101 protein-coding genes and 1 tRNA gene (2 of these 102 cut by a window edge) are annotated in these 115,343 nt (G+C 62.1%); 51 read left to right on the top strand and 51 right to left on the bottom strand.

Features of this window, described 5'->3' with window-relative positions:
- The 3 genes in view from ACWHXP_RS02535 to ACWHXP_RS02525 are tightly spaced (at most 29 nt apart) and all read left to right on the top strand, a layout consistent with a single transcriptional unit that may run on beyond the window.
- Positions 1-186 carry the 3' end of a CsgG/HfaB family protein gene (locus ACWHXP_RS02535; RefSeq protein ID WP_134223027.1) on the top strand. Its footprint begins 483 nt before the window's first position, so the window shows 186 of its 669 coding nt (coding positions 484-669); its start codon lies off the left edge, out of view; its stop codon occupies positions 184-186.
- 29 nt (positions 187-215) lie between these two features.
- Positions 216-587: a DUF4810 domain-containing protein gene (locus tag ACWHXP_RS02530; RefSeq protein WP_489634573.1), complete on the top strand. Its 372-nt coding sequence runs from the start codon at positions 216-218 to the stop codon at positions 585-587.
- Positions 584-1,246 (top strand): DUF799 domain-containing protein, encoded by a 663-nt coding sequence (locus ACWHXP_RS02525; RefSeq protein ID WP_034338319.1) that lies wholly within the window; start codon positions 584-586, stop codon positions 1,244-1,246. Before ACWHXP_RS02530 ends, ACWHXP_RS02525 begins: the two co-directional genes overlap by 4 nt.
- Before the next feature lie 104 nt (positions 1,247-1,350).
- Here the strand turns inward: ACWHXP_RS02525 and ACWHXP_RS02520 are convergent, their stop codons facing one another.
- The 4 genes from ACWHXP_RS02520 to ACWHXP_RS02505 form a co-directional block, all read right to left on the bottom strand.
- Positions 1,351-2,682, bottom strand: coding sequence for a sigma-54-dependent transcriptional regulator (locus ACWHXP_RS02520; RefSeq protein ID WP_134223029.1), 1,332 nt, complete (start codon positions 2,680-2,682; stop codon positions 1,351-1,353).
- Positions 2,675-4,495, bottom strand: coding sequence for a sensor histidine kinase (locus ACWHXP_RS02515; protein ID WP_489634574.1), 1,821 nt, complete (start codon positions 4,493-4,495; stop codon positions 2,675-2,677). Before ACWHXP_RS02515 ends, ACWHXP_RS02520 begins: the two co-directional genes overlap by 8 nt.
- Before the next feature lie 108 nt (positions 4,496-4,603).
- On the bottom strand, positions 4,604-5,995 hold the full coding sequence (locus tag ACWHXP_RS02510) for an MFS family transporter (RefSeq protein ID WP_489634575.1): 1,392 nt from the start codon (positions 5,993-5,995) through the stop codon (positions 4,604-4,606).
- Between the two features lie 423 nt (positions 5,996-6,418).
- The gene (locus ACWHXP_RS02505) at positions 6,419-8,731 is read right to left on the bottom strand and encodes an NADP-dependent malic enzyme (RefSeq protein WP_134137456.1); all 2,313 of its coding nucleotides are present in this window, start codon (positions 8,729-8,731) and stop codon (positions 6,419-6,421) included.
- Between the two features lie 402 nt (positions 8,732-9,133).
- Between ACWHXP_RS02505 and thiL the strand changes: the two genes are divergently transcribed.
- The 3 genes from thiL to ACWHXP_RS02490 all read left to right on the top strand — a co-directional run bounded on the left by thiL (position 9,134) and on the right by ACWHXP_RS02490 (position 11,263).
- The gene (gene thiL / locus ACWHXP_RS02500; protein WP_489634576.1) at positions 9,134-10,099 is read left to right on the top strand and encodes a thiamine-phosphate kinase; all 966 of its coding nucleotides are present in this window, start codon (positions 9,134-9,136) and stop codon (positions 10,097-10,099) included.
- Complete coding sequence (locus ACWHXP_RS02495; RefSeq protein WP_489634577.1) at positions 10,096-10,641, top strand: phosphatidylglycerophosphatase A family protein; 546 nt, start codon at positions 10,096-10,098, stop codon at positions 10,639-10,641. Before thiL ends, ACWHXP_RS02495 begins: the two co-directional genes overlap by 4 nt.
- A 139-nt stretch (positions 10,642-10,780) precedes the next feature.
- Positions 10,781-11,263 (top strand): CinA family protein, encoded by a 483-nt coding sequence (locus ACWHXP_RS02490; protein ID WP_088754874.1) that lies wholly within the window; start codon positions 10,781-10,783, stop codon positions 11,261-11,263.
- Between the two features lie 73 nt (positions 11,264-11,336).
- Here ACWHXP_RS02490 and pyrF read toward each other — a convergent pair whose 3' ends face one another.
- The gene (gene pyrF, locus ACWHXP_RS02485) at positions 11,337-12,155 is read right to left on the bottom strand and encodes an orotidine-5'-phosphate decarboxylase (RefSeq protein ID WP_134223034.1); all 819 of its coding nucleotides are present in this window, start codon (positions 12,153-12,155) and stop codon (positions 11,337-11,339) included.
- Between the two features lie 165 nt (positions 12,156-12,320).
- On the opposite strand from pyrF, the gene ACWHXP_RS02480 reads away from it, so the two are divergent.
- Genes ACWHXP_RS02480 through ACWHXP_RS02470 form a run of 3 tightly spaced genes read left to right on the top strand, consistent with a single transcriptional unit; the run spans position 12,321 to position 14,331 of the window.
- Positions 12,321-12,914: a LemA family protein gene (locus ACWHXP_RS02480; RefSeq protein WP_039784541.1), complete on the top strand. Its 594-nt coding sequence runs from the start codon at positions 12,321-12,323 to the stop codon at positions 12,912-12,914.
- 21 nt (positions 12,915-12,935) lie between these two features.
- The gene (locus ACWHXP_RS02475; protein ID WP_489634578.1) at positions 12,936-13,796 is read left to right on the top strand and encodes a TPM domain-containing protein; all 861 of its coding nucleotides are present in this window, start codon (positions 12,936-12,938) and stop codon (positions 13,794-13,796) included.
- Position 13,797: 1 nt separating this feature from the next.
- Positions 13,798-14,331 (top strand): TPM domain-containing protein, encoded by a 534-nt coding sequence (locus tag ACWHXP_RS02470; RefSeq protein ID WP_489623483.1) that lies wholly within the window; start codon positions 13,798-13,800, stop codon positions 14,329-14,331.
- Between the two features lie 307 nt (positions 14,332-14,638).
- Here ACWHXP_RS02470 and dacB read toward each other — a convergent pair whose 3' ends face one another.
- The gene (dacB, locus tag ACWHXP_RS02465; protein ID WP_489634579.1) at positions 14,639-16,087 is read right to left on the bottom strand and encodes a D-alanyl-D-alanine carboxypeptidase/D-alanyl-D-alanine endopeptidase; all 1,449 of its coding nucleotides are present in this window, start codon (positions 16,085-16,087) and stop codon (positions 14,639-14,641) included.
- A gap of 362 nt (positions 16,088-16,449) precedes the next feature.
- On the opposite strand from dacB, the gene ACWHXP_RS02460 reads away from it, so the two are divergent.
- Entirely contained in the window at positions 16,450-17,688 is a 1,239-nt protein-coding gene (locus tag ACWHXP_RS02460) for a diguanylate cyclase (RefSeq protein WP_489634580.1), read from the top strand.
- A gap of 212 nt (positions 17,689-17,900) precedes the next feature.
- On the opposite strand, the gene ACWHXP_RS02455 is transcribed toward ACWHXP_RS02460, so the two are convergent.
- Positions 17,901-18,083 (bottom strand): hypothetical protein, encoded by a 183-nt coding sequence (locus tag ACWHXP_RS02455; RefSeq protein ID WP_006462830.1) that lies wholly within the window; start codon positions 18,081-18,083, stop codon positions 17,901-17,903.
- Between the two features lie 885 nt (positions 18,084-18,968).
- Between ACWHXP_RS02455 and mgtA the strand changes: the two genes are divergently transcribed.
- Entirely contained in the window at positions 18,969-21,731 is a 2,763-nt protein-coding gene (mgtA, locus tag ACWHXP_RS02450) for a magnesium-translocating P-type ATPase (RefSeq protein WP_489634581.1), read from the top strand.
- A 178-nt stretch (positions 21,732-21,909) separates the two neighbouring features.
- Here the strand turns inward: mgtA and ACWHXP_RS02445 are convergent, their stop codons facing one another.
- From ACWHXP_RS02445 to ACWHXP_RS02425, 5 genes are all read right to left on the bottom strand, one after another.
- Positions 21,910-22,629, bottom strand: a complete 720-nt coding sequence (locus ACWHXP_RS02445) for an XAC2610-related protein (RefSeq protein ID WP_489634582.1) — start codon at positions 22,627-22,629, stop codon at positions 21,910-21,912.
- Between the two features lie 88 nt (positions 22,630-22,717).
- A complete protein-coding gene (locus ACWHXP_RS02440; protein ID WP_489634583.1) occupies positions 22,718-23,116 on the bottom strand; it encodes a type 2 periplasmic-binding domain-containing protein in 399 nt (132 codons plus the stop codon).
- Positions 23,117-23,130: 14 nt separating this feature from the next.
- Positions 23,131-24,072, bottom strand: a complete 942-nt coding sequence (locus ACWHXP_RS02435; protein WP_489634584.1) for a hypothetical protein — start codon at positions 24,070-24,072, stop codon at positions 23,131-23,133.
- A 70-nt stretch (positions 24,073-24,142) separates the two neighbouring features.
- Positions 24,143-24,823: a hypothetical protein gene (locus tag ACWHXP_RS02430; RefSeq protein ID WP_489634585.1), complete on the bottom strand. Its 681-nt coding sequence runs from the start codon at positions 24,821-24,823 to the stop codon at positions 24,143-24,145.
- 103 nt (positions 24,824-24,926) lie between these two features.
- Entirely contained in the window at positions 24,927-25,214 is a 288-nt protein-coding gene (locus tag ACWHXP_RS02425; protein ID WP_489634586.1) for a barstar family protein, read from the bottom strand.
- Between the two features lie 345 nt (positions 25,215-25,559).
- On the opposite strand from ACWHXP_RS02425, the gene ACWHXP_RS02420 reads away from it, so the two are divergent.
- The 9 genes from ACWHXP_RS02420 to ACWHXP_RS02380 all read left to right on the top strand — a co-directional run bounded on the left by ACWHXP_RS02420 (position 25,560) and on the right by ACWHXP_RS02380 (position 34,467).
- The gene (locus tag ACWHXP_RS02420) at positions 25,560-26,453 is read left to right on the top strand and encodes a nitrilase family protein (protein WP_034336282.1); all 894 of its coding nucleotides are present in this window, start codon (positions 25,560-25,562) and stop codon (positions 26,451-26,453) included.
- Positions 26,454-26,531: 78 nt separating this feature from the next.
- Positions 26,532-27,704: a substrate-binding protein gene (locus tag ACWHXP_RS02415; protein ID WP_121045222.1), complete on the top strand. Its 1,173-nt coding sequence runs from the start codon at positions 26,532-26,534 to the stop codon at positions 27,702-27,704.
- Between the two features lie 82 nt (positions 27,705-27,786).
- On the top strand, positions 27,787-28,620 hold the full coding sequence (locus tag ACWHXP_RS02410; RefSeq protein WP_489623488.1) for a branched-chain amino acid ABC transporter permease: 834 nt from the start codon (positions 27,787-27,789) through the stop codon (positions 28,618-28,620).
- On the top strand, positions 28,613-30,424 hold the full coding sequence (locus ACWHXP_RS02405; RefSeq protein WP_489634587.1) for an ABC transporter permease subunit: 1,812 nt from the start codon (positions 28,613-28,615) through the stop codon (positions 30,422-30,424). The genes ACWHXP_RS02410 and ACWHXP_RS02405 overlap by 8 nt, the downstream gene beginning before the upstream one ends.
- Positions 30,421-31,128: a branched-chain amino acid ABC transporter ATP-binding protein gene (locus ACWHXP_RS02400; RefSeq protein ID WP_489634588.1), complete on the top strand. Its 708-nt coding sequence runs from the start codon at positions 30,421-30,423 to the stop codon at positions 31,126-31,128. The genes ACWHXP_RS02405 and ACWHXP_RS02400 overlap by 4 nt, the downstream gene beginning before the upstream one ends.
- Before the next feature lie 123 nt (positions 31,129-31,251).
- Positions 31,252-32,253 carry an asparaginase gene (locus ACWHXP_RS02395; RefSeq protein WP_489634589.1) on the top strand — a complete coding sequence of 334 codons (1,002 nt, stop codon included), beginning with the start codon at positions 31,252-31,254 and terminating at the stop codon, positions 32,251-32,253.
- 9 nt (positions 32,254-32,262) lie between these two features.
- Positions 32,263-33,423 (top strand): transporter substrate-binding domain-containing protein, encoded by a 1,161-nt coding sequence (locus ACWHXP_RS02390; protein ID WP_489623491.1) that lies wholly within the window; start codon positions 32,263-32,265, stop codon positions 33,421-33,423.
- Positions 33,424-33,427: 4 nt separating this feature from the next.
- A complete protein-coding gene (locus tag ACWHXP_RS02385) occupies positions 33,428-34,069 on the top strand; it encodes an ANTAR domain-containing response regulator (protein ID WP_199725133.1) in 642 nt (213 codons plus the stop codon).
- Positions 34,070-34,314: 245 nt separating this feature from the next.
- Positions 34,315-34,467 (top strand): hypothetical protein, encoded by a 153-nt coding sequence (locus ACWHXP_RS02380; RefSeq protein ID WP_158601286.1) that lies wholly within the window; start codon positions 34,315-34,317, stop codon positions 34,465-34,467.
- 187 nt (positions 34,468-34,654) lie between these two features.
- On the opposite strand, the gene ACWHXP_RS02375 is transcribed toward ACWHXP_RS02380, so the two are convergent.
- The 13 genes from ACWHXP_RS02375 to ACWHXP_RS02315 form a co-directional block, all read right to left on the bottom strand.
- On the bottom strand, positions 34,655-35,656 hold the full coding sequence (locus ACWHXP_RS02375) for a formylglycine-generating enzyme family protein (protein WP_489635882.1): 1,002 nt from the start codon (positions 35,654-35,656) through the stop codon (positions 34,655-34,657).
- A gap of 150 nt (positions 35,657-35,806) precedes the next feature.
- Positions 35,807-36,364: a TetR/AcrR family transcriptional regulator gene (locus ACWHXP_RS02370; protein WP_039784530.1), complete on the bottom strand. Its 558-nt coding sequence runs from the start codon at positions 36,362-36,364 to the stop codon at positions 35,807-35,809.
- A 9-nt stretch (positions 36,365-36,373) separates the two neighbouring features.
- The gene (locus ACWHXP_RS02365; protein WP_121045233.1) at positions 36,374-36,844 is read right to left on the bottom strand and encodes a nuclear transport factor 2 family protein; all 471 of its coding nucleotides are present in this window, start codon (positions 36,842-36,844) and stop codon (positions 36,374-36,376) included.
- Between the two features lie 235 nt (positions 36,845-37,079).
- Positions 37,080-37,694, bottom strand: coding sequence for a hypothetical protein (locus tag ACWHXP_RS02360; protein ID WP_489623492.1), 615 nt, complete (start codon positions 37,692-37,694; stop codon positions 37,080-37,082).
- Positions 37,695-37,711: 17 nt separating this feature from the next.
- Positions 37,712-38,830 (bottom strand): hybrid sensor histidine kinase/response regulator, encoded by a 1,119-nt coding sequence (locus ACWHXP_RS02355; protein WP_121045235.1) that lies wholly within the window; start codon positions 38,828-38,830, stop codon positions 37,712-37,714.
- On the bottom strand, positions 38,827-39,462 hold the full coding sequence (locus tag ACWHXP_RS02350; protein ID WP_489623493.1) for a chemotaxis protein CheB: 636 nt from the start codon (positions 39,460-39,462) through the stop codon (positions 38,827-38,829). The genes ACWHXP_RS02355 and ACWHXP_RS02350 overlap by 4 nt, the downstream gene beginning before the upstream one ends.
- Positions 39,459-40,310 (bottom strand): CheR family methyltransferase, encoded by an 852-nt coding sequence (locus ACWHXP_RS02345; RefSeq protein ID WP_039784526.1) that lies wholly within the window; start codon positions 40,308-40,310, stop codon positions 39,459-39,461. Before ACWHXP_RS02345 ends, ACWHXP_RS02350 begins: the two co-directional genes overlap by 4 nt.
- Positions 40,295-43,783 (bottom strand): response regulator, encoded by a 3,489-nt coding sequence (locus ACWHXP_RS02340; protein ID WP_489635883.1) that lies wholly within the window; start codon positions 43,781-43,783, stop codon positions 40,295-40,297. Before ACWHXP_RS02340 ends, ACWHXP_RS02345 begins: the two co-directional genes overlap by 16 nt.
- 274 nt (positions 43,784-44,057) lie before the next feature.
- On the bottom strand, positions 44,058-44,717 hold the full coding sequence (locus ACWHXP_RS02335) for a DUF1345 domain-containing protein (protein WP_039784524.1): 660 nt from the start codon (positions 44,715-44,717) through the stop codon (positions 44,058-44,060).
- Positions 44,718-44,846: 129 nt separating this feature from the next.
- Positions 44,847-45,371: a SecDF P1 head subdomain-containing protein gene (locus ACWHXP_RS02330; RefSeq protein ID WP_121045239.1), complete on the bottom strand. Its 525-nt coding sequence runs from the start codon at positions 45,369-45,371 to the stop codon at positions 44,847-44,849.
- Positions 45,368-45,586, bottom strand: a complete 219-nt coding sequence (locus tag ACWHXP_RS02325) for a hypothetical protein (RefSeq protein ID WP_034330326.1) — start codon at positions 45,584-45,586, stop codon at positions 45,368-45,370. The genes ACWHXP_RS02330 and ACWHXP_RS02325 overlap by 4 nt, the downstream gene beginning before the upstream one ends.
- A 106-nt stretch (positions 45,587-45,692) precedes the next feature.
- On the bottom strand, positions 45,693-47,156 hold the full coding sequence (locus ACWHXP_RS02320; protein WP_121045241.1) for a sensor histidine kinase: 1,464 nt from the start codon (positions 47,154-47,156) through the stop codon (positions 45,693-45,695).
- A gap of 16 nt (positions 47,157-47,172) precedes the next feature.
- The gene (locus ACWHXP_RS02315; RefSeq protein WP_008331064.1) at positions 47,173-47,835 is read right to left on the bottom strand and encodes a response regulator transcription factor; all 663 of its coding nucleotides are present in this window, start codon (positions 47,833-47,835) and stop codon (positions 47,173-47,175) included.
- Between the two features lie 370 nt (positions 47,836-48,205).
- Between ACWHXP_RS02315 and ACWHXP_RS02310 the strand changes: the two genes are divergently transcribed.
- Positions 48,206-50,437 carry a TonB-dependent receptor gene (locus ACWHXP_RS02310; RefSeq protein WP_489623495.1) on the top strand — a complete coding sequence of 744 codons (2,232 nt, stop codon included), beginning with the start codon at positions 48,206-48,208 and terminating at the stop codon, positions 50,435-50,437.
- A gap of 17 nt (positions 50,438-50,454) precedes the next feature.
- Positions 50,455-51,141, top strand: coding sequence for a Fe2+-dependent dioxygenase (locus tag ACWHXP_RS02305; RefSeq protein WP_034330332.1), 687 nt, complete (start codon positions 50,455-50,457; stop codon positions 51,139-51,141).
- A 7-nt stretch (positions 51,142-51,148) separates the two neighbouring features.
- Here ACWHXP_RS02305 and mdtD read toward each other — a convergent pair whose 3' ends face one another.
- The 5 genes from mdtD to ACWHXP_RS02280 form a co-directional block, all read right to left on the bottom strand.
- Positions 51,149-52,501 (bottom strand): multidrug transporter subunit MdtD, encoded by a 1,353-nt coding sequence (gene mdtD, locus ACWHXP_RS02300; RefSeq protein ID WP_489634590.1) that lies wholly within the window; start codon positions 52,499-52,501, stop codon positions 51,149-51,151.
- Positions 52,502-52,677: 176 nt separating this feature from the next.
- Positions 52,678-53,532 (bottom strand): ABC transporter permease, encoded by an 855-nt coding sequence (locus tag ACWHXP_RS02295; RefSeq protein WP_121045247.1) that lies wholly within the window; start codon positions 53,530-53,532, stop codon positions 52,678-52,680.
- A 165-nt stretch (positions 53,533-53,697) separates the two neighbouring features.
- Complete coding sequence (locus ACWHXP_RS02290; protein WP_088754851.1) at positions 53,698-54,525, bottom strand: ABC transporter ATP-binding protein; 828 nt, start codon at positions 54,523-54,525, stop codon at positions 53,698-53,700.
- A gap of 125 nt (positions 54,526-54,650) precedes the next feature.
- Positions 54,651-55,664: an ABC transporter substrate-binding protein gene (locus ACWHXP_RS02285; RefSeq protein WP_489634591.1), complete on the bottom strand. Its 1,014-nt coding sequence runs from the start codon at positions 55,662-55,664 to the stop codon at positions 54,651-54,653.
- Between the two features lie 66 nt (positions 55,665-55,730).
- Entirely contained in the window at positions 55,731-56,786 is a 1,056-nt protein-coding gene (locus ACWHXP_RS02280; protein WP_489634592.1) for an ABC transporter substrate-binding protein, read from the bottom strand.
- Positions 56,787-56,944: 158 nt separating this feature from the next.
- On the opposite strand from ACWHXP_RS02280, the gene ACWHXP_RS02275 reads away from it, so the two are divergent.
- The 17 genes from ACWHXP_RS02275 (at position 56,945) to ACWHXP_RS02195 (ending at position 77,563) form a co-directional block, all read left to right on the top strand.
- Positions 56,945-57,616 (top strand): response regulator, encoded by a 672-nt coding sequence (locus tag ACWHXP_RS02275; RefSeq protein ID WP_034338420.1) that lies wholly within the window; start codon positions 56,945-56,947, stop codon positions 57,614-57,616.
- Positions 57,609-58,988: a sensor histidine kinase N-terminal domain-containing protein gene (locus tag ACWHXP_RS02270; protein ID WP_489634593.1), complete on the top strand. Its 1,380-nt coding sequence runs from the start codon at positions 57,609-57,611 to the stop codon at positions 58,986-58,988. The genes ACWHXP_RS02275 and ACWHXP_RS02270 overlap by 8 nt, the downstream gene beginning before the upstream one ends.
- A 208-nt stretch (positions 58,989-59,196) precedes the next feature.
- Positions 59,197-60,468, top strand: a complete 1,272-nt coding sequence (locus tag ACWHXP_RS02265) for an ABC transporter substrate-binding protein (protein WP_204725825.1) — start codon at positions 59,197-59,199, stop codon at positions 60,466-60,468.
- Positions 60,469-60,545: 77 nt separating this feature from the next.
- Entirely contained in the window at positions 60,546-61,424 is an 879-nt protein-coding gene (locus tag ACWHXP_RS02260; protein ID WP_489634594.1) for a carbohydrate ABC transporter permease, read from the top strand.
- Positions 61,412-62,224, top strand: a complete 813-nt coding sequence (locus ACWHXP_RS02255) for a carbohydrate ABC transporter permease (protein WP_134223054.1) — start codon at positions 61,412-61,414, stop codon at positions 62,222-62,224. Before ACWHXP_RS02260 ends, ACWHXP_RS02255 begins: the two co-directional genes overlap by 13 nt.
- Positions 62,225-62,233: 9 nt before the next feature.
- Positions 62,234-63,271 carry an NAD(P)-dependent alcohol dehydrogenase gene (locus ACWHXP_RS02250; RefSeq protein ID WP_310838247.1) on the top strand — a complete coding sequence of 346 codons (1,038 nt, stop codon included), beginning with the start codon at positions 62,234-62,236 and terminating at the stop codon, positions 63,269-63,271.
- A gap of 2 nt (positions 63,272-63,273) precedes the next feature.
- On the top strand, positions 63,274-64,494 hold the full coding sequence (locus ACWHXP_RS02245) for an ABC transporter ATP-binding protein (protein ID WP_489623501.1): 1,221 nt from the start codon (positions 63,274-63,276) through the stop codon (positions 64,492-64,494).
- Positions 64,430-65,311, top strand: a complete 882-nt coding sequence (locus ACWHXP_RS02240; RefSeq protein WP_134223057.1) for an AraC family transcriptional regulator — start codon at positions 64,430-64,432, stop codon at positions 65,309-65,311. The genes ACWHXP_RS02245 and ACWHXP_RS02240 overlap by 65 nt, the downstream gene beginning before the upstream one ends.
- Positions 65,312-65,343: 32 nt before the next feature.
- Positions 65,344-66,825, top strand: a complete 1,482-nt coding sequence (xylB, locus tag ACWHXP_RS02235; protein ID WP_489634595.1) for a xylulokinase — start codon at positions 65,344-65,346, stop codon at positions 66,823-66,825.
- A gap of 178 nt (positions 66,826-67,003) precedes the next feature.
- Positions 67,004-69,484: a type VI secretion system Vgr family protein gene (locus tag ACWHXP_RS02230; protein ID WP_489634596.1), complete on the top strand. Its 2,481-nt coding sequence runs from the start codon at positions 67,004-67,006 to the stop codon at positions 69,482-69,484.
- A gap of 17 nt (positions 69,485-69,501) precedes the next feature.
- The gene (locus tag ACWHXP_RS02225) at positions 69,502-70,395 is read left to right on the top strand and encodes a DUF4123 domain-containing protein (protein ID WP_489634597.1); all 894 of its coding nucleotides are present in this window, start codon (positions 69,502-69,504) and stop codon (positions 70,393-70,395) included.
- Positions 70,392-72,893 (top strand): T6SS effector BTH_I2691 family protein, encoded by a 2,502-nt coding sequence (locus tag ACWHXP_RS02220; protein ID WP_489634598.1) that lies wholly within the window; start codon positions 70,392-70,394, stop codon positions 72,891-72,893. The genes ACWHXP_RS02225 and ACWHXP_RS02220 overlap by 4 nt, the downstream gene beginning before the upstream one ends.
- Before the next feature lie 3 nt (positions 72,894-72,896).
- Positions 72,897-73,973 carry a DUF6708 domain-containing protein gene (locus ACWHXP_RS02215; RefSeq protein ID WP_489634599.1) on the top strand — a complete coding sequence of 359 codons (1,077 nt, stop codon included), beginning with the start codon at positions 72,897-72,899 and terminating at the stop codon, positions 73,971-73,973.
- Between the two features lie 9 nt (positions 73,974-73,982).
- Positions 73,983-75,059, top strand: coding sequence for a DUF6708 domain-containing protein (locus ACWHXP_RS02210; protein ID WP_489623507.1), 1,077 nt, complete (start codon positions 73,983-73,985; stop codon positions 75,057-75,059).
- Between the two features lie 68 nt (positions 75,060-75,127).
- A complete protein-coding gene (locus ACWHXP_RS02205) occupies positions 75,128-76,201 on the top strand; it encodes a DUF6708 domain-containing protein (RefSeq protein WP_489623508.1) in 1,074 nt (357 codons plus the stop codon).
- A gap of 9 nt (positions 76,202-76,210) precedes the next feature.
- Entirely contained in the window at positions 76,211-77,290 is a 1,080-nt protein-coding gene (locus tag ACWHXP_RS02200) for a DUF6708 domain-containing protein (RefSeq protein WP_489634600.1), read from the top strand.
- A gap of 9 nt (positions 77,291-77,299) precedes the next feature.
- A complete protein-coding gene (locus ACWHXP_RS02195; RefSeq protein ID WP_034340905.1) occupies positions 77,300-77,563 on the top strand; it encodes a PAAR domain-containing protein in 264 nt (87 codons plus the stop codon).
- Positions 77,564-77,594: 31 nt separating this feature from the next.
- Here the strand turns inward: ACWHXP_RS02195 and ACWHXP_RS02190 are convergent, their stop codons facing one another.
- From ACWHXP_RS02190 to ACWHXP_RS02170, 5 genes are all read right to left on the bottom strand, one after another.
- Positions 77,595-79,004, bottom strand: a complete 1,410-nt coding sequence (locus ACWHXP_RS02190; protein WP_489634601.1) for a DUF2130 domain-containing protein — start codon at positions 79,002-79,004, stop codon at positions 77,595-77,597.
- A gap of 140 nt (positions 79,005-79,144) precedes the next feature.
- A tRNA-Val gene (locus ACWHXP_RS02185) sits at positions 79,145-79,219 on the bottom strand.
- Positions 79,220-79,367: 148 nt separating this feature from the next.
- Complete coding sequence (gene dnaQ, locus ACWHXP_RS02180; protein ID WP_039784504.1) at positions 79,368-80,102, bottom strand: DNA polymerase III subunit epsilon; 735 nt, start codon at positions 80,100-80,102, stop codon at positions 79,368-79,370.
- Between the two features lie 62 nt (positions 80,103-80,164).
- Entirely contained in the window at positions 80,165-80,599 is a 435-nt protein-coding gene (gene rnhA, locus ACWHXP_RS02175) for a ribonuclease HI (protein WP_034340887.1), read from the bottom strand.
- Positions 80,600-80,687: 88 nt separating this feature from the next.
- Entirely contained in the window at positions 80,688-81,482 is a 795-nt protein-coding gene (locus ACWHXP_RS02170; protein ID WP_034340883.1) for a class I SAM-dependent methyltransferase, read from the bottom strand.
- A 62-nt stretch (positions 81,483-81,544) separates the two neighbouring features.
- Here ACWHXP_RS02170 and gloB point away from each other — a divergent pair, with 62 nt between their 5' ends.
- A complete protein-coding gene (gloB, locus tag ACWHXP_RS02165; RefSeq protein WP_489634602.1) occupies positions 81,545-82,339 on the top strand; it encodes a hydroxyacylglutathione hydrolase in 795 nt (264 codons plus the stop codon).
- Positions 82,340-82,357: 18 nt separating this feature from the next.
- Here the strand turns inward: gloB and ACWHXP_RS02160 are convergent, their stop codons facing one another.
- A complete protein-coding gene (locus ACWHXP_RS02160) occupies positions 82,358-82,618 on the bottom strand; it encodes a hypothetical protein (RefSeq protein WP_134040367.1) in 261 nt (86 codons plus the stop codon).
- Between the two features lie 61 nt (positions 82,619-82,679).
- On the opposite strand from ACWHXP_RS02160, the gene ACWHXP_RS02155 reads away from it, so the two are divergent.
- On the top strand, positions 82,680-84,212 hold the full coding sequence (locus ACWHXP_RS02155; protein WP_121045276.1) for a transglycosylase SLT domain-containing protein: 1,533 nt from the start codon (positions 82,680-82,682) through the stop codon (positions 84,210-84,212).
- Positions 84,213-84,363: 151 nt separating this feature from the next.
- On the opposite strand, the gene ACWHXP_RS02150 is transcribed toward ACWHXP_RS02155, so the two are convergent.
- From ACWHXP_RS02150 to ACWHXP_RS02135, 4 genes are all read right to left on the bottom strand, one after another.
- On the bottom strand, positions 84,364-85,953 hold the full coding sequence (locus ACWHXP_RS02150; protein WP_489634603.1) for an ABC transporter ATP-binding protein: 1,590 nt from the start codon (positions 85,951-85,953) through the stop codon (positions 84,364-84,366).
- The gene (locus tag ACWHXP_RS02145) at positions 85,950-87,005 is read right to left on the bottom strand and encodes an ABC transporter permease (protein ID WP_489623511.1); all 1,056 of its coding nucleotides are present in this window, start codon (positions 87,003-87,005) and stop codon (positions 85,950-85,952) included. Before ACWHXP_RS02145 ends, ACWHXP_RS02150 begins: the two co-directional genes overlap by 4 nt.
- The gene (locus tag ACWHXP_RS02140) at positions 87,002-88,072 is read right to left on the bottom strand and encodes a microcin C ABC transporter permease YejB (RefSeq protein ID WP_209584295.1); all 1,071 of its coding nucleotides are present in this window, start codon (positions 88,070-88,072) and stop codon (positions 87,002-87,004) included. The genes ACWHXP_RS02145 and ACWHXP_RS02140 overlap by 4 nt, the downstream gene beginning before the upstream one ends.
- Before the next feature lie 70 nt (positions 88,073-88,142).
- Positions 88,143-89,969 (bottom strand): extracellular solute-binding protein, encoded by a 1,827-nt coding sequence (locus tag ACWHXP_RS02135; RefSeq protein WP_310159827.1) that lies wholly within the window; start codon positions 89,967-89,969, stop codon positions 88,143-88,145.
- A gap of 371 nt (positions 89,970-90,340) precedes the next feature.
- Here ACWHXP_RS02135 and fabI point away from each other — a divergent pair, with 371 nt between their 5' ends.
- The gene (gene fabI, locus ACWHXP_RS02130) at positions 90,341-91,123 is read left to right on the top strand and encodes an enoyl-ACP reductase FabI (protein WP_039784497.1); all 783 of its coding nucleotides are present in this window, start codon (positions 90,341-90,343) and stop codon (positions 91,121-91,123) included.
- Positions 91,124-91,524: 401 nt separating this feature from the next.
- Positions 91,525-93,090: a DEAD/DEAH box helicase gene (locus tag ACWHXP_RS02125; protein WP_134137495.1), complete on the top strand. Its 1,566-nt coding sequence runs from the start codon at positions 91,525-91,527 to the stop codon at positions 93,088-93,090.
- A gap of 78 nt (positions 93,091-93,168) precedes the next feature.
- Here the strand turns inward: ACWHXP_RS02125 and ACWHXP_RS02120 are convergent, their stop codons facing one another.
- The 6 genes from ACWHXP_RS02120 to ACWHXP_RS02095 form a co-directional block, all read right to left on the bottom strand.
- Positions 93,169-93,423, bottom strand: a complete 255-nt coding sequence (locus tag ACWHXP_RS02120; RefSeq protein WP_489623513.1) for a DUF2442 domain-containing protein — start codon at positions 93,421-93,423, stop codon at positions 93,169-93,171.
- Positions 93,424-93,427: 4 nt separating this feature from the next.
- Positions 93,428-93,688, bottom strand: a complete 261-nt coding sequence (locus ACWHXP_RS02115) for a DUF4160 domain-containing protein (protein WP_413457434.1) — start codon at positions 93,686-93,688, stop codon at positions 93,428-93,430.
- A gap of 110 nt (positions 93,689-93,798) precedes the next feature.
- On the bottom strand, positions 93,799-94,434 hold the full coding sequence (locus ACWHXP_RS02110) for a PqiC family protein (RefSeq protein WP_489634604.1): 636 nt from the start codon (positions 94,432-94,434) through the stop codon (positions 93,799-93,801).
- Positions 94,431-96,059 (bottom strand): PqiB family protein, encoded by a 1,629-nt coding sequence (locus tag ACWHXP_RS02105; protein WP_489623515.1) that lies wholly within the window; start codon positions 96,057-96,059, stop codon positions 94,431-94,433. The genes ACWHXP_RS02110 and ACWHXP_RS02105 overlap by 4 nt, the downstream gene beginning before the upstream one ends.
- Positions 96,056-96,817: a paraquat-inducible protein A gene (locus tag ACWHXP_RS02100; RefSeq protein ID WP_286866135.1), complete on the bottom strand. Its 762-nt coding sequence runs from the start codon at positions 96,815-96,817 to the stop codon at positions 96,056-96,058. The genes ACWHXP_RS02105 and ACWHXP_RS02100 overlap by 4 nt, the downstream gene beginning before the upstream one ends.
- Positions 96,814-97,455, bottom strand: a complete 642-nt coding sequence (locus tag ACWHXP_RS02095) for a paraquat-inducible protein A (protein WP_039784491.1) — start codon at positions 97,453-97,455, stop codon at positions 96,814-96,816. The genes ACWHXP_RS02100 and ACWHXP_RS02095 overlap by 4 nt, the downstream gene beginning before the upstream one ends.
- 779 nt (positions 97,456-98,234) lie before the next feature.
- On the opposite strand from ACWHXP_RS02095, the gene leuA reads away from it, so the two are divergent.
- Both leuA and ACWHXP_RS02085 read left to right on the top strand, forming a co-directional pair.
- Entirely contained in the window at positions 98,235-99,938 is a 1,704-nt protein-coding gene (leuA, locus tag ACWHXP_RS02090) for a 2-isopropylmalate synthase (RefSeq protein ID WP_034332326.1), read from the top strand.
- A 337-nt stretch (positions 99,939-100,275) separates the two neighbouring features.
- Positions 100,276-102,015 (top strand): methyl-accepting chemotaxis protein, encoded by a 1,740-nt coding sequence (locus ACWHXP_RS02085; RefSeq protein ID WP_489623516.1) that lies wholly within the window; start codon positions 100,276-100,278, stop codon positions 102,013-102,015.
- Positions 102,016-102,101: 86 nt separating this feature from the next.
- Here the strand turns inward: ACWHXP_RS02085 and egtB are convergent, their stop codons facing one another.
- On the bottom strand, positions 102,102-103,469 hold the full coding sequence (egtB, locus tag ACWHXP_RS02080) for an ergothioneine biosynthesis protein EgtB (RefSeq protein ID WP_276841929.1): 1,368 nt from the start codon (positions 103,467-103,469) through the stop codon (positions 102,102-102,104).
- Positions 103,470-103,523: 54 nt separating this feature from the next.
- A complete protein-coding gene (gene egtD, locus ACWHXP_RS02075; protein ID WP_252695437.1) occupies positions 103,524-104,498 on the bottom strand; it encodes an L-histidine N(alpha)-methyltransferase in 975 nt (324 codons plus the stop codon).
- A 319-nt stretch (positions 104,499-104,817) separates the two neighbouring features.
- Between egtD and ACWHXP_RS02070 the strand changes: the two genes are divergently transcribed.
- Complete coding sequence (locus ACWHXP_RS02070) at positions 104,818-106,653, top strand: ABC transporter transmembrane domain-containing protein (protein ID WP_489634605.1); 1,836 nt, start codon at positions 104,818-104,820, stop codon at positions 106,651-106,653.
- 97 nt (positions 106,654-106,750) lie between these two features.
- The gene (locus ACWHXP_RS02065; RefSeq protein WP_134137507.1) at positions 106,751-107,869 is read left to right on the top strand and encodes an NADH:flavin oxidoreductase/NADH oxidase; all 1,119 of its coding nucleotides are present in this window, start codon (positions 106,751-106,753) and stop codon (positions 107,867-107,869) included.
- A gap of 92 nt (positions 107,870-107,961) precedes the next feature.
- On the opposite strand, the gene ACWHXP_RS02060 is transcribed toward ACWHXP_RS02065, so the two are convergent.
- Entirely contained in the window at positions 107,962-108,603 is a 642-nt protein-coding gene (locus tag ACWHXP_RS02060) for a DedA family protein (RefSeq protein WP_489623519.1), read from the bottom strand.
- Between the two features lie 376 nt (positions 108,604-108,979).
- Here ACWHXP_RS02060 and ACWHXP_RS02055 point away from each other — a divergent pair, with 376 nt between their 5' ends.
- From ACWHXP_RS02055 to ACWHXP_RS02040, 4 genes are all read left to right on the top strand, one after another.
- Positions 108,980-109,765 (top strand): SDR family oxidoreductase, encoded by a 786-nt coding sequence (locus tag ACWHXP_RS02055; RefSeq protein ID WP_134223075.1) that lies wholly within the window; start codon positions 108,980-108,982, stop codon positions 109,763-109,765.
- A gap of 53 nt (positions 109,766-109,818) precedes the next feature.
- Positions 109,819-110,751 carry a 3,5-dioxohexanoate:acetyl-CoA acetone transferase gene (kce, locus tag ACWHXP_RS02050; RefSeq protein WP_489634606.1) on the top strand — a complete coding sequence of 311 codons (933 nt, stop codon included), beginning with the start codon at positions 109,819-109,821 and terminating at the stop codon, positions 110,749-110,751.
- Positions 110,752-110,913: 162 nt separating this feature from the next.
- The gene (locus ACWHXP_RS02045) at positions 110,914-111,885 is read left to right on the top strand and encodes a thymidylate synthase (protein WP_489634607.1); all 972 of its coding nucleotides are present in this window, start codon (positions 110,914-110,916) and stop codon (positions 111,883-111,885) included.
- Positions 111,886-111,939: 54 nt separating this feature from the next.
- Positions 111,940-113,001 (top strand): NAD(P)H-dependent flavin oxidoreductase, encoded by a 1,062-nt coding sequence (locus tag ACWHXP_RS02040; RefSeq protein ID WP_134223077.1) that lies wholly within the window; start codon positions 111,940-111,942, stop codon positions 112,999-113,001.
- Between the two features lie 13 nt (positions 113,002-113,014).
- On the opposite strand, the gene ACWHXP_RS02035 is transcribed toward ACWHXP_RS02040, so the two are convergent.
- Both ACWHXP_RS02035 and ACWHXP_RS02030 read right to left on the bottom strand, forming a co-directional pair.
- Entirely contained in the window at positions 113,015-114,496 is a 1,482-nt protein-coding gene (locus ACWHXP_RS02035; RefSeq protein ID WP_034330232.1) for an efflux transporter outer membrane subunit, read from the bottom strand.
- Positions 114,497-114,585: 89 nt separating this feature from the next.
- Positions 114,586-115,343, bottom strand: partial view of an efflux RND transporter periplasmic adaptor subunit gene (locus ACWHXP_RS02030; RefSeq protein WP_489634608.1) — the 3' portion only. It continues 454 nt past the right edge of the window; only the last 758 of its 1,212 coding nucleotides appear in the window; its start codon lies beyond the right edge, outside the window; it ends in the stop codon at positions 114,586-114,588.

Here is a 115,343-nt window from a genome sequence, read left to right as displayed (position 1 = left end):
ACCTCGCAGGTGGTGTACTCGGCGCAAGGCGCAGGCGAATACAGCCTGGACAACCGCGAGATCGTCGGTTTCGGCGGCACCGCCAGCTACGACTCCACGCTCAATGGCAAGGTGCTTGACCTGGCCATCCGCGAAGCGGTGCAGAACCTGGTGACCGGTATCGATTCCGGCGCATGGAAGCCCTGAGCCCCTCCCACGAACGCAAGAGACCGACCATGATGAACAAGAAACTCGCTGCCGGGTTCGCCCTCGGCCTGGCGCTGGCCCTCTCCGGCTGCGCCAATCACCAGCAGAAATCCCTCTATGGCTGGGGCAATTACCAGGACCAGCTGTACGAACACTTCAAGACCGAAGGCAACGGCAATGCCGCCGAAATCGCCGCGCTTGAAGAGAACCTGCAGAAGATGCGCGCCAACAACGACGCCGTGCCCCCCGGCTACCACGCCCACCTGGGCATGCTGTACGCCTCCATCGGCAAGGAAGACCAGCTGATCCACGAGCTGCAGACCGAGAAGACGCTGTTCCCGGAATCGGCGCCTTACATGGACTTCCTGATGCGCAACTACAAGAAGGGATTGAGCAAATGATGCTGAACAAATTCAAGGCGCTTGGCGCCGTATTGCTGGCATTGCTGGCTTCGGGCTGCGCCACCAAGCAAAAGCCGTATGACTATGCCGAGTTCAAGGCGGCGCGTCCGGCCTCGATCCTGGTATTGCCGCCGATGAACAGTTCTTCCGAAGTCATCGCCCCCTACGGCATGCTGGCGCAGGCCACCCAGCCGCTCGCCGAATCGGGCTACTACGTGATCCCGGTCTCGCTGGCCAGCGAGACCTTCAAGCAGAACGGCCTGGCCAACGCGGCCGACATTCACGAGGTGCCGGTCAAGAAGCTGCGTGAGATCTTCGGCGCCGACGCCGGGCTCTACATCAACATCACCGACTATGGCACCTCCTACAAGGTGGTGCAGAGCGATACGGTGGTGTCGGCTGAGGCCAAACTGGTCGACCTGCGTTCCGGCAAGACCCTGTGGCAGGGGTCGGCCAGCGCTTCCAGTGCGGAAGGTCGTCAGAACCAGAACAATGGTCTGCTGGGTGTACTGCTCTCGGCCGTGGTCAACCAGATCATCAGCACCACCACCGACGCCAGCTACAAGATGGCCAGCGTGACCAGCAACCGCCTGCTGCGTGCCGGTGGCAACAACGGCTTGCTGTATGGCCCGCGTTCGCCGCAATACCAGAAGGACTGAGCAGGACCCTGCTCGCAATGCTTGCGTCGCAAGCTCTGCTGAACAGCACAACGCCGCTGCGGATCCTCACCGCAGCGGCGTTTTTTTACCTGCTCACAGGACGATCAAGACCCGGCCAACTGATATTTGCGGATCTTGTCGTAGAGCGTCTTCTTCGGAATGCCCAGCCGCTCGGCCGCCTGCGCCACGCTGCCCTCGCTGTCCTTGAGCGCGGCGGCGATCAGCCCGGCCTCGAACTGCTCCACCTGCTCCGGCAACGATAGCGTCGGCGATGGCAGTACACCAGCGGTCGCAATCTGCTCTACACCCAACACCCAGCGGTCGGCGAAATTGCGCAGCTCGCGCACATTCCCCGGCCAGTCGCGCTGCTGCCACTGCTGCATCTGCGCCGCCGTCCACGGCGGCACCTCGCGCCGGTAGCGCACCGCTGCGGCCTGGCAGAAATGCGCCAGCAGGACCGGGATGTCACTGCTGCGCTGGTTCAGCGCCGGCAGGTCGATGGAAACCACACCGATACGGTAATACAGGTCTTCGCGAAATTGCCCCTCGGCCGACAGCTTGAGCAGATCGGCCTTGCTGGCCGCTACCACCCGGCAGTCGATGGCCACCGATTCATTGCCTCCCAGCCGCTCCAGACGACGTTCCTGCAGCACGCGCAACAGCTTGACCTGCAGGGCCAGCGGCATGCTTTCGATTTCATCCAGGAACAGCGTGCCGCCGTTGGCATATTCCAGCTTGCCGATGCGGCGCTTCTGGGCACCGGTAAAGGCCCCCGCTTCATGGCCGAAGATTTCGCTCTCGAACACGGTCTCCGGCAAGGCCCCGCAGTTCAATGCCACGAACGGCCCCTTGCGGCCACTGGCGGCGTGCAGCTGGCGCGCTACCACTTCCTTGCCGCTGCCGGTCTGGCCATTGATGAGCACATCCACATCGGCCGGCCCCAGGCTACGAATCAGCGTGCGCACCCGCTCGATGGCCGGTGACTGGCCCACCAACGGCGGCAGCTCGGGATCATGTGCCCAGGCTTCGCGCAGGCGACGGTTCTCCAGCACCAGGCTGCGCTTCTCCTGGGCCCGCAGGGCGATCTCCAACAGGCTGTCCGAGCCGAAGGGTTTCTCCACGAAGTCATAGGCCCCGGCGCGCATGGCCTCGACCGCCATGCTGACATCGCCATGGCCGGTGACCACGATCACCGGCAAATCCGGATCGATGTGCATGACATGGGCCAGCACCTGCAAACCCGACCAGCCCGGCAGCCGCACGTCGGTCACCAGTACGCCGGGGAAATCCCGGGTCAGCAGCGGCAGCGCCTCTTCGGCACTGGCGCAGGCGGTCACCGTAAAACCTTCCAGCTCCAGGGCTTGGGCAGTGGCGCGGCGCACGGCCTGTTCATCTTCGATCAGCAAGGCGCTGGGAGCAGCGGCGGGGTTATCCATCAGATTCATTCTCCGTCTTCAACAGCGGCAGGCGCACCACGAATTCCGCGCCGCCCTGTTCGTGATTATGTGCGCTCAACTGGCCATTCATGGCCTGGACGATGGACGAGGAAATCGCCAGCCCCAGTCCCAACCCCTTGCTCGACGACTTGGTCGTGAAGAAAGGCTCGAACAGGTGCGGCACTACCTCATCGGCGATGCCGGCACCGGAATCGCGGATGCGCAGCACGGCCTGCTGGCGCTCTGCGTCGACCTCCAGGATCACGCAGACGCACTTGCGGGGCGCTTCTTCCACCGCATCGAGCGCATTGCGCAAGAGATTGACGATGACCTGCTCGGTGCGCACGGCGTCGCCGGTCACATGCACAGCCAGCGGCATGGCGATGTGCGTCTCGACCTCTTGCTTCTCGAAGTCGCTGGACAGCAGCCGTAGCGATGCCTCCACCGCGTGGCGCAAGTCGACGGCCGCCACGGCTTGCCCGCTCTTGCGTGCAAACCCCTTCAGTTGGCCGATGATCTTGCCCATGCTGGCACTGGCGTGGCTGATGTGTTCCAGGTTCTCAGCCACCTGCGCGTTCTGGCCGCGTGCCAGAAACTTCACCGAGTTGTCGGCGAAGGCGCGGATGGCGGCCAGCGGCTGGTTCAGTTCATGCGTCATCCCGGCGGCCATCTGGCCCAGCATGGCCAGTTTGCCAGCCTGCACCAGTTCGTCCTGGGTGGTGCGCAACAGGCTCTCGGTCTGCTGCAGCTTGGCGTACTTGGCGGCGATGGCCTGGTTGGCCGCAGTCAGTTCCTGGGTGCGCTGGGCGATCTTCTGGTCCAGTTCCTCGGCGGCGCGGCGCAAGGCGTTGCGCGAGGCCAGCCGCTCCTGCAGTCGACGCCGGTGCTGGTACCAGGCCAGCAGCGAGATGGCCAGCGCCACCATGAAGAGCGCGGCCGCCATCGCCGAGAGCATGGCCGAACGCTGCATGCGCGCCTGCGAAGGAAACAGCATCAGCTGCCACCCCAGCCGTCCTACAGGCCGCGACACGTGGGTACCGAAGCCGCGCTGCAAGGCCGGCGGCAAGGTCGAGACCGGCGTGATGGGCAGGTCCGCATACTGATGGGTGCCCTCCAGCTCGCGCTGCACCGGCGCGCTCAGGGCTTGCAGACTGTGGTACTTCCATTCGGGCCGGTTGCTGAGGAACACCACGCCGCCGGCATCGGTGAGCGTGATCGGATCGCTGCTGCTGCGCCAGGTATGTTCGAACTCGGCCAGGTCCACCTTGACCACCATCACCCCGATAGGCAGGTCACCCTCGGCCTGCTCCTGGCGGCGATAGATGGGCTGGGCGATGAAATAGCCCGGCTCGCTGGAGATGTTGCCGATGCCGTAGAAGCGCCCCGCCCTGCCCAGGATGGCTTCGCGGAAGTAAGGACGAAAACCGAAGTCACGGCCGACGTAACTGAATTCTTCATCCCAGTTGCTGGAAGCCAGCGTCACCCCCTGGCGGTTGAGCATGAAGATATTGACCGCACGCGACTGCTGCTGGATGGTCTTGAACGCGCGATTGAGCCGATCCACCGACAGCGCATCCTCGGGATGCTGCAAGACCTGCCGCACATCGGACTGGAAGCCCAGGGCAAAGGGCAAAGCTTCATATTTCTGCAGGATCGACTCCAGGTCCAGCGCGGCGATCTGCAATTGCGCGGCGGCCTGGTTCTGCTGATCGCTCTCGGCGCGCCCGAGCGCGATGCGATAGGTCAGCCCGCAGACCAGCAAGGTGGCCGCCAGGAACAGGGTCAAGATCAGCAGGTTTCGTCGCGCGCGCATGAAGGATAGGGTCAAAAGCAGCGCGGCGCCCCGCAGGGCGCCGCGTTGGAGGCGTCATGATAACGCGCCGCGCGCCACCGCAGGCAGCCGCGCGCGGGCCAGGACCGGTCAGGCCGGCTTGTGCAGCTTGCCGGCAGCGGGATCGGCCTCGCCGTGCTCGTCATCCGGATTCATGGCGACATCGCCCTTGAGGTGGCCGTCACGTTGCGGATCCGGCATGCGCAGGCTGATGATCAGCGCCACCAGGCACAGTGCGCTCACGTACCAGTAGAAGGCCGATTCCACGCCCGCCGACTTCAGCGACAGCGCCACGAATTCAGCCGAACCACCGAAGATGGCGTTACCGACCGCATACGACAGGCCCACGCCCAGCGCACGCACTTCAGGCGGGAACATCTCGGCCTTGATCAGGCCGCTGATGGAGGTGTAGAAGCTGACGATGGTCAGGGCCAGGATGGCCAGGGCCATGGCCACGCCGGGGCTGGAGACGTCCTTGAGGAAATGCAGGATCGGGAAGGTGCCGACCATGCCGAAGAAGGCGAAGCACAGCATGGAGTTGCGGCGGCCGATCTTGTCGGAGATGGCACCGAAGATCGGTTGCAGGATCATGTAGACGAACAGCGCGCCGGTCATGACGCCGTTGGCGACCTTGGGGTCCATGCCGGCGGTGTTGACCAGGTACTTCTGCATGTAGGTGGTGAAGGTGTAGAACATCAGCGAGCCGCCGGCGGTGAAGCCCACCACGTTCAGGAAGGCGCGCTTGTGCTGCAGCAAGCCCTTGAGGGTACCGGCCTCTTTCTTCTTGCGGGCACCGGCCGAGGAGGTCTCGGCCAGCGAGCTGCGCAGATACATCGCCACCAGCGCACCGACCGCGCCCAGCACGAAGGGAATGCGCCAGCCCCAGGCCATCAGCTCGGCCTTGGTCAGCCACTGCTGCATGGCGAACAGCACCAGCACGGCCAGCAACTGCCCGCCGATCAGGGTCACGTACTGGAAGGAGGCGAAGAAGCCACGGCGGCCATTAGGCGCCACTTCGCTCATGTAGGTGGCCGACGTGCCGTATTCACCGCCCACCGACAGGCCCTGGAACAGCCGCGCCAGCAACAGCAGCGCCGGTGCCCAGGCACCGATGGTGGCGTAGGTCGGCAGCACGGCCACGGCCAGCGAGCCGCCGCACATCATCAGGACCGAGATCAGCATGGAGGTCTTGCGGCCGTGCTTGTCGGCGATGCGGCCGAACAGCCAGCCGCCGATGGGACGCATCAGGAAACCGGCTGCAAACACGCCCGCCGTGTTCAGCAACTGGCTGGTGGCGTCACCCTTGGGGAAGAAGGCCGGCGCGAAGTAGATCGCACAGAAGGAATAGACATAGAAGTCGAACCATTCCACCAGGTTGCCGGAGGAGGCGCCGAGGATGGCGAAGATACGCTTGCGGTATTCGGTGGCGCTCAAGGGCGTGCTGGTGGTGCTGGGCGCGCTGCTTTGCGGGGTGACACTCATGGAGATCTCCTGTTATGGCCACAGGCCCATCCGATGGACGCGGCGTGCGGCGGGTCATCTTGCTTTGATAGAACCGGAACAAGGCATAACGCAGAGGCCAGCGGGACCAGGCGCGTGAAGACGATGCCAGGAGCGCATCAGGTGTCTGTCTCCGTGTTTGCTTTTTTGTTTTGATGTTCATATTGCAGGCTTCGTGCCAGCACGAAAAGCTGGGCAATCAGATCGCAAGCCATTGATTGCAAACGGTTTTATCAAAATCACCCAAAAAGAACCCGCCAAGCCGGTGCGGATTCCCGGAATGCTGCTGCGCGGCATGTCCGGGAATCCAGCCACGCAGACAATGAAAAGCGGCGCATGTCTTTCGACATGCGCCGCTTTCAAGGTCTTGCGGTCTACGGTCTTACGGTCCGACCGAGGCTGCGATCAGCGTTCGGACAAGGCATCCATGACGCACAAGGCTGTCATGTTGATGATGCGGCGCACCGTCGCCGACGGGGTCAGGATATGCACCGGCTTGGCACAACCCAGCAGGATGGGGCCAATGGCCACACCGTTGCCCGATGCGGTCTTGAGCAGGTTGTAGGCGATGTTGGCGGCGTCGATGTTGGGCATGACCAGCAGGTTGGCGTCACCCTTCAACGGCGAATCCGGGATCACCGCATTCAACAGCTTGGAATCGAGCGCGGTATCGCCGTGCATTTCGCCATCGACTTCCAGGTCCGGCGCGATCTCGCGCAGGATCGCCAGGGCTTCGCGCATCTTGCGGGCCGATTCGCTGTTGCTGGAACCGAAGTTCGAATGCGACAGCAGTGCAGCACGCGGATGCAGGCCGAAACGACGCATTTCTTCAGCGGCCAGCATGGTGATCTCGGCCAGCTCGCGGGCGTTGGGGTTTTCGTTGACGTGGGTGTCCACCATCACCAGCTGGCGATTGGGCAGGATCACCGCATTCATCGCGGCATAAACGTTCACGCCTTCACGCTTGCCCAGCACCTGGTCGATGTAGTGCAGGTGCAGCTGGGTGGTGCCGTAGGTGCCGCAGATCATGCCGTCGGCATCGCCCTTGTGGATGGCCATGGAGCCGATCAGGGTATGGCGGCGGCGCATTTCCAGCTTGGCGTACTGCTCGGTGACACCCTTGCGGCGCGACATCTCCAGGAAGCTCTGCCAGTAATCGCGGTAGCGGTTGTCGAAGTTGGGGTTGATGACCTCGAAGTCGGTGCCGGCACGCAGGCGCAGGCCGAACTTCTTGATGCGCTGTTCCAGCACTTCCGGACGGCCCACCAGGATGGGCTTGGCCAGGTTTTCATCGACGATCACCTGGACGGCACGCAGCACGCGCTCTTCTTCACCTTCGGCGTAGACGATGCGCTTCTTGGCCTCGGCAGCCTTCTTGGCGACCTGGAAGATCGGGCGCATGAAGGTACCGCTGTGGTAGACGAACTGTTCCAGCTTTTCGATGTAGGCATCCATGTCCTGGATCGGACGGGCCGCCACGCCGGAGCTTTCGGCAGCACGCGCCACGGCCGGCGCGATCTTGATCATCAGGCGCGGGTCGAAGGGCTTGGGAATGATGTATTCCGGGCCGAAGGACAGGTTGGCGATGCCATAGGTCGAGGCCACGATATCGGACTGCTCGGCCTGGGCCAGTTCGGCGATGGCGTGGACGGTGGCGATCTCCATCTCGCGGGTAATGGTGGTGGCACCCGAATCGAGCGCGCCGCGGAAGATGTAGGGGAAGCACAGCACGTTGTTGACCTGGTTCGGATAATCCGAACGGCCGGTGGCGATGATGGCGTCGTCACGCACGGCCATCACTTCTTCCGGCAGGATTTCCGGGGTCGGGTTGGCCAGGGCCAGCACCAGCGGACGGGCCGCCATCTGCTTGACCATCTCGGGCTTCAACACGCCGGCGGCGGACAGGCCCAGGAAGATGTCGGCATCCGGGATCACTTCGGCCAGGGTGCGGGCGTCGGTTTCGCGGGCGAAACGTTCCTTGTCCGGGTCCATCAGTTCCTTGCGGCCCTTGTAGACCACGCCGGCCAGGTCGGTGACGAAGATGTTTTCGATCGGGAAGCCGAGGTCGACGATCAGGTCCAGGCAGGCCAGCGCCGCTGCGCCCGCGCCAGAGACCACCAGCTTGACGTTCTTGATGTCCTTGTTGACGACCTTCAGGCCGTTCAGGATGGCCGCGCCGACGATGATGGCGGTACCGTGCTGGTCATCGTGGAAGACCGGGATCTTCATCTTCTCGCGCAGCTTGCGCTCGATGTAGAAGCACTCCGGTGCCTTGATGTCTTCCAGGTTGATGCCGCCGAAGGTCGGCTCCAGGGCCGCGATGACGTCGATCAGCTTGTCCGGGTCGGTTTCATTGATTTCGATGTCGAAGACGTCGATGCCGGCGAACTTCTTGAACAGCACGCCCTTGCCTTCCATGACCGGCTTGGAAGCCAGCGCACCGATGTTGCCCAGGCCCAGCACGGCGGTACCGTTGGTGATCACGGCCACCAGGTTGCCACGGGCGGTGTAGCGGAAGGCGTTGAGCGGGTCGGCGACGATTTCTTCGCAGGCCGCCGCCACGCCCGGAGAATACGCGAGGGAGAGATCACGCTGGTTGGTCAGCAGCTTGGTGGGCGTGACCGCGATCTTGCCCGGGGTCGGAAACTCGTGGTAATCCAGCGCTGCCTGACGAAGTTGCTGACGCACTTCTTCTTTCTTACTGATCATCGAATCCATACTCTGTATTCTCTAGTTGACTTGCGAAGGGGGTCGATTCTAGCAGAGGTCGGCCTTCAATCATAGGCCGCCAGGCTCATGCTGCTCCGCGCAAAGCCTTTTCCGGACTGGCTTTGCGGCCTGTCACCCCAAACCCGTGATGACCGCGAACATGGCCTTTCCGGGGCCAGATGACGACCAGTTGTCGCCTGATGTGCGCAGTTGCGGGCAGCTTGATTTCCCGTACGAGAGGCTGACACCGCCCTTGCATATCCGGTATTGGGGAAAACCCCTATCCCTTCACTCGCCTCACTTGCGTCCTGCCGTAACGCCACATCCAGGCAATTTGCGCTGCATCGCAACATGCATCGTCGCCGGGATATTGTGCGCCTGAAGCCGTGACGGATTGGTTACAATCGCGCCATGCTTTCCGAATTCGAACTCATCGCGCGCTATTTCAGCCGCCCGCCCGCTCCTGACAGCCGCACGGCCTTGGGTGTGGGTGACGACTGCGCGCTGATGACACCGGCCCCGGGGATGCAGCTGGCCATTTCCAGCGACATGCTGGTGGCAGGCCGCCACTTCTTCCCGGATGCCGATCCCCTGCTGCTGGGCCACAAGTGCCTGGCCGTCAATCTCTCCGACCTGGCCGCCATGGGCGCGCAGCCGATCGCCTTCACGCTGGCCCTGGCCTTGCCGGAAGCCCGCGCTGACTGGCTGGCACCGTTCTCGCAGGGCATGCTGGCGCTGGCCGATGCCCATGGCTGCGAGCTCATCGGCGGCGACACCACCAAGGGCCCGCTGACCATCAGCATCACGGTCTTCGGTGAAGTGCCACCGTTACAGGCGCTGCGCCGCGATGCTGCCCGTGCGGGCGATGACATCTGGGTCTCCGGCACGCTGGGCGATGCCCGTCTGGCACTGGCCGGCTACCGCCAGGAATTCGACATCAACAGCGAAGCGCTGCAGCTGGCTGCCCCGCGCATGCATGCGCCTACCCCGCGCGTGGCGCTGGGTCTGGCCCTGCGCGGCATAGCCCATGCCGCCATCGACATCTCCGATGGCCTGGCGGGCGACCTCGGCCACATCCTCGATCGTTCACATGTAGGGGCGACGCTGGACGTGGACGCCCTGCCGCCCGGCCCGGCCTTGCAGCAGCGCGACCTGCACCTGCGCCGCCGCTTTACCTTGTCCGGTGGCGACGATTACGAACTTTGCTTCACTGTCCCGGCGCGCCAGCGCGAGGCGGTCCTGAAGGCGGCCCAGTCCGCCGGCACCGCCGTCACCCGCATCGGCCAGATCGATGCGCAGGCCGGTCTGCGGCTGCTGGATGCCGCTGGTGAACCGCTGCAGGACACACCGGATTCCTTCGATCATTTCCGTTCATGAACCCAGCTTCTTCGCCCTTCCCGCCGCCGCCTTCGGCCTCTCCCCGCAAACGCAAGCCGACCCCGCACTTCATGCTGGCGCATCCGGCCCACTGGATCGCCCAAGGCTTCGGCAGCGGCCTCTCGCCCATCATGCCGGGCACGGCCGGAACGCTCTTCGCATGGCTGTCCTACGTGGTGCTGTCGACACGCTGGCCGCACGTCTTCACGGCGGCCAACTGGCTGGTGATCATTGCGGCCGGGTTCATCATCGGCATCTGGGCCTGCCATCGTACCGGGCAGGCGCTCAATTCGCCCGATGACGGCAGCATGGTGTGGGATGAGATCATCGCCTTCTGGCTGGTGCTGGTGCTGGTGATGCCGGCCAGCCTGAAGACGCAGTTCGCGGCCTTCCTGGTGTTCCGCTTCTTCGACATGATCAAGCCGCCCCCGATCGCCTGGTTCGACCGGCGCTTCAAGGGCGGTTTCGGCGTGATGTGGGATGACATCGTGGCGGCCTTCTACACCTTGCTGGTGTTCGCGTTTTGGCGCACTTATTGGTAACGGGAAGTGAACAATCGGAGCTTGTCCGATACAACATTTCCTGACATCGGAGTATGCTAGTTCACGCACGTCGTTGATCAACCGACCGCAGCGCGCCCGCCACCCTGCGCAGACTGCGGCACAGCCGAGGATGACACTCATGGACAGCACCCTGGACCTGGCCACCCGCGTCGGCCACACCCTCAAAGCCAAAGGCCTGCTCCTGGCCACTGCAGAATCCTGTACCGGTGGCGGCATCGCCCACGCCATCACTGAAATCGCCGGATCCTCGGAATGGTTCGATTGCGGTTTCGTGACCTATTCGAATGCTTCCAAGAACGAATTGCTGGATATTTCCGAAGCCCTGATCGCCCAGCATGGCGCAGTCAGCGAGGAAATCGCCGGTGCCATGGCCGAAGGGGCAGTGGCCAACAGCAGCTCGGACGTGGCCGTCTCCACCACCGGCATCGCCGGCCCCGGCGGCGCAGTACCGGGCAAGCCGGTCGGCACCGTCTGCTTCGGCTGGCGCGTGGGCGACAAGACCTATACCGAACGCCTGGTCTTCAAGGGCGACCGCCAGCAGGTGCGGGCCCAGACCGTGGAACATTCGCTCAAGGGCTTGCTGAAGCTTCTGGCAGATTGAAGCGGCGAACATGAAGAAAAAGGCGGCGCTCCCATGGAGTCGCCGCCTTTTTCTTCATCTCTGCTTGCGCGGTTCAGCGGAAGCGGTTGATCTCGTCCCGCGTCTGGATGGCCACCCGGCGCGCCGCAGCGGCGAAATCTTCACCCGCTTCCGGCTTGGCGTAGAGGATGGCACGTGAAGAATTGATCATCATGCCCGTACCCGAGGCCGTCTTGCCGGAGGTGACCGTCGCTTGCACGTCGCCCCCCTGGGCACCCACGCCCGGCACCAGCAGCGGCATGTCGCCGATGATGGCGCGCACCTGCGCCAGTTCGTGCGGGAAAGTGGCACCGACCACCAGGCCGCACTGGCCATTGGTATTCCACTTCTCGGCCACCAGGCGCGCCACGTGCTGGTACAGCGGCTTGCCATCGACTTCCAGGAATTGCAGGTCGGAACCACCGGCGTTGGAGGTGCGGCACAGCACGATCACGCCGCGATCCTTCCATTCCAGATAGGGCGAGACCGAGTCCCAGCCCATGTAGGGGCTGACCGTGACGACGTCGGCGTCATAGCGCTCGAAGGCTTCGCGGGCATACTGCTCGGCGGTGGCGCCAATGTCGCCGCGCTTGGCATCGAGCACCAGCGGGATCTCGGGGTAGTTGCTGCGCAGGTAGGCGCAGATGCGCTCCAGCTGCTCTTCCGCGCCCAGCGCGGCGAAATAGGCGATCTGCGGCTTGAAGGCACAGGCGGCTTCGGCGGTGGCATCGATGATGGCGCGGCAAAATTCAAAGATGGCGTCCGGCTTGCCCTGCAGCTCGGCGGGGAATTTCTTGAGGTCGGGGTCCAGGCCGACGCACAGCAGGGAATTGCGCGAAGTCCACGCAGCGTTGAGTTTCTCGATGAATGTCACGGTGATGCCTTTAACTGAAAGATGCGCTATTGTAGCGCGCCGGCCTGTCCAGACCTCGATTTTTGACTGATGTTCAGGGTTTTTCACGGAACATCGGGCACTTCAGGAGGTTTGCATGGTCTCATGCGCTCCCTTTGCTTCACTTTTTGCTACGAGGAAAACAACATGAAAAAACTCTTCGCCTGGCTGGCCATTGCCATGACGGCCCTCACCCTCTCCGGCTGCGGCTACAACGAATTCCAGGCCAAGGATGAAGCCACCAAGGCGGCTTGGGGCGAAGTGGTCAACCAGTACCAGCGCCGCGCCGACCTGATCCCGAACCTGGTCAACACCGTCAAGGGCTATGCCTCGCACGAGAAGGACACCCTGGAAGCCGTCACCCGCGCCCGCGCTGCGGCCACCAGCTTCCAGATCACCCCGGAAGTGCTCAACGACCCCAAGGCCTTCGCCAAATTCCAGGAAGTGCAGGGGCAATTGTCGTCGGCGCTGTCGCGCCTGATGGCGGTCTCCGAGAACTACCCGCAGTTGAAGGCCGACACCAGCTTCCGCGACCTGCAATCCCAGCTGGAAGGCACCGAAAACCGCATCACCGTAGCCCGCCAGCGCTATATTGCCGCTGTGAAGGATTACAACATCCTGGCGCGCAGCTTCCCCACCAACATCACGGCCAAGCTGTTCAGCTATGAAGTCAAACCCTCGTTCACGGTAGAAAACGAAAAAGCCATTTCGACCGCGCCCGCGGTCAACTTCGGCAAATAAGCACGGGAGCCCCGATTGGCCATGCGCAAGCTGCTCCTGACCTGCTGGCTGCTGGCGTGGATCGCGCTGGCCGCCCCGGCCCGTGCCGATGACGGCCTGGTGCCGGTGCCACCGCTGTCGGCCCACGTGATCGACCAGGTCCACCTGCTGCAGCCGCAGCAGCGCCAGGCCCTCGAAGGCGTTCTGGCCGAGATCGAACAGCGCACCGGCAGCCAGATCGGCGTGCTGCTGATGTCCTCCACCGCCCCCGAAGCCATCGAGCAATACAGCATCCGCGTGGCCGACGCCTGGAAGCTGGGCCGCAAGGGCGTCGATGACGGCGTGATCCTGATCGTCGCCAAGGACAATCCCAAATCCCTGCGCCGCCTGCGCATCGAAGCAGGGCGTGGGGTACAGGGCAGCCTCACGGATGCGCAATCCAAACGCATCCTGGAAGACGTGATCGCCCCGCATTTCCGCCAGAACGATTTCTATGGCGGCCTGGCGGCAGGCGTGACGGCCATCACCACCTTGCTGGAACAGGAAAAGCTGCCACCGGCCAAGCGTTCGTCCAGTGCGGTGCAGACTGATGATGGCGGTGGATGGATCACGTTGATGGTGATCGGGCTGTTCCTGGTGGTGTTCTTCACGGTCTTGCTGAAGTCGCGCCGCAGCAGCCGCAACGCGCTCAACAGCAATGACTGGGGACGCGGCGGCAGCACGACCGCCGGCGTCATCATCGGCAGCCTGGTCGACGAGGCCTTGCGCCAGGCCAGTTCCGGACGGGGCGGTTCGCGTTCGGGTGGCGGCGGCTTCGGTGGTGGATTTGGCGGATCATCCGGTGGTGGCTTCTCCGGCGGTGGCGGCACATTCGATGGCGGCGGTGCCTCGGGAGACTGGTGACATGGCGTACAACAACGCATCCCCTTCCCTGTTTGCGCGCATGTTGCGCCACTTGCGCATGACGCGTGCGGCGGCACGGCGCATCTTCCCCTCTGCCACCCTCAAGGCGATCCAGGCCAGCATCGGCGAAGGTGAGCGGCAGCATCGCGCGCAAGTGCGCGTGATCGTCGAAGCCGCACTCACGCTGGGCGCAGTGCGACGCGGCGAAAGCGCGCGGCAGCGCGCGCACGAGCTGTTTTCGCATTACCGCATCTGGGATACCGAAGAAAACTGCGGCGTGCTGGTCTATCTCAACCTGGCCGACCGCAAGGTCGAGATCGTGGCTGATCGCGGCATCAACGCCCGCGTCACGCGGGAGCAATGGCAGCAGGTGTGCAAGCAGATGACTGCCGGATATGCCGCCGGCCAATACGAGGCCAGCACACTGCAGGCACTCGCCAGCCTGCACGCCATCCTGGCGAAGGTCTTGCCGCGCGACCCTGGGGGCCGCGACGAGCTGCACAACGAACTCTCGGACAAACCCTTGCTACTTTGATGCCATGAAAATACTGTTCTGGCTGGTGGCGCTTGCCGCACTGTTGCTGCTCCTGCGCATGATCATGCGCCGCGTGATGCCCCGGCCGCAGCCGCCAGTGCATTATCGCGCTCCCTCCTATTACAGCAAGACACGCTATAGCTCACCGGGTGTTCCTGCAAGCAACGGCGCTGGCTGGGCCGGCGACGTCAGCAGCTCCGGCAGTGGCTCTGACGGAGGAAGCGGGGGCGACTGCGGCGGCGGGGATGGCGGCGGAGGGGGTGATGGTGGAGGCGGCGGCTGCGATTGAAGCCGCCCGTTCTTCATCTCAACCGTTTTCGTAGACCCACTGCAACAAGGCATCCTGCGCCTGCTGCCCATTGGGCGCAGCAGCGTGATTGATCAGGAACACCACCACATAGGTCTTGCCCGAGGCGGCCTGCACATAGCCCGCAATCGAACGCACGTCATTGAGCGTGCCGGTCTTGATGTGGGCCTGCCCCGCCACGCTCTGCGTCTTCAGGCGACGGCGCATGGTGCCGTCGTAACCGACCAGCGGCAGCGAGGACACGAATTCCGGCATCAGCGGCGAACGGTAGGCCTGCACCAGCACGCTGGCCAGCAGCGCCGGCGTGACGCGCTCCACGCGCGAAAGACCGGCGCCGTTCTCGATGGCCAGGCCATTGGTATCGATGCCCTTGTCATTGAGCCAGCCGCGCACCGCGCGCGCGGCATTGACGGTATCACCGGGCTGCCCGGTCATCTCCGCCCCCAGCGTGAGCAGCACCTGGCGCGCCATCACGTTGTTGCTGTACTTGTTGATGTCGCGGATGACTTCCGGCAACGGCGGCGACTGCACTTCCACCATCAGCCGCGCCGAAGGCGTGACCTGACCGTTGACCACACGCCCGGCAAAACTGCCGCCGAGGTCGGCCCACATTTGTACAAAACTCGCGCCTACATACTGCACATTGTTCATGCGATACGGATGGACATACCATACGCGCGGCCCGCAGTCGGCGCTGTAGCTGCCGGTGAAACTGACGGCGTTGGGGTCGTTGTTCATCTTCAGCTTGCCCTGCCAGTCGCCGCAGGGCTCCTGCGACAAGCGCGGCGGCGTGACGGTGATGCCGGCCATCGGTGGATCCATGCTCACGCTGACCACGCCACTGGCGGCATCCGGCTCAAAACGGAAAGCCTGGGTGCGGTAATTCATCAGCAGGGCATCGGGGCCGGCGTTGTATGGCTTTTGCGGATCGCCATCGAACTGCGAGGGGTCATAGCTGGACTCCGCAAAATACGTACGATCCAGCACCAGGTTGCCGCGAATGTCCTTGATGCCGCGTGCGCGCAGCTGGCGCAGGAACAACCAGAAATTCTCCAGCACCAGCTTGGGATCGCCCCCGCCCTTGAGGATCAGGTCGCCATTGAGCACGCCACCGGCAAGCGTGCCATCGATGTAGGCTTGGGTCTTCCAGGTATAGGTCGGCCCGAGGATTTCGAGCGCGGCATCCGTGGTCACCAGCTTCATCACGGAGGCCGGATTGAACGGCTGCCCGGTATTGTTGGCCGCCAGCATGCGCCTGCCGTTGTCGGCATCGACCACCACGACGCCGGTATTCTGCTGGGGAATATGGGCCACGCGCAGCGCCCCCACCACCGACGGCGGCAGGCCTTGCGCATTGACGACAGGGGCGACACTGCTGGCCAGCAGCGCCAGCCACAACGAAGAAAGGCCAAGCCGGGGAGACTTCACGAGACGGGGGAAGCGGAACATGATGGAGACGGAAATGAGGAGCAGGCATTATAAGGGGATGCATGACCGGCCGTCGGTGCAGCAGGCGGCGATGACGACATCGGCGCGTCACCTTGCCATGCGACACTAGAGTCTGTTCTCATCCTGCTTGAAAGACGCGATGTGAACGGCCCGGCCTGACACTGACCAATGCCCGGCGGAAACGGTTCCCCGTGCCCGCAAGATCCCGGTCAAGGCAAGCGCAGAGCGGGCTTGCGAACAGCCGCCAGATGGCGTTACGCTGCGTGACTGATAATCATCGCTTGCATGTAATCGTGCGTACCAGAAACTCCGGCGACCGCTGGCCCGGCTGACATCACCCGCGGACCAGACGAAAGAAAAACATGAACATGTCCTCCCCCTCCAATCCCGATTGCCCCACCCCGCGACCGCCCGCTGCACGCCTGCTGGCCTTGCTGCTGGACGTACTCAATCCGATCGCCCTGCTGCGCCAGCGTCCCGCGCGTTCTGGCGAGGCGAGCCAGGCGGCGCTGGCCGGCAAGGGCGTGCGCTTCGTGCAGCGCATCTACCGTCTGCGGGTGATTGGCCTTGGCGTGGGATTTTTCTGCGTCGCCGCCGGCTTCCTGCAGCATCCCGTGCCTTGGTCGCTGTGGCTGTTGCTGGGCGTGCATGGCTACCTGTGGCCGCATCTGGCGCGCCAGTGGGCCCTCAGGGCGGCGATCCCGTATCGTGCCGAACGACGCAACCTGGTGATCGACGCCGCCTTTGGCGGCTTCTGGATTGCAGCGCTGCAGGGCAACCTGGTGCCCAGTGCGGTCATCATCTCGATGCTGTCGATGGACAATATTGCCGCCGGCGGACTGCGCCTGTTCATGCGCGGCCTGTATGCCAGCCTGGTGGCTGGCGTGCTGGGATGGTGGCTGCTGGGCGCGCATTTCCAGCCGCAATCGGACCTGACCACCATCCTCGCCTGCCTGCCGATGATGATGCTCTATCCCCTCGCGCTGGGGCAGTCGACCTATCTGATGTCGAAGAAGCTGGCCGATCGTTCACGCCAGTTCGAGATCGTCAGCCAGCTCGATGGGCTCACGCTGCTGTTCAATCGCCGCTACTGGGAGAGCCTGCTGCTGGGCGAATTCGAACGCCTGCACCGCCAGAGCTCCGCGCAGCACCAGACCTTCCTGCTGTTGCTGGACCTGGACCACTTCAAGAGCATCAACGACACCTGGGGCCACCTGATCGGCGACGAGGTGCTGCGCAACTTCGCACGCCTGCTGCGGACCATGCTGCGCGAGCAGGACGCCATCGGACGTTACGGCGGTGAGGAATTCGGCGTGATCCTGCGCGACGTGTCGCCAGCCGATGCGCTGGCGCTGTCACAGCGGGTGATCGAAGCGGCGCGCACCAGAAATGATGAAAACAATTTATACGGTTGTACGGTCAGTGCCGGACTGGTGCCCTTCTCTGCGGACATGGACGCTCATTTCGTCTGGCTGCAACGCGCCGACCACGCCATGTACTGCGCCAAGGAAAGCGGGCGCGATCGCCTGGTGGCCTGGGATCCGGCGCTGGAGCGCGCGCCGCGCATGCCCAATCAGCCGCCGCCACCCTGCTGCGTATAGGCACGCCGGGAAGAAACCACGAAAGCGATGGACGCAAAAAAGGCCGATGTTTTCGGGGCCGCCACGAGACCACTGTGAAAACATCGACCTAGGGAAATCAAGGCGGGGCGATCGGCATGACGGAATGATAGGCGTACTTCCCTAAAAAAATGCCTGCGCCGATGCCCCGGCCACTGCCGCAACGAGCGGCAAAGCGGGCCGCAGAAAGCCCGCTAAATTAGCACTGGCAGTGCTTCCAGTACTAAAAGCGCGAGCAGTGCGCCGAAGACCGCGCCCACTGCTCTCAAACTGGTTCGGACCATCCGTGACGCCACCGGAACCTCGCCGCAGAGCAACAAACCCGCCAGCGCCATGGGGATGAAGAACATCAGATTGTTCATGATGAGGTTGGGCATGATGCGTCTCCTGGTCGAGTTTATTGGTTTTGCGCGGGGTAGCTGCGCGTACTCTGTTCGGGCTTGCCTCGTTTCGAGTATAGGCCGTACACCATGGAAGACAAGGCTCACCCGGCGAGAATCGGTGCTGCACAGCAGCGTCCAGAGCAGCGAAATACCGCTTCACCATCCTCGCTGTGAAGCAGAAAGCTTCCGCTCCATCTTGTTGCAGATGCACAAATTTTCGGCAACGCGGGCGAATTTGCCTTGACCCTGTTTTCCGGGCGGGCGTAGAATTCGCCCGTTCTCATTTTTTGGAGTCCCTCTCATGGGCACTTGTTCGGGTGACAGTTGTTGCCGGTTAATTCCGGGTTAAGCCTCAGCAAGGATTTCAGCAGGACTTCATCCTGTCGTCATCTTGCACCAGGCAGATGACGGCAATTCATGTCGGCAGCGCGCGGTCTTTCCAGGCCGGTTTTCAGCAGCGCCGCTGACAACGACATTCCCTCACAACGACAGATCGACGATCGACCGCCGCAGACACGGCGTCAGAACGCAGCTGCATCGCGACCGCATTGCCCGCTCCATCGAGCCGGCAGCCGGCTCGCCTGATGCCGCGCGCGTCATGACGCACCGCCTTCCGCATGGCCAGCCGCCATGCGGCTGCCCGTCTGTTGCCGCCGTCAGGTGCCGATGACAGGGTCTCCGCTCAACCAGGCGGAGGCTGCAATGCGACAGACACATTCATCATGAACACGCGAAGACCCAGCGCGCCGCGTCCGGCCGCCCGTCTTGGCGGGGGCCGTCCACGGCGCTGACCCCGATGCCGGCCTGCCGTGCTGCAGGCCGACGCGATGCAAACCGCTTCGTCCACGGGACGAGGCCCAACAAGAAAAGAAGCACGCCATGAATCTGAACCTGCTGAAAGAAACCTTTGTCAGCTTCATCCGCGCACGCGGTATGGACCGTCATTTCCGCCGCCTGGGCATGGACATGTTCCGCAGCGCCCCGGTCACCAAGGAAGTCCCGCAAACCCTGGCCGAGCAATTGAGCGAAGCTTCCCGCAGCGAGGTCCAGGCCCTGCTGCAGCGCCTGCAATCGCGCCCCGACGGCCTGACCGAATCGGAAGCCGATGCCATCCGTGAACACAGCGGCCCCAATGAAGTCGAGCACGAAAAGCCGCTGACCTGGTACGTCCACCTGTGGCACTGCTACAAGAACCCGTTCAACCTGCTGCTGACCCTGCTGGCTGCGGTCTCCTTCTACACCGAGGACATGAAGGCCGCCATCGTCATCGGCACCATGGTGGTGGTCTCGACCTTGCTGCGCTTCGTGCAGGAAGCACGTTCCAACACCGCCGCCGACAAGCTCAAGGCCATGGTCAGCAACACCGCGACCGTGATGCGCCACGACCAGGTCGAAGAGATCGCCGCCGAAGCGCAGCGTTACTTCGACGTGATGCTGCACCCCAAGGGCGCGCGCCGCGTCGAGGTACCGATTCACAAGCTGGTGCCGGGCGACATCGTGCTGCTCTCGGCGGGCGACATGATCCCCGCTGACCTGCGTCTGCTGGCCGCCAAGGACCTGTTCGTGAGCCAGGCCGCGATGACCGGCGAATCGCTGCCGGTAGAAAAATTCGTCACCCCCAGCAACCTCAATACCAGCAGCCCGCTGGAGCTGGACAACCTCTGCTTCATGGGCACCAATGTAGTCAGCGGCTCGGCCACGGGCGTGGTGCTGACCACCGGCAAGCGCACGTATTTTGGTGCGCTGGCCGAACGCGTCACCGCCACGGACCGCACGCCGACTGCCTTCCAGGCGGGCGTCAACAAGGTCAGCTGGCTGCTGATCCGCTTCATGCTGGTGATGACGCCGGTGGTGTTCTTCATCAACGGTTTCACCAAGGGCGACTGGGTGGAGGCCTTCCTGTTCGGCCTCTCCGTGGCAGTGGGTCTGACGCCGGAGATGCTGCCCATGATCGTGACCTCGACCCTGGCCAAGGGCGCGGTGGCGCTGTCGCGCAAGAAAGTGATCGTCAAGCGGCTCGACGCGATCCAGAATTTCGGAGCCATGGACGTGCTGTGTACCGACAAGACCGGCACGCTCACGCAGGACAAGATTTTCCTGGAACGTCATACCGACATCCACGGCGAACCCGACGACGAAGTGCTGCAATACGCTTACCTGAACAGTTATTACCAGACCGGCCTGAAGAACCTGCTGGACGTGGCCGTGCTGGAGCACGCCGAGCTGCAACGTGAAATGTCCATCGCCTCGGCCTATCGCAAGGTCGACGAAATTCCTTTCGACTTCCAGCGCCGCCGCATGTCGGTGGTGGTGTCCGAGCGTGAGGATCACCACGAGCTGATCTGCAAGGGTGCGGTCGAGGAAATCGTCTCGGTGTGCTCGCACGCCCGCGTCAATGGCGAAGTGGTACCGCTGACCCCGGCCTTGCTGGAAGAGATCCGCGCCACCACCGGCAGCCTCAACGCCGAGGGCCTGCGCGTGGTCGGCGTGGCCGCCAAGGACCTGCCGCCGACCAAGGAGGTCTACAGCCTGGCTGACGAATCGGATCTGGTGTTGATCGGATACATCGCCTTCCTCGATCCGCCCAAGGAATCGACCGCCCCGGCGCTGGCCGCATTGCGTGCGCATGGCGTGAAGGTCAAGATCCTGACCGGCGACAACGAACTGGTCACCGCCAAGATCTGCCGTGAGGTCGGGCTCGAGGTCAAGGGCATGCTGCTGGGTTCGTATGTCGAGAAGATGAGCGATGCGGAGCTGTCGCAGGCGGTGGAGACGGTGACGGTCTTCGCCAAGCTCTCGCCGGCGCATAAGGAACGCATCGTGCGCGTGCTGCATGATCGCGGACACGTGGTCGGCTTCATGGGTGATGGCATCAACGATGCGCCGGCCCTGCGTGCTGCCGACATCGGTATCTCGGTGGATACGGCGGTGGATATTGCCAAGGAAGCGGCGGATCTGATCCTGCTGGAGAAGAGCCTGATGGTGCTGGAAGAAGGCGTGCTGGAAGGCCGCAAGACCTTCGCCAACATGCTGAAATACATCAAGATGACGGCCAGCTCCAACTTCGGCAATGTCTTCTCGGTCTTGATTGCCAGTGCCTTCCTGCCTTTCCTGCCGATGCTGCCCTTGCATCTGCTGGTGCAGAACCTGCTGTATGACGTCTCGCAGATCTCGATTCCCTTCGACAACGTCGACAAGGAATTCCTGGAAAAGCCGCAGCGCTGGGATGCCGGTGACATCGGCCGCTTCATGGTCTTCTTCGGTCCGATCAGCTCGATCTTTGATATCACGACCTTTGCGCTGATGTGGTATATCTTCGGCGCCAGCACGCCGGAACATCAAACCCTGTTCCAGTCCGGCTGGTTCATTGAAGGGCTGCTGTCGCAGACGCTGATCGTGCACATGATCCGCACGCGCCGCATCCCCTTCTTCCAGAGCCGCGCCTCGTGGCCGCTGATGGGGATGACATTGGTCATCATGGCCATCGGCATTGCGATCCCGATGACGCCGCTGGCGCATTACTTCAAGCTGGCGGCGTTGCCGCTGTCGTACTTCCCGTGGCTGGTGGCGATCCTGGTCGCCTATGCGGTGCTGATCCAGGGGATGAAGGGGTGGTATGCCAGGCGGTATGGGTGGCAGTGAGCTGTCGCCTGTCTGATGAAATGAAAATGCCTGCTCTTTGGAGCAGGCATTTTTTCTTCGCGAGAAATACAAGGTCTGCTTCTGTTCAGATGCAGTCCATGCCTTCCCCTTTTCATTCTGTTCTAAGCACTCTTAGTAAGTGTCGACTTCCACCGGATGCAGAACTGAAGAAACCGCTTTACTGATTCAAGAAGGAGCACCTTCCCGGTTCCGCCATCTTGTTGAAATCATAGAGCTCAGCTGCGAAAGATCGCTTGCGAGTAACCCACATGTTTTTAGCAAATCGTTTGACCGTCACCTCCACGATGCCATTTGACTGATTCCATATTTCAGTTTTCTCGCAGACCTTTTTTAGGCCTCTACCATTGGAGGTAAACTCAAAGCTGTACAAGATCCCATCTGCGGCCTTGTTATACGCAAGCAAGCGCTTTCTTTTTTTATCTATCTGGAACATCCCAAGATACTCTCCACCTGCAAGGCGAGTAAGGGCGGAATTCCGAGAATAGATCTTTCTTTTTTTATCGTAGGTATAGACGTCGTAAGAGGCGTAACCGTAGCTCCCCTTGTAACCATCCTGAACTGCAAAGTCGTCATGTCCATCGAAATCAAAATCTCCAATAACTATATTTCCATCTTCTTCCGTTGAGAGAAAATTTTGATTTGAACTGGAGCCGGTATTGATGGCGATATCAAAATCATCAGACTCAATCTCTGAAATCTTCTCGTGTGTATCGATCCTGAACAGGAAGATTCTAGCTCGTCCCCGGCACGCGTATTTATCACAGTGATCTATCAGAATTCTGGCGGAATACTTGCCAGATATATCGGGTATGACAACTACCTCCCCATACACAACTGGACATGAAAAAAACATGATCACCAATAAAAAGCTTTTCATATTCCGATATATCTTCTTTCCCTACGCAACTCCAAAGGACTGAGCCTGACATCCTCAACCAGGGCTCGTTTGATGTAAGCGATATAGATCAACGGTCTGGACCGTAATCGTCGACTGTCACCACATCAGACAACTCATGACGGCTGATCGAAGAAGAAAGAGTGCTTTTGAAAGTACGTTCGAGGTCCACAAGGTAAGCCTTGACGGCCTCCCCATCTCTACGCGACGTCCCTACCGCCACGCCCAATGAAAGATGCCGAACCATGAAAGGTGGTTCAATGACACGCAGATTCAGATGCCTCAGCTCGGCCGGCTCCCGCTGAAACAGCTCTCCCGCTGCCGCGGTGAGATTCTTATCGAGAAATGCTTGGACTACATTCGTCTGATCTGAAATGCGTACGACAGTGGCACGCACAAGCTTGCTGGAAAGATATTGTTCATAGATGCTACCCTGACTGACTGCAATCCTGACTGAGTCGCTGTCCAATTGCGCGTTGGTGGTCAGTCCCGAATCCGATCGGACAGTGTAGTAACCTGCAATTTGCCCCAGGGATCTCCCAGTCCATATTTTTCGTCATTGATGAAACCAGTCGGGAAGAAGCCAAAATCCGCTTCACCCCTCACGATGTCGGAAACGGAATCATCCAGAGTTTTTGCGGGGACAATCTGTAGTGGCACTCTCAAATCACTGGCCAGCGCGATCGCCAGATCAACGTATATCCCAATTATCTTTCCGCTCTCCTTGTCCCTATAGGCGAACACCGGATTGCTCATATCAATGGATGCTCGCAGCGTCCCGGTAGGGGCCAGATAGGCCGCAATTGGATTACTCTTCTGGAGCGCTGCGTCCTGCAGACAATAGCTCACATTACTGCTTAGTTCTTCCGCTTCCTTTTCGTTAAATTTAGGATCTTGTATCTGCAGATAGGAGGCAAGTAATTTGTAATCTGGAATGCGCGGATCAAGTGAATTATCTTTTTCGATCACCTCAATGATCCGTCCTCGCTCGACGCGGAATATGAGAGTCGTCTGCGCGATCCCAACCTCGCCCCATGTGCCGTAACATAATGTTTTTCCGCGATATGTCGCGACTTCCGAACTGATCCAATCGGCCCACATTGGTCCCGGGACTCCATAAATGGTGCTGATCGATGCGTGACCGGTGCTACACCCTCTGAAGCCATCAAGCCAAAGCTTTCCTTCAGCGATCCGCCACCTTCCGCGGGGAGAACCAAGGGAAGATGAGCAAGTACTACCGGCAATTGCCATGTCCCTTACTTTTTCGTTGTACGGCAGATCAAGTTTCCCGGGAGAGACTGCCCATACTGCAGATTCCACACCGTCGTAGATCAGCATGTCCGCCAGAAGAGCGGTTGCTTCAGCAGGGAAAACTACAAGAAACGCACATGCGACAGCGCAATAAAAATGGAGTAGCTTGCTCATTTCCAGCTGAAATTTTCGTTCAAATCATGATCAGATCTGACGTGGCCTGCGATCCTGATGGAGGGCAACATCAATTGGCAAACTCGATCGGCGGAAGCATCAAGCCGCCTTCGAAAGAATTCACGGAATTCTTGACTGCGTTATGCAGGGTCTCGCCCCAAGCTACAAGTGCCTCTGGCACCTCGTGAAGGTCAGCAGCTTCAGCCCGGCCAGCGGGCAGCCCCAGAAACTTCTTGTTGGTCATCAGGTTGACGCTGAGATACGTTCCGGCCTGAGAGCCATATTGTGTCCGAAGTGAATAACCGCTGGTAAATAGTTGAATATTCTGCTGCTTGAGCGCGAGGGGCACTTCTGCGTCTTCCTTGTAGAACTTGAATGGCGCAAATGCAATATTGACGACCAGACAGTCACGTGTGTCAGGCTGCTTGTTGCTTCCGAAATCGTTCGTAAAGTATTTGGGCCTGGGCTCGGGGCACTGCTGGCTGATCCAGCGAATTCGGCTACCACGTCCAGCCTCGGTGCTAGTAACGCTGAGGAGTGCGTTAACATTCCCGGAACCATCTACGAGTTTGAATACCCGCGTACGAAGCGGCATCTTTGAATGCTGATCAAAGGTGAGATTCCCGTCGAACTCAGTCAAGGTCTGCCAATTTCCCGTCGGCAATTTAATGTTGGTGCGACCGATACTCTCAGCCAGACATGAGTTGAAGACGAGACCCAACAACGCCGAGACGACAGCTGCTTTTTTCACTTTGACCTTCCCCCGAAGAAATGTTTTTTACTCGAAGCGATACTGTGAGCGATGATCCCATACCTAGCGAGGATACCAATTAATCCGCGCCAAATCACTTGACTCATCCCCTGAAAACAATCTGCACTCCTGCATTCACCAACAAGTCCTTAGCGATACGTTGCAACCCTGAACAAAGGAAAGGATGACGCTCTGCGAAATCATCCACATGGATCAGTTCGATCTGGCATTCTCCGGGCCAGCCGAGACCACCCGCAGACAGCGCATCCCATAATGCCTGCACGTTCCGTCCAAAGCGGTGTTGACCTTGTGGCTTGACAACTTCGCAGTAAAGCTGCCAGAAGTCATCCTCTGTTTCCACGGTGGCGCAGTTCAGAATTATCTTCTTCATCGTTGTTGGCTCGATAAAAAATCATTGTTTTACCGATATGAAACCGCTTCAAATACCTTCCCCCTGCCCGTGTACGACCAACGAATAAAAGCACGGCAAGAGAAAAAGTTCAGCTGGATTTCTCATTCCCCGACAACATCGTCTTTACGACGCGTAATGTCTGACACGGCCAGGAATGATGACACGTATTGACGCATTCATTTGAGTGATGCAATAATCGCCTCGCTGCCTAGGAACGCCACCAGGCAGTACTCCCAGCAATATTGCTGACCATACATACCGGCTATGAAAGCCCCTGACATGCGCATCAAGCGCAGTCAGGGGCTTTTTGTTTTGGAGATTCGCATGTCGTCACAGGAAAACACCTCGCCGCCCTCGTTTCCATTGATCAAGGTGGCAAGCGTCCAGATGGAGCCCCACATTGGCCGCAAGGAAGAGAATGTTGCCCGTTCCATTGCCTTCATCGATCGCGCCGCCGCCGAGGGGGCCGAGCTGGTGGTCTTGCCCGAGCTGGTCAACAGCGGCTATGTCTTCGCCAGCCGCGCCGAAGCCTTCGCCTTGGCGGAAGTCCTGCCCGACGGCCCCACCACCCAGGCCTGGATGGCCGCCGCGCGCCGCAACGGTATCCATGTCGTGGCCGGCATCGCCGAACGCGAGGGCGACCGGCTCTACAATTCCGCCGTGGTGATTGGCCCGGACGGCTGGCTGGGCGTCTACCGCAAGCTGCATCTGTGGGGAGACGAACATCTGTTCTTTGAAGCTGGCGACAAGGGATTACCCCTGTTCCACACACGCTGGGGACGACTGGGCGTGGCGATCTGCTACGACGGCTGGTTCCCGGAAGTGTATCGGTTGCTTGCCATGCAGGGTGCTGACGTCGTGGCGATGCCAACCAACTGGGTACCGATGCCAGGGCAGCCAGACAACCGCCAAGCCATGGCAACTTCACTGGCGATGGCCAATGCCCATAGCAACGCGCTCACCATCGTGTGCGCCAACCGTACCGGCACCGAGCGCGGCCAGCCCTTCATCGGACAGAGCGTGATCATTGGCGCGCAAGGCTGGCCGCTGGCCGGGCCGGCACCGGAGGACGGCGAGCAAATACTGTATGCCAGCCTCAATCTCAAGGAGTCGCGCCAGGCACGCCATCTCACTCCCTTCAACCATGTGCTGCGCGACCGTCGCGACGACCTCTACGACCCGATGCTGGGCACGGGTTGGCCGCTGCCGCGGCACTGAACCGCTTGCCGTTTGCCGTACCGCTTTTCTTTCAGGATCCATTCCATCCATCCACTCACACCGACTGAGGAGTTCATGATGAACAGATTCACTTTCGCGCTGCCCCATGGCGTATTTGCTGTCGCATTTTCCCTGCTTGCCGCAGCTGCGCCGGCCCACGCCGCCGAGCCCATCCGCATCGGCGTGGCGGTCGGGCTATCGGGTGCCAACAGCGTGGTGGCACCGGCCGTAGTGCAGTCCTCGCAACTGGCGGTCGATGAAATCAACGCCGCGGGCGGCATCATGGGACGCAAGCTGGAACTGGAAATCGTCGATGACGCCTCCGGCGCAGTGGGCGCGCAGAAAGCTTTCGATACGCTGGTGTTCCAAAAGAGGGTCAACGCCGTCATCGCCATGGAAACCAGCGCCGCACGCAATGCCGCGCTGCCGGTGATCAGCCGCGGCAAGGTACCTTACATCTACACGTCCTTCTACGAGGGTCGCTCGTGCAATAAATGGATGTACGCCAACGGCTGGGTGCCGGAGCAACAGGTGGCGCCGGTAGTGGATTACTTCAGCAAGTCCATGAATGCCAAGACCTTCTTCCTGGTCGGCAGCGACTACGCCTTTGGCCGAGGCATGCTGGAATTCACCAAGAAGTACATCGAGCAGAAAGGCGGCAAGGTCGTCGGCGAAGAATACCTGCCCATCGACGGCAGCGACTGGACCACGGTAGTTTCGAAGATCCGTGCCAGCAAGCCGGACGCCCTGATCAGCGCCACCGCCGGCGGCGCACCCAATGTGTCGCTGGCGAAGCAGCTCAAGGGAGCCGGTCTGACGCTACCCTACGGCAACCTCGCCATTGACGAGGGTACCGCCAGGACCATGGGCGATGCCGCCACCGGGCTCTACATGTCGGCTTCTTACCTGACCAGCATCGATACGGCGGAAAACAGGAAATTCATGGACGCGCTGAAGAAAAAATTCGGCGCAGACCTGAAGACCCCCAATGAATTGTCCGAGCCCCAGTACGAAGCCTTCTATCTGTACAAGGCCGCCGTCGAGAAAGCCGGATCGACTGACAGCGACAAGGTGAGCAAGGCGCTCGGCGAAGTGTCGTTCAACGGTCCGCGTGGCACGGTGGCGATGAACAAGAGCCATCATGCGCCGCTTTCCATGCGCCTGGGCCAGGTGCAGGCCGACGGATCGATCCGTATTCTGGAGACCTTCGCCAGCGTCGACCCCGGCAACCAGTGCCCGAGCATCAAGTGATGGCGGCAGGCAGGACCGCTTTGCGATAACAACGCCGCCGCGGCCATGACCGCGGCGGCCTGAGAAACGAGAGGAGAGCGCCATGGCGCTATTGCTGGATATGCTGACGACGGCCGCGATGCTGTTCGTCGTCACCGCCGGACTGATGATGATCTTCGGTGTCATGAAGATCGTCAATTTCGCCCACGGGGCCTTGCTGACCGTGGGCGGTTACGCCAGTTACGTAACCACGCGTCTGCAACTCGATCCCTGGCTGGGATGGCCGCTGGCGCTGGTAGCCGGTATCGCCGTGGGCATGCTGGTCGAAGGCGTGATCGTTCGCCGCCTTTACAAGCGGCCGCTGGACGCCATCCTGGCGACATGGGGACTGAGCATCGTGATTGGCCAGCTGATCGTGATGGCCTTCGGTCGCGAGGTGCAGTTCGTCAACGCACCGCTGACCGGGACCTGGAACATCCTCGGCGTCGACTACTCCGCCTACCGCCTGTTGCTGGTGCCGCTGGCGCTGGGCATCTGCCTGCTGCTCACGGCGCTGCTCAACGGTACGGATTTCGGCGTGCGTACCCGCGCAGTGATCATGAATGAGGAACTGGCCAGCAGCCTGGGCATCCATTCCGGCCGCGTACGTTTCGTCACCTTCAGCCTGGGTGCCGGACTGGGGACACTGGCCGGCGCGATGATCACGCCGCTCTCCAGCGTCGATCCCAATATGGGCCTGCCCTGGCTGATCAGTGCCTTCATGCTGGTAATGATCTCCGGCCACTCCATCCTGAGCCTGCTGCTGGCCTGCATGGTATTCGGTGCTGCGCAGGTGCTGGTCAGCACCTACGCCAATCCTGTGCTCGGCGGTCTCACCATCGCCGTCCTCGCTGCAGTGACCTTGCGTATCCGACCGAAGGGGCTGGCCCGTGCGTAACTCCTCTCTTTCTTCCGCCGCACCTTCCTCACGGGCGGGTGCCGCACGCGTACGCCATTCTCTGCGCAGCGTCTTGCTGTTCGTCGGTGTGGGCCTGCTGTTGCTGGCTGCCGGGCCGTGGATCTTCGACACCTACCTGCAAAACATCCTCATCAAGGCCTATTTCATGGCCATCGTTGCGATGACCGTCGATATTCTGTGGGGCTATACCGGCTACCTCACGTTCGGCCAGTCGGCTTTCTTCGGAATCGGTGCCTATTCCGCCGGACTGGTGTTCACGCATGGCGGCTTCAGCCCTGTCACGGTCATGCTGGCAATCGGCACCACCATCGCTGCAGCAGCAGCGGTGGCGGCGCTGGCCGGATGGCTGTCGTTCTATCGCGGTGCGTCGCCGTTCTTCGCCACCGTGATTTCGCTGGTGTTGCCCATCGTGCTGACCCAGCTGCTGCTGTCGGGTGGCAGCTGGACCGGCTCCAGTTCCGGGCTGACCGGTTATGACAGCTTCGATTTTTCCCTAGACGCCTGGTATTGGATCTCGGGCGGCATGCTGGCAGTGGCTGCGCTGGCCGGCTGCTTGCTGGTGCGCTCCGATGCCGGCCGCCTGCTCGCCGCCATCCGCGACAATGAGCAGCGCTGCAGCTATCTGGGCATCAACACCTCGCTGGTGAAAATTACGCTGCTGGTGGCCATGGCAGTACTGGCCGGTCTGGCCGGATTCGGCTACGGCGCTTTCAGTGGCGTGGTCGCACCCGAGCTGGCCGGCTTCGCGCTGGGCACGGAATTCATCATCTGGGTCGCGCTGGGCGGGCGCGGCAGCCTGTGGGGACCACTGATCGGTGCCGTATTGATCAACGTTGCCACCGCCTATCTCAGCAGCAGCATGCCCTTTGCCTGGCAATTGATCCTGGGCGCAGCGTTCATCCTGGTGATCGTACTGCTGCCCCAGGGCCTGGTGCCGCTGCTGTTGCGCCCCCTTGGCCTGGGCCGCGCAAGCGCGCATCAGCCGGGCCTGGAAGAGTGTGCCGGCGTGACCGGCGGCGATGCGCAGGCGGAGGCGATCCGCATGCAGGGAGTGGCCCGCCACTTCGGCCCGCTGAAGGTGCTGCGCGGCATCGACTTCGCCGCCCGTGCCGGCGAGCTGGTCGGGCTGATCGGTCCCAATGGAGCCGGCAAGACTACGCTGATGCGCTGCATGAGCGATGGTGCCGAGCGCAGCGCCGGCAGCATCGCGCTGTGCGGCAGCGACATCGGCCAATTGCCGCCGGAGGCCTGCGTCAGCCTCGGGCTGGGACGCAAGTTCCAGAACGCCAATATCTTCGACACACTGACCGTGGCGCAATGCCTGCGCATCGCCCGTGCGCGGCTTGAACGGCCGGCCCTGTTCCGGCGTGCGGACGTGCTGCATCTCCCCCCTTATGCCTTGCACGTGATGCGCGCCACCGGTCTGGATGAGAAACTCGACAGCGTCGCCGGGGATCTCTCCCACGGCCAGCAGCAGGCGCTGGAACTGGCCATGGTGTTGGCGCTGGAGCCCCGTGTGGTGCTGCTGGATGAACCTACCGCCGGGCTCACCAAGGCCGAGCGTACGCAGATCGGCGGGGTACTGTCTTCGCTCGCGCTCAAGTACCGGCTGTGCTGCCTGCTGGTGGAGCATGATCTTGATTTCGTGCAGCAGATCGCCACCCGCATCGTGGTGCTGCATCAAGGTGCGATCGCCATGGAAGGCAGTTTCGATGAGGTGGTCAATTCGGAACTGGTCAACACCATTTATTCAGGCAGTACCCACGCAACGGAGGCGCAATGAGATCATCGGCACTGGTGTTGGACGGCATTACCAGCGGCTATCGTGCGTCGGTCGTGCTGCGCGGCGTGTCGCTGGACATCGCGCAAGGCGAGGCCGTAGCCCTGCTGGGCAAGAATGGCATGGGCAAGAGCACGCTGCTCAAGACCATCATGGGCTACCTCGGCAAGCAGGGCGGTGCGATCCACCTGCACGGGCGCAACATCACGCACCTGGCACCGCACAGCATCGCGCGCCAGGGGGTGGCCTATGCGGCACAGGAGAACGCCCTCTTCGCCGAACTGAGCATCGGCGACAACCTGCGCCTGGGGCTGGCGCAGCCGGCGTTGTTCGAAGAGCGCTTCGCTGCCGTCGAACCCCTGTTCCCGGTGTTTCGCAGCCGGCTGCAGCAATACGCCGGCACCCTCTCCGGCGGTGAGCAGAAGATGCTGTTGCTGGCACGCGCCCTGATGATGCGGCCCTCGGTGATCCTGCTGGACGAGATCACCGAAGGCTTGCAGCCCTCGGTCATCGACCGCCTGGCCAACGCGCTGCAGGAGGAGCGCAGGCAGCACGGCACCACGCTGCTGCTGGTTGAACAGAACGTGCCCTTCGCGCTGCAAGTGGCGGACCGCTACCTCATCATCAAGCAGGGCGAGCTGGTCGAGGAGGGCCCCGCCAAGCGCGACGGCGCGGCAGAACTTGTCTTCGGGCACTTGCGCGTATGACGTGGGCATGGGTTGCGCCGCTTGTCCCGGCACCCGCTCTGTGACCATAATCGGTGCGATCCCCCATCCCGCGTGCCGGGCCGCTGCGGCCGCGGGCATATTTCTTGCCAACCATTCGATGCCATGATGAGTTCAGCCCAATCCAACCTGCCCCTCTGCGTTTACATCTCCACCGGTGGCACCATTGCCATGAAAATCGACCCTGTCCGAAAGGCGCCGGTGCCCGCCCTCTCGGGCGATGATCTGCTGGCCACCGTGCCCGGCATCCGCGCCATCGCGCAGCTGGAGGTCGTCAATCTCTTCAACGTACCGTCCGGCTATATGGATCCGCCACGCTGGATCGCCCTGCAGCAGGCTGCCGCAGCCGCGCTGGAGCGCCCGGAAGTGGACGGCGTGATCGTCTCCCACGGCACGGATACGCTGGAAGAAACCGCGTGGTTCCTTGACCTGACTCTGGCCAGCGACAAGCCGGTAGTGCTGATCGGTGCGCAGCGCAATGCCTCCAGCCCGGATTTCGACGGACCGCGCAATCTGCTCAACGCAGCCCGTGTGTGCGCCAGCGCGCAAGCGCACGGCCTGGGCGCGATGATTGCGATGAACAACCAGATCAACGCCGCCCGCGATGTCAGCAAGACCCATACCGCCGACGTCGAAAGCTTCAAGTCCGGTGATTTCGGCGTGCTGGGGGTAGCCGATGAAGATCGCGTAGTTCTCGCGCGCCGGCCGATGCGCCGCCAGCATCTGCCCTTGCTCGGCGGTACTTTGCCACGGGTCGAGATCATCCCCATGTTCGGCGGAGCCAGCGGTGACTTGCTGCGCGCTGCGGTGACGCTGGGCGCAAGCGGGATCGTGATCCAGGCGCTCGGCTGCGGCAACGTGAATGCCGACATGTATGAGGCAATCCGGCACGCCACCGGACAGGGCATCCCGGTGGTGATCTCCACCCGTGTGCCCCATGGCCGCGTATCGCCGTCCTACGGTTTCGACGGCGGCGGTGCTACCCTCAAGGCTGTCGGCGCAGTCTTCGCCGATGACCTGAGTCCGCAGAAAGCCCGTATCCTGCTGATGCTGGCCCTGCAATCCACGCAAGACACGGACCGCTTGCAGGCGCTGTTCGACCGATAAGGACCGACCATGAATACCACTTCATTCCAGGATACGCGCGTGCGACAGGAAGATGGCTGGCGCATTGGCGTGCTGTTTTCTCGGTCGGGCGCAACCGGGGTCACGGAATCTGAACACTTTTTCGGGACCGCGCTGGCGATCGAAGAGATCAACCAGCTCGGTGGTGTGCTCGGCCGGCCCTTGGTGCCGGTGGCCTACGACCCCAAGGGCGACATCGCGGAATATCGCAAGCTGGTCACGCGCCTGCTGCTGGAGGACGAGATCAACGTGGTATTCGGCTGCTCGCGCTCATCCAGCCGCAAGGCGGTGCTGCCGGTCATCGAACGCAACAACGCACTGCTGTGGTACTGCTCCTTCTATGAGGGTTTCGAGTATTCACCCAACGTGATCTATACCGGTGCCGTCCCGAACCAGAACAGCGTGCAGCTGGCCGCCTACCTCATGCAGAACAAGCGCACCCGCTTCTTCCTGGTAGGTACCGACTACATCTATCCGCGCGAATCCAATCGCGTCATGCGCGACATGGTGGAGCAGCATGGTGGCGAGATCCTCGATGAAATCTACCTGCCGCTGGAAGCCGGCCGGGGCGAACTGGAAGAGGTGCTGACCGACATCAAGGCGGCCCAGCCCGACGTGGTGTTTTCGACGCTGGTGGGACAATCGGCGCGGCTGTTTTACCAGCTTTATCCCGAGTTCGGATTCGATCCGACGACCACACCGATCGCCAGCCTCTCGATGGCGGAGGAAGAGATCCGCCTGATCGGTGCCCGGCACTGCGCGGGCCACATCACAGCCGCGACCTATTTCGGTTCGCTGGACAATGAGAGCAACCGGCATTTCCTCGCCCTCTGGCGCAAGCGTTTCGGCGACCGGCCCACAAGCACCTGGTCGGAGATGGCCTATGCCCAAGTCCACCTGTTTGCGCGCGCCCTGCAGCGCGCAGGCAGCCTGGACCGGCGCAAGCTGGTGGAGGCCACTCATACGGTGTCATTCGATTCGCCTGAAGGGCGCATCAGTGTCGACGCAGACAACAATCATTGCGCCCTTACCCCGCGCATTGGCATCTGCCGTAGCGACGGACAGTTCGACATCGCCTGGGAAGCGTCGGAGCCCGTCAAGCCGGACCCCTATCTTTCCACTTTCGGCTTTTCCGGTTTCTGGTTGAGGTAAGGTCATGGGACAAAGCCTTCGCCGACTTTACGAGGACCTGCGCAGTATCTGCGTAGCCGTCGTCTATCCGCCCGGTGAAGACCGGGACGTAGTGATCCAGCAGTTGCAGCGCATCGGCTGCCGGCTGCGCGTGATCTGGCCCAGTCCAACGGAGCCGCCGACCGGAGCCGACGTCATTTTCTTCCAGATATCGCAGGAGCTCGAAGGACGCAGCGGATGGAATGCCAGCGCCGTGGATGCGGCCCTGGTCGCCCTGTCCGACTATGAAAGCCCGACCACCTTGAAGCTGTTGCTGGACACCAAGGCGCACGGTGTGCTGACACGTCCGTTCCGCTCGCAAGGCATCCTGAGTACGCTGGTGCTGGCGCGCTCTTCACAGGGTTTTCAACAACGGCAGCAGGCCAAGATAGACAAGCTCGAATCGACCATCAAGTCACGCCGGCAGATCGAGAAGGCGATTCGTGTGCTGGTTGAATATCAGAAGCACAGCGAAGAAAGCGCTTACCAATTCATGAGGGAGCGTGCCACTGGCCTGCGAGTGACTGTCGCGGAAGTAGCAACGATGCTGCTGGAAACCCAGGATGCGATGGAGAAACTGGGTTTCCTCGCAGCGGGAAAGGGGAAGAACCCCGGTGACGGGGTATAACGATGACACTCCTGTAGTGCGATGAACAGACGGCGTTCAAGCAGGTGAAACGTTTGTCCGTTCTTCGCCGGAGGGAGAGTTTTTCTTGCTTGAGAATCTCAACCCACCCACTCCCTCCGCGCGTTGCTGAACGCCCCCATTTCAACTGAAACACGTCTCCGCTCCGCTGCAATCCGGTTGAAACCCCCGAGGATCAAGCTTCACCCATACCAGCCGCACCGATCCTCACCCAACCGGAGAACACCATGCGCATCCACGCTACCTGCCTCGTCGCTGCCCTCATGTCCCTGGCTGCTGCCGGCAATGCCGCTGCCACCACCATCTGCCGCTATCGTGCCGACGACGGCCACTGGTTCATGCACATGCTGGAAGCGCTGGCCAACATCACTTACTGCTGAGTCTCGCAGTCACCCTCACCGGAGCAATCACATGGACTACTTCATCCACTCTGCGTTCGACCTGATCTGCTCGGACGTGCCAACCATCGTCGCTGGCTTGTTCGTGAAAGTGATTTGACGTCCTGCGCTACTGAGCCATTCTGGCCGGATGCGGAAGCCGACGCGCTGGCAGCGCCCGACGCCATTTTCAATGCCGGACTTCCACATCCCGCACCAGCCTGATCCCCACCAGCGTATAGCGCGTACTGACGGTATTCCAGTTCCGGAAGGCACACCGCGCATACAGTGACCAGGTATGCCACGAGCCACCGCGCCGCACCTTGGTTTCACCGCTGGCTGGCCCGCGCGGGTCGGCCAACGGCGAACGCGCATAGGTCTCTTCGCCATACCAGTCGGCGGTCCATTCCCAGGCATTGCCTACCATGTCATACAGCCCGAAGGCATTCGCCGGAAAACTGCCCACCGGCGAGGTGAAGGCGAAGCCGTCGTGACTCTTCAGCGCGCGACCGGCCATGCGTGGCCAGTAGGGAGCAGCGTCGGCATCAAAGGTGTTGGCGATCTGACTCAGGCCCTCCGGATCATCGCCATTGGGATAGCGCGTCGTCGTCCCCGCGCGGCAAGCGTATTCCCATTCGGCTTCGGTCGGCAGACGATAGTGCGCGTGCTCTTTCTCACTGAGCCAGGCTGCAAGGGCTGATGCATCATTCCAGGTGACGTTGAGTACCGGATGATCATCGGCCTGGGGGAAGCCGGGGTTTTTCCAGCTGTATTGCGGGCTGCGGCCTTCGAATGCGTCTTTGCGTTCGGTTTTCTCAGGATCGTAATGCGGGTTGTAGCCGTAACCGCCGGTCTGATCGCGAATGGATTCCGGGGTATAGCCCGACTCGGCCAGGAATTTCGCGAACTGGCCCACCGTGACCAGATGCTTCCCGAGATAGAACGGATGGGTGATCAGCACCTTGTGCCGCGGCCGTTCATCGTCCAGATCGCGCAGCCGCCGCTCCTCATAATCCGGATAGGCCTGCTTCAGCGCGGCCAGCGACTCCTCGGCTCCCATCCAGAATTCGCCCGCCGGGATCAGCACCATCTGCATGCCAATGGAGTTTTCCATCGTCAGAGACGGTTGAGTTTTTTCCTCTGCAGAGGCGAACAGGCATGTCGACCAAAGCAACATCGCCGTCCATCTCATGAATCGGTGTTTCAAGGTACCCCCCTTGTATCCGCAGTTGTCATCCTCGTTGAAACTCAAACATCAAGTACACGGCCTGTCAGATGACGGATAGCGCCCAGAACACAACGGCAACCCCATGCCGTTGCACTCACCCTGCTGGACGGGAGATCAGCCCAACAGCCGCTTCTGGAAACGCTTCAACGCATCGGCAAACACATCGGTACTGTCCAGGGCGCGCGCCAGCACCAGCGCGCCCTGTATCCCGCCCACGACTTCCTCGGCCAGCGTTCTGGCTTCCTTGGGCTTGCGCCCGGTCCGCACCAGGGCGGACGCGAGCGCATCGATCCAGGCGATGAAGTAATCACGCACCATCACGGCAAAGCGATCGCGCTCATTGCCCAGCGCAAATACGCCGACCAGGCAGACACGCTGCCCCGAGAGGAAATAGCGGCTGACATCGTCGAACATGGCCTTGATGCCTGCCACGGCATCGTCACGCTCGTTCAACGCCTCGAACACATGCTGCCGGAACCACGCATCGACGTGGCCCAGCACGGCTTGCGCCATCTCCTCCTTGCCGCCCGGGAAAAAGTGATAGATGCTCCCCTTGCCCAGCCTGGTCCCTTCACTGATGCGCGCCAGGCTCGCCCCTTCGAAGCCATAGGTGCGGAAGACTTCCGCCAGCAGGGGGATCACATCGTCTTTTTCCGCAATGACTCTAGCCATTCATTTTCCTCAGATACCGAAATCGCTCAGCCCGGGATGATCCGCCGGGCGCGGGCCACTATTGTCCCACAGGAATTTGCGTTCTTCCGGCTTGATCGGATGCTCGTTGATGCAAGCGTGACGGTGATGCATCAGGCCCTGCGCATCGAATTCCCAGTTCTCGTTGCCGTAGGCGCGATACCACTGGCCGGAATCATCATGGTACTCGTAGGCAAAGCGCACGGCGATGCGCGCACCGTCGAAGGCCCACAGCTCCTTGACCAGACGGTAATCCAGCTCACGCGTCCACTTGCGCTTGAGCAGTGCGGTGATGGCTTCGCGGCCCTGTGCGAATTCGGCGCGATTGCGCCACCAGCTGTCTTCGGTATAGGCCAGTGCAACTTTTTCGGCGTCACGGGTATTCCAGCCGTTTTCGGCAAGACGGACTTTTTCGATGGCGGTTTCACGAGTGAAAGGGGGAAGCGGCGGGCGAATCGACATGATCTTTCTCCAATTAGTGTACCTTTCAGTACCGTATGTACTGTTCGGTACACACAATATAGACCGATCAACTTTGATTGACAAGCGATTTCTTGACGGACGTCGTCTTGCCGGCACAGCTTGAATCCAGCCTGTGCAAGACCAGGAGAATATTGCGAGGAGATTTCGTAGCACCTAAAAAAAAACCTGCTCAGAGGAGCAGGCATTTCGGGTACAAGACAAGTATGAGCAGGCCCTAATGCCTGGCCTTCAAGGACGCAAGATCGTTCTGTTGGAGCCGGGCCAGATTCATTCCCGATGCCACCAATATAACGGAAGCTGCCCAGCACCAGAATGCCGGGTACTGGGTGAACTCTTTCGCAAAGAGGGGAGCGAACAAGGTGTCCACGGCCGCCAGCGTAAAGAACAAAGAGCAGCGTGGATGGCTGATCAGTGGCCCCTTCCAGGCGATGAAAAGGGAAACGATCATGCCGGCGTTGACCAAGGCGTAACTGCCCATCCAGATCAGTTGCGGTTCCAGTCGATCAAAGATGGACATCAGGAAGACGAACGAATAGATCAGGGCCGCGTATCCCAGATCAGTGTTCTGCAAAGGAAGGAACAGCGAGATCATGAACAGCACCCATCCCGCCACCACCAGATAGCGCGCCTTGTTCAGATGTGGCGTGGTGGCAGAATTATCGGGATTGGCGTTGTGCATGGACGTCGATGGCTCCGGATCGAAAAGTTGAAATGCTTCCGTACTTTGTTGGCGGAAGACCGATGGAAAAGCGGAAGGTTTTTCACCTTCAGAAATCTGGTTGACTCCGTAGTTCTGCTTGCCGCCGTGGCCATCGCCCAATTCATTCACTGCGGATGCAATGACGCTCAGCGCCTAGGCAACCTCACCGTCACCATGGTCTGCACCTGGTCATCCGAACTCATGGTGATGCTACCACCATGCGACTTGACGATCTGCTGGGCAATGAACAGGCCCAGTCCGAGACCTTCCTTGCGGCCGACCTCACGCTCGCCACCGCGGAAGGGATCGAAGATCACCGGCAACAAGGCCGCCGGAATGACGCCGCGATTGGCGATGGTCATGACCACTTCCTGCTCGCTGCGGCCATCGATGCCGATGCAGATCGGACTGTCCGCCGCGCCGTGCTGCAAAGCGTTGCCCAGCAGATTGGCCACTACCTGGCCCAGGCGGTCGCCATCCCAATAGCCATTGTCATCGCCCTCGATGCGGCGCTCGACCACACTGCCCGGATACGTGGCCTGGTATTCCTGTACGACCCGTTCGGTGATCTCGCCCAGGCAGGCACTGGCACGCACCAGCGGGATGCCGCCGGCCAGGCGCGCGCGGGCCAGATCGAGCATGTTGTCGATCAGCTTGGCCATGCGCTTGCCACCGTTGAGAATCTGTTGCGAGGCCTTCTGTGCCACCTCTTCCTTGTACGTCCGCTGCAGCAGCGTGGCCGCCATCACCACCGCACTCAGCGGATTGCGCAGGTCGTGGCCGAGGATGGCCACGAACATTTCGTTCATGCGCAGGGTCTCGGTGCGCTGCTTCAACTCCAGCGCCAGCAACTGCTTCTGGCGATACAGCTGGAAGAACACATCGGCCTTGTTGCGCAGGATATGCGGCTCGATGGGCTTGTAGAGGAAGTCCACTGCACCACTCTCATAGCCCTTGAACTGGCGGCGCTCATCACGTACACCCGCCGTGACGAAGATCAGCGGCACGTTGCGGGTACGCTCGCTGCCGCGGATCAGCTCGGCCAGCTCGAAGCCATCCATGTCCGGCATCTGCACGTCGAGGAAGGCCAGTGCCACGTCATGCTGCAGCAGCAGTTCGAGCGCCTCCAGGCCCGAGCGGGCCAGCAGCAGTTCGACATCGTCCCGCTGCAGCAGGGCCGAGAGGGCCAACAAGTTTTCGTCGAGATCATCGACCAGCAGGAATTTCACCCGCGGCAGGTCTCTGTCTTTGTATTTTTCTGTCACCTGCGTTCCTTTTCCTGGTCATTCCCCGATACGCCCAGGGTGCGCAGCAGATCGGCGATCTGCGGGAGCGTGAGCACATAATCAATCTGTCCCAGCGCCAATGCCTGCTCCGGCATGTAAGGTACCTGTGCCTGTTGCGGACTTTGTACCACGGTCACGCCACCGGCGCGCGCAATGGCCTGCAATCCGGCCGCACCGTCATGATTGCCGCCGGTCAGCACGATGCCCAGCAAACGCTCGCGGTAAACATCGGCCGCCGATTCGAACAGCACATCGATGGCCGGGCGCGAATAATTCACCAGTTCATCGTTGGACATGGCCAGCACCGGCCCCTGATCACTGCGATCCACCAGCAGATGATAATCCGGTGGCGCAAAGTAAATCACGCCCGGCTGCGCCGGCTCCTTGTCCTGGGCTTCCACTACCGGCTGGCCGCAGCGATCGGCGAAGATGGTGGCCAGCAGGCTGGGGCGTTCACGCGGAATGTGCAGTACCACCATGGTCGCCACCTGCGCACCACGCCGCAGCGCCGGCAGGATTTCCGACAAGGCTTCCACGCCACCGGCAGAGGCACCGATGACGATTGCATCAATCGCACGGCCACCCAGGGCCGGCAGCGGGACGAGGCTCATAGCTCCCCCTTCTTCTGAAAGATGCGATCTTCCCGCACCACTTCATCGAAGGCAGGACCGTGCGTCGAGAAACGCATCGATTCCTTCGAACCCAGTCCCAGGAAGCCCTTGCGCACCAGCGATTCGCGGAACAGGCCCAGCGCGCGCTCCTGCAAATGGCGATTGAAATAGATCAGCACATTGCGGCAGGACACCAGGTGCATCTCGGCAAAGACACTGTCGGTGGCCAGGCTGTGATCGGAGAAGACCACGTTCTTGCGCAGCGACTTGTCGAAGACGACGGCACCATAAGCGGCCGTATAGTAATCCGAAAGCGAGGTCTTCGCCCCGGATTTCTGGTGGTTGCTGGTAAAACCGGGGATACGGTCGAGCTCGTAGACGCCGGCCTCGGCCTTCTTCAGCGCGGCCTGGTTGATGTCGGTGGCGTAGATGATGCTGCGGTCGAGCAAGCCTTCCTCGCGCAACAGGATCGCCAGCGAATAGACTTCCTCGCCGCTGCTGCAGCCGGCTACCCAGATCTTCAAGGATGGATAGGTACGCAACAGCGGGATCACCTTCTCCCGTAACGACAGGAAATAGCTGGGATCCCGGAACATCTCGCTGACCTGCACCGTGAGGTAATCCATGAGCGCGGGGAATACCGTCGCATCATGCAGCACCTTGTCCTGCAATTGCGACAGTGTTTCGCAGCCGAACCGGATCATGGCGGTAGCAAGGCGGCGCTTGAGTGACGCACCGGCATAACCGCGAAAGTCGCAGTGATACTTGAGGTAGATGGCATCCAGCAACAACTGCATCTCGATATCGAAATGCTGGTTGGCCAGTGCCTGGTTTATTTCGGCATCCATACGCGTACCAGGGACAGCAGTTTTTCCACATCCAAAGGCTTGGCGATGTAATCGTTGGCGCCGGCGGCCAGGCATTTCTCCTGGTCATCCTTCATGGCCTTGGCGGTCAGGGCGATGATGGGCAGGCGCTTCCAGACGGCTTGCTTGCGGATCTCGCGCATGGCGGTCAGGCCATCCATCTCCGGCATCATGATGTCCATCAGCACCAGGTCGATCGGCGCGCCCGGCTGTTCCTGGCTGCGCTGCAGGGCCTCCAGGGCTTCGCGGCCGTTGCGGGCGATGTCGACCTTCATGCCCTTGGGTTCCAGCACGGAGGATAGCGCAAAGATGTTGCGCACGTCGTCTTCCACCACCAGGATGCGGCGGCCTTCGAACACCGTCTCGCGGTCGCGCGCCACCTTGAGCATGCGCTGGCTCTCCGGCGGCAGCGTGGTTTCCACCTGGTGCAGGAACAGCGTGACTTCATCGAGCAGGCGTTCCGGCGAGCGCGCATCCTTGATGATGATGGAGCGCGAGAAACGGCGCAGGTGCTGCTCTTCCTCGGCCGACAGCGAACGGCCGGTATAGACGATCACCGGCGGGAAAGCCACGTGTTCCTGCTCGGCCATCTTTTCCAGCAACTGATAGCCGGACAGATCGGGCAGGTTCAGGTCCATCACCATGCAATCGAAGGTGGTCTCGCGCAGGCGGGCCAGTGCGTCGGCGGCCGTGCGCACGCCGACCAGGTTGATGTTCTCGCCGGCCAGCAACTGGCGGATGCTGTCGAGCTGGCGCGCATCGTCCTCGACCACCAGGACATGGCGCAGGCCCTGCAGGAACTTGGCTTCCAGCTTGCGGATCGCGCCTACCAGCTCTTCTCGCTGCACCGGCTTCAATGCGTAGCCGATGGCACCGCGCTCCAGTGCCTCGTGCGAATAATCGGCCACCGAGACCACGTGTACCGGGATGTGGCGGGTCTTGGGATTGCGCTTGATCTGATCCAGCACGCCCAGGCCGGAGAAGTCAGGCAGGTTCATGTCCATCAGGATGGCGCTGGGACGATACATCTCCGCCGCCGACACGCCCTCATTGGCCGAATGCGTGACCACGCACTGGAAGCCCATCTCGTGCGCCAGGTCGCGCAGGATCATGGCGAAGGCGGTGTCATCCTCGATCACCAGGATCAGGCGCGAGGACGATTCAATGCGGTGACGGTCATCATCGATGGCGATGTCCTGCAGTTTCGCCGGCGCGCCGGGCACCACCTGCGGGCTGGGGATACGGATATCAGGCGCCGTAGCGACTTGCGCCGCCTGCAAGGTCGCAGCCGCCGCCGACGGTGCGGCAACGGCCGCCGGCGTCCGCACTACGGCCTGCTCGCCGCTGTAAACCTGCGGCAGCGAGAGCGTGAAGATGCTGCCCTCGCCTACCCGGCTCTGCACCTGAATATCGCCACCCAGCAGATGCGCCAGGTCGCGCGAGATCGACAGGCCCAGCCCGGTGCCGCCGTACTTGCGATGGGTGCTGCCATCGGCCTGGCGGAAGGCTTCGAAGATGAACTGATGCTGGTCGGCCCCGATGCCGATGCCGGTATCGCGCACGGCGAAAGCGATGCGGCCGCCAGCATCCGCATAGATGCGCAGGCTGACCTCGCCCTTCTCGGTGAACTTGATGGCGTTGGAGAGCAGGTTCTTGAGGATCTGGCCCAGGCGCTGCATGTCCGTTTCCATACGCTGCGGCACGCCCGGATCGACCTCGACCTTGAAGCCCAGGCCCTTCTGCTGGGCCGTCATGGCGAAGCTGGCCTTGAGTTCCTCGGCCATCTTGCTGACCACGAAGGATTCGGAAACGATATCCAGCTTGCCCGCTTCCATCTTCGAGAGATCGAGGATGTCGTTGATCAGGGCCAGCAAATCATTGCCCGCCGAGGAAATGGTTTGCGCGAAACGCACCTGCTCGTCGGAAAGGTTGCCCTGCTTGTTGTCGGCCAGCAGCTTTGCCAGGATCAGGGTGGAGTTCAGCGGCGTGCGCAGCTCGTGACTCATGTTGGCCAGGAACTCGCTCTTGTACTGGTTGGCGCGCTCCAGCTCGGTGGCTTTTTCCACCAGCACCACCTGAGTCTTGGCCAGGTCGTCCTTCTGCATTTCCAGCAGTTGTGCCTGCTCTTCCAGCTGGGCATTGGTTTCTTCCAGTTCGGCCTGCTGGGTTTCCAGGCGCAGTTGCGAGGCCTTCAAGGCCTGGCCCTGCTCTTCCAGCTCTTCGTTGTTGACGCGCAGTTCTTCCTGCTGGGCCTGCAATTCCTCGGACTGGCGCTGGGTTTCTTCCAGCAGTTCTTCCAGACGGGTGCGGTCCTTGGAGGAACGCACGGCAATGGCGATCTGGTCCGACAGGCGCGCCAGCAGCTCTTCTTCCTCGGCCCGCACCTGGCGCAGGAAGCCAAGTTCAAACACGGCCTGCACCACACCATCGGCCGCTGCGGGCACGATCAGCAGCTCACGCGGTGCATGGCGCCCCACGGAAGAGGAGACTGTCAGGTATTGCGCCGGCACTTCCTTGACGTGCATGGCGCGATTGAGTTTGGCGGCCTGGCCCAGCAGGCCCTGGCCATCACGCAGGTGCGGCGGTTGTTCGCTCGCGTTTTCTTCCAGCGCATAGGCGGCGAAGCGCTGGAAGTCGCCGCTATCGGTGCGCAGGTAGATCGCGCCGACCTGAGCATTGAGGTAGGCAGTCAGGAAGGCCAGCGTGTTTTCACCCAGCGCCCCCAGGCGTTGTTCGCCCTGCAGGCGTTCGGCCAAGCCCATCTGGCCGCTGCGGATCCAGGTCTGTTTTTCGCGGGCGCGATAATCGCGCGAAGTGGTCATGGCTGCGGCAATGATGAGTACCAGCAGCAAGCCCGAGCCGCCCCAGGCGACGGCGGTGGAAAACACCACGGCATCGCGCCAGTCGGATTGGCGGCTGGCCAGCAGGTCGCGTTCCTGTTCTTCCATGTCGCGCGACAGCACGCGCACGCGGTCCATGAACATCTTGCCGCGATCGGATTGCACCACGGCCAATGCGCCGGCCGTATCGCCATTGCGACGGCGGCTGATGGTCTCGGCCAGTTCTTCAAGTTTGTCGGCGACCACGCGCTCGATCTGCGACAGGCGCTGCAACTGATCGGGATTGTCGGAGAGCAGCTCGCGCAGCCTGGCGATCTCCCCAGGCAATGCGGCGCGTGCCTGGTTGTAGGGGCTCAGATAGGATTCGGTGCCCGTGAGCAGGAAACCGCGCTGGCTGGTCTCGGCATCCTTGAGCGTGGAGACCAGCACCTGCAGCTGCTCGCGCACCTTCATGGTGTGCGAGACGGCATTGGCGGCCTGGCCCCGGCTGACCGAGGCTTCCCAGGTAAACAGGGCAATGAGCACCACCGCGAGGATGGCGACGGAAAAACCGATCAGCGGCCCCAGCGGCAGCGGCGGTCCGGAAAATGCGCCCTTGCCCTGGCGCTTCAACATGGCAATACGTTCTTCAGCTTGGCTGGAATAAACCCGCACGGTGCGCTCCGTTGTTCGAATCGTTGGTCGAGCTGCGGGGGTTCTGTGTGTCGCTGTGTCCCCCTCCCCTTGGTCTTGCGTCCGGGAAAGCCGCCGATTATACGGGCGGCTTCCGGTTTGCGCAGAGCGCCGGTGCGGCGCTTGATCGCGCACTCACCTGCCTCTGAACCCGGCTAGGACAAAGCGATGCCGGTTCGGTTCCGCAGCGCTGTCATCCTGGCACTGACACTCGCTTTCAGGTGCCGGCCAGGCCGGCCGCGATATTGATGGACAAGCCGATGATGGCGGCATTGAACACGAAGCAGATCAGCGAATGCGCCAGCACCGACTTGCGTAACGCGCGCGAGGCCACGGCCACATCCGAGGTCTGCACGGCCACGCTGATGGTGAAGGCGAAATACAGGAAATCCCAGTAGCCGGGATTGCGTATGCCGTCCGGGAAGCGCAGTGGCAAGGCCTCCGGGTCGTCGTCATCGGCATAGAAGAGGCGCGCGTAATGCAGCGTGAAGATGGTCCCGATCAGAGCCCACGACCCGAACACGGTGGAGGCCGTGAAGGCATAGCGCAACAGCCTGCCGCGCTCGTCGTGATGGCTGCTGCCGCCCAGTTCCAGCAAGATGGCGAGCAAACTCGCAATGGCTGCCACGCAGACCATCACCAGTACCACGTGGGCGCTCTCGTCCTCGGTCTCGGCCAGGCGCTTGACGGCCTTGGCATCGGCCCGCAGCATCATCACCCACAGGCTGAGCAAATAGAACCAGACGCCGGCATTCCAGCCGATGAGGCTGCGGCCGATCCAGGTACTGGCGGGGAGAACGGTGGCGGCGGCGATCCCGATGGCGATGCCGATGAGCAAGCGCGGATGGACCTGGACGATGTGGCGGGCGACGGACATTGTTCTTGTTGATGTTGTGAGTCTTTTGTAAGGGCAGCGTCAATGCAGTGCCGCGAATGGGCAGGACATTAGCATGCCCTGCCCGCCCCTGCCAGCCATGCTTTCCCTCAGCATGCGCGGGCAGGCGGCCTAGTTACCCTTGGACAGCAGGTTGGCCAGCCGCACTGCGTCCTCGAAACTGGACAATCCGGTCAGGGCCATGGTGTTGATGGTCATCGGGCCTTGCACGCTGGCCACGTTGGTCACGCGGCCTTCCAGCACGGCGGCGAGCTGGCGCCCCATCAATTCGCGCGAGGCCGCCGCCAGCCTGGCGGTCCCGGTGGGCGAGAATTGCAGTACCAGCACCGCACGTCCGGCCGCATCCTTCTGCGCCGACGCGCGCTGCACGTCGCCGGCATCGAGTGCGGCGCGCGGGGCGAGATAGATGTCGCCACCCGGTGGTTCGCTCAGGCGCGCCTTGATCCAGCCCTGGGTCGGTACGGTGGTCGCACCGCGCAGTTCAAACAGGGTTGATGAAGAGAGACCATGGTCCGCGCTGCCCGAGGCACCGCCCGTGGCACAGCCCGCCAGCACAAGGACGGCACCGGCGGCGGCACCCAGCAACAGAGTGCGGCGACGCGCGGAAAAACAAGGGGAAGCAGGCAGGCGGCTCAAAATTCGTGCTCCTTCAAGGCGCGCTGCGCGCGTTCGCGGGCGCTGGCCAGGGCTTCTTCCTCGGTCGGGAAGAGGCCTACCGGAATGTAGGTTTCAGCGATCTCGGGCTCGCGCGACAGTCGCACGAAGACTTGCGCCTCGAAGCCTTCATCCGGTTTTTCAACCGCATCGTAGCGGGCGATATGGGTGCCACTTTGCAAGACCTTGTCCGTCATGCTGCCTCCTGAGTCGTTCACGATGAAGCCCGTTTGACACAGGGGCAGGCATGAGGTTCTGCATGAAAACGATGTCGTGCGGCAACTGCGGCCATCGCCGCCGGGCTCAGCCCGCCAGCGGGAAGCGTACCGTGAAGATGGTGCCCTGCCCTTGCTCCTTGCAATCGACCGTGATGACGCCGCCATGGTCGTGCGCAATCTCGCGCACGATGGCCAGGCCCAGGCCGCTGCCGGCGATCTTGTCATTGGCGCGATAGTAGCGGTCAAAGATGAGCTCGCGATGCTCGGGAGCAATGCCTGGGCCGGAATCTTCCACCGAGAGGACGGTGGCTCCCTCTTCTTCCAGGCAGCGCACCGTCACCGTTCCGTGCAAGGGGGAATAGCGCACGGCATTGTCGATGAGGTTGTCGATCAGGTCGGCGAGCAGGAAACGGTCGCCGCGCAGGCGTGCCGGCTGCAGGTCGAAGCCGAGGTCGATGTGTTTCTTGTCGGCCTCTTCGATGAAGTGCTGCACCGATTCTTCCACCAGCTTGTGCAGCGACAGCTCCTCCAGCTTGCGGCTTTCGAACAGGCCCGGCTCCGAGCGCGCCAGTGCCAGCAGTTGCCGGCTCTGGCGGATCATGCGTTCCACCGAAGAGTTCATCATCGCCAGCGAGCGGGCGGTGTCGGGCTGGTCCTGGTGCTTGTCATGCAGCAGTTCCAGTTGCAGCTTCAGGCCCGTGAGAGGCGTGCGCAATTGATGGGCAACGTCGGCCATGAAATTCTGCTGCGCCTGTTCACCCTTGCTGATGCGGGCCATCAGCTCGTTCATGGCCACGATCAGCGGCTGCAATTCCACCGGCGCACCAATGCCATCGATGGCCCCCAGCTTGCCGTGGCCGCGTTGCTCGAGATTGCGCTGCAGGCTCTTCAAGGGACGCAGCCCGCGCCGCACGGCGATCAGCACCACCGACAGCGACCCGAAGGTCAGCCCGCCATCCAGCAGCAGGAAGGACAGCAGGATGGTGTAGTGCGCACGATCGCGCTTGCGAATGGTCTCTGCCACCGCCACCGAGATCACGCCATTCTTGACCCGCACCTGCATGGCCGAAATACGCACCGGTTCACCGCGCATTTCGCCGTCATAGTTGAAGGGCCGGTCGAACGTCTCGCTCTCCGGCAGTTGCGGGAAGCCCTTGTCGCCCACCAGGATCTCGCCCTGCGAATTGCGCACGGCAAAGAAGGTGGTGTCGGAGTGATTGCTGCGCAGGATCTGCTCGGCCTGCTGGGTCAGCTCGGCAGTGGTGCGTTCCTGACGATGGCGCACCTGGGCATACAGGCCCCAGGTGGAATCCATCAGGTTCTGGTCGAACGCATGCTGGGCCGGCAGCCAGGCCAGCCAGTAGGTCAGGCCGGCACCGACCAGATTGAGCAGCAGCAAGGGCGCGATCAGCCACTTGAGCAGATCGCGCCGGATGCTGGCGTGGGTGACAGGTGCTGCGGGCGGCGTGGCAGGCGAGGCACTGGTCGAGTTATCCGCGCTGCTCGCATTGGCCGCACTGGCGGGCGGCTGCTGGTCGATGACCGTCATGACGCGGCCTGCCGGCTCAGTTCTCGCTCTTTTCGAGCATGTAGCCGAAGCCGCGGATGGTACGGATGACCACGCCCGAATCCGCAATCTTCAGACGGATGCGCGAGACATACACCTCCACCGCATTGATCGTGAAATCCTCGCCCCAGGGCAGGACGGCATCGATGATCTGCTGCTTGGAGACCACGCGCGAAGCGTGTTGCATCAGGTATTCCAGCACCGTCCATTCACGCAGAGACAGTTCGATCTTGCGGCCGTCGATGTCGGCGCGCTTGGTGGCGTTGTCCAGCGACAGCCCGCCCACGGTCAGCTGTGCCGGCTGCGGCGCACTGCGGCGGATCAGCGCCTTGATGCGCGCCACCAGTTCGGGGGTGGCGAAGGGCTTGACCAGGTAGTCATCGGCACCCAGCTCCAGGCCATGCACGCGGTCGGGGATGGTGTCGCGTGCGGTCAGCAGCAGCACCGGGGTGTTGTTGCCATTGGCGCGCATGCGGCGCAGGACTTCGAAACCGTCGATGCCGGGCAGGCCGATGTCGAGCACCAGCACGGCCGCGTTGAAACGCTGCGACAGCGCATCGTTGCCGTTGTTGACGGTATGCACGGTAAAACCGTGCGAGTTGAGTACCCGCGACAGACCGTCGGTGAGTACCGGGTCATCTTCGACCAGCAGAACATTCATAGGGGACTTCGGTAGAGAAAAACGGCGCAAAACATCTGCGTAACCGCTGCATCGTATTGCAGCCCAGGCAATGCTGCAAATCAGGCGATCCCCCAGGCGGGCGGCGACATGCAAAGAGTGTTTCTTTTTCGTCACACTCAGTTCATCGTCAGCTTCATGACAGCGATTTGTCAGACTTCCGCCTTAATCTTGCCAGCCATGCGAATGAGAATCCAACTCATTAGCATGCAAAAAAAGAACACTGGTCATCAGCCAGCCAAACGGACTTCCTTGTCGACATCGAAGGACGGAGTAGCCAGCCATTCGAGCCGGTCCTGCGCGAGCAGGATCGGCTCATCGTTTCCTACTCCACTTCACCGACAAGAAGAACATGAACCGTCTCACGCCGATCGCCGCCGCATTGGTGGCCACGTTTGCCGCTCCCCTCTCCGCCCACGCGCAGCAGGCCACTCCCGCTACCAGCACGACCGCCACCACAGCCACCGGCAGCCAGCTGGCCCCGGTGACGGTGGAAGGCCGCCGCGATGATTTCGCCAGCACCGGCACGGCCATCACCAAGCTGCCGGCCGACCTGCACGACGTGCCGCAATCGGTGACGGTGGTCAACAAGGCGCAGATGCAGTCGCAGGGCGTCAGTTCGCTGGCCGATGCGCTGCGCAACGTTTCCGGCATCACGCTGGGCGGTGCCGAAGGCGGGCAGATCGGCAACAACATCAACCTCAACGGTTTCTCGGCGCGCACCGACATCTATCTCGACGGCTTCCGCGATCGTGGCCAGTACTACCGCGACACCTTCGCCATCGAAGAAGTGGAAGTCCTGATGGGCCCCTCCTCGATGCTCTTCGGCCGCGGCTCGACCGGCGGCATCATCAATCAGGTCAGCAAGAAAGCCAACCTCAAGGCCGCCACCGAGATCACCGGTTCGGTGACCACCAATGGCCTGGTGCGCAGCACGGTGGACGTCAACCGCCCGCTGTCGGACACTTCGGCCCTGCGCATCGAAGCCATGGCCCAGAACGGCGCGGCCAGCACGCGCAACCAGACCGATGTGCAGGACTTCGGCCTGGCCGGTTCCTATGTCTGGGGTATCGGCACCTCCACTGAAATCACGCTCTCGGCCCTGCTGCAGCACAACCAGGACCAGCCCGACTACGGCCTGCCGCCGCTCAACGGCCATCCCGTCAACGTCGACCGCAACACCGCCTATGGCTTGAACAGCGACCGCACCATCCAGGACGTGGCCGCGTTCAATGCCGGCATCAAGCACAAGATCGCGCCCGACGTCACCCTGCGCAACCAGACCCAGTTCAACTACGTGCACACCAATGCGGTGGAAACCGCGCCCAATACCATCGGCACGGTCTCGTCCAGCGGCTTCACGGCGCTCACCAATGCGGCCAGCAGCCTGCCCCTGTCGAGCCTGTTCGTGCGCGGTCAGAGCCATGACCGCAACATCAACGACTACTCCATCTTCAACCAGACCGAACTGGCCGCCAAGTTCAGCACCGGCAGCGTCAAGCACGATGCGCTGGTGGGCGTGGAAGTTGGTCACGACGGTTACGATAACCAGAACTACTACCGCAACGGCAGCTGCAATGGCCGCTCGCTCAACGCAAGCGGAGCCACCACCGGCTACATGGATTGCGTGAGCCTGGTCAATCCTTCCTACAGCGCCGCCGGCAGCAGCGTGGCCGATACCGCAGGCAACCGTGCCGGCGGCAGTGCCAACACCATCGCCGCCTATGTCGGCGACACCATCGAGCTGGTGCCGCACTTCAAGCTGGTCGGCGGCCTGCGCTATGACCGCTACGTGGCCAGCATCAGCAACTCGATCAACTCGGGCAATACCGCCGGCTCCACCGCACTGGGCTATGCGCAGCAGAGCGTGAACTTCGTGAGCGTGCGTTCGGGGGCGATCTGGCAGCCCAGCGCGGCGCAGTCGTATTACGTTTCCTACGGCACTTCCTTCAATCCCTCGCTGGAGCAGCTGACCGGCACCACCGGCCAGCAGAACCTCGACCCGGAAAAGAACCGCTCCTATGAACTGGGCGGCAAGTGGGACGTGGCCGAAGGCCTGGCGCTGACCGCCGCCGGCTTCCAGATCACCAAGGAAAACGCCCGCAGCCAGGTGGCCACCGGCGTCTATGAGCTGGCCGGCACGGTGCGCGTGAACGGCGCGCGTGCGGGCGCCACCGGCCGCATCACACGCGACTGGCAGATCGCCGCCAACTACACCTACCTGGATGCCAAGGTGGTCGGCGGTGCGGTGGCCGATACCTCGGTCGGCAAGATCCCGGTCAACACGCCCAAGCACACCTTCACCACCTGGACCACGTATGACGTCGCGCCGCACTGGCAGATCGGCGGCGGTGCGACCTACATGTCGCAACGCTATGCCAATGCCACCAACACGGTGCAGGTCGGCGGCTACACGCGTTACGACGCGATGCTGGCCTACACCACAAAGGCCTACGACATCCGCCTGAACCTCTACAACCTGACCGACAAGATGTATTACGATGCGCTGATCCAATCCGACGGCGGCCGTTCGGTCCCGGGTTCGGGCCGTACCGCCCTGCTGTCGCTGACCTATCGCATGTAAGGAAAGAGGACGCGCCCATGCTCATCACCATCCCCCAGCTGCTGGACCCGCAAGCCCTGCAGACCGTTCGCAGCCTGCTGGACAACGCAGGACCGGCCTGGGTGGATGGGCGCGTGACAGCGGGCTACCAGGGCGCGCCCGTGAAATACAACCAGCAGATCGACGAGCAGTCCGACGTCGCCCTGCAATGCCAGCGCATCATCGTGTCCGCGCTGGAGCGGCACCCGCGCTTCATCAGCGCGGCGCTGCCCAACCTGATCTACCCGCCCATGTTCAATCGTTATGGCGAAGGCATGACCTTCGGTGCCCACGTCGATGGCAGCGTGCGCATCCATCCGCACAGCGGACGCAAGCTGCGTACCGATGTCTCGGCCACGCTGTTTCTGGCCGATCCGGAAGACTACGACGGCGGTGAACTGCAGATCGATGACAGTTACGGCATGCACAGCGTCAAGCTGGCGGCGGGCGACATGGTGCTCTATCCGGCCACCAGCCTACACACCGTCACCCCGGTCACGCGCGGCGTGCGCGTAGGCTGCTTCTTCTGGGTGCAGAGCCTGGTGCGCGACGATGGCCAGCGCCAGATGCTGTTCGACATGGACAATGCCATCCAGCGCCTGAACCAGACCGACGCCGATGCGCTCGCACGGCGCACGCTGGTAGGCTGCTATCACAACCTCCTGCGCCAGTGGAGCGAGACCTGAGCCGTGCTCAGCTGAAGTAACGCGGATCCATCTTGCGGAACACCCAGGCCGAGACCAGGGTGATGAGCCCGACGATCACGAAGGTGATCTGGAAGCTGGCATTGGTGGCGATGCCCGCCTCGCTCTTGAAGAGATTGACCATGGTCCCGCCGATGGTCACGCCCAGGCCGATGGCCAGCATCTGCACCATCGAAAAAAGACTGTTGCCGCTGCCCGCATCTTCCTTGCGCAAGCCCTTCAGGGTCACGCTGTTCATGGCCGCGAACTGCATCGAGTTGGACGCCCCGAACACCGCCAGCTGCACGATGGACGCGGCCAGCGGCCAGCCGGGCGTAATCAGCGCGAACGACACGATGGAGATCCCGACGATGGCGGTATTGATCAACAGGAATCGGTCATAGCCATAGCGCTTGACCAGCGGCGCGATCCACGGCTTGGCAATGGTGCCCGCAATGGCAGCCGGCAGCAGCAGCATGCCCGCGTGCAGCGGTGAATAGCCCAGCCGTACCTGCAACAGCAGCGGCAACAGGAAGGGCACTGCAGAGGAACCGATACGGCAGACCAGGTTACCTGCCAGTCCGATGCTGAAGTTGGGCTCCCTGAACAAACCGAGCCGGAACAGTGGACGCGGATGAACGGACGCATGGCGCCAGTAGACCAGTACAGTCAGTGCTGCCAGAGCGAACAGTCCCAAACTCCAGCCAGTACGGTGGGTATCGAAAGGCACGTCCAGCGCGAGCGAGAAGGCCACCATGCAGGCGGACAGCAAGGCACAGCCGTATAAATCAAAGCGAGGTGTACCGGTAAGGCTGTCATCGGGGAGGAAGTACAGTACGGCCCCCATCCCCAGTACACCTACCGGAAGGTTGATCAGAAAGATCCAGTGCCAGGACAGGCTTTCTACCAGCCACCCGCCCAGTACAGGACCGACCACCGGACCGAGCTGCCCGGCAATCGAGATCGAGGCCAGTGCCGCGATGTATTGCGCGCCCGGCACTGCCCGCAGCACGGCCAGGCGCCCTACCGGCAGCAGCATGGAGCCGCCCAATCCCTGTATCACGCGAGCGGCCAGCAACAGCGGCAGGGTCGGCGCCATGGCGCACAGCACCGAACCCAGCGCGAACAGCAGGATCGCCGTGAAATACACGCGGCGCGTGCCGAAACGGTCGGCCAGCCAGCCCGAGGCAGGCGTGAGCGAGGCCATGGTCAAGGTGTAGGCCACCACCACCGGGTGCATGTTCAGCACCGGCTCGCCCAGGCTGCGCGCCATGGCGGGCAAGGCGGTGTTGACGATGGTAGTGTCCAGCGTCTGCATGAAAAAGCCGGACGCCACGATCCACAGCAGCGCGCGCTGGGTCACGGGATCGTTGAGGGAGGGTGAGGCGGACGGAGTTGCAGCAGTGTCACTCGGGCGAGGCGGCTGGTTGGCTGACATGACGGAAAGGAAGTGGAAACGCGCGGATCAAAACACGGCGGGGACACGTTGGCGTGTCCCCGACCAGTACCGCGTCATTTTACGCCCTCAGGCATTTCTCATCAGAAGGCCTGCGGGCGCCACTTCAGCAAGCGCCGTTCCAGCGCATGCAAGAGCCAGTCCGCCGCCAGTGCCACCACGGCCAGCACGATCATGGCCGCGAACACGCCGCTGGCATTGAAGGCCCCTTGGGCGGTGGAGATCAGCAGGCCGATGCCCTGCTTGGAACCGAGGAACTCCCCGACCACCGCACCGACCAGTGCAAACCCGAAGCTCACGTGCAGGCTGGCCAGGATCCACGACAGTGCCGACGGGATCACCACCGCCATGGTCACCTGGCGCGGCGAGGCGCCGAGGATCTGGGCGTTGGCGATCATGTAGCGGTCGGCTTCCCGCACGCCCTGGAAGGCATTGGCGAAGACCACGAAGAACACCATCACCACCGCCAGCGCCACCTTGGAAGCCATGCCCAGCCCGAAGGCGATGACGAAGATGGAGCCCAGCACCACGCGCGGAATCGAATTGGCAATCTGGATGTAGAGGCTGAAGACGTCCGAGAGCAGCTTGTTGCGCCCGAGGATGATGCCGGCGATGACCCCGGCCACCGAGCCGATCAAAAATCCCAGCACGGTTTCTTCCAGTGTGACCAGGACCTGGGTCCAGAGCGGGCCTTGCGAGGTGCCCTCGACCATCCACTCGACGATCTGCGCCACGATGGCCGACGGCTGCGAGAAGAAGAAGGGATCGATCCAGCCGAGCCGCGCGCCGCCTTCCCAGCCGCCCAGCACGATCACCAGGATGGCGATGCGCAGGCCGATGACCAGTTGTTTTCGCGCGCGGATCTTGCGCCGGGCCTCGGCTTCGACGCCGGCGATGTCCATCGTCGCGGCGCTGTGGCTGGCTTGTGCTTGTGTCATGTTGCTCCCCTGCTCTTCAGAAAAAAGTTGAGTTCCGTGCGCGCTCTTCGATACGCCGCTGTGCGGCTACTCAGAGCGAACGGAGTTCAATGATGCATCCGCTGACCGTTCGGCCTGAGTAGGCGCGCAGCGGCGTATCGAAGGCGCTCCGGCTGATGCAAGCGCTTAAGCGATGTGAACTTCTTCACGCAGATCGGCCCAGATGCGCCGCGAAATATCGATGAAGCGCTGCTCGTAGCGCACCTCCTCCATCACGCGCGGACGCGGCAGGTCGATCGGGTAGACGCTCTTCAGGGTGGCCGGGCGGGCGGTAAGCACATAGACCTTGTCGGCCAGCGCAATGGCCTCCTCCAGGTCATGGGTGACGAACACCACCGAGCCCGAATGCGCCGACCACAGGCGCAGCAGTTCATCCTGCATCAGGGTGCGGGTCTGCATGTCCAGCGCGGAAAAGGGTTCGTCCATCAGCAAAATCTCGGGACTGTTGATGAAGGTTTGGGCCAGCGCCACGCGCTTGCGCATGCCGCCGGAAAGCTGGTGCGGATAGTGGTCGCCGAACTTGTCCAGGCCCACGCGGCGGATCCATTCGTCGGCCAGCGCATGGGCCTGCTCCCTGGACTGGCCCCGGAACATGGGGCCGGCCGCCACGTTGTCGCGCACGCTGCGCCAGGGAAAGACCGCATCGTTCTGGAACACGAATCCGATACGCGGATCGATGCCGTTGACCGGCTGCCCCATCACCCGCACCTCCCCCAGCGTCGGCTTGAGCAGGCCGGTGATGAGCGAAAGCGTGGTCGACTTGCCACAGCCGGTCGGGCCGACCACGGCCACGAATTCGCCGCGCGCCACGCTCATGGAAAAATCGCGCAGGGCCACCGTCGCCCGGCCGTCGGCCGTGATGAAGCGGCAGCTCACGTTGCGCAATTCAATGGCCGGCGTGGCCTGGGCGGCCTGGCCGGCGGGGGTGAAGGCCTGCTGGTTGATGGCGTTCATCGTGGGGCTCTTTCGTGGCTTGGGGTTGAATTCGGGTTGAGCGCGCCCCTGACGCGCCGGAGCGCATCATGGCGTATATCGTTTATATAGTTTTCAGCAAGACTGGCCAGCTGCCAGTCGCCGCCTCATTTCACGGCGTTGACGAATTCATCCGTGTAGGTCTTGGACAAGTCCACATGCTTGCCCTTGACGTTGGGGTTGAACCCGGACAGCACGGCCAGCACGGTCTCCGGCCCGCCCTTGGGCATCTTGCCGTCCGGGGAATACATGGGCAGCGAATTGTTCAGGGCCTGTATATACAGCGCCTTGTTGCTGCCGTAGTAGTCCTTGGGCATCTTCTCGGCGATCTGCTCGGCGGTGTGCGTGTTGATGAACTTGAGCGTTTTCACGAAGGCACGTGCCAGCTTCTGCGCTTCCTCCTTGTGGCTGTTGAGCCAGCTGCGCTGTACATACACGCTGGAGGCCGGGTACAGCCCGCCGAGCGCCTTGACCGTTCCCTCCACGGTACGCATGTCGACCAGCACCTGGGCATCGCCATTCTTGAGCAGCAGCGAGGCGGTCGGTTCGGTGGTCATGCCGGCATCGATGCGGCCCTGCTTCATGGCGGCGATGAAGGTATTGTCCGCGCCCACCGGCAGCACCGAGAACTGCTTGGAGGTGATGCCGTGGCGCGAGGCCAGGTATTGGGTCAGGAAGTTGGTGGACGAGCCCAGCCCGGTCACGCCCAGGGTCTTGCCCTTGGCATCGGCCATGCTCTGGAAGTGCGGCGCGGCCTTGGTGGAGACCAGTTCCACTTCGCCCGGCACCTGGCCAAGGATGGTCATGGCGGTGATTTCCTTGCCCTTGGTCTGCAGGTCGATGGCGTGGTCATAGAAACCGACCACCGCCTGCACGGCCCCGGCCAGCAGTTCGTTCTCGGCATCGACCCCGGCCGGCTGCGACTGCAGTTCCACGTCCAGGCCCTCTTCCTTGAAGTAGCCCAGTTGTTCGGCCAGCTTGGCGGGCAGATAGACCATCTTGTTGATGCCGCCCACCATGATGGTGACCTTGGCGGCAGCCATGGCGTGGATCGGCAATGCGGCCAGCATGGTGCCGGCAACGGCCAGCGACAGCAGGCCACGGCGGAGATTTTTGTTCACGTCAGCTCCAGGAAATCAGTGCGAAAGCCCGTGGATTCTACGGTGCCTTCATATAACCGGCAAAATTCACTTTACCGCGTCGACAAACTCGTTGGTATAGGTCTTGGAGAGGTCGATGTTCTTGCCCTTGATGTTGGGATTGAACCCGGCCATCACCTTCAACACCTGTTCCGGCCCGCCGGCAGGCATCTTGCCATCGGGCGAATACATGGGCAGCGAGGCCTTGAGCGCCTGCACGTAGATGGCCTTGTTGCCGCCGTAGTAGTCCTTGGGCATCTTGTCGGCCACTTCTTCAGCCGAATGGGTCTGGATGTATTTCAGCGTCTTGACGAAGGCGCGCGCCAGCTTCTGTGCGTCGGCCTTGTGGCTCATCATCCAGGAGCGATGCACGTAGAGGCTGGAGGCCGGATACAGTCCGCCCAGCGCGGCCTTGGTGCCTTCCACGCTGCTCATGTCGACCAGCACCTTGGCCGCACCGGAGGCCAGCAGGATGGAGGTGGTCGGCTCGGTGGTCCAGGCCACGTCCACGCGCTTCTGCTTCATGGCGGCGATCAGGGTATTGCCGGCACCGACCGGCAGGATCGAGTAGTCGCCCGCCTTCTGACCGGCGCGGCTGGCCAGGTATTGCGCCAGGAAGCTGGAGGACGAGCCCAGCCCGGTCACGCCCAGGGTCTTGCCCTTGAGGTCGGCCATGCTGCGCACGCTGTCGGCGAGGTCGGCGCGCACCATCTCCATGCCGCCCGGCACCAGCAGCAGCTGGGTGATGGAAGTGACTTCCTTGCCCTTGCTCTGCAGGTCGATGGAATGATCGTAGTAGCCGACCACGGCCTGCACGGCCCCGGCCAGCAGTTCATTCTCGGCATCGACCCCGGCCGGCTGCGACTGCAGCTCCACGTCCAGGCCTTCTTCCTTGAAGTAGCCCAGGCTTTCGGCCAGTTTGGGCGGCAGATAGATGAGCTTGTTGATGCCGCCGACCATGATGATGATCTTGTCGGCTGCATGGGCTTGCGGGGCCGCCAGGCCCAGGGCGCAGGCAGCGATGGCGGTGGCGCCCAGGGTCCGCAGGCGGCGGCGCAGGGCAGGCGTTCCGAGGGGCGGGAACACGCGAAGGTCGTGACGCATTATGATTGTCTCCACATTTTGGTTGGATGGTCTGTCGCCATCTCTTGTAGACTGCGGGCCTATTCTAAGAAGCCGAAACCTTCATCCAGCTTTCCAAATTCCGGCTTTCTGCTTTGCAGCGCAACAAAAAAGAACCTCCAGAAACACGAGACCATCGCATGAAATTGCTCCTGATCGAAGACAATCCCCAGCTCGCCCACTGGCTGGAGCAGATCCTCAAGGAACACAAGTTCAAGGTCGATATCGCCGCCGATGGCGAGATCGCCGACCAGGTCCTGCGCGACGAGAACTACGACGTCGTCCTGCTGGACCTGATGCTGCCCAAGCTGCACGGCAAGAACGTGCTGCGCCGCCTGCGCGAGCGCCACAACGGCGTGCCGGTGATGATCCTGACTGCCAGCGGCTCCATCGATGAAAAGGTCGAATGCCTCGGTGCCGGGGCCGATGACTACCTGGTCAAGCCCTTCGAGATCCGCGAACTGGTGGCCCGCATCAAGGTGCTGGTGCGCCGCCAGACACCCGACAAGGCCGCCGAGATCCACTGCGGCGACCTGGTGTATGACAGCAATACGCGCCAGTTCGCGGTGGCCGGCGTGACGCTGGCGCTCCCGGCGCGCGAACATGACGTGCTCGAAGTGCTGATGTTGAAGCAAGGCAAGACGGTTTCCAAGACCGCGTTGATGAAGGGGGTCTTCAGCCTGTCCGAAGAGCCTAGCGCGGACGCCATCGAAATCTACATCTCGCGCCTGCGCAAGAAACTGGAGCACTCCAGCGCGGCCATCATGACCCTGCGCGGCCTGGGCTATCTGCTCAAACAAAAAGATGATTGACAGCCTGCGCCTGCGGCTGCTGTGGTGGCTGCTGATTCCGATGGCGGTCTACGTGGGCCTGTCTACGGGCGACGCGTATGACAATGCCGTCTCCAGCGCCACCCTCGTGCAGGACCGGGCACTGCTGGCCTCGGCCCGCATGATGGCCGGCCAGGTCGGCTGGAACGATGGTGCACCGGTGGTCTCGATCCCGCCTGCAGCGCTGGAACTGTTCGCCTCGCCGGCGCAGGATGCGGTGTATTACCAGGTGCGCATGGATGACGAGACGCTGCTGGCCGGACGCCCCGACTTCCCCGCCGAGCCTGACTTTGCGGCGCTCTATCCGGTCTATACCACGACCACCTTCGAGGGCAAGCCGCTGCGCGTGGTCAGCTACATCCGCGCGCTGTTCGATGAAGGCACGCTGCGCATGGTGGCCGTCTCGGTGGGCCAGACCATGCAGGGACGGCAGGAAATGATCGACGACCAGTGGCATGCCTCGCTGCGGCGTCAGATCGTGCTGCTGCTGCTGGCCATCAGCCTGGTGGTGCTGGGCCTGACGATGGAATTGCGGCCGCTGCTGGCGCTCAAGGATGAGCTGGCCACGCGCGAACCGGATTCGCTCACGCCGCTGCGTGCCGGTGGCCTGCAGCAGGAATTGCGGCCCATCTTGGAGGCCATCAACCAGTACATCTTCCGCCTCAATGCCCAGGTGACGGTGCAGAAGCGCTTTGTGGCCGATGCCGCGCACCAGTTGCGCACGCCCCTGGCGGTGATCGATTCGCAGATCCAGTTCGCGCGCCAGCTGGACGATCCGGCGCGGGTGAAACAGGTGCTGGCCTCCTTGCAGGAAGGCAGCCGCAGCATGACCGACCTGACCAACAAGCTGCTGCTGCTCTCGCAGGCTGAAGCTTCCAACAGCAGCGCCTTCCCGCGCGCACCGGTGGACCTGCTGGCGGTGGCCGCCATGGTGCTGGAGGAACTGGCCGGGCTGGCACTCAAGAAGGGCATCGACCTGGGGCTGGAGACCACGCTGGAGAGCGCCATGGTCAACGGCAATGAGGCGCAGCTGATGGGCTTGCTGATGAACCTGATCGACAATGCCCTGCGTTATACGCCGGAGGGCGGCAAGGTCACGGTGGGGCTGGAGAAGAAGCGCAGCCAGATCATCATCACCGTGACCGACAACGGCCCCGGCATCCCGGCCGAGGTCCGCGAGCGCGTCTTCGAGCGCTTCTATCGCAATGCCGCGCCGGACCAGCCGGGCTCGGGCCTCGGCCTGGCCATCGTGCGCGAGATCGTGCAGGCTTCGCAGGGCGCGATCCGGCTCGATGCGCCGGCGCAAGGTAGCGGGCTGGTGGCTACCGTGAGCCTGCCGGCGCTGGCGGGCTGAGGCCTTTCTTTCCCATGCAGCGGTAATACAAAAACGCGCAGCCCCCACAACAAACGATCAAAAAGTATCAGCCCGCCACACGCTTTTGGCGTGGAGCGGCGCGCCCTGCCCTCGTACTCTTGCTCCTGCCTGTGAAGGCAAAGGGTGCTTGCGAATCCCCCCGCATCTGCGCCCGACCTGAACGATAAAAAATACCAGGAGACAACCCGTGAACAAGATCTGCTTGGGCGCCGCGTGCGCCGTCCTTGGCGCTGCCCTGCCCTTGGTGGCATCGGCGCAGTCCTGCAATGTCCCCGTGCTGAAGGTGCTGGCGCAGAAGAGCCTGGGCCTGACGGTGATGGAGAAATCGCTGGCCGATTACCAGAAGCGCACCGGCACCCGTGTGGAGATCAGCTACTTCGGCGAGAACGACCGGCGCGCCAAGTCGCGCCTGGATGCTTCCACCAAGGCCGGTTCCTACCAGGTGTATTACGTCGATGAAGCCAACGTAGCCGAGTTCGCCTCGGCTGGCTGGATCGTGCCGTTGCTGAAATACTTCCCCAAGGAGGCCGACTATGACGACTTCCTGCCCGGTCGCCGGGCGGTGGCCAGCTACAAGGATGTGGCGTATTTCGCGCCGCTGATCGGCGGCTCGGATTTCCTCTTCTATCGCCGCGACCTGCTGGAGAAGGCCGGCCTGCCGGTACCGCGCACGCTGGACGAACTGGTGGCCGACATCAAGAAGCTGCATTCGCCGCCCGGCGTCTATGGCTGGGTGGCGCGCGGCCAGCGCGGCTCGGGCATGAACGTGTGGCGCTGGGCGCCTTTCATGCTGGCCCAGGGCGGCCAGTGGACCGACAAGAACAACCAGCCGGCCTTCAATTCGCCGGCGGCCGTCAAGGCCACGCAGCTCTATGCTGAACTGTTCAAGTACGGCCCCCCGGGTGCGGCTACCTATGACTGGAGCAATGCACTGGAAGCCTTCCGCTCGGGCAAGGTGGCCTTCATGATCGAGTCCACGCCCTTCGCCGACTGGATGGAAGACAGCAGCAAATCCAGCGTGGCCGACAAGGTCGGCTATGCCCGCCCGCCGGCACCGCTGCCCTCGGCCGCTTACGGCCACGGGCTGGCCATCTCCGCCATCGGTGCCAAGGACGAATGCACGCGCCAGGCGGCCGGCAAGTTCATCGCCTTTGCCACCGGCAAGGAACAGGAACAGGCGCGCCTGCGCGACAAGGTCTTCAGCGACTACAACCGCACCAGCACCATCCAGAGCGATTACTTCCAGAAGAACGTCAAGCCGCAGATCCTCGCCGGCCTGAAGGACACCACCCCGGTCTCCAAGCTGACCATCTGGCCCAGCCCGCAGTGGCCGGACATCGGCGACAACCTGGGCGTGGCGCTGGAAGAAGTCTTCACCGGCACCCAGAAGGACATTCCGCGCGCCCTGAACGAAGCCGCCCAGTATGCGCAGGACGCGATGGAACACGCGCGTAAATAATTTCCTTCATTCAACCGCGTCAAACGATGTAGCCGCCCTGTTCCCTGGCCGGAACGGGGCGGATTCCGGAGTCCTGCATGTTCAATCGTGGAAAGACCTCGCTGCCCTACCTGTTCCTCGGCCCATCGCTGCTGGTGATGCTGGTGCTGGGGCTGGTACCGACGGTGGCGGCGATCAACCTGGCACTGAAGAACCGCGTGCTGCGCTATCCCGACAGCGACTACGTCTGGCTGCGCAATGTCGAGCGGCTGATGTCGGACCGGCGCTTCCTCAATGCCATCGAAGTCTCGGCGATCTGGGAAGTGGTCACCGTGCTGGGTGCGGTGGTGGCCGGCATCCTCATCGCCATCTACCTGTTTGAAAACGTCCATGGCAAATGGCGGCAAGCCATGTGCGTCTTGCTGATCACGCCGGTGCTGCTGCCGCGCGTGTCGGCCGCATTCATCTGGAAGTTCATGTATTCGCCGCTGACCGGCATCCTGGGCTGGCTGCTGGGAGTGGCGGGCATCCATGACACGGCCTTCCTGTCGGACCCGCTGCTGGCGCTCTATGCAGTCGCTGCTGTCGATATCTGGCAGTGGGGATTGTTCTTCGCCGTGATCGTCCTGAAGCTGCTGGAAACCCTGCCGCCCGAGCCGCTGGAGGCGGCACGGCTGGACCACGCCCGCACCTGGCAGGTGTATGCCTACATCGCCCTGCCGATGTTGAAGGCCCCGCTCATCAGCCTGGTCTTCATCAAGATGGTGGAGTCGCTGCGCTCCTTCGACCTGATCTACGTGATGACCAAGGGTGGGCCGGGCGTGGCCACCGAAACGTTGGACATGTATGCCTATGCGCAAGGCATCGGACTGTCCGGCAAGGTCTCGTATGCGTCCACCATGGCGGTGCTGATGATGGTGGCCACCACGCTGATCTTTACCCTGATCTGGAAACGGGTGAGCAAATGGGAAGACTGATCGCACGCTGCGCCGTCTGGGGCGTGGGCATCCTGCTGGTGCTGGTGGCAGTGTTTCCGCTGCTGTGGGCGCTGCTCAATTCGCTGAAGACCTTGCTGGATATCGTCACGCCGACACCGCGCTTTCTCTTCACGCCGACGCTGGAGAACTATCGCCAGGTCATCGGCAGTCCGGAGGTACTGGTGGGCCTGACCAACAGTGCCGTCATCGTCGGCAGCGCCGTGCTGCTGGGTACGCTCATGGGTGTGCCGGCGGCCTACGTGATTGCGCGCTATCACGTGCCGGGCAAGCGCGACATCCAGTTCTTCCTGCTCTCGCTGCGCTTCCTGCCGCCGGTGGCGGTGGCCATTCCGCTCATTGCGATCTGGGTCGACCTGGGGCTGTATGACACGCGCTTCTCGATGATCGTGACTTACCTGCTGACCACGCTCTCCACCATCACCTGGCTGTCGATCCCCGTGTTCCAGCGCATGCCGCGCGAGATCGAGGAAGCCGCCACCCTCGACGGCTATGGCCCCTATGCGGTGTTCTGGAAGATCGCCCTGCCCAACTGCGCCGGCACCTTGCTGGGCGGGATCATCTTCAGCTTCGTGCTGGTGTGGAACGAACTGATGATCGCCCTGGCGCTGACCTCCTCCAACAGCGCCACGCTGCCGGTGGTGGCCTCGGCCTTTACTTCCATGGGGCAGGAAGTGCCGTGGGGCGTGATCAATGCCTCCACCGTGTTGCTGGCGCTGCCGCCCCTGATCTTTGTCGGCGTCTTGAGCCGGCTGTTGAATTCCATCCTCACCGGAAAATAAGGAGACCCCATGCAAGCCCTCGTACTCGAAGCCACGCGTGAACTGGCCCTGCGCGACATCGACCTGCCGCAGGATCTCGGTGCCCAGGATGTGCGCATCCGCATCCACACCGTGGGCATCTGCGGCAGCGACCTGCACTACTACACCCACGGCCGCATCGGCCCCTTCAAGGTGGAAGCGCCCATGGTGCTGGGGCACGAGGCCTCGGGCACCATCATCGAAGTCGGCAGCGATGTTACGCAACTGAAGGTCGGCGACCGCGTCTGCATGGAGCCGGGCATCCCGCGCCTGGATTCGCCGGCCACGCTGCGCGGCCTGTACAACCTCGACCCCTCGGTACGCTTCTGGGCCACGCCGCCCATCCACGGCTGCCTCACCGGCAGCGTGGTGCATCCGGCGGCCTTCACCTATCGGCTGCCGGACAACGTCAGCTTTGCCGAAGGGGCCATCGTCGAACCCTTGTCCATCGGCCTGCAGGCCGCCACCAAGGCGCGCATGAAGCCGGGCGATACGGCCGTGGTGATCGGTGCCGGCACCATCGGTGCCATGACTGCACTGGCAGCGCTGGCGGGGGGCGCGGCGCGCGTGATCCTGGCCGATGTGGTGGCCGAGAAGCTGGCCCACTTCGCCAACAATCCCGCCGTCATCACGGTGGATGTGACACAGCAGGCCCTGACCGATGTGGTGCAGCAGGTCACCGAGGGCTGGGGTGCCGATGTGGTGTTTGAGGCGTCGGGCCATGCCGGCGTCTACCAGACCCTGCTGGACCTGGTGTGTCCCGGTGGCTGCGCGGTGCTGGTGGGCATGCCGCCGGAGCCGGTGGCGCTGGACGTGGTGACCATGCAGACCAAGGAAGTGCGGCTGGAATCGGTCTTCCGTTATGCCAACATTTTCCCGCGCGCACTGGCGCTGCTGAGCTCGGGAATGATCGATGTGAAGCCTTTCATTTCACGCAGCTTCCCCTTCTCGCAGGGGATCGAGGCCTTCGAGGAAGCCGCGCGCGGCCGTCCGCAGGATGTGAAGATCCAGATCGAAATGGAAGGCTGACCATGGCCGACATCCGCTGCCAGGGCTTGTCCAAGCATTACGCCGGTGGCCCGCCGGTATTGCATCCGCTGGACCTCACCATCGGTGATGGCGAATTCGTGGTCCTGCTCGGCCCCTCGGGCTGCGGCAAATCGACCATGCTGCGCATGATCGCCGGGCTCGAAGAGATCAGCGGCGGCACCCTCTCCATCGGCGGCAAGGTGGTCAACGCGCTGCCTGCGCGGGATCGCAACGTGGCCATGGTGTTCCAGAACTACGCGCTCTATCCGCACATGAACGTGTATGACAATATCGCCTTCGGCCTGCGCCGCCTGAAGCGTCCGTCCGACGAGATCGACCGCCGCGTGCGGGAAGTGGCGGCCATGTTGAATCTTGATGCCCTGCTCGAGCGCAAGCCCCGCGCCATGTCCGGCGGCCAGCAGCAGCGCGCGGCGATTGCGCGCGCCATCATCAAGACGCCGTCGGTGTTCCTGTTCGATGAGCCGCTCTCCAACCTCGATGCCAAGCTGCGCGCGCAATTGCGCGGCGACATCAAGCGCCTGCACCAGCGCCTGCGCACCACCACCGTCTACGTCACCCACGACCAGCTGGAAGCCATGACGCTGGCAGACCGCGTCATCCTCATGCAGGGCGGGCAGATCGTGCAGGCGGGTTCGCCGGCCGAACTCTACCGTTATCCGCGCACGCTCTTTGCGGCGGGATTCATCGGTACGCCCGCCATGAACTTCCTCGATGGCGTGGTCGAACGTGATGGCGCAACGCTGGCCGTGCGCTGCGAAGACCAGCGCTGGGTCCTGCAGGATGAAAGGTTTTCACGCCTGGCACCGGGAATGGCGGTAAAGTTGGCGGTGCGTCCTGACTATGTCCGCATGGCCGGCGAGCAGGACGCCGCCCACAGCCTGACCTGCGCGGTCGATGTGGAACTGGTGGAGATCCTGGGGGCCGATGCCCTGCTCACCACCCGCTGGGGCGCACAGACGCTGACCGCCCTGGTGAGCGCGCAGCACCTGCCGCAGGCGGGACAGCGCCTGCACCTGGCCTTCGATCAGCACGCGTTGCACGTGTTCGATGTACACAGCGGAGAGAACCTGTCGCTGCCGCCCGCCGCCTTCGCGGCCGGCGGACAAGACGACGGCCCGCATGGCAAGGAGACAAAGCATGAGTCCGGATCTGGAGCTGGTCCATACCCGCCAGGACGAATCCTTCAGGGCGTGGGTGCATGACTACCCGCACACGGTGGCCAAATGGCATTTTCATCCTGAATACGAAGTCCACGTCATCACCGCATCCAGCGGTAAGTTTTTCGTGGGCGACTTCATCGGTGACTTCGCTCCCGGCAACCTGGTGCTGACCGGACCCAACCTGCCGCACAACTGGGTCAGCAACCTGGGCGCGGATGAGCACGTGGGCGCGCGCGACCTGGTGCTGCAATTCTCGCGGCCCTTCGCCGACCGCATGCTGGGGGCCATCCCGGAGCTCTCGCCCTTGCAGGATCTGCTGGAGGGCGCGGCGCGCGGATTGCAGTTTCCTGATGCGCTGGGCAGGTCGATCATTCCGCTGATGCAGGACCTGGCGCAGGCCGGCGGTGCGCGCCGTGTGGTGCTGATGATGAGCGTGCTGGAACAGCTGGCATCCTGCCGCGAACGCAGGCCGCTGGCCGGCCCGGGCTACGACCTGGATGCCCAGCGCCACATGTCGTCCACCATCAACCAGGTGCTTTCCTGCATCCGCCAGAATCTCGGCGGCAACCTGCGCGAGAGCGATGTGGCCGAACTGGCGGGGATGAGCGTAAGCAGCTTTACGCGCTTCTTCAAGCGGCATACGGGCTGCACCTTCATCCAGTACCAGAACGGATTGCGCCTGAACGAAGCCTGCGAATTGCTGATGTGTACCGAACTGAGCGTGACCGAGGTGTGCTACCGGGTCGGGTTCAACAATCTTTCCAATTTCAATCGCCAGTTCCTGGCCCACAAGGGCATGCCGCCCTCGCGCTTCCGTGCGCTGCACCGGCTCAACGATGAAGTCCGGGCGGTCGCGTAGCGCCTCTCCACTTGCACGCAAAGGAAAATGATTTGAGCTATCTCGGCATCGACCTCGGCACTTCCGAAGTCAAGCTTGTCCTCACCGACGACGACTCCCACGTCATCGCCACCAGCAGTGCCCGCCTGCGGGTGGACAACCCGCATCCACTGTGGTCCGAGCAGGCGCCGCAGGCCTGGTGGAACGCCACGCTCGACGCCATCGCCGCGCTGCGCGCCGAGGCCCCGCAAGCCTTCCAGGCCCTGCGCGGCATCGGCATCTCCGGCCAGATGCATGGCGCCACCCTGCTGGATCGCAACGGCAATGTATTGCGCCCGGCCATCCTGTGGAACGACATGCGCGCCCATGCGGAATGCGTGGAGCTGGAAGCGCTGGTACCGGATGCGCCCGCCATCACCGGCAATCGCGCCATGCCGGGCTTCACGGCACCCAAGCTGCTGTGGCTGTCGAAATACGAACCGGCAGTGTACCGCGCCATCGACAAGGTCTTGCTGCCCAAGGACTACCTGGGCTGGAAACTGACGGGAGAATTCGTCTCCGAGATGTCGGACGCGGCCGGCACGCTCTGGCTGGATGTGGCGCAGCGCGACTGGTCCGACCGCATGCTGGCGGCCACCGGGCTGGATCGCAGCCACATGCCGCGCCTGGTCGAAGGCAGTGACGTGGCCGGCCAGTTGCGTGAGGAGTTGCGGCGCGAATGGGGCATCAGCGGCCCGGTGGTGGTGGCCGGTGGTGCCGGGGACAATGCGGCCAGCGCCGTGGGCATCGGCGTGATCCAGCCGGGCGATGCTTTCTTGTCGCTGGGCAGTTCTGGCGTCTTGTTCGCTGCAACGGCACGGCATGCGCCCAATCCACAGCAAGGTGTGCATGCGTTCTGCCACTGCCTGCCGGGGCAATGGCATCAGATGAGCGTGATCCTGTCGGCCGCAGCCAGCCTGCATTGGCTCTCGGGCGTGACGGCGCGGCCGGTGGGCGAATTAGTGGCAGGGGCGGAGCGATTGACGGCGACGCAGCAGGCACAGGCTCCCTTGTTCCTGCCGTATCTGAATGGCGAGCGCACGCCGCACAATGATGCGACGGCCAAGGGCGTGCTGTTCGGCATGACGCCCGCGCATGAGACTGCGCATCTGGCCTATGCGGTGATGGAAGGCGTGGCCTTTGCGATGGCCGATGGCTATGCGGCCTTGCAGGCTGCGGGCACTACGCTGGAGAGTGCGGCATTTGTGGGCGGCGGGTCGCGCAGTGCGTTCTGGGGGGAGCTGTGTGCTACCGCCCTGGGGATTCCTCTGCGGCGGCATGCAGGGGCGGAAGTGGGTGCGGCGCTGGGGGCGGCGAGGCTGGGGAGGTTGGCGCGGACGGAGGAGGATGCGGCCAGCGTGTGCGTCCCACCCGAGGTACTGGAATGGTATCGCCCTGATGCTGCAAGGCAGGCACAACTGCAGCGCAGGCTGGCACAATATCGTCGCCTCTATCGTAGTCTCGCAGACGAATTCATCGCGTTCTCGCAGTCCTGAAATGGCCGGACCACCGGCGTCCGGCCTGCTCCTCACGCAAAAAAATACACGGCATTTATCGAAGCAATTCAACAGACTTCAAGCAAGCCATCGTGCAACATCTGCGCTTCCCGATTCGGCTTGCTGAAGTCTTCCCTGCCTTCTTCGGGACATTCATTTTTCCCGCAGAAGGACACGCATGCATTCCCGCACCACCGGCTGGGACAGCCTGACCCGGCAGCGCCAGCATCACCGCATCCTGCAACTTCACTTCGTCAATGACGATGCCCCCGACGCCGAACTGCTGATCAATCGCCTCGACGCCAGCGAGGCTTTGAGCCGCGATTACGCTTATACGCTGGAACTGCTCAGCGACGATGCGTGCATCCCGCTGGAGGCGCTGATGGGCAAGTTGTTGCGGGTGGCACTGGTGCGCGCGGATGGAACGCAGCGCCACTTCACGGGTTATGTCGAGCGTTTTTCCTTCTTGCGCACCGACGGCGGCATCGCCTTCTACGAAGCGCGCCTGGTGCCGTGGATGGCATTCCTGGCTGCGCGCATCAACAATCGCATCTTTCATCAGCGGAACCTTGAAGGTCTGAGCGCCGAGATCTTCAGCGCCTATCCGTCACATGCCCGCTGGGATTGCCAGCTGCGGCATGGCGATCCGGTGCGCACCGACATGTTCCAGTTCGACGAGAGCGACAGCAACCTGCTGCATCGGCGCTGGGAAGATGCAGGCTGGCACTACCACTATGAACACCAGACAGACGGACATCAGCTCAGGCTGTCCGACGATTCGACTTATGCCAAACCCATCGATGGCGGCGGCCAAGTCCCGTTCCAGCATCACGGCGGTGCCATTGAGGAAGACGGCATGGCGCAGTGGTCGATGGTACGCCAGTTCCAGCCGTCCAGCACCCGTCTGTCGAGCTATGACTTCAAGACGGCGCGACCGCAGCAGGTGGACGTACCGACTCTGAACAAACAGGGCGCGGTGCTGCCGGTAGAACACTACGAATACACAGGAGCCTACGGATTTTCCAACCTTGAGGCCGGCGACCGTCAAAGCCGTGTGCGCATGGAGGAATTCGAGGCGGCAGCGCAACTGTTCGAGGGGAAGGGCAATTGCCGTTACCTGCAGCCAGGGCGAAGTTTCCGTCTGACAGGACATTTCTCGGAACACCTTGCCGTCGGCGGCGACGCCAGCGCTGAGGATCAGGAATTTCTGATCATCAGCGTGGAGCACAGCGCCAGCAACAATTATCTGCAGGATGCAGAGACCCCGCCGTTCTACGCCAATCACGTGCGCTGTGCGCGCAAGCTGCTGCCCTGGCGTCCCGGCCGTGGCTACACCAGCCAGCCCACCGTCCTGCACGGCATGCAGACCGCCACCGTCGTCGGTCCTTCCGGCGAAAATCTGCATGTGGATGAATATGGGCGTGTCAAAGTGCAATTTCATTGGGATCTGCAGGGTCGCAATGACGAACACAGTACGGCATGGATACGAGTCGCCAGCAGTTGGGCTGGTGCCGAACAGGGGCTGGTGGCGGTACCCCGGATAGGACAACTGGTGATCGTGCAATGGCTGGGAGGACATGCGGATCGTCCCCTCATCACCGGTTCAGTCGTCAATCAACTCAACATGCCGCCCTGGGCCCTGCCCTCGCAGGCCGCCTTGTCGGGCCTGCGCAGCCGCGAGCTGGCACCAGGTGCCGGCAATGCGGCGGGTGGGCGCTCCGGACACGTACTCTTTGACGACACCCACGAGGCGATCCAGACACAAGTACGCAGCGACGCCTTCGACAGCCAGCTAGCGCTGGGCCATGTGACGCGTATAGAACGGCACGCGGGCCGCCAGGATGCCAGGGGCGCAGGCTTCGAACTACGAACTGACGCACATGGCGTGATCCGTGCGGCGCAAGGCCTGCTGCTCACCAGCGAGCCACGCCCCAAGGCGCGCGGCCACATGACCGACATGGCCGAGACCGCAGGCCGTCTGGCGCAGGCACACGACACGGTGGCAAGTCTCAGCAAACTGGCCCAGGAGCATCAGGCCCAGGACAAGCATGCGGATCAGCACGAGGCCGCGCAAGCCATCCAGAGCCAGAACGAGGCCATCAAGGGACAAGGAGGCGCTCAGGACGGCCGTTTCCCTGAACTGGCCGAACCGCATCTGGTCCTCTCCAGCCCCTGCGGCATCGAGGCCAGCTCCGGTGCCTCCACCCACCTCGCCAGCGCGGAACATGCAGCTCTCACGGCTGGCAGCCATGTCTCGTTAGCGGCCGGCAAATCCTTCTTTGCCAGTGCGGCAGAAAAGCTTTCCCTGCTGGCCTATCGCCTGGGCGCGAAGTTGATCGCCGCCAGTGGCCGCGTGGAGATCCAGGCGCAGAACGACGGCATGGAGATCCTTGCGCAGAAGGTGGTGGACATCATCAGCACGCGGGACTGGATCAATCTCAAAGCCAAGAAAGGCATCCGTCTCAATGGCGGTGGCAGTGAACTGGTCATTGCGGAGGGCATCACCGGCTTTACGCAAGGTGCGCATCACGTCCATGCCTCTGATCACCAGACCTTGGGGCCGCAGGCCAAGCTCGCCGATTTCCCCGGCGCACAGCTCTGTCCTTCGCGCGCCAGCGGTGCGGCGCAGTCCGGCAGCGCCAGTGTTGCGCTGTCCTGATTGTGCGAGGAGAACGCATGCATGCCATTTCGTTTCCCGATGAGGTCATCATCCATGGCCAGGTGCTGGTGGAACCGGCCAATCTGGATCCGCGCTCGCCCTTGCACGAACTACCCATGCGCGTGTGCGAAGTCGGGCGGATCAAGGATGCGGACGACCTGATGCCCAGGCTCATCGACATGGCCACGCTCAGTGCCGACCAGCAGCAGTGGATGACCACGGCGCTACGCAGTGCGCCCCATGCAGAAGAGCCTCCCATCCTGTGTGCCTGGCTGGAGAGCGCTGCGGATCCCGAACGCCTCGTGCGCGGCCTCACACGCTTCCTGATCGGTCCCGGCGTGGAGGATCGCCAAGTCTACTGGCGCTATTACGACCCACGCGTGCTGGCACTGACGCTGCAGTTGTTCTCTGGCGAACAAACGCGTGCCCTGCTGGGGCCGGTCACGCAGTGGCGCTTTCCCTGGAGTGGCCACTGGTGGAGCGTCACGGGTCCGGGCGAGGAGGTCGACGTGCTGGGCGGCAGCCGGCCAGCCTGGCCCGACGCCAGCCAGTGGCACAGCCTGGCGCACTGCGATGTGCTCGACAAGGTCCTGCGGCAGCTGCCGGAGAACCTGGCTGCGTGCACGCCGCCGGAAATTCTGCTGTATGCGCGGCGCGGCGACTCGGCCTTGTTGCGCGCACGTCAGGTACTCAAGCTCACCGCCCCCGGTGAACTGACGGAGTACGCCTTGCATTGCCTGCGCTATGGCAGCGCCTTTCTGGACCATCCCCCACTGCATGGTGCCTGGGCTGCGCTGGCCAGTGGCGAGCTCAGCTGGAACGCCCTGCTCCAGCGGCTCGGTCCGGATGATTATCGGCAGATGGATGCTGTGCGCCATCTCATGTCCCCTACTACAGGAGCAGCACGATGAACGGATGCAATTTTTGCGACAAGAAAGGCTTGCTGATCTATCCGGTCCGCTATGCCGTGGCCAGTCCTTATGGCGCGGCAGGCGTACCGGGGCTGTCCGGCAATTTCAGGATCGAGGGCGCCCCGCAGTCCGCCGGTGCGGCGAAATACAGCTTGCGGGCGCTGCGTCCTGGTTATCTCTATACCTATGACGAGAAGCGCGGACGGCTCAAGGCCTATGTGGTCATGCCGACCGGGCATCTCTGGAACTATCCGCTGGAGTACAACGCGCCGCATCCGGCGAAGATTCGTTTTGCGTGCATTGATCCAGGCGAGCTGGTGCGGGCGTATTGCGTCGATATCATCCATACGGCGGCCGATCCGGCCGGCAATTTCTGGATTGGCTGGTCCAACGTGCAGTGGACCAAGGCCTTGCTCAAGAAGGTCAGTGACGCAGGCTGGCGCAAGAAACATATGCAGTGCATCGATATCCCGGCGATGCTGGCCGGCAGTGCGGTCCATACCGGAGAGTTCAATGCGAGTGCGGACAAGGTGGCGCATTTTGTGGCAGACGAAGCCGCCATGAAAAAGGCCTACGCCTTCAGCAACACGCCCACTGAATCCGAGACACGCAAGCTCGCCACGGCTGTACGCTTCAGGGCGATCATGGCGGAGCATGGGCCGCATCACAAGGGCTACATTGCCGCGCTCAATGATCCGGTGGGAATGACCAACGACCTGAGTGAATTGACGGTACCGGATCTACAGGCCGGGTTCGATGAGAAGCTGCACCAACGCAAGATGATTGCTGACCTGCTCGCGCTGACCGAGCATCACGTACGTCAGGAGGCCCGCCAGGAAGTGGTCTTCAGCGATGCGGTTGCTGAAGCCTCGGCGCACCATCCGGATGGCGATATCTACAACGGCTTGAAGACCTTGGGCGCCATGTTCAAGCTGGGCGGGATAGACCGTCATGAGAAGAAACTCCAGGAACAGCGCAAAAAATATGGCGAGGACCTGGCCGGACGCCAGCAGGCAGCGGCCGATGATGCCTGGCATGAATTGACTCATGACAATGGAAAGCCGGCGCTGGACGAAGCGGCGATGAAAGCCTTTCCGGCGATCTACGATGCTGCGCTCAAGCAATTTGAACCGCAACTTTTGCAACTGCTGATGGCACATCTTGGCTGGCTCAAGAGCGAACAATTGGCCAACTGGATGGAGGGTGTTCATGACGATGCTGACATCCGCAGTGGTTATGCCTATAGCGAATCAATGTCCCAATGCATCGGCAAGGCCGTCTGTTCGAAGCCATGTATTGATCAACTCTCCAGTTGGATCTCCAGTGGCAATCTTCAAGACAAGCGCAATCTCTATGCCCGCGCCTTGCTGCTCAACCAAGCAGACATCATCGCGGCTACCGAAACGCAGCTCAAGGGTAGCGACTTCCAGTTCGAGAACATTCTCAACGTCTACAAAGGTGCAGTCTTGCGCTTGGACGATCCGAAGCAGGCGGAGCAAATGATTGATCGCTTGGCGCTGACTACAGGCAATGTAATTGTCAAAGCCATTAGCGGGAGCAGTAGTGCCCTCGCACGAGCAATTGCACTGACTCACCTTCAGCTTTTGGGTGGCGTTGGCATCAAGGTCAGCAACATGAGCCGTGTCGATGTTGCGCAATGGGCTATCGCACAAGCGAAAGAACAAGGCATAAAACTGGAGACAGACCGTAAGAAAACCAGAGTCGATGCGCGCACCCAAGCGCGAGAGGCTGTCAAGCGGGCCAGAGTTCAGAACCACTTCTACTATGCGCTGGACATCAGCGCTCTTGAAAAGGATGGCCGCATCGCGCCAGGAAGCATCAAGGGGATTGGTATTCCTGGGGTTACCACGGCGAAGAATTGGCTTGGATCGGGATCGCCGCGAGACTTCAAGCTTGGCGTCGTGACCATGATCGTGCAGATGGTGGCGCTTGGCTTTGCGTTGACAGATCTATTCAACAACGATCAATTTAATGAGCGGGAAACCCTTGCAAAAGCGACCTTGGCGATTATCAGCTTGAGTGCCACGATCGTCGAGACTGCGATGGTAAGTGTTGAGAAATCGCTGGAGCATCCATTAGCAGCATTCATCCGAAGACAGTGGGCGATGAATGCGGAGTTTGTCGGCACGATCCTTAAACGCGCGCGTGTAGCTGGAGCCGGAGCTGGTGTCTTGGCCGGCCTTTATGATCTTATCTTCAATGTTCCCCAAGCATATGAGGACAAAAACTATCTCCTGATGACGCTTTATGGACTGAACGGAGTATTAGGAATAAGCATCGCTGTGGCTGTCTATTACGCAATCGCAGCCATATGGGCACCGCTTCTACTCATATCTTTTGTCATAGGCATCTCCATCGCTGTAATTAACAAGAGTCAATTGAAGTCCTGGATTTCACGATGTGATTTTTCTCTTGGGGAAAAATATAGTTCTTTCGAGGGCCAAATTAATGCTTTCAAACAGATAGTTGACGCTTAAGTTATGGACGAACGCATCTTTTCCTATAAAGCCGGAAGTCCAATTCCCGCGTGGGATTTGAAACACAGGCTATCTATTCACGAGCCAGTCAGTCCGGAATGCAAAGATACTGGCACTGTATTTCGCGTCAATTCAACGTACATGGATGTTACGGATCAGCCATACAAAGACAGACAATGGCATGCAGGTGGAGTCCTTACCTCGTGCATCGGCGTAGTCGCTCCATTAGGGATCATCGGCTACATGTTGATCCATCCGGCAAGAGAGTTTGTCCTCAGTTTGGCAATAGCCTATTTCGTGTTTTTGGGAAGTTCCGCCGTCTTCGCGTATCTCACTTTTAAGTACGGTAGAGATGAGTTCTTTGCATTGAAACGCCGCCCCATTCGCTTCAATCGTAAGGAAAAAAAAATATACGCGATTCGTCATCGCCGATTCTTCGCCAAGCCCGGCCAAGGTGACTTGACCTGGGAGGTTGCCTGGGATGAGAACGCGATCTTCTGCATCCATCGCCGTATAGTCAACCACAGACCCGCGTACCATATAAAGCACTACGAAGTGGACCAAGACGGCAACGTCATTCGTGCCTTCTCGATTGGCCGGACGTGGGAAGGTAAACGAAATCTTCAAGGCTTGCTATCGCAATGGAACTACTGGTGCTGGTACATGAATCACGGACCAGCCGATTTACCTAGGCCGCCGCTCTACTTCAAAGAACGCGAAACCGCGCTGGAGAGCTTCCTGTTCTGCCTTTACGACTTCGGCACACGCGCCAGCGTCGCTTATCGTATTTCGGTAATGCCGTTCGTCCTGCTGATGACCAGTCATCGTCTCATGGCATTGTGGACTTGCCGTGACCCCGTCTGGCCACAGGCCATCGAGGCACTCAGCACCATCGAACCCGGTGATCCTTACGATGAACCAAGGGGCGGAACACCAACAGGCTGGGGAGAAACCGCGCAGGCCATCGAGCGAGACGAATACCCCTATGACCCGAAGAGCGACATGAAGGTATGGCGCGGTCAGAAAGATCCGGCCCGGAATGCCTTGCTTTGGGCTGAAGACATTCCTCCCCGGTATTAGGATGTTTCCATGGACGAACGAGCGTGCCCGAGCAATTTCGGACAGCCTATTCCAGAATGGGATCTCAGACATCGTCTACCCATCGATAAGCCTGTCAGTTCAGACCGCAGAGATACCGCAACCATCTTTAGAATCAACTCGACTTATATGGATGTTACGGATCAGCCATTTAAAGATCGGCAATGGCTAGCGGGCGGGGTATTCATTGCCGCTTTCTTTTCAGCATTATTCGCTGTGACTTTAATAAGGATTGTCCTAATTCCTGTACCGACGATTGGCATAGGGGTAGTTGCTGTCTACTGTGCATTAATCGGCTCATTGATTCGCGTCACATATATGGCGTTCAAATATGGTCGTGACGAATTCTTTTCGCTAACCCGCCGCCCCATACGTTTCAATCGCAAAGAGAAAAAAATCTATGCCATCCGCCGACGGAGATTCTTCTCCAAGCCGGGCCAAGGCGATATTACATGGGAAATTCCTTGGGATGAAAATGCCATTTTTTGCATTCACCGTGGCGTGGCCCATCACCGGCGTTTCTACGATATTCGATACTACGAGGTTGACCATGACGGCAACGTCACGCGTACAGTCGCAATTGGTAAAAAATGGGAAGATGAGGAAAGTCTGGGAGACCTCCTCTCCCAATGGAACTACTGGTGCTGGTACATGAATCATGGTCCGGCAGAATTACCCAAGCCTTTGTTGTTCTTCAAGGAGAAGGAGAACAGCCTGGAGAGCTTTCTGTTCTGCATGTACGGATTCGGCATGCGCGCCAGCGCAAATTATCGCATCTCCATGATGCCGTTCATCCTGCTGATGACCGGCTTCCGCCTGATGGCACTCCGGACCTGCCGCGATCCCATCTGGCCAGAGGCGGTCGCCAAAAACAGCGTCATCGAACCCGACGACCCATTCGATCAGCCCTCAGGAGACACGCCAGTGGGTTGGGCGGAAACGGCGCTTGCTCTTGAACGTAACGAGTATCCCGATGGCGACAAAAGAGAAATGAAGAACTGGACGGGTGAAAAGAATTCTTCCGTTAACGCGCTCCTTTGGGCTAAGGATGTTCCACCAAAAAATTAATTCTTCACCGAGCATTCTAGGTCGCACAAGCATTAACGATGGCGTATTCGAAAAAATTGAATTCGAGAATGGATGAACGCGTATTTCAATTCAAAGTTGGCCAACCCATTCCTGATTGGGATCTGCAACATCGCTTGAGCATTAGCAATCCTGTCGGTCCTGAATGCAAAGATACCGGCACGATCTTCAGAATCAATTCCACCTTCATGGACGTAACGGATCAACCCTACATGAGCCGTCAATGGCTAGGAGGCGGAGTATCCTTTTCGGTCTTGGGACTCGCTGCATTTATTTTTTCTGCAGCAGACATCGTAGGACACAACAAAAACTCACTTGAGGGAATACCCTTTGCATCCATTGTCATTGCACTGATCGCGATATCGCTATTCTCCTATATTGCGGTCAAGTATGGCCGGGATGAATTCTTTGCGCTGAAACGTCGTCCTATCCGTTTCAATCGCAAAGAGAAAAAGATTTACACCATTCGTCGTCGCCTCTTCCCCAAACCAGGACAGGGCGATATTACCTGGGAGATTCCATGGGACGAAAAATCTATCTTCTGCATCCACAGGGGATCTGCAGATAACAAACACACCTACCACATTCGCCATTACGACGTTGACCACAACGGCAACGTCATCCGTGCTTTTTCAATAGGACGAAAATGGGAAGAGAAAGAGAACCTGCAAGGCCTCCTGTCTCAATGGAATTACTGGTGCTGGTACATGAACCACGGCCCCGTCACTTTACCCAAGCCGCCATTGTTTTTCAGCGAACACGAGGATTTGCGGGAAAGTTTCCTCTTCTGTATGTACGACTTCGGTACGCAGGCAAGCGCTGCCTACCGCATCACCATGATGCCTTTCATCTTGCTGATGACTTGCTACCGCCGACTAGCGGTGTGCACATCTCGCCACCCCATATGGCCAAAGGCAGTGGCAGACGTCAGCATCATTGACCCTGACGACCCATACAATGAACCACGCGGGGCTACCCCAATCGGCTGGGGACAAACAGTACTGGCAAAGCAGCGAGGCGATTATCCAACCGATCCCAAGAAAGAAGTAAAGGAATGGCGAGGTGAACCTGATCCCGCGCTAAATGCCTTGCTTTGGGCTGAAGACATTCCTCCCCGGCATTAGGATATTTCCATGGACGAACGCGCGTTCCCCTACAGAGCCGGCAAACCTATCCCTGATTGGGATCTCAGACATCGCTTGCCAATCGACAAGCCTGTCAGCTCCGAATGCAAGGATGGAAGCACCCTATTCAGAATCAATTCGACCTTTATGGATGTGACAGATCAGCCATTTAGAGATCGGCAACGGCATGCTGGAGGAGTACTGTTGGCAGGGTTGTTTTCGGGTGCGCTAATCCTATTCCTGTGCCGGGTTCTAATGAGTCCTCCAGCGGTCATTGGGATCGGTGCAGTTACCTTCTACCTCATTGTGATCGCATCCGTCATCTATTTTGTACACATGGTGTTCAAGTATGGGCGCGACGAATTCTTCTCATTAACCCGCCGCCCCATCCGCTTCAATCGCAAAGAGAGAAAAATCCATGCCATCCGCCGTCGCAGATTTTTCTGCAAGCCGAGCCAAGGTGATGTCACATGGGAAATTCCCTGGAATGAACATGCGATCTTCTGCATCCACCGTGGTGTGGCCCATTGCCGCCATGTCTACCATATTCGGTACTACGAGGTTGATGATCACGGCAACGTCACGCGCGCATTCGCAATAGGTAAGAAATGGGCCGAGGACGAAAGTCTGGAAGACCTCCTGTCTCAATGGAACTATTGGTGCTGGTACATGAATCACGGCCCGGCAGAATTGCCCAAGCCTCTGTTGTTCTTCAAGGAGAAAGAAAATAGCTTGGAGAGCTTTCTGTTCTGCATGTACGGATTCGGCATGCGCGCCAGCGCAGACTATCGCATCTCCATGATGCCGTTCATCCTGTTGATGACCGGTTTGCGCCTGATGGCGCTCTGGACCTGCCGCGAACCTATCTGGCCTGAAGCGGTCGCCCAAATAAGCATCATCGAACCCGACGACCCATTCGATCTACCCTCAGGAGACACGCCAGTGGGTTGGGCGGAAACGGCGCTTGCTCTTGAACGCAACGAGTATCCCGATGGCGACAAAAGAGAAATGAAAAACTGGAACGGCAAGAAAGACCCCGCCGCGAACGCCCGTCTCTGGGCACAAGACATCCCTCCCCGCCTTCACTGAAAGTCTCACATGAAAGACGAACAAGGCCGCGCCGTCATCCGCCTCGGCGACAAAACCTCCCACGGCGGTGAAGTGATCTCCGCCAGCGACACGCTCAAGGCCATGGGCAAAGGGGTCGCGCTCGAAGGCGACATGACGCAATGCCCGCAATGCAAAGGCCAGTTCGCCATCCAGCCCAACGGCGGCGGCAGCACCCGCAAGCACCACGGCAAGCAGGTCGCCTATCACGGTGACACCACAGCCTGCGGAGCCAGCCTGATCGCTTCCTTATGAAGAAGTCAGCCCCTCACGGCAGCCGCGCCATTCACTCCACGTCGTCCGACGGATCCTTCTTGACCTCCGCAAACTTCGCCGCCATGGTCGGATTGCCGCGCGTCAGGCGCTTGATGGTCACATCCTGCGCCTTGTCATTGGCCAGCCGCAGGTTGCGGTCGGTGCCGAGCAGGGCTTCCTTGGTCTTCTGCAGGTGGTCGATGGACTTGTCGATCTCGTCGATGGCGGTCTGGAAGCGGCGCGAGGCCAGGTCGTAGTTCTTGGCAAACGCCGCCTTGAAGATATCCAGCTCGGATTCGAAATTGGTGATGTCGATGTTTTGCGCCTTCACCACCGCCAGCTCATTCTTGTATTTCAGCGAATTGAGCGCGGCGTTCCTCAACAGCGTGATGATGGGAATGAAGAACTGGGGACGCACCACGTACATCTTCGGATAGCGGTGAAATACATCCACAATCCCGGTGTTGTACAGCTCGCTCTCCGGCTCCAGCAGCGAGACCAGCACGGCGTATTCGCAGCCCTTCTCCTGGCGGTCCTTGTCCAGTTCCTTGAGGAAATCTTCATTGCGATTCTTGGTCGCGGTGCGATCGCTCTCGTTCTTCATCTCGAACATGATGGAGACGATCTCGGTGCCGCCCTCATCGGTATCACGGAAGATGTAGTCGCCCTTGCTGCCGCTGCGCGCATCGTTGTCCTTCTCGAAATACGCACGCGGGAAAGCGGTGGCGCGGATGCGGTTGAATTCCGTTTCGCAGTGCTGTTCCAGGGTCTCGCCGACCATCTTGGTGGACAGCCGCGCCTTCATGTCGCGCAGGCGCTCGATCATGTCTTCGCGGTCCTTCAGCTGGGTCTCGTATTTGTCCTTCAGTGATTTCTCGGCCAGCTGCTTTTCCAGCTCGGCGTGCATCAGCTTGCTCTTGAGTTCGTCGCGCTGTTTCTCCACCGCGCCGACGGCTTCGTTGACCGCCAGCTTCTGGGTCAGGGCGATGGAATCCATCTTCGCTTTCAAGGCCTGGATCTCGGCATCCTTCTCGCTGGCGGTCTGCTGCAGCTGCTGGGCCAGGCGCGCCTGGGCCAGTTGCTGCTCGGCGAGCTTTTCCCTGCGGGCCTGCTCCAGATCGTTGGCCAGCTTGTCACGCTCGCGCTCCACGTTGGCCATGGCTTCGGCGACGGCCATCTTCTGCGCCATCTCGCCGGCTTCCAGACGCGCTTTCAATTCCTGGATCTCGGCATCGCGGGCCGCGGCCGCCTTCTGCAACTCGGCTTCGGACTTGGCGCGCGCCAGTTCGATGGCGTTGCGCTTGTCCTGCTCGGCCAGTTCCAGGCGCTCATGCAATTGCTGCTCGAAGGCGCTGTCGCGCACTTGCGAGAGGATGTCGGCGTAACCGGCTTCATCGATCTTGAAAGCTTTGCCGCAGTGGGGGCAGATGATGTCGTGCATGGCTGTTCGAGTCCTGTTCTTGACGAATGGCCGCTAGCTTAACGGATCACGCCCGTCATGCAGAGAGAGAAAACGAGGAAAGAAAACGGAAGAAAAGGCAGAAATGCGAAAAGCCCGCACAGGGCGGGCTTTTCTGAATTTGGTGGAAAGTGCAAGGTTTGAACTTGCGACCCCTGCAGTGTGAATGCAGTGCTCTACCACTGAGCTAACCTTCCGTACCTGACTGGCTTTTTGCTGCAGCGCCAATCGAGAAGCGAGATTATGCCAACGTTTTTCGACCTGCGCAAGTGCTTCGTAAATAATTCTTCATTTTTTATCGACAACGCTGCCGGGCAACGACAACGGCCTCACCATTACGCCGTTTCACGCCGCCTCAGCAGCCGCTTCCGGCGGCGGCGGTTCAAAGCGCCACACGCAGCTGCCGCGCGCTTCCTTGTCGAGCTGGTTGAGCACGTCTTCATGCAAACCCAGTTCTTCCTCGCTGGCCGCCACCACGATCACTTCGGCCAGCGGAGCCAGCTCCAGCTTGCCCTCGCCTTCGCTGACTTCTTCCTCCGCCCCCAGGTCCATGGTCAGCGAATTCTGGCCGCGCGTCATCGACAGATAGACCTCGGCCAGCAGCTCCGCATCCAGCAGCGCGCCGTGCAGCACGCGATGGGCGTTGGAAATGCCGTAACGATCGCACAAGGCATCGAGCGAATTGCGGCGGCCCGGGTGCAGCTCCTTGGCCATCTGCAGCGAGTCCACCACGTCGGAGACGTGCTCCTTGAACGGCGGCAGACCCAGCAAGGCCAGTTCCGCATCCAGGAAGCCGACGTCGAAAGGCGCGTTGTGGATGATGATCTGGGCACCGCGTACATAGTCGAGGAACTCGGCAGCGATCTGCTTGAAGGTCGGCTTGTCGGCCAGGAATTCGGTGGTCAGGCCGTGGACCGCCAGCGCGCCTTCTTCGGAGTCACGCTCGGGATTGATGTAGAAGTGAAGATTCTTGCCCGAAAGCTGGCGGTTGAGCACCTCCACACAGCCGATTTCCAGGATGCGGTTGCCGTTGCGCGGCGAAAGGCCCGTGGTTTCGGTATCGAGGATGATCTGACGCATGCTTGCTCCTGCTGATGTTGTTTGCTGCTAAAACACTGATATGAAAGAAAACGCCGGCCCGGTCAGCCTATGCTGTCCACGCCCCGGTTGGCCAGCTGGTCGGCGCGCTCATTGCCGGCGTGGCCATTGTGGCCGCGCACCCAGCGCCATTCCACCTGGTGCTGCTGCTGGGCGGCATCGAGCGCCTGCCACAGGTCGGCGTTCTTGACCGGCTCCTTGCTGGAGGTCTTCCAGCCGCGCGCCTTCCAGCCGTGGATCCACTCGCTGATGCCCTTCTGCACGTACTGGCTGTCGGTGTGCACCACCACCTCGCAGGGACGCTTGAGGGCGTTCAGGGCCTGGATCACCGCCATCAGTTCCATGCGGTTGTTGGTGGTGTTGGGCTCGCCACCGAAGATTTCCTTCTCCTTGCCCCCGGCCACCAGCAACGCACCCCAGCCGCCACGGCCGGGATTGCCCTTGCAGGCGCCATCGGAATAAATCTCTACTTTGTCCATGCTCTTCACTTCAATCTGGTTGCATATGCGCATTTGCGCATGACAGGCGGGCCGCGATGATACCTGATCGCGCCGACACGCCCTGGTTTCAATCGGTTTTGTGGATGCGGTTGGTCACCGGCACGCCGCGCGGCGCCTTCAGCTTCTGGCGCTGCAGGGCCGGGCCGATCAGGCGCATGCCGGGCACCCGCTTGATGGCCTGGACGATGTAGACCGCACCGAAATACGGCCACCAGCGGTCGCCCGCCTTCTCCATGAAGCCAAAACGGTCCAGCCATTGCGCCGTCTCGCAGGGCGGCGCGTAGCAGCCGAAGTGGCCGCGGTTGACTTCCATGTTCAGCAGCTTCAACCAATCCTTCAGGCGCGGCAGGCGGATGAACTCGCCATCCTGCGGCAGGAAGTGCGCGCCGGTCAGGCGTCCGGCCACCTGGCGCATGCCCCACAGGCTGCTGGGATTGAAGCCGCAGATGATGACCTGCCCTTCCGGAATCAGCACCCGCTCCACCTCGCGCAGCACCTGGTGCGGCTCGGCGGCGAATTCCAATACGTGGGGCAGCACCACCAGGTCCAGGCTCTGGGTGGCAAAGGGCAGTTCGCCGAAATTCTGCGTCACCACCTGGGGGATTTCCAGCTCGGATTGCCCTTCCACCGGCATGCGGTTGTCAGCCAGCCAGCGATAGGGCATGCGGTTGGCCTGCAGGGCGTGGATCTGGGGCGAACCGATCTGCACCGCGTTGAAGCCGAAGATGTCGGCCGTCAGCGCATTGAGGTGATGCTGCTCCCACTGGCGCAGGTAATCGCCGATGGGCGTCTGCAACCAGGCGGCCAGGTCTATAATTTCCGCGTTGTTCGCAGTCACAGCAGTTTCAGCCTTGTCAGCCATCTCTTCTTTCGCGCCTCATGACCCAGCCAGCCAAGCCAGCTCAAGCAGATCAGAAAACTTCATTGGACGTCCTGGCCGTACCGGCGTTCGACGACAACTACCTGTGGATCATCCATGACGGGCGCCATGCCGCCGTGGTCGACCCCGGCGACGCGGTCCCCGTCCTGGCCGCATTGCAGGCCGAGGGCCTGACGTTGGCCGCTATTCTACTGACTCATCACCACGCTGACCATGTCGGCGGTGTGGTCGAGCTGGCGCGCAGCGCCGTGAGCGACGAGTTCCCGGCCATCCCGGTCTACGGGCCGGCGCGCGAGCAATCCCGCATCAAGGGGATGACGGTCCCGCTGCACGGGAATGACGAAGTGACGATCCCTTCTCTGGGCCTCTCGCTGCAGGTCATCGACGTGCCCGGACACACCTTGGGCCATATCGCGTATTACTCGGCAGAACAGGGTTTTGTCTTCTGCGGCGATACCCTCTTTGCCGGTGGCTGTGGCCGCCTCTTCGAAGGCACTCCGGGACAGATGGTCGAGTCACTGGCCAAGCTCAGCAGCCTGCCGAGTGAGACCCAGGTGTATTGCGCCCACGAGTACACGCTCTCCAACCTCAAGTTCGCCGCCGAGGTCGAGCCCGGCAATGCCGAGCTCAGCGCTCGCCTCCAGCGCGAGCGCGTCAAGCGGGACCAAGGGGAAGCCACCGTGCCGACCAGCATTGCCCTGGAGCGCGCGACCAATCCCTTCCTGCGCGCCAATCAAAAAGAAATCCAGGAATCGCTGCAAAAGGCGGGCCGATTGACGGAGTTGAATGAAGTTAGCAGCTTTGCAGCGCTGCGCGAATGGAAGAATACCTACAGATAGCGCCAAATTGAGGGCGAGTTAGACGCAAAAACCAGCGAAATCAAGGACTTGGCTTTGTAACAGAGGCCAATTTTTGCTTGACTGGCGAAAAGGGTCTTCCGTACACTCCTCCAATTCCCCAAATTGGGCACCAGTGTTTTTACGAACTTTTACGAAACGCTGTCCTCTCTGCACCACGCCGGGGAAATTCGCAGCTTCCGACCTTGCATTACCGTCAACCTGCACGCGCCCGTGATCGGACTGATCTGGATTCCGCCGGCAGGAGGTGTCGAGCTTCATTACAGCTCTGCAACGGAAGCGCCGCACCCAACTTTTGCCTCTGGCACAGGATATCGCCCACATGCAGCGTACTTTGAAACAACTCGCCATTGCCGCCCTGTTCTGCGCTGGTACCCCGCTGCTCTCCCACGCCAACGATATCTCGATCTACCCCGCTCCCTTCAATGCGATCAATCCCGAACTGGCCGGCAATGCCCTGCCGGGGATGAATGACATCGACATCTGGACGCGCATTCGCAAGGGCTTCGGGATTCCTGATCTGGACAATTCGCTGGTGGAGAGCCAGACCCAGTGGTACAGCTCCCGTCCCGACTACATCCAGCGTACCACGGTGCGCGCCTCGCGTTATCTGTTCCACGTGGTCCAGGAACTGGAAAAGCGCGGCATGCCCACCGAGCTGGCGCTGCTGCCCTTCATCGAATCGGCCTTCAACCCGGAAGCCCTCTCCACCGCCAAGGCGGCCGGCATGTGGCAGTTCATCCCGTCCACCGGGCGTGACTACAACCTCAAGCAGAACATGTTCACCGACGAGCGCCGCGACGTGCTGGCCTCGACCGATGCTGCCCTGACCTATCTGCAGAAGCTCTACGGCATGTTCGGCGACTGGCAGCTGGCGCTGGCGGCCTACAACTGGGGCGAAGGTTCGGTGCAGCGCGCCGTGAACCGCAACCTGGCGGCCGGCCTGCCGATCGACTTCAATACGCTGTCGGCGCAGATGCCCAACGAGACCCGCAACTACGTGCCCAAGCTGCAGGCGGTCAAGAACATCATCGCCAACCCGGCCGCCTTCGACATCGCCCTGCCCAAGGTGGACAACCAGCCCTACTTCGTCACCATCGGCAAGACCCGCAATATCGACGTGAAGGTCGCCGCGCAACTGGCCGAGCTGTCGCTGGATGAATTCAAGGCACTGAATCCGCAATTCAACCGCCCCGTCATCATCGGCGGCGAAGATACCAAGATCCTGCTGCCGGAAAGCAATGCCGAGAAGTTCAAGTCCAACATGTCCAAGTGGACCCAGGCTTTCTCGACCTGGACTGCCCACACCGTCTCCAGCGCCCGTGAGCGCATCGAGACCATCGCCAGCAAGTTCGGCACCACCCCTGAAGTGATCCGCAGCGTCAACCAGATCCCGCCGCGCATGGTCCTGAAGGCCGGCTCGACCATTCTGGTCCCGAAGAATGAAGAGACCGCCGCGCTCGATACCGACCTGACCCCGGAAATCGCCGACAACGCCCGTCTGGCCATCGCCCCGGATGTGCCGGAAACCCGCCGCATCTATGTCAAGGCCGGCAAGCGCGACACCCTGGCCGGCATCGCCAGCCGCTACCGCGTGAGCGTGGCGCAGATCAAGGAATGGAATGGCCTGAAGCGTGACACCCTGGCCGCCGGCCAGAGCCTGCAGCTGCAAGTGCCCAATGCCGCCGCCCACGCCGCACCGACGCGCGTAGCGGCCACGCACCACGCTGCCCCGGCACGCCGCCAGGTGGCATCGGCCAAGGCCCCGGTGCGCAAGGCGGCACCGGCACCGGCGCGCAAGGTCGCCGGCAAGCCGCTGACGCTGGCCTCCGGCAACGGCGCTCGCAAGCAATAATCCGGAGGAAACCGGAGGAGACCCGGGCGGCTCGACCGCCTACAACAAGAAGACGCGCCCCAAGCACGGAAGAAAAATAACGACTGCAGTCTGCATGGACCCGAAGCCCCGGAGCTGATCCGGACTTCGGGTTTTCTTTTTGCCGGGCCGCTCAGTGTGCGGCTTCAGCGTAGGTGGCAGCGGCCACCAGGCGGCGTGTGTATTCCTGCTGCGGCTGTTTGAGGACCTGTTCGGCCGGACCGCTCTCGACCACCTTGCCATCCTTCATCACGATCACCTGGTGCGCCATGGCCTGCACCACGGCCAGATCGTGGGTGATGAACAGATAGGCCAGTCCATGCCGGCGCTGCAGGTCGGCCAGCAGTTGCAGCACCTGCTGCTGCACGGTCACGTCCAGAGCGGAAGTGGGCTCGTCCAGCAACAGCAGTTCCGGCTGCAGCACCAACGCACGGGCGATGGCGATGCGCTGGCGCTGGCCGCCGGAGAATTCATGCGGGTAGCGTTCCAGCACGGCTGCCGTGAGGCCCACTTCCTCGAGTGCGGAGACGATGGCCTCGCGTTGCTGCTCCGGCGTCTTCCCGGGATGATGCAGGGCCAGCCCTTCGCCCACGATCTGCTCCACCGTACGGCGCGGCGAGAGCGAGGCGAAAGGATCCTGGAACACCACCTGCATGCGCGCGCGCAAGGGCCGCAGTTCACGGCTGCTGCGCTCGGAAATCGGCGTCCCCTCAAAACGGATGCTGCCCGCCACGCTGGCCGCCGACAGCCGCAGCAAGGCCATGCCGAGCGTGGACTTGCCGGAGCCGGATTCACCCACGATGCCGATGGTCTCGCCGCGCCGCAATTGCAGGTCGATGCCATCGACCGCATGGAAGGCGCGCTTGGCGAACCAGCCCTGCTTGATGTGATAGGTGCAGCGCACTTTTTCCGCCTGCAGGACCACGGGCGCTTGTGCCGGCACGTCGGCCGCATTGCGCTGCGGACGGCTCTGCAGCAGCTTGCGCGTGTAAGGCTGCTGCGGATTGGCGAAGAGTTCGGAGACGCTCGCGCTTTCGACCAGCTTGCCCTTCTCCATCACGCCGACGCGGTCGGCGAAGTGGCGCACCAGGTTCAGGTCGTGCGAGATGATGAGCACGGCCATGTTCTCTTCGCGCTGCAACTGGTTCAGCAGCGCCAGGATCTGTACCTGGATGGTCACATCCAGGGCCGTGGTCGGTTCATCGGCGATGAGCAGCTTGGGCTTGCAGGCCAGGGCCATGGCGATCATGGCGCGCTGGCGCTGGCCACCCGAGAGTTCATGCGGATACGACAGCGCCCGGCGCGCGGGCTCCGGAATGCCGGTCTTTTCCAGCAGCGCTACCGCCCGCGTAGCGGCATCGCGCGCATTGAGGCCCTCATGCAGCATCAACACCTCGGCGATCTGGTTGCCGATGGTGAAGAGCGGGTTCAGGGCCGTCATCGGCTCCTGGAAGATCATCGCCACGTCATTGCCGCGCACTTGCTGCATCTGGCGCTCGTTCTTCTTCAGCACGTCCTGGCCGTCGAGCAGGATGCTGCCTTCGTAGCGCGCATCCTGGTTCAGCTGCATCACCGCCAGCGAGGACACCGTCTTGCCCGAACCGGATTCCCCCACCAGGGCAAATTTTTCACCGGGTGCAATCGTGAAGCTCACGCGGTCCACCACCACGGTATCGCCGAAGCGCACCGTCAAGTCCTTCACTTCCAGCAGCGGGGCGCTCATGCCTTCCTCCGTACGTCCAGGGCGTTGCGCAGGCCGTTGCCGATATTGGTCAGCAGCAGCAGGGTCACGGTCAGCACCACGAAGGTGGCCACCGCAATCCACCAGGCATCCAGATTGTTCTTGCCCTGGGCCAGCAGCTCGCCCAGGCTCGGGGTCGAGGGCGGCACGCCCAGGCCCAGGAAGTCCAGGCTGGTCAGCGCCAGGATGGCCGCGCTCATGCGGAACGGCAGGAAGGTCACCACCGTGGTCATGCTGTTGGGCAGCACGTGACGCCAGATGATGAGGCGATCGGGCAAACCCATGGCGCGCGCAGCCTGCACGTACTCGAGATTGCGGTTGCGCAGGAAATCCGCGCGCACGTAGTCCGACAGGCTCATCCAGCCAAACAGGGACAGCAGCACCAGCAGCAGCCCCAGGCTGGGCTGGAAGATGGAGGAGAAGATGATGAGCAGGTACAGCTCCGGCATTGATCCCCATATCTCCAGCAGACGCTGGGTAATGAGGTCGGTACGACCGGCGAAGTAGCCCTGCACCGCACCGGCAGCCACGCCCAGGATCACGCCGATGAAGGTCAGCGCCATCCCGAACAGCACCGACACGCGGAAGCCGTAGAGCAGGCGCGCGAAGACGTCACGGCCACGGTCATCGGTGCCCAGCCAGTTTTCGGCGGAAGGCGCCGCCGGATTGGGTTCCTTGGCGAAGTAGTTCAGGGTGTTGTAGCCGTAGCGGTTGAGCGGATAGATGACCCAGTTGCCGTCCTTGCGGAATTGCTGCTCGATGAAGGGATCGAGATAGTCGGCGGGCGAGTCGAAGTCGCCGCCAAAATGCTTGTCTGAATAATCCTTCAGCATCGGAAACATCAGCTTGCCCTGATAGCTGGCCACAAGCGGCTTGTCGTTGGAGACCAGTTCAGCGCCCAGGCTCACGATGAAGAGAATGGAAAAAATCACCAGGCTCCAGTAGCCGGTCCGGTCCGCACGGAACCGCAGCCAGATGCGGCGGCTGGGCGAAATGGAACGGGTGGAGGGAGTGGCGGGGGTCGTCATGCTCATTTCGCCAGGCTTTCGAATTGGACGCGCGGGTCTGCCCACACGTAGCAAAGATCACCGACCAGCTTGACCACCAGGCCGATGAGGGTAAAGAGATACAGCGTGCCCATCACCACCGGATAGTCGCGCCGGATCGCCGATTCATAGGCCAGCAGGCCCATGCCATCGAGCGAAAACAGCGTCTCAATGAGCAGGCTGCCGGCGAAGAAGGAAGCGATGAAAGCCGAGGGAAAACCGGTCACCAGCGGAATCAGGGCATTGCGGAAGACATGCTTGTACAGCACCTTGCGCTCGGAGAGTCCTTTGGCGCGCGCAGTCAGCACGTATTGCTTGCGGATCTCTTCCAGGAAGGTATTGCGGGTGAGCATGGTGATGACGGCAAAGGCACCGATCACCGAGGCGAAGACCGGCAAGGTGATGTGCCACAGGTAATCGGTGATCTTGCCGGTGAAGGAGAGGCTGGCCCAGTTGTCCGAGGTGAGGCCGCGCAGCGGGAACCACTGCACGAAGCTGCCGCCGGCAAACAGCACCAGCAGGAACACGCCCAGCACGAAACCGGGAATGGAATAGCCGATCAGCACCAGGCCGGTGGTGGCGGTATCGAAGCGGCTGCCTTCGCGCACCGCCTTGGCAATGCCCAGCGGCACCGAGATCAGGTAGCTCAGCAGGAAGGTCCACAACCCGATGCTGATGGAGACCGGGAACTTGGATTTGACCAGGGTCCAGACATCGCCATGGTGATAGAAGCTCTTGCCGAGGTCGAAGGTGAGGAAGCCCTTGAGCATGGTCCAGAAACGTTCCACCGGTGGCTTGTCGAAACCGTAGAGCTGCTTGATCTCGGCGATGCGCTGCTCGTCGATGCCCTGCCGTCCGCGATAGGCGGACGCACCACTGGCCGCCCCGCCACCGGAGGCTTCACCACCACCGCCGCGCCCTTTCATCTCCAGCATCGCTTGTTCCACCGGGCCTCCCGGCACGAACTGGATGACCGCAAAGGTGATGGCCACCACGCCGAAGAGCGTGGGGATCATCAACAGCACCCGCTTCAAAATGTAGGACCAGATATTCATGCCTGCCACCATCCTCGTTCTTGTCCGGCGCGCGGGGCGCGGGTCTTGGTCTTTTCATTCATCTGTTGCCTCATCGCGCCTTCTCCTCCCACCAGGTGCCGATCACGTAGGGATCGGCCTGGTAATACAGCGGGGCCACTGCCGGAATGCCGAAGCGGTTCTGGTAGGCGATGCGGTGCGTGGAGGAATACCAGTGCGGCACCACGATGTACTTGTGCAGCAGCACGCGGTCCAGCGCGCGGGCCGCGGCGGTGAGCTTGACCCGCGTATCGGCGGCCACCACCGTCTGCACCAGCTGGTCCACCACCGGGTCCTTCAGGCCCCAGGCATTGTTGGAACCCTTTTCGTCGGCTGCGCGCGACCCGAACATGTCGAAGAGTTCGTTGCCGGGACTGCTGGTATCGGGGAAGCGCACGCTGGTCATGTCGAAATCGAAGTCTTCCATGCGCTTGGCCACCAGCGCGTAATCGGCACTGCGCTGGACCACATCGATGCCCAGCGTGCGCAGGTTGCGCGCGAAGACGCTGATGACGCGCGACATCGAACTCTGGTCATCGAGGATCTCGAAGGACAGCGGCACACCCTGGGCATTGCGCACGGCGCCATCGCGATAGACCCAGCCAGCCTGGGCCAGCAGTTCGCGCGCCTGGCGCAGGTTGGCGCGCAAGGAAGACGGCGGGTTGGTCGACGGCGGAACCGGTGCCGGACCGAAGACGGCCGGATCGACCTTCAGGCCCTTGGCCTGCAGCGACTTCAGCAAGGCCAGCTCATCGCCCTGCGGTTCACCGGTGGCCGCCAGCTGGCTGTTGTTGAAGAAGGAGTAGATGCGCGTGTACTGGCCGTAGAACAACTGGCGGTTCATCCATTCATAATCCAGCGCCAGCCCGATGGCCTGGCGCACCCGCACATCCTTGAACTGGTCGCGCCGCAGGTTCATCACGAAGCCCTGCATGCCGGCGCCGTTGGAATGCTTGAATTCCTTCTTGACGATGCGGCCGTCGCGGAACTGCGGGCCGGTATAGCTGCGTGCCCAGTTCTTGGCGCTGTATTCCACCACCACGTCGAACTCGCCAGCCTTGAAGGCTTCCAGCCGTGCCAGGTCATCCTTGTAGAAGCGGTAGACGATACGCTCGAAGTTGAACATGCCGCGCCGGGCCGGGACATCCTTGCCCCAGTAGTCCGGATTGCGCTTGTAGATGATGCTGCGGCCGGTGTCATAGCTTTCGATCAGGTAGGGACCGGTGCTGATGGGCGGCGTCAGCTGGATCTGGTCGAAGGGTGTGCCCTGGGCCCACTTCTTTGAGAAGACCGGCACGCTGGAGACGATCAGCGGCAACTCATGGTTGTTGCTGGCGAAGTCGAAGCGCACCGTGGCGGCATCGACCACCACACAGCCCTTCACATCGGCAAAGACCGATTTGTATTGCGGCGCGCCCTTGGCGATCAGGGTATCGAAGGAATACTTCACATCCTCGGCGGTGACCTTGTCGCCATTGTTGAAGCGCGCCTTGGGATTGAGGTGGAAGGTCATCGACATGCGATCTGCAGCCAGCTTCATATCGTCGGCCAGGAGGCCATAGACGGTGGCAACCTCATCTCCCGAGGAAACGGCCAGTGTCTCGAACATCAGCTGGTCGACGTTGGCGGCGGCCACGCCCTTCATCGACATCGGATTGAACTTGTCGAAACTGGTGCGGCGGTCCGGATTGGCAAGGTACAGCGTGCCGCGCCGGGGCGCATCCGGATTGACGTAGTCGAAATGGGTAAAGCCGGGCCCGTACTTGGGGGTGTCATACAGGGAAAAGGCGGGCTCGGCGGCGGCCGGGGTGCCATGGGCCAGGGCGGCGGCCAGCAGGCAGGAAAGGAAAATCTTGGCTGTCTTCAGGGGCGGGACCATGCGGTTGTCTGTCTGCACTCTCGTGGGCGGTGATGTCTCGGGGGCAAGCAAGTCCCGCGCCTGTGGGCTCTGGCCGACTGCCTGCAGCCTGCAGGACGGGATCGGGAAACGATTTCCGTGTCGGGGCATTGTAAAGAGAGCAGCGATTACAGGGAAGCAATTAAAGCAACTTAACAAATGCGGCCTGGCTCGCCGCGCCCTGCCCTGGCAGCGCTGCAAAGGTTGCCGCGCCTGCCGCAAGCCCCTACAATCCGGGTCTGTCCCACCCCGGCTGCCGCCACTGCGCGGCGCCGCTATCACTTACCGGCCGCACCGCGCCTGCTTCTGCCCGCCAGAGGCGCGCCGCACGCGGCGGACCCTACGGAGTCAACATGGCATTTCTGCAAGGCAAAAAAATCCTGATCACCGGCTTGCTGTCCAACCGTTCCATCGCCTACGGCATCGCCCAGGCGTGCAAGCGCGAAGGCGCTGAACTGGCCTTCACCTATGTCGGTGAACGCTTCAAGGACCGCATCACCAAGTTCGCCGAAGAATTCGACAGCAAGCTGATCTTCGACTGCGACGTTGGCAGCGATGAGCAGATCAATGCCCTGTTCGCCGATCTCGGCAAGTCCTGGACCCAGCTCGATGGCCTGGTGCACGCCATCGGCTTTGCCCCCTCTGAAGCCATTGCCGGCGACTTCCTGGAAGGTTTCTCGCGCGAAGGTTTCAAGATCGCCCACGATATCTCCGCCTACAGCTTCCCGGCCATGGCCAAGGCGGCCATGCCGCTGCTGTCGTCCAACGCCGCCCTGCTGACCCTGACCTACCTGGGTTCGGAGCGCGTGGTACCCAACTACAACACCATGGGCCTGGCCAAGGCCTCGCTGGAAGCCTCGGTGCGCTACCTGGCCGAATCGCTGGGCCCCAAGGGCGTGCGCGTCAACGGCGTCTCCGCCGGTCCGATCAAGACTCTGGCCGCCAGCGGCATCAAGGGCTTCGGCAAGATCCTGGGCGCCGTAGCCGCGACCGCCCCGCTGCGCCGCAACGTCACCATCGAAGACGTCGGCAATGCCTCGGCCTTCCTGCTCTCCGACCTGGCCTCGGGCATCACCGGCGAAATCACCTACGTGGACGGTGGCTTCTCCCGCGTGGTGGGCGGAATGGCAGAGTAATTGCCGGATTAAGCAAGCGTCCCCCACAATAAAGAGACAGTTTCTCGAAATAGCCTCGTGCTAATTTCGATGTTTTAGGGTATGATTCGCCTTGTGCATTGCAATAACCAATGCACAGGCGAATCGGGCGTGAAATCTGCCCTGCAGCGTTTCCAGCCGTATTTGCCCAAGCAGCTTCGCAAGCCTTACCTGTCATTACGACAAGTTCCCAGTAAAAGCCCCCCGCCCCTGGCATCCCTTGATGATGCCGTCCCGGCGCAAAGCTTTTGTGCCGAAATTTCTTTGTATTTTTCATAGTCATTTCGTCGGTTGGCGTTGCTTTTTTTCGTTCAGGCACTCGATGTCCGGCGCGCTTTCGTGCGTCCGTCTCGTGCCTGGCGTTCACTTTCACGAAAGAGATTATGACTTTTGAAGCACTCGGCCTGAACCCTTCGATCATCAAAGCCCTGACCGAAGCAGGCTATACCTCCCCGACCCCGGTCCAGGAAAAGGCCATCCCCGCCGCCATCAGCGGCCAGGATCTGCTGGTGTCCTCGCAGACCGGCTCGGGCAAGACCGCCGCTTTCATGCTGCCTTCGCTGCACCAGCTGGCAGACCTGCCGCAGGCGCCGCAAGCAGCCCGCACCCCCAACCAGGAACGCCAGGCTACCCGTGCCCGTGGCGAGCGTCCGCGTTACCAGCCGGCCCAGCCGAAGATGCTGGTGCTGACCCCGACCCGCGAACTGGCCCTGCAAGTGACCACCGCCACTGACAAATACGGTGCCTACATGCGCCGTGTGCGCGTGGTGTCCATCCTGGGCGGCATGCCTTATCCGAAGCAGATGCAACTGCTGTCGCGCAACCCGGAAATCCTGGTGGCGACCCCGGGCCGCCTGATCGACCACATGGAGTCGGGCAAGATCGACTTCTCGCAGCTGCAGATCCTGGTGCTGGACGAAGCCGACCGCATGCTGGACATGGGCTTCATCGACGACATCGAAAAGATCGTCGCTGCAACCCCGGCCACCCGCCAGACCATGCTGTTCTCGGCCACGCTGGACGGCGTCGTCGGCAACATGGCCAAGCGCATCACCAACAACCCGCTGACCATCCAGATCGCCAGCTCGTCGACCCGTCATGAAAACATCATGCAGCGCGTGCACTTCGTGGATGACCTGTCGCACAAGAACCGCCTGCTGGACCACCTGCTGCGCGACACCAGCATCGACCAGGCCGTGATCTTCACCGCCACCAAGCGTGACGCCGACACCATCGCCGATCGCCTGAACATCGCCGGTTTCGCGGCCGCCGCCCTGCATGGCGACATGCACCAGGGTGCCCGCAACCGTACCCTCAACAGCCTGCGCCGCGGCCAGGTGCGCATGCTGGTGGCTACCGACGTGGCAGCGCGCGGCATCGACGTGCCGGGCATCACCCACGTGTTCAACTACGACCTGCCCAAGTTCGCTGAAGACTACGTGCACCGTATCGGCCGTACCGGCCGTGCCGGCCGCAATGGCGTGGCGATCTCGCTGGTCAATCACGCCGAAGGCATGCAGGTCAAGCGTATCGAGCGCTTCACCAAGCAGACCATTCCGGTGGATGTGGTCGAAGGTTTCGAGCCGAAGAAGTCGGCTGCACCGCGCAGCCCGCGCAAGCCGGGCGGCTGGCGTCCGGGTGATGGCCGCAGCAACAGCGGTCCGCGCTTCGGCGCTGGCAACCGCGAAGGCGGCGGTCATCGCGAAGGCGGTTTCGGTGGCAATCGTGAAGGTGGCTTCGGTGGCAACCGTGAAGGCGGCCATCGCGAAGGCGGCTTCGGCGGCAATCGTGAAGGTGGTTTCGGTGGCAACCGCGAAGGCCGCAGCTTCGGCGGCGCCAAGCCGGCCGGCAACGGCCCGCGTCGCGAAGGCGGCGGCGGCGGTGGCTACAAGGGCAATGGCGGCGGCTTCCGCGCCGACGGCCCGCGTCGCTCCTACGGCGATCGCTGATCGCTGCAAGCTGTGCTGATGTTGAAAAGCCGCTTCCAAGGAAGCGGCTTTTTCTTTGGTGCGCTCATCGCGGTTTGATCATGCAAGCAGCCATTGGCCATTGCGCTTGATCTCATCATGCATGGCGTCTGGTGCCAGATCCAGCTCGCCAGGCCAGGTCACCACACCATCGACCAAGCGCACCCGGCTGAATTGCGCGGGGTCCTGCAGCTCAGCAAACACACCGCGAAAGAAACTCGGCAGGAACCTGACCGACCCTTCCACGCCATCCCTGAAGCGAACCTGCAATGCATATTCGCCGGAAAGTTTGACTTCAACGACATCCCATTCCATGACATCACTCCAGTGGCGCTATCGGCTTGGGAGCCTGCATTTCCTGACACAGCATCCAGTCTTCCATCAACTCTGCCTGATGTAGTTCAGCCCAATCAAGCACCAGTTGCAGGGCTCTTCGAGGTAATCGGCCATCCATCAGCGCCAGCTTCCTCACATCAATTACTGCCTTGTATTCACCATATCGCACATGAAAATGCGGCGGTGAGTGATCTCGATAAAACATCTGGATCACAATTCCATAAAACATGCTGATCGTCGGCACGGGCCACCCTCGGGTAAATCGGTTCAATCCGATTTGGGTTATTTCCTCCCGTCGGCGATTCTACATGCATCGCAATGCGCCAGCGATTTCCGAAAGCCTTTAATACCACTTCAAGCGGAGCACTGCCCACCCTGCCCCGCCTGCAAAGCTCGCACGTTATCGGCAATCGCCTGCACCGCCCGCTCCACCGCCTTCTGCGTGGCCGCGACGACGTCGGAATTGGCACCGCCGCCCACTCGTTCCACTACTGTCAGCCGGCAAGCCGCGCCGCGGCGGTCATCCGAGCGCGTGATGGTCCAGCCGAAGCTGGCCTGGACCTGGCCGTTGCGGGCTGCGTCGAAATCACGCAGTTCCACGTTGATGCGATAGCTGGCCTGGTCCGCCGGTCGCCCCCCACGCGAGACGTCAATGGCCCCCAGCTTTGCCGCCACGCCCGCAGACAGCGCATCGCGCAATTCATTGTTGAAGGGCGAAGACCAGCGGTCCTGCTCCAGCACCTCCACCCGCGTGGCATCGCTGCGCACCACCAGTTGCGGCCGCGCCAGGCGTTCCGGCACCGACACCGGCATCACTTCGATGAAGGTCTGCGGTCCCTGGCTGGCCGTGCGCGCGACGGCACCGTCGGCCGGTACAGCCAGCGTGTAGAACTGCGTCGGCGGCGAGCTGCCGCAGGCAGCCAGCAGTGCTGCGGCCAGTGCGGCGGCCGTCAGGGTCTTGAGGGAGAACGAAGTCTTGTTTTGCATCATGGCTCCTGTTTGCCCCGGATCAGCGATTCCGGATGCTGTTGCAGGTAATCGGTGAGGATACGGATCGAGGCCGCAGCCTTGCTCAGTTCCTGCATGGTCTGGCGAATATCCGACTGCAGCGGTGCGTCATCCGACAGCGTACGCTCGGCCGCATTCAAGGTCTTGCGCGCATCCTTCATCGCCGCCTGCATCTCCGGTGCGATGTCGTTGTTGATGCGGGCCGCCGTCTGCTCGGCCGTGGTCAAGGTCTTGTTCAAGGTCTTGAGCGTGGTCTGCAGATCGCGGCCGATCTCGTCGAACGGGACCTTGGAGAGCTTGCCGGCAATGTCGGAGAGCTGCTGCTGCAATTCATCCAGGCTGCCCGGGATGGTCGGCAGTTCCAGCGGGACCTTGTCCGGATCGATCTGCACCGGCTTGGCCTTGGGGAAGAAATCGATCGCGACGTACAACTGGCCCGTCAACAGGTTGCCGTTGCGCAGCTGGGCACGCATGCCGCGCTTGACCAGCATGCGCAATACCTGCGCGTTGGAACGGCGCTGCTCGCCGGTCTCTTCGTGGAAGCGACGGCCCAAACGATCCGGATAGATCTGCACCAGCACCGGCATGCGGAATTCACCACGCGTCTTGTCGTATTCCACCCCGATGCTCTTGACCTCACCCAATACCACGCCACGGAAGTCCACCGTGGCACCCGGTTGCAGGCCGCGCAGCGACTGGTCGAAATACAGCAGTGCGGTCTGTTGTACGCCGTCCGGTTCCTTCATGGCAGTGCTTTCGTCTTCCACCAGCGGATACTCGCTGCCCTCCTTGGCCGGGGGGCTCACGCGCTCTTCATCGCGGTCGCGGAAGGCAATACCGCCCAGCACCACCGTCGACAGCGCCTGCGTATGCAGCTTGAAGCCGCTGGCATTGAGCTCCATGTCGAAGCCGCTGGCATGCCAGAAGCGCGAAGCCTGGGTGACGAACTTGTCGTAGGGCGCGTTGACGAAGATGCGCAGCGTCACACCACGGCCATCACTGTCGAGGTCATACGCCACCACCTGCCCGACCTTGATGCGGCGATAGAAGATGGGAGAACCGATATCGAGCGAACCGAGGTCATCGGTATGCAGCACGAACTGGCGGCCCGAGGCATCGCGCGTGACGATGGGGGGCTGTTCCAGGCCCACGAAATTCTTCTTGGTTTCTTCGGAAGCACCGGCATCCGCGCCGATGTAGGCCCCGGAAAGCAAGGTGCCCAACCCCGAAATACCGGAGGCAGCGATGCGCGGACGGACCACCCAGAAACGCGTGTCCTCGGCATTGAAACCGGAAGCATCCTGATTCAGCTGAATTCCGACCAGCACGTGCGAACGGTCGGCGGCCAGCTTCAGGCTCTGCACCTGGCCGATTTCGACATCCTTGTATTTCACCTTGGTCTTGCCGGCTTCCAGTCCTTCTGCAGAACGGAAACTGACGGTCACCATCGGGCCGCGTTCGACCAGGATCTTGGCGACCAGGGTCAGCCCGACGATGGCGGCGACGATGGGAATGAGCCACACCAGCGAGGGCAGCCAGTTGCGCTGGCGTGCGCGGCGCGGTTGCAGCAGCGCCGGTTTGTCATCGGAATGGTCGGGTGGAGTCATGCGGTTTCCTGTGGCTTGTTGGCGTTGTCATGGGGAGAAGCAGGTTCGGGGAGAGGCTCACTTGAGACGTCCGCAGCCGGATCGGTCGCGCGCTCATCCCAGATCAGGCGCGGATCGAAGGCCAGCGAGGCCAGCATGGTCAGCACCACCACCGCACCGAAGGCGGCGATGCCAATGCCGGCGTGGATGTTGGCGAAGCCGTGGATCTTGACCAGTCCGGTCAGCACCGAGACGACGAAGACGTCCAGCATGGACCAGCGTCCGATGGCCTCGACCACGCGATACAGTTTGGCGCGCTGGAGACGGCGCCAGCGGCTGCGGCGGCGCGCCGAGAAGACCAGGATGCCCAGCGCCACCAGCTTGAACAGCGGTACCAGGAAGCTGGCCACGAACACCACCAGCGCCAGGCCCCATTCGCCGGAAGTCCAGAAATAGATGACGCCGGAAAGGATGGTGTCGCGCTGCTCATCGAAGAGGGTACTGGTGACCATCACCGGCATCATGTTGGCCGGGATGTACATGATGCAGGCGGCAATCAGGAGCGCCCAGGTGCGGGTGAGGCTGTCGATCTTGCGCACGTGCAGCGGTGCATGGCACACGCCGCAGGCTTGATGGGGCTGCGCGCCTTCCCATACGGTGCCGCAGTGATGGCAGCCGATCACGCCGAGGGACGCGGCATCCTGCACGGGCAGGTCTTCGTCCGGCTCCTGGGTGAGGTCGGGCACGTGCGGTGCAGCCTGGCGGGTGAAGACACTCATGCGCCAGCCTCCTTGTCGCCATATTGCTCGGCTTGCTGCTGTTCCCATACGTGCCACAGATAGCGTGGATTGAAGGACACCACCACTGTCAGCAGCACCGTCAATCCACCGAAGGACCACAGCGCCGGACCGGGAATCACCTCGGCCATGTTGGAGAGTTTGATCAGCGCCACCAGCACGCCCAGCATGAAGACTTCAATCATGCCCCAGGGCCGGGCTGCCTGCATCAGGCGCAGCAGCAGCACGAAGCCCGGCGGACGCGTATCACGCGCTCCCGGCAGCAACAGGTAGAGCAGCACACCGAGCTGGATCAGCGGGAACAGCAAGGTCGTCGCCAGCACCAGCAGCGCCACTTCCGACATGCCATCGCGGGTCAGTGCCACTACCGCACCGATCAGCGTCGTCTGGCTGGACAAGCCCTGCAGTTCGATGGTGACGATGGGAAAGGTATTGGCGATCACGAACAGGATCAGCGCACCGATGGTCAGCGGCAGCAGATGCTGCAGGCGGCGGCCGGTATCGCGCTCCAGCTCAGCACCGCAGCGCAGGCAGCGGGCGATTTCGCGCTCACCCAGCGCCATGCGCTGGTAGACGGCGTCGCATTCTTCGCAAACGATGAGGTCGGTGCGTTTTTGCATGGATGATGACGGTTCCTGGCGATGCGCTCCCGGGTGGCGGAGGCCTCGCCCTACTGTTGTTCGTTGTTCGTGGCAGACACGGGCGCCGGTACCAGCGCGACATGCGTCGTGCCTTATATGGAAAAAGGACTACTGCAGTGCTTGTTTTTGAGCATTTTCACCCGGCGGCGTTCCATCCTCACAAGGAATTGATGCAGCAGCAATAAAAATAAATGACCGGCTGGTTATTAACAAGACGATTCTAGCAACGAAATTATTGGAGCGCGCTCTTCTTTTACGCTTGTAAAAAAGATTGCCCTTGACAGACGCGGGGCCAATCTTCTACATTGCACGGATGACTTCCGCAGCAATCACCTCCATCCGCCACAACAGCGCCAGCGCCCTGCTAGCGTTGCTATCGGTGTCGCTACTACTAGCCTCGCGCTAAAATTCGTAGTTCCTGCCGTTTCCGCTGACTCCACGCGATCTGGCAACCTCAAAAAATCCAGCAGTACTCGCAGTACAACCAGGCAGTGACGCGCCATCCATGATGAAGCCGACGTCGCTGCCCACCAGGCGAAGCATATGCATTCGATGATCCGTACAATCCGCAACCAGCGCACGCAGCCCTTGCCGGCCGGCCGTGTGCTGCGGGAGATGCCGCCTCTGGCTCTATGAAGGGTTGCCTGGCCACGCGCTCGTGGCAGCCAGGCAACCCGATCCGCCACATCTGACGCACTGAAGCATTCCAGTACTTGAACTGAAGCATTCCACGCCATCCGGAAACCAAGAGGTCCATCATGATGTTAAGCAACCCCGCCGCCAAATACCGTCCCTTCCCTGCCATCGACCTGCCCGATCGCACCTGGCCCAGCAAGGTCATCGACACGCCGCCGATCTGGATGAGCACCGACCTGCGCGATGGCAACCAGGCCCTGATCGAACCGATGAACGCCGAGCGCAAGCTGCGCTTCTTCGAACTGCTGTTGAAGACCGGCCTGAAGGAAATCGAAGTCGGCTTCCCCTCTGCCTCGCAAACCGATTTCGATTTCGTGCGCAAGCTCATCGTCGAGAACCGCATTCCCGATGACGTCACCATCATCGTGCTGACCCAGTCGCGCGAAGAACTGATCCGCCGCACCGTCGAATCGCTGGAAGGTGCCAAGAAGGCCATCGTCCACCTGTACAACTCGGTGGCCCCGGCCTTCCGCAAGATCGTCTTCAACATGTCGCGCGAGGAGATCAAGAACATCGCCGTCACCGGCACCCGCCTGGTCAAGGAACTGACCGATGCGCGTCCGGGTACCGAATGGCGTTTCGAATACTCGCCGGAATCCTTCAGCACCACCGAACTGGATTTCTCCAAGGACATCTGCGATGCCGTCTGCGAAACCTGGGGTGCCACTCCAGAGCGCAAGATCATCCTGAACCTGCCCTCCACCGTCGAGTGCGCCACCCCCAACGTCTACGCCGACCAGATCGAATGGATGTGCCGCAACCTGAAGCATCGCGACAGCGCCATCATCTCGGTGCACCCGCACAATGACCGCGGCACCGCCGTCGCCTCGGCCGAGCTGGCCGTGATGGCCGGCGCTGATCGCGTCGAAGGCTGCCTGTTCGGCAACGGCGAGCGCACCGGCAACGTCGACCTGGTTACGCTGGCACTGAACCTGTACACCCAGGGCGTGAACCCGGGCCTGGACTTCTCCGACATCGACGTGGTGCGCCAGGTGGTGGAAGAGTGCAACCAGATCCCGGTGCATCCGCGCCATCCGTATGTGGGCGACCTGGTCTTCACGGCCTTCTCCGGCTCGCACCAGGATGCGATCAAGAAGGGCTTCGCCAAGCAACAGCCGGACGCCATCTGGGAAGTGCCCTACCTGCCGATCGATCCGGCCGACCTGGGCCGCAGCTACGATGCCGTCATCCGCGTCAACAGCCAGTCCGGCAAGGGCGGCATGGCTTACCTGCTGGAACAGGAATATGGCCTGGCCCTGCCGCGCCGCCTGCAGATCGAGTTCTCGCGCGCCATCCAGCGCGAAGCCGATGCCACCGGCAAGGAAATCGCTGCCTCCGACATCCACGCCATCTTCCAGCGTGAATACCTGGAGCGCGTCGAACCCTACGTCTACCGCGCGCACCGCATGTCGGAAGACACCGCCAAGGCCGAGTCCATCAACATCGAAGTCGACATCGTGCGCAATGGCCAGCCGGTCACCGTGCGCGGCAGCGGCAACGGTCCCATCGATGCCTTCGTGCATGCGCTGGGCCTGGACATCAAGCTGATGGACTTCCATGAACACGCCATCGGTGCCGGTGCCGACGCCAAGGCCGCCAGCTACATCGAGCTGCGCCTGAATGAAGCGCCGACCGGTTTCGGTGTCGGCATCGATGCCAACATCGTGACCGCCTCCTTCAAGGCCGTGCTGTCTGCCGTGAACCGTCAGATCGCCATCAGCGAGAGCGCCAACCAGGCTGGCTCCGCACAGGCCAAGGCTGCCTGAAACGGAATCCGGCCGGCGATCCCGGCCATTTCCTGAACGCAACGCCGCCCTACCGGGCGGCGTTGTTGCGTTAACGGCGCGTCACTTTGCATCAAGCTCTGCCGTTGATCTTGTCCTTCTGCCACTGTGGTCCGGCTGCCACGTTGACGCCCGGAAACCCGCGCCAGCCGCGGCTTTCCTTGATGCCAACAACTCTGCAGAAATTACTTGAGTTAAACGTTCTGATTGCGCGTAACTGGCTTAATATAGGTTTCTGGTTGTCACACCAGTCAAAGACACACGCCACGGTGACATCTCTACCATGCAAGTCGCATCCACATTTTTCGGGGGGAAAATCATGCGCTTCAACAATCTCAACATTTCCACGCGTCTGACCATCGGCTTTTCGGCCCTGATCCTCGTGATCGCTGCCATCGTCACGCTGAGCATGGCCCGGCTGGGCGACATCAACGAGTCGCTGGAACTGGTAGTCAATGACCGCTACAAGAAGATCAACATCGTCAATGCCATATCCGGCAAGGTGGATGATGTCGCCATCTCGCTGCGCAACCAGTTGTTCATGACCGATCCGGCGCAAATTGAGAATGAGCGGAAGACCATCGAAACGCTCTCTGCAGAGAACACCAAGCTCTACGATGAACTGGGTCGTCTGATCACCAATCCCGAGGCACGCGCCAAGTTCGACAAGGTCACCGAAACCCGCAAGAGCTACTCGGCCCTGCGCAAAGAGATCGACCGGCTCGCCACCACTGGTGAGAAGGATGCCGCCATCAAGCTGATGCTGGAAAAGATGGTGCCGCTGCAAAAGCAGTATTTCGGCCAGCTCGATGACCTGTCCGACATGCAGCAGAAGCTGATGGACAAGTCCGTCGCCGATGCCGAGGCCACCTACACCACCACGCGCAACATCATGGTGGTGTCGGGTGTGTTGGCGGCGCTGTTCGCCGCCTTCATCGCCTGGACCATCTCGCGCAGCATCACCCGTCCGCTGAGCCGCGCGGTGGAAGTGGCCGAGACCGTGGCAGCAGGTGATCTCACTGCGGTCATCGATGCACATTCGACCGATGAAACCGGCCGCCTGCTGCAGGCGCTGGCCGCCATGAACCAGAAGCTCAAGGCCATCGTGCTGGAGGTGCGGCGCGGTACCGACTCCATGGTCACCGCCTCGACCCAGATCGCCACCGGCAACCTGGACCTCTCTTCGCGCACCGAGGAGCAGGCCAGCGCGCTCGAAGAAACCGCCTCCTCGCTGGAACAGCTGACTTCCAGCGTCAAGCAGAATGCCGACCACACCCGCAAGTCCAGCGAGCTGGCCGGCAATGCGACGCAAGTGGCCAATCAGGGCGGCCAGGCCGTCAAGCAGGTGGTGCAGACCATGGGGGCCATCAATGACTCCTCGCGCAAGATCGTGGACATCATCTCGGTGATCGACGGCATCGCCTTCCAGACCAACATCCTGGCCCTGAATGCCGCGGTCGAAGCGGCGCGCGCCGGTGAGCAGGGCCGCGGCTTCGCCGTGGTGGCCTCGGAAGTGCGCGGACTGGCGCAACGCTCGGCCACTGCCGCCAAGGAGATCAAGGAACTCATCAATGATTCCGTCGGACAAGTGACGGCCGGTACCGAACTGGTGGCGCAGGCGGGCAGCACCATGGATGAGGTGGTGCAGAGCATTGAGCAGGTCAGCCACATCGTCGGCGAGATTTCCGCTGCCACGCGTGAGCAGAGCGATGGCATCGAGCAGGTCAACCAGGCCATCATGCAGATGGACAACACCACCCAGCAGAACGCCGCGCTGGTGGAAGAAGCCGCCGCTGCGGCCCAGGCCTTGCAGGATCAGGCGCAGCGGCTGCTGGAACTGGTGAGCGTATTCCGTCTGGATGAGCGGGGCGCTGCGCCCGCACCGGTCATGCAAGCCGCACCGCTGCGCAGCGCGGCACCTGCACCGGCCACGGCCCTGCCAGGCAAGCCCGCACCCGTCAAACCGCAGGCAGTGCGCGCCCCTGCCGCTGCGCCAGCACCACGTGCACTACCCGCCAGCAGCAAGGAAGAGAAATCGGAAGAGTGGGAAACCTTCTGAGACTTCAAGCGTATTTCAGAAATATTGCGCGTAGCACGGACCAGGGCCAGGCGGCCCTGGCAACAAACTGAAGCTGGAAAAACCGATCAGCCCTGGCGGGCCAGCCGTATGCCGCTGACCTGCCAGCGTGCGGTCGCCGGGAAAAAGTTGCGATAGGTCAGCCGCGCATGGTTCAGTGGTGTGGCCGAGGATGAGCCACGCAGCACGTACTGGTTGACCATGAATTTGCCATTGTATTCACCCACCGCACCCGGTGCAGCGCTGAAGCCGGGGTAAGGCGCATAGCTGCTGCTGGTCCACTGCCAGGCCACGCCAAAAAATTCACGTCCGCTTCCTTGCAAGCGTGCGGCGGCATGTTCCCATTCGGCTTCGGTCAGCAAGCGCGCACCAGCCCAGCGGGCATAGGCATCGGCCTCGTAATACGAGAGATGCACGGCAGCCGCATGCGGCTGCAGAGGCTGCGCGCCATACTCGGTGAACTCGCGCCACTGCCCATCAGCGCCACGGCGCCAATACAGGGGATGCGAGAGCCCCTCCTGCTTCTTCCATTCCCAGCCTTCAGACAGCCACAGCCCCGCGTCCTCGTAGCCACCGGCCTCGACGAAGGCCAGGTATTCGGCGTTGTTCACCAGCCGCGACGCACACTGGTAAGCCTCGACGAACTGGCGATGGCGCGGGGTCTCGTTGTCGAAGCAAAAGCCGCTGCCGGCATGGCCGATCTCCACCACACCGGCTTCGATGCGATGCCACTGCAGCTCCAGCGCGGCCGGATCATCCAGTTGCAGGTTCATCGGCAGCGGCTGGTACGCAGGCTGCAGCGGGTTCATCGACAGCAGGATCTTGATGTCGGTGAGCATCAACTCCTGGTGCTGCTGCTCATGCTGCATGCCCAGTTCCAGCAAGGAGAGGAAGCCCGCCAGTTGCGGGTGGGCCTCCTCCGCTTCGGCCGGGTCGGCCTCCAGCGCATCGATCAGCAGCAACATGCGTGCGTCCACCTGCTCGCGGTAGGCCAGTATGTCGTCCAGCGAGGGGCGCGTGAGCAGGCCGCGCTGCGGCCGCGGGAATTTCTCGCCGACCCCTTCGTAATACGAATTGAAGAGCACGCGGAACTGCGGATGGAAAGGTGTGAAGCCGCTCTGGAAACGCTCCAACAGGAAGGTCTCGAAGAACCAGGTGGTATGCGCCAGATGCCACTTGATGGGGCTGGCATCGGGCATGGCCTGCACGCAGCAATCCTCGGCCGAAAGCGGCTCGGCGATCAGCAGCGACTGTCGGCGCAGACGCCGGTAGCGATCGCCCAGCCGTTCGCGCGGTCGATGGTTGACCTGCTGGACGGCGGCGTCGATGACCGCATCGATGGTGGCGGCAGTGGCCGCTGCGACCACCGCCATGGGTTGCTCGGCCAGCTCGTCGTCGTGCGTGGTGGCGCGATCATGGGTAATGACGGAAGGCATCCGGTCTCCTGCAAGAATCATTGAATCAACATCGGCAAGCGTCCCAAACCTTCCTCAACGCGCCTGCGCATGGCACACCGCGAACCAGCGCCGCTCATCGAACCACATACGGCAATTGCCGAATCCGGCCTCTTCCAGCAGGCCGAGGATGTCCTGCTCGGTGAACTTGTGGCTGTATTCGGTATGGATGCGCTCGCCCTGGTGGAAGGTGCGACGCCCGCCCGGCCAGCGCACGATGAGGTCGCGCCGTGCTTCCAGATGCATTTCGATGCGCTGCTGGCGCGCGTTGTAGAAGGCCACATGGCGCCAGTCGCGCGGGGCGAAGTCGGTCCCGGCCAGGGCGTTGACGTGGTTGAGCACGTTGAGGTTGAACGCTGCCGTCACGCCGATGGCATCGTCGTAGGCCGCTTCAAGAACACGCGCATCCTTCACCAGATCCAGTCCGATCAGGATGCCGCCCTCACCCGGTCCGGCCGGCAGGGCTGCACGCACGCGGCGCAGGAAATCCAGCGCCTGGGCCGGATCGAAATTGCCCAGTGAGGAGCCGGGATAGAAGAACAGCCGGCGCTGCGCATCCACCGTCTCCGGCAGCGCCAGCGTGGCCGAGAAATCCATCGCCAGCGGCAGCATGGGCAACTGCGGGAAGCGCTTCTGCAAACCCGCCACCGACTGATGCAGGAAATCGGTGGAAATATCCACGGGCACATACTGGCGCGGCCGCAACGCGTCGAACAGCGAAGCGGCCTTGACGCAGTTGCCTGCGCCCAGGTCGATCAGCGTACAGGACTGGCCGACGGCGGCAGCGATGGCTTCCTGATGCGCGGCGAAAATGGCCGCCTCGGTACGGGTAGGGTAATACTCGGGCAAGGCGCAGATGGCCTCGAAGAGCTTGCTGCCCAGCGGATCGTAGAAATACTTGGGCGAGATGACCGCTTCGCGGGCGGTGAGCCCGGCCAGCAGTTCGGCGTGCGGTGCGCGTACTTTCGGCGCGGCCTCCCATGGGGAGGGGATCAGTGCGGGTTGGGCCAAGCGACTCTCCTTGCCGGTGTGGGGTTGGGATGATGCTGATGCCTGCTGCTGCGCTGCTCCGGTCGGGCCGACCACGCCCGAATCCGGATACTCTAGCAGGGTGATGCAGGCAAGCAATGGCTGACGAACAACATTGCGATACGCTTGCGGTCGCGCGATCCATGCGCGGACTGTCTATACTTATGCCTCTTCCGAGTAAGCCAGCCTCCGTTGGTTCAACGCGGCAACAAGATTTTTCCGGCGGTGGCCAGTGTCTCTGACCGTGCGGCAACATGCACGGACCGGTTGGCTTGGCGGCCTCAACAGCTCATCCATTTCCATGTCCTCCACGACTCCTCTCCGCACCGACTCACCTGCCCCTGACGTGCCGCCCGGCCCCGACTCCCCCACTGCCCGCAAATCCGCTCTGGCAGCCTTGCGCGGACTGGCTCCCTTCCTCGCCCCCTACAAGAAGCAATTCCTGCTGGCCGGCCTGGCGCTGCTGGTGGCAGCCGGTGCCACGCTGGCCGTGCCCTATGCGTTCAAGCAGATGATCGACCTCGGCTTTGGTGCCGCCGGCAGCAAGAGCGCCACGCACATCAACCTGTATTTCGTGGCGCTGTTCGGCGTGGCCTGCGTGCTGGGGGTGGCGACTGCAGCACGCTTCTACATGGTGTCCTGGCTGGGTGAACGGGTGACGGCCGACCTGCGCAGTGCGGTCTATGCCCACGTGGTGACGCAGAGTCCCGAATTCTTCGAAACCACCAAGACCGGCGAAGTGCTCTCGCGCCTGACCACCGACACCACGCTCATCCAGACCCTGGTCGGCACCAGCATTTCGATGGCCCTGCGCAATGCCCTGCTGTTCCTCGGCGGCATGAGCATGCTCTTCATCACCAGTGCCAAGCTGACCTCCATCATCATCGTCATGCTGGCCGCCGTGGTGCTGCCCATCGTGTTCTATGGCCGCCGCGTACGCAAGCTCTCGCGCGCCTCGCAGGACCGCGTGGCCGACGCCGCCGCCATGGCCGGCGAAATCCTCAACGCCATGCCGACCGTGCAGGCCTTCACCCATGAAGAGATCGAAGCGCACCGCTTCGGCGACTCGGTCGAGCGCGCCTTCCAGACCGCGATGGACCGCATCCGTGCGCGTTCGCTGCTGACGGTGGTGGCGATCCTGCTGGTGTTCGGTGCCATCGTCTTCGTGCTGTGGCTGGGCGCGCATGCGGTCATGCAAGGCAGCATGAGCGGCGGCGAACTGGGCCAGTTCATCCTTTACGCATCCCTCGTGGCGGGTTCGCTGGGGGCTCTGTCGGAAGTGATGGGCGACACACAACGTGCTGCCGGTGCCACCGAACGCCTGCTCGACCTGCTGGCGGCGCAGTCGCCGGTGCAGTCCGTGCTGCTGCCGGAAAAATTGCCGCCGCGCACCGCCAACGGGGCCGCGCTGCAGATCGATGCCGTGGACTTCCACTATCCCTCGCGCCCCGGCAGCGCCTCGCTGTCGGGCTTCTCGCTGGACGTGCGTGCAGGAGAAACGGTCGCCGTGGTCGGCCCTTCGGGGGCCGGCAAGACCACGCTGTTCCAGCTGCTGCTGCGCTTCTACGATCCGCAGCAGGGCAGCATCCGGCTCGATGGCGTGGACATCCGCTACCTGACCCTGCAGGACCTGCGCAATGCGATCGGCATCGTGCCGCAGGACACCGTGATCTTCTCGGCCAATGCCATGGAAAACATCCGCTTCGGCCGCCCCGGTGCCAGCGATGCGGAAGTGATCGCCGCCGCCCAGATGGCGGCAGCCCATGAGTTCATCGAACGCCTGCCGGACGGCTACCAGTGCTTCCTCGGTGAACGCGGCGTGCGTCTCTCCGGCGGCCAGCGCCAGCGCATCGCGATTGCCCGCGCATTGCTGAAGAACCCGCCGCTGCTGTTGCTGGATGAAGCCACCAGCGCGCTGGATGCAGAATCCGAACGCCTGGTGCAAAGCGCCCTGGAAGCCGCCATGGTCGGTCGTACCACCCTGGTCATCGCGCACCGCCTGGCCACCGTGCAGCGGGCCGACCGCATCATCGTGCTGGAACACGGGCGCATCGTCGAGACCGGCACCCATGCCGAACTGGTGGCATGCGATGGACTCTACGCCAGCCTGGCGGCATTGCAGTTCGAGACGCAATAAGGCAACACGCGGGGGGGCGCCGACGCACTTTTTGGAAATCCCCTAGACTGCGCATCTCGGCATCGTCCCGATGCCACGACATGACAGGAGTTCTTGCATGAGCAGTCAATTGTTTTCGCCGCTGACCCTGCGCGGCGTCACCTTGCCCAACCGCATCGCGGTCTCGCCGATGTGCCAGTACTCGGCCGAGGATGGCTTCGTCAACGACTGGCACCTGGTGCATCTGGGCAGCCGCGCCGTGGGCGGGGCCGGCCTGGTCATCATGGAGGCCACCGCGGTCGTGCCGGAAGGCCGCATCACCAGCGCCGACCTCGGCATCTGGAAGGATGAGCACATCGCGCCGCTGCGCCGTATTACCCGTTTCATCGAACAGCAGGGTGCCGTCCCCGGCATCCAGCTGGCTCATGCGGGGCGCAAGGCCAGCGCCCTGCGCCCCTGGGATGGCCCGGCCGGCAGCGTGCCGGTGGCCGAGGGTGGTTGGCTGCCACAGGCACCCTCGGCTCTGCCCTTCGACACGACCTATACCGAGCCGCACGCCTTGACGGTGGCCGAGATCGCCTCGCTGGTGCAGGCCTTTGCCGACGCCGCCCGTCGCGCGCTGGCTGCCGGCTTCAAGGTGATCGAACTGCACGGTGCGCACGGCTACCTGGGTCACCAGTTCCTCTCACCGCTGAGCAACAAGCGTACCGACCAATATGGCGGCAGCTTCGAGAACCGTATCCGCTTCCTGCTGGAAACGGTGCAAGCCACCCGCGCCGTCTGGCCGGCCGAACTGCCGCTGCTGGTGCGCCTGTCGGCCACCGACTGGACCGAAGGCGGCTGGAATGCCGATGACACGGTCGCGCTCTCGGCCCGCCTGCGTGACATGGGTGTCGATCTGGTCGATGTCTCCACGGGCGGCAACCTGCCCTCGGCGGCCATTCCCGTCGGCCCCGGCTACCAGACCGGCTTTGCCGCGCGTGTCAAAAGCGAAACGGGCATCGCCACCGGCACGGTCGGCATGATTACCGAAGCGATCCAGGCCGAGCACGTGCTGCGCACAGGCCAGGCCGACCTGGTGCTGCTGGCGCGCGAACTGCTGCGCGATCCCTACTGGCCGCTGCATGCCGCGCAGCAATTGCGCGAAGACGTGGCGTGGCCGCCGCAATACGTGCGGGCCGCGTCCAGCAAGACGCCGTTGCGGCCGGATGTGCAATATGGCGGCAAGCAGGACTAAACCACGCCTGACAGCTCAACAAAAGAAAAATGCCGGTCAGCGCTGCGCAGCGCTGACCGGCATTTTTATTGCCTCGAAGTCGGGCCGGACGATCAGCCCGGACGGCGCTTGTGGCGGAAGTACTCGATGATGCCCGGCAGGACCGACAGGATCACGATGGCCACGATCAACAGGCTCAGGTTCTTCTTGACGATAGGCAGGTTGCCGAAGAAGTAGCCGGCATAGCCGAAGCTGGTCACCCAGGCGATGCCGCCGATGACGTTGTAGAGGAAGAAGCGCGAATAGGTCATCGCACCCACGCCTGCCACGAAGGGTGCGAAGGTGCGCACGATGGGCGCGAAGCGGGCAATGATGATGGCCTTGCCGCCGTGCTTCTCGAAGAAGGCATGGGTCTTCTCCAGGTATTCCTTCTTGAAGATGCGCGAATTCGGCTTGTCGAACACCTTGATCCCCAGCATCTTGCCGATCTGGTAGTTGGTGCTGTCGCCCAGGATGGCGGCCACGATCAGGGTCAGCAGCATCAGGTGGATGTCATAAGCCCCGGTAGCAGCCAGTGCACCGGTGACGAACAGCAGCGAATCACCCGGCAGGATGGGCGTGACCACCAGGCCGGTTTCGCAGAAGATGATCAGGAACAGGATCAGGAACAGCCAGGGTCCATAGGAAACGGCCAGTTCGGCCAGGTGACGGTCGATGTGGACGATGAAATCGACCAGGAACAGAAGGATATCCATAAGCCTGTGTGAAAGAGGGGAAGTGGCGAAAAGTGGGCATTGTACCAACAGCCTGCCACGCTCCCGTGAATTTTGATGCAGCGCGGCAGCGACGCCCTGCCCGCCTGCCTTCCACGGCGATTGATGAAAGTTTTTCTCCGCCCGCGCAATCTGTTCATCCTGCCCGCGCCCCACCCTCCTCGCCGCTGCGCCCCAGCCCGCCTCCCATGCGCTCCGGCGGCGAAATCGGCCGATTTGATCGGCAGCCGCTGGTCAGGATGCTGTCGTTGACGCTCCGGTCCGGCTCTACTACAGTCGTCCGCACCCGACCGCCCCCCACGACAAGACCAGCCAGCGCTGGCATCTGGGCCGGATGACCCCCTCAGGAGACAAACCCATGGAACTGAATCTGCAGGACCAGAAAGTCATCGTCACCGCCGGTGCCCAGGGCATCGGCCTCGCAATTACAGAAACGTTCATCAAAGCAGGCGCTCAAGTGCATGTCTGCGATATCAATGAGGCTTTCCTGGCCGATGCCCGTGCCCGTCTGGCAGGCGCGGCGGTGAGTTTCAGCCGCACTGACGTGGCCAGGCCCGAGGAGGTCGATGCCATGTTCGCCGACCTGGCCTCGCGCTGGGATGGACGGCTGGACGTGCTGGTCAACAATGCCGGCATCGCCGGACCCACCCTGCCGGTGGAAGACATCGCTCCGGCCGAATGGGACCAGACCATCGCCATCAACCTGACCGGCCCCTTCCTCTGCACCCGGCGTGCGGTGCCGATGCTCAAGCAGAACGGCGGCGGGGCCATCATCAACATCTCTTCAGTTGCCGGCCGGCTGGGCTTTGCACTGCGCACGCCCTATTCGGCTTCCAAGTATGGCGTCATCGGACTGACCGAGACCTGGGCCATCGAACTGGGGCCGTCCAACATCCGCGTCAACGCCGTCTTGCCCGGCATCGTCGAAGGGCCGCGCCAGGAACGCATCGTGGCGGCCAAGGCAGCGGCCTACGGCATCGAACATGAAGAAATGCGCGCACGGCTGCTCTCCAAGGTCTCGCTGCGGCGCATGGTCAGCGCCCAGGATATCGCCAACCAGATCCTCTTCCTCTGCTCGCCCGCCGGCGCGGCCATCAGCGGCCAGAGCCTGTCGGTGTGCGGCAACGTGGAAACGCTGGCCTGAGCTGGCGCAACGGCCTTCTTTCCTTTTCCTTCATCTTTTCAGGAGCTAGCCCCATGGCCCAGCCTCGCAAAGTCATCATCACCTGCGCCATTACCGGTGCCATTCATACCCCCTCAATGTCGCCCTACCTGCCGGTCACGCCCGAGCAGATCCGCGACGAAGCCCTGGCCGCGGCCGACGCTGGCGCCGCCATCGTGCACCTGCATGCGCGCGATCCGCAGAATGGCAAACCGACGCAGGATCCGGACGCCTTCCGCAAATTCCTGCCGCAGATCAAGGCCGCCTCCAACGTGGTCATCAACCTCACCACGGGCGGCGCGCCGACCATGGGGGTGGAAGAGCGGCTGCAACCGGCCTTGCAGTTGAAGCCGGAAGTGGCCTCCCTGAACATGGGCTCGATGAACTTCGGCCTGTATGAAATGCTGAACCGCTTCAAGGATTTCAACTACGACTGGGAACAGCCCTACCTGGCCGGCTCCGATGACCGCATCTTCCGCAACACCTTCAAGGACATCGCCTACATCCTTGAATCCTGCAGCGCCAACCAGACCCGCTTCGAGATCGAGTGCTATGACATCGGCCATCTCTACACGGCCGCGCACTTCATCGACCGTGGATTGATCAAGCCGCCCTTCCTGATCCAGTCGGTCTTCGGCCTGCGCGGCGGCATCGGCAACGATGTCGAAGACGTGATGCACATGAAGCGCACCGCCGACCGCCTCTTCGGCGACGCCTACTTCTGGTCGGTGCTGGGTGCCGGGCGCGGCCAGATCCCGATTGCCACCATGGCCGCCGCCATGGGCGGGCATACCCGCGTGGGGCTGGAAGATTCACTCTGGGATGGCCCCGGCCAGCTGGCCAAAAGCAATGCCGACCAGGTGCGCCGCATCCGCACCGTGATCGAGGCGCTTTCCTTGCAGGTGGCGACGCCCGACGAGGCGCGCGCGATGCTGCAGCTCAAGGGCGGGCAGAAAGTAGGATTCTGAGGCAGGCGCAGCCCCATTGATGACACCGGAGCGGGCGACCGCCTCCGGTGTTTTTCTTCATATTGCTGCGATGACAAGCTGTTGTGGCGACAGATGTTCGGGCCGTCGATAGGCTACAATCCCCCATCCTTTGGCCTCCCGGCCAACCTCCCGAACATTGCAATGAAACAATACCAAGACCTCATCCAGGACGTGCTGACCAACGGCTCCTGGCAAGACAACCGCACCGGCATCCGTGCCCTGAGCATTCCCGGCGCCATGATGCGCTTCGACCTGCAGAAGGGTTTTCCGGCAGTGACCACCAAGCGCCTGGCCTTCAAGTCGGTGGTGGGCGAACTGTGCGGCTTCCTGCGCGCCACCCGCAGCGCGGCCGATTTCCGCGCGCTGGGCTGCAAGGTCTGGGACCAGAACGCCAACGAAAACGCCGACTGGCTGGCCAATCCGTTCCGCACCGGCACCGATGACCTGGGCCCGGTGTATGGCGTGCAGTGGCGCGAATGGCCGGCCTACAAGCTGATCGACGCTGCGCACACAGCGCAGATCGACGCGGCCCGTGCCAAGGGCTTTGCCATCGTCTCCTCGCTGCAGGACAACGGTGTGGAAAAAGTCCTGCTCTACAAGGCCGTGGACCAGTTGCGCGAATGCCTGGATACCATCGTCAAGAATCCCGGCAGCCGCCGCATCCTGTTCCACGGCTGGAACTGCGCGGTGCTGGACGAAATCGCCCTGCCCGCCTGCCACCTGCTGTACCAGTTCCTGCCCAACCAGAGCACCGGCGAGATCTCGCTCTGCCTGTACGTGCGCAGCAACGACATCGGCCTGGGCACGCCCTTCAACCTGGCCGAAGGCGCGGCGCTGCTGCACCTGGTGGCACGCCTGACCGGCTACAAGCCGCGCTGGGTCAGCTACTTCGTGGGCGATGCGCACATCTATGAAAACCATATCGACATGGTCAAGGAACAGTTGACGCGCGAGCCCTATCCGCTGCCGCAACTGGCCATCGCCGAGCGCGTGCCGGAATTCGCCAGGACCCGCGAGTACGCCCCGCAATGGCTGGAACTGGTCGAGCCGACCGACTTCTCGCTGGTCAACTACCAGCACCACGCCCCGCTGACCGCGCCCATGGCGGTCTGATCCACCTCGGCAAGCCGGCTCCGTTGAGGGCCGGCCTGCGCTTAGGGAGTTCGCATGTCCAACGCGCTGCTGCAACGACTGGGCCTGGCCCATCCCATCATCCAGGCCCCGATGGCGGGCAGTTCCACCGTGACCATGGCAGCGGCTGCCTCCAATGCCGGTGCGCTGGGCTCGCTGGCGCTGGGGGCCTCTTCGGTGGCGCAGGCGCGCGAGGCGCTGGCGCAATTGCATGCCCTCACCGACAAACCCTTCAACGTCAATTTCTTCTGCCACCAGCCGGCCGTCCTGGATCCCGCCCGCGATGCGGCGTGGGTCAGGCACCTGCAAGGCCATCTGGACGAATTCGGCGGCAGCATCAGCCTGCCCTTGAAAGAGATCTACCAGAGCTTCATCGTCGATACCGGGATGCAGCAACTGGTGCTGGAATTGCCCCCGGCCGTGGTCAGTTTCCACTTCGGATTACCGGACGCGGGCGTCATCCAGTCACTGAAAAACGCCGGTGTCTTCCTGATGGCCACCGCCACCAATCTGGACGAAGCACGCCAGATCGAGGCAGCCGGACTGGATGCCATCGTGGCGCAGGGTATTGAAGCCGGCGGCCATCGCGGCATCTTTGATGAACACAAGGATGAGGAAATCGGCACCTTCGCCCTGGTACGCCTGCTGGCCACGCAGTGCCGGCTGCCGGTGATCGCCGCCGGCGGCATCATGGATGGTGCCGGCATTGCGGCAGCCCTGCGGCTGGGCGCGCAGGCGGTGCAACTGGGCACGGCCTTCCTGCTCACGCGTGAATCGGGTGCCAACGCCGCCTACAGAAATCTGCTCAAGAGTTCACGTGCCCGGCACACGCGCGTGACCGCCGCCATCTCCGGCCGCCGCGCACGGGGCATCGTCAACCGCTTCATGGAAGAAATCGACATATCGCCTGCAACCCCCATCCCTGCGTACCCCGCCGCCTACGACGCCGGCAAGCAGTTGCACGCCATGGCCACCGCCAGGGAGGTGCACGAGTTCGGCGCCCACTGGGCTGGCCAGGGCGCGGCGCTCATCCGGGATGGCTATACGGTCGGGGAACTGGTGCACCTGCTGGTGCAGGAGTGGCAGGCGCAGGGCTGACCCGCGCCTGGATTCAGGAGACGGTGTCGGTGCTGGCAGCACCGGGCTCCGCCGGCACCTGCTTGTCCTGCCAGCCGCCACCCAGGGCCTTGTAGAGCGAGACGGTCGCCTGCAGGCGCTGCAGCTTGATCTGGCCCAGCTGGTTCTGCGCTTCCGACAAGGTGCGCTGGGTATCGAGCACCACCAGCAGATCCTCGGCCCCGGCGCGATAGCGGATCTCCGCCAGCTCGAAGGCGAAGCGCGCCTGGTCCACCTCATTGACCTTCAGGCGATAACGCTCTTCCAGACTGCGAATGGCCCCCAGGGCCTTTTCCACTTCCGACAGCGAGGTAATCACGCGCTGGCGATACACCTGCACCAGTTCTTCCTTCTGCGCCTCGGCCAGCGCCTGCTGGTTGCGCAGGTTGCCGCCGTCGAAGATCGGCGCGATCAGGCTGGTACCGAGATTGGCGAACAGATTCGGACCATTGAAGAGCGACAGCAAGGCATTGCTCTGCGCCCCGGTGGAACCGGTCAGCGAGATGCTGGGGAAGAGCGAAGCCCGCGCCACGGCCACATTGGCATTGGCCGCCGCCAGATTGGCTTCGGCACGGCGAATGTCGGGTCGACGCGTCAGCAGTTCCGACGGCAGGCCCGCCGAAATACGCGGCATCTGGATCTTCGCCAGACCCTTTTCCTCGACCTTGAAATTCTGCGGCGGACGGCCCAGCAGGATGGCCAGCGCGGTCTGCGCGTCCTGCTCCTGCTGTTGCAGATCGGGAATCAGCTGGCGCTGGTTGGCCAGGGCCGAGCGCTGGCGCGCCAGGTCCAGCGGCGAGGCCGAACCGGCGCGGCTTTGCGCCTCCACCAGACGCAACACGCGCTCGGCATTGTTGACGTTCTGGCGTGCGATCTCCAGCCGGTCACGCAGCGACAGCACCTGCAGATAGGTGGAAACGATGCCGCTGGTGACCGTCAACGCGACCGTTTCCCGGTCGTAGCGATTGGCGCGCAAGGTCGCTTCGGCGGCTTCGACACCCGCGCGGTTCTTGCCCCAGAAATCGATTTCGTAGCTGACCTGCAGGCTGGCATTGGCGCTGTTGGTGGGCGTGCCGCCGGAGATGGGCATCTCGCGGTTGGCACCGGCATTCAGGCTCACATTGGGCAGCAGCGGTGCACCGGCGATGCGGGCTTGCGCCTCGGCCTGCTTGATGCGCGAGAAGGCGGCAGCGATTTCGTAATTGTTGCGCTGGCCTTCCTGCACCAGGGAAGACAATTCACCACTGCCAAACTGTTTCCACCAGTCGGTATCGGGCCACAACTGCTCGGCGTGCGCCACGTCGGCAGAAGCACCGCCGCCCCATTTGTCGGGCACCTGCATTTCGAGGATGGGATCGGGCTGCACCTCACGCGTGACGCAGCCGCCGATGGCCAGCACCAGCGCGGCCGCCATCGCCACCCGCGTCATGCGGGGCCATGGAGAAGACGTCAGCAGCGGTGTATTACGCAGTGTCATGGGCTTGAACATCGACAGATGAAAACAGAGAGGACCGGGTCACCCGGCGAAGCCGTTACTTTACAGCAAGCCTCGCGCCCGTCCCGCGATTACTTGGCGGCGGCGTTGCCATTGCCCGCCGGTGCCGGCGGATTGGCCGGCAGCAGTACCTGCTCGCCCTCCTTCAGACCGGACAGCACCTGAGCACGTTCGCCATCGCGAATGCCGATCTTGATCTTGCGCGTTTCCAGCGTACCATCGGCCAGCACCACCTTGACGGTCTGGGTGCCATCCATGCCGGGCTTGGTCACGAGCGAGCGCGGAATGGCCGGCACGTGTTCCGCCCGCGCCAGCACGAAATACACGTCGGCACTCATGCCGCTCATCAGTTCGCGGCTGGGATTGGCCACATCGAAGAGCACGGTGTAATACGCCTTCTTGCCCTGGCGACCGGAGTCATCGGTGGGCAGCAGCATGATCTGGCGCAGCTTGCCGCTCCAGCGCTTGCCGGGATAGCCGGGGGTGGTGAAATACGCGGTCATGCCCTTTTGGAGGCGCGTCACGTCCTCTTCCGATACCGGCACCTGCACCGTCATGCGAGAGAGATCGGCGATGCGCATCAGCACTTCCTGGTTGGCGCTGACCATCTGGCCGGGGCGCGCGTTGAGGGTGACGATGGTGCCGCTGACCGGGGCCTCGATGCGGGTCTGCTTCTGCACGGCCTCATCTTCACGAATGGCCGCTTCGGTCTGCTGGATCTGCGCGTTGGTGGCGTCCACGCGGGAAGCCGCCGCATACATGTTCATGCGGCTGGATTCGTAGGATTCTTCGCGAGTGGCGTTCTCGGCCTTGAGCTGGGTCTGGCGCT

The organism is Herbaspirillum sp. Her2 (assembly GCF_057961375.1).
Note: the sequence above shows the minus strand (reverse complement) of the source record. Positions and strands in the feature narration are given on the sequence as shown.

What these genes read in the sequence shown, in the direction of transcription:
- ACWHXP_RS02105 (WP_489623515.1), bottom strand. Translation starts at nt 96,059, where the DNA reads ATGACTCCACCCGACCATTCCGATGACAAACCGGCGCTGCTGCAACCG.
- ACWHXP_RS02345 (WP_039784526.1), bottom strand. Translation starts at nt 40,310, where the DNA reads ATGGATGCCGAAATAAACCAGGCACTGGCCAACCAGCATTTCGATATC.
- ACWHXP_RS02205 (WP_489623508.1), top strand. Translation starts at nt 75,128, where the DNA reads ATGGATGAACGCGTATTTCAATTCAAAGTTGGCCAACCCATTCCTGAT.
- ACWHXP_RS02515 (WP_489634574.1), bottom strand. Translation starts at nt 4,495, where the DNA reads ATGCGCGCGCGACGAAACCTGCTGATCTTGACCCTGTTCCTGGCGGCC.
- thiL (WP_489634576.1), top strand. Translation starts at nt 9,134, where the DNA reads ATGCTTTCCGAATTCGAACTCATCGCGCGCTATTTCAGCCGCCCGCCC.
- dnaQ (WP_039784504.1), bottom strand. Translation starts at nt 80,102, where the DNA reads ATGCGTCAGATCATCCTCGATACCGAAACCACGGGCCTTTCGCCGCGC.
- ACWHXP_RS02255 (WP_134223054.1), top strand. Translation starts at nt 61,412, where the DNA reads ATGGGAAGACTGATCGCACGCTGCGCCGTCTGGGGCGTGGGCATCCTG.
- ACWHXP_RS02085 (WP_489623516.1), top strand. Translation starts at nt 100,276, where the DNA reads ATGCGCTTCAACAATCTCAACATTTCCACGCGTCTGACCATCGGCTTT.
- ACWHXP_RS02155 (WP_121045276.1), top strand. Translation starts at nt 82,680, where the DNA reads ATGCAGCGTACTTTGAAACAACTCGCCATTGCCGCCCTGTTCTGCGCT.
- ACWHXP_RS02400 (WP_489634588.1), top strand. Translation starts at nt 30,421, where the DNA reads ATGAGATCATCGGCACTGGTGTTGGACGGCATTACCAGCGGCTATCGT.
- ACWHXP_RS02435 (WP_489634584.1), bottom strand. Translation starts at nt 24,072, where the DNA reads ATGAGCAAGCTACTCCATTTTTATTGCGCTGTCGCATGTGCGTTTCTT.
- ACWHXP_RS02365 (WP_121045233.1), bottom strand. Translation starts at nt 36,844, where the DNA reads ATGTCGATTCGCCCGCCGCTTCCCCCTTTCACTCGTGAAACCGCCATC.
- fabI (WP_039784497.1), top strand. Translation starts at nt 90,341, where the DNA reads ATGGCATTTCTGCAAGGCAAAAAAATCCTGATCACCGGCTTGCTGTCC.
- ACWHXP_RS02415 (WP_121045222.1), top strand. Translation starts at nt 26,532, where the DNA reads ATGAACAGATTCACTTTCGCGCTGCCCCATGGCGTATTTGCTGTCGCA.
- leuA (WP_034332326.1), top strand. Translation starts at nt 98,235, where the DNA reads ATGATGTTAAGCAACCCCGCCGCCAAATACCGTCCCTTCCCTGCCATC.
- ACWHXP_RS02340 (WP_489635883.1), bottom strand. Translation starts at nt 43,783, where the DNA reads ATGTTGAAGCGCCAGGGCAAGGGCGCATTTTCCGGACCGCCGCTGCCG.
- ACWHXP_RS02200 (WP_489634600.1), top strand. Translation starts at nt 76,211, where the DNA reads ATGGACGAACGCGCGTTCCCCTACAGAGCCGGCAAACCTATCCCTGAT.
- kce (WP_489634606.1), top strand. Translation starts at nt 109,819, where the DNA reads ATGGCCCAGCCTCGCAAAGTCATCATCACCTGCGCCATTACCGGTGCC.
- ACWHXP_RS02480 (WP_039784541.1), top strand. Translation starts at nt 12,321, where the DNA reads ATGAAAAAACTCTTCGCCTGGCTGGCCATTGCCATGACGGCCCTCACC.
- ACWHXP_RS02390 (WP_489623491.1), top strand. Translation starts at nt 32,263, where the DNA reads ATGAATACCACTTCATTCCAGGATACGCGCGTGCGACAGGAAGATGGC.
- ACWHXP_RS02270 (WP_489634593.1), top strand. Translation starts at nt 57,609, where the DNA reads ATGATTGACAGCCTGCGCCTGCGGCTGCTGTGGTGGCTGCTGATTCCG.
- mgtA (WP_489634581.1), top strand. Translation starts at nt 18,969, where the DNA reads ATGAATCTGAACCTGCTGAAAGAAACCTTTGTCAGCTTCATCCGCGCA.
- ACWHXP_RS02065 (WP_134137507.1), top strand. Translation starts at nt 106,751, where the DNA reads ATGAGCAGTCAATTGTTTTCGCCGCTGACCCTGCGCGGCGTCACCTTG.
- ACWHXP_RS02495 (WP_489634577.1), top strand. Translation starts at nt 10,096, where the DNA reads ATGAACCCAGCTTCTTCGCCCTTCCCGCCGCCGCCTTCGGCCTCTCCC.
- ACWHXP_RS02135 (WP_310159827.1), bottom strand. Translation starts at nt 89,969, where the DNA reads ATGGTCCCGCCCCTGAAGACAGCCAAGATTTTCCTTTCCTGCCTGCTG.
- ACWHXP_RS02510 (WP_489634575.1), bottom strand. Translation starts at nt 5,995, where the DNA reads ATGAGTGTCACCCCGCAAAGCAGCGCGCCCAGCACCACCAGCACGCCC.
- ACWHXP_RS02125 (WP_134137495.1), top strand. Translation starts at nt 91,525, where the DNA reads ATGACTTTTGAAGCACTCGGCCTGAACCCTTCGATCATCAAAGCCCTG.
- ACWHXP_RS02530 (WP_489634573.1), top strand. Translation starts at nt 216, where the DNA reads ATGATGAACAAGAAACTCGCTGCCGGGTTCGCCCTCGGCCTGGCGCTG.
- ACWHXP_RS02305 (WP_034330332.1), top strand. Translation starts at nt 50,455, where the DNA reads ATGCTCATCACCATCCCCCAGCTGCTGGACCCGCAAGCCCTGCAGACC.
- ACWHXP_RS02250 (WP_310838247.1), top strand. Translation starts at nt 62,234, where the DNA reads ATGCAAGCCCTCGTACTCGAAGCCACGCGTGAACTGGCCCTGCGCGAC.
- ACWHXP_RS02045 (WP_489634607.1), top strand. Translation starts at nt 110,914, where the DNA reads ATGAAACAATACCAAGACCTCATCCAGGACGTGCTGACCAACGGCTCC.
- egtB (WP_276841929.1), bottom strand. Translation starts at nt 103,469, where the DNA reads ATGCCTTCCGTCATTACCCATGATCGCGCCACCACGCACGACGACGAG.
- ACWHXP_RS02325 (WP_034330326.1), bottom strand. Translation starts at nt 45,586, where the DNA reads ATGACGGACAAGGTCTTGCAAAGTGGCACCCATATCGCCCGCTACGAT.
- ACWHXP_RS02210 (WP_489623507.1), top strand. Translation starts at nt 73,983, where the DNA reads ATGGACGAACGAGCGTGCCCGAGCAATTTCGGACAGCCTATTCCAGAA.
- ACWHXP_RS02310 (WP_489623495.1), top strand. Translation starts at nt 48,206, where the DNA reads ATGAACCGTCTCACGCCGATCGCCGCCGCATTGGTGGCCACGTTTGCC.
- ACWHXP_RS02280 (WP_489634592.1), bottom strand. Translation starts at nt 56,786, where the DNA reads ATGCGTCACGACCTTCGCGTGTTCCCGCCCCTCGGAACGCCTGCCCTG.
- ACWHXP_RS02100 (WP_286866135.1), bottom strand. Translation starts at nt 96,817, where the DNA reads ATGAGTGTCTTCACCCGCCAGGCTGCACCGCACGTGCCCGACCTCACC.
- ACWHXP_RS02035 (WP_034330232.1), bottom strand. Translation starts at nt 114,496, where the DNA reads ATGACACTGCGTAATACACCGCTGCTGACGTCTTCTCCATGGCCCCGC.
- ACWHXP_RS02385 (WP_199725133.1), top strand. Translation starts at nt 33,428, where the DNA reads ATGGGACAAAGCCTTCGCCGACTTTACGAGGACCTGCGCAGTATCTGC.
- ACWHXP_RS02160 (WP_134040367.1), bottom strand. Translation starts at nt 82,618, where the DNA reads ATGAAGCTCGACACCTCCTGCCGGCGGAATCCAGATCAGTCCGATCAC.
- ACWHXP_RS02520 (WP_134223029.1), bottom strand. Translation starts at nt 2,682, where the DNA reads ATGGATAACCCCGCCGCTGCTCCCAGCGCCTTGCTGATCGAAGATGAA.
- ACWHXP_RS02395 (WP_489634589.1), top strand. Translation starts at nt 31,252, where the DNA reads ATGATGAGTTCAGCCCAATCCAACCTGCCCCTCTGCGTTTACATCTCC.
- ACWHXP_RS02290 (WP_088754851.1), bottom strand. Translation starts at nt 54,525, where the DNA reads ATGAACGCCATCAACCAGCAGGCCTTCACCCCCGCCGGCCAGGCCGCC.
- ACWHXP_RS02260 (WP_489634594.1), top strand. Translation starts at nt 60,546, where the DNA reads ATGTTCAATCGTGGAAAGACCTCGCTGCCCTACCTGTTCCTCGGCCCA.
- ACWHXP_RS02470 (WP_489623483.1), top strand. Translation starts at nt 13,798, where the DNA reads ATGGCGTACAACAACGCATCCCCTTCCCTGTTTGCGCGCATGTTGCGC.
- ACWHXP_RS02375 (WP_489635882.1), bottom strand. Translation starts at nt 35,656, where the DNA reads ATGAGATGGACGGCGATGTTGCTTTGGTCGACATGCCTGTTCGCCTCT.
- ACWHXP_RS02245 (WP_489623501.1), top strand. Translation starts at nt 63,274, where the DNA reads ATGGCCGACATCCGCTGCCAGGGCTTGTCCAAGCATTACGCCGGTGGC.
- ACWHXP_RS02120 (WP_489623513.1), bottom strand. Translation starts at nt 93,423, where the DNA reads ATGGAATGGGATGTCGTTGAAGTCAAACTTTCCGGCGAATATGCATTG.
- ACWHXP_RS02420 (WP_034336282.1), top strand. Translation starts at nt 25,560, where the DNA reads ATGTCGTCACAGGAAAACACCTCGCCGCCCTCGTTTCCATTGATCAAG.
- ACWHXP_RS02425 (WP_489634586.1), bottom strand. Translation starts at nt 25,214, where the DNA reads ATGAAGAAGATAATTCTGAACTGCGCCACCGTGGAAACAGAGGATGAC.
- ACWHXP_RS02225 (WP_489634597.1), top strand. Translation starts at nt 69,502, where the DNA reads ATGCATGCCATTTCGTTTCCCGATGAGGTCATCATCCATGGCCAGGTG.
- ACWHXP_RS02140 (WP_209584295.1), bottom strand. Translation starts at nt 88,072, where the DNA reads ATGAATATCTGGTCCTACATTTTGAAGCGGGTGCTGTTGATGATCCCC.
- ACWHXP_RS02350 (WP_489623493.1), bottom strand. Translation starts at nt 39,462, where the DNA reads ATGAGCCTCGTCCCGCTGCCGGCCCTGGGTGGCCGTGCGATTGATGCA.
- ACWHXP_RS02070 (WP_489634605.1), top strand. Translation starts at nt 104,818, where the DNA reads ATGTCCTCCACGACTCCTCTCCGCACCGACTCACCTGCCCCTGACGTG.
- ACWHXP_RS02370 (WP_039784530.1), bottom strand. Translation starts at nt 36,364, where the DNA reads ATGGCTAGAGTCATTGCGGAAAAAGACGATGTGATCCCCCTGCTGGCG.
- ACWHXP_RS02230 (WP_489634596.1), top strand. Translation starts at nt 67,004, where the DNA reads ATGCATTCCCGCACCACCGGCTGGGACAGCCTGACCCGGCAGCGCCAG.
- ACWHXP_RS02060 (WP_489623519.1), bottom strand. Translation starts at nt 108,603, where the DNA reads ATGGATATCCTTCTGTTCCTGGTCGATTTCATCGTCCACATCGACCGT.
- ACWHXP_RS02170 (WP_034340883.1), bottom strand. Translation starts at nt 81,482, where the DNA reads ATGGCTGACAAGGCTGAAACTGCTGTGACTGCGAACAACGCGGAAATT.
- ACWHXP_RS02220 (WP_489634598.1), top strand. Translation starts at nt 70,392, where the DNA reads ATGAACGGATGCAATTTTTGCGACAAGAAAGGCTTGCTGATCTATCCG.
- ACWHXP_RS02275 (WP_034338420.1), top strand. Translation starts at nt 56,945, where the DNA reads ATGAAATTGCTCCTGATCGAAGACAATCCCCAGCTCGCCCACTGGCTG.
- ACWHXP_RS02295 (WP_121045247.1), bottom strand. Translation starts at nt 53,532, where the DNA reads ATGACACAAGCACAAGCCAGCCACAGCGCCGCGACGATGGACATCGCC.
- ACWHXP_RS02410 (WP_489623488.1), top strand. Translation starts at nt 27,787, where the DNA reads ATGGCGCTATTGCTGGATATGCTGACGACGGCCGCGATGCTGTTCGTC.
- ACWHXP_RS02110 (WP_489634604.1), bottom strand. Translation starts at nt 94,434, where the DNA reads ATGATGCAAAACAAGACTTCGTTCTCCCTCAAGACCCTGACGGCCGCC.
- ACWHXP_RS02455 (WP_006462830.1), bottom strand. Translation starts at nt 18,083, where the DNA reads ATGCCCAACCTCATCATGAACAATCTGATGTTCTTCATCCCCATGGCG.
- dacB (WP_489634579.1), bottom strand. Translation starts at nt 16,087, where the DNA reads ATGTTCCGCTTCCCCCGTCTCGTGAAGTCTCCCCGGCTTGGCCTTTCT.
- ACWHXP_RS02145 (WP_489623511.1), bottom strand. Translation starts at nt 87,005, where the DNA reads ATGAGCATGACGACCCCCGCCACTCCCTCCACCCGTTCCATTTCGCCC.
- ACWHXP_RS02490 (WP_088754874.1), top strand. Translation starts at nt 10,781, where the DNA reads ATGGACAGCACCCTGGACCTGGCCACCCGCGTCGGCCACACCCTCAAA.
- ACWHXP_RS02095 (WP_039784491.1), bottom strand. Translation starts at nt 97,455, where the DNA reads ATGCAAAAACGCACCGACCTCATCGTTTGCGAAGAATGCGACGCCGTC.
- ACWHXP_RS02380 (WP_158601286.1), top strand. Translation starts at nt 34,315, where the DNA reads ATGCGCATCCACGCTACCTGCCTCGTCGCTGCCCTCATGTCCCTGGCT.
- ACWHXP_RS02055 (WP_134223075.1), top strand. Translation starts at nt 108,980, where the DNA reads ATGGAACTGAATCTGCAGGACCAGAAAGTCATCGTCACCGCCGGTGCC.
- ACWHXP_RS02150 (WP_489634603.1), bottom strand. Translation starts at nt 85,953, where the DNA reads ATGAGCGCCCCGCTGCTGGAAGTGAAGGACTTGACGGTGCGCTTCGGC.
- ACWHXP_RS02190 (WP_489634601.1), bottom strand. Translation starts at nt 79,004, where the DNA reads ATGCACGACATCATCTGCCCCCACTGCGGCAAAGCTTTCAAGATCGAT.
- ACWHXP_RS02215 (WP_489634599.1), top strand. Translation starts at nt 72,897, where the DNA reads ATGGACGAACGCATCTTTTCCTATAAAGCCGGAAGTCCAATTCCCGCG.
- ACWHXP_RS02320 (WP_121045241.1), bottom strand. Translation starts at nt 47,156, where the DNA reads ATGACGGTCATCGACCAGCAGCCGCCCGCCAGTGCGGCCAATGCGAGC.
- ACWHXP_RS02240 (WP_134223057.1), top strand. Translation starts at nt 64,430, where the DNA reads ATGAGTCCGGATCTGGAGCTGGTCCATACCCGCCAGGACGAATCCTTC.
- ACWHXP_RS02315 (WP_008331064.1), bottom strand. Translation starts at nt 47,835, where the DNA reads ATGAATGTTCTGCTGGTCGAAGATGACCCGGTACTCACCGACGGTCTG.
- ACWHXP_RS02040 (WP_134223077.1), top strand. Translation starts at nt 111,940, where the DNA reads ATGTCCAACGCGCTGCTGCAACGACTGGGCCTGGCCCATCCCATCATC.
- ACWHXP_RS02335 (WP_039784524.1), bottom strand. Translation starts at nt 44,717, where the DNA reads ATGTCCGTCGCCCGCCACATCGTCCAGGTCCATCCGCGCTTGCTCATC.
- ACWHXP_RS02195 (WP_034340905.1), top strand. Translation starts at nt 77,300, where the DNA reads ATGAAAGACGAACAAGGCCGCGCCGTCATCCGCCTCGGCGACAAAACC.
- ACWHXP_RS02505 (WP_134137456.1), bottom strand. Translation starts at nt 8,731, where the DNA reads ATGGATTCGATGATCAGTAAGAAAGAAGAAGTGCGTCAGCAACTTCGT.
- ACWHXP_RS02445 (WP_489634582.1), bottom strand. Translation starts at nt 22,629, where the DNA reads ATGAAAAGCTTTTTATTGGTGATCATGTTTTTTTCATGTCCAGTTGTG.
- rnhA (WP_034340887.1), bottom strand. Translation starts at nt 80,599, where the DNA reads ATGGACAAAGTAGAGATTTATTCCGATGGCGCCTGCAAGGGCAATCCC.
- ACWHXP_RS02460 (WP_489634580.1), top strand. Translation starts at nt 16,450, where the DNA reads ATGAACATGTCCTCCCCCTCCAATCCCGATTGCCCCACCCCGCGACCG.
- ACWHXP_RS02525 (WP_034338319.1), top strand. Translation starts at nt 584, where the DNA reads ATGATGCTGAACAAATTCAAGGCGCTTGGCGCCGTATTGCTGGCATTG.
- ACWHXP_RS02475 (WP_489634578.1), top strand. Translation starts at nt 12,936, where the DNA reads ATGCGCAAGCTGCTCCTGACCTGCTGGCTGCTGGCGTGGATCGCGCTG.